Raw genomic sequence first — 110,101 nt, 5'->3', positions numbered from 1 at the left:
GATTGCAGCTGTTGCTCCCTCGGAGCAGCATTATCGCGAAGCACCCAACAATATCGAAGCCGAGCAGGCGCTTCTGGGTGCCATCCTGATGAACAACGACGCCTATTACCGGGTATCGGACTTCCTGAAGCCGATCCATCTCTATGAACCGCTGCACCGGAAGATCTTCGAAGTTGCCGGCGATATCATCCGCATGGGCAAGATCGCCAACCCGGTGACGATCAAAACCTTCCTGAAGGCCGACGAGAAGGTCGGCGACATGACGGTTTCGCAATATCTGGCGAGCCTCGTCAGCAATGCCGTCACCGTCATCAATGCCGAGGACTACGGCCGGGCGATCTACGACCTGGCGCTGCGCCGGGCGCTGATCACCATCGGCGAGGATGTCGTCAACATCGCCTATGACGCGCCGCTCGACATGCCGCCGCAGTCGCAGATCGAGGATACCGAACGCCGCCTATTCGAGCTGGCGGAAAACGGCCGCTACGACGGCGGCTTCCAGGCCTTCAACGATGCGGTGGCGCTGGCGATCGACATGGCGGCCGTCGCCAAGGAGCGTGACGGCGGCCTTTCCGGCATTTCCACCGGCATCCATTCGCTGGATTCCAAGATGGGCGGCCTGCAGCGTTCGGACTTGATCGTCCTTGCCGGACGCCCCGGCATGGGCAAGACCTCGCTTGCCACAAATATCGCCTACAATATCGCCGCCGCCTACGAAGGCGAAGTCCAGTCGGACGGCAGCATGAAGGCGAAGAATGGCGGCGTCGTCGGCTTCTATTCGCTCGAAATGTCGTCGGAACAGCTTGCCACCCGTATCATCTCCGAGCAGACGGAAGTCTCCTCCTCGAAGATCCGCCGCGGCGACATCAACGATGCCGATTTCGAAAAGCTCGTCGCCTGCTCGATGATGATGCAGAAGGTGCCGCTCTACATCGACCAGACCGGCGGTATCTCGATCGCCCAGCTTTCGGCGCGCGCACGCCGTCTCAAGCGTCAGCGCGGCCTCGACGTGCTGGTGGTCGACTACATCCAGCTGATGACCGGCTCGGGAAAATCCAGCGACAACCGCGTGCAGGAAATCACCCAGATCACCACCGGCCTGAAGGCACTGGGCAAGGAACTCAACGTTCCGATCATCGCTCTGTCGCAGCTCTCGCGCCAGGTCGAAAGCCGCGACGACAAGCGGCCGCAGCTTTCCGACCTTCGCGAATCTGGCTCGATCGAGCAGGACGCCGACGTCGTGCTCTTCGTGTTCCGCGAGGAATATTACGTCAAGAACCAGGAGCCGCGCGACATCAACGATCCGAAATATCCGGAATGGGAAGCGCTGTTCGACAAGGTGAAGGGCACGGCCGATGTCATCATCGCCAAGCAGCGTCACGGGCCGACAGGCACGGTGAAGCTCGCCTTCCAGTCGGAATTCACCCGCTTTGCCGATCTCGCCGATCCTTCCTTCACTCACTACGAGGAACATTGACGCGGTTTCCCGCATCAATTCCTTAGAGGCCGACAGCCCGTAGCAGCGCAACCGTTATGACACCAATGGCGACGCTTACCAGCATCGGCAGACGGCGCGCGGCGATTGCCGTTGCCGCGCAGGCCAGGCTCTCCACCCAGCCCGCCGCAAAGGCGGTCGGGGCGATGACCGCCATCAGCACGGCCGGCGGAATGGCCTCGATCGCCGTTCTCCGCCGCTCATTCATCTCGACATGACGGATCAACAGGAGGCCGCTGACGCGGGTGAGCACAGTTGAGGCGGCCATGGCGAGGATGGCGATCATGATGTTGAGATCGAGGGTCATGCCGCCTGCTCCCGCGCCCTGCCCTGCCATAAGGCCGTTGCCAGCCCGGCCAGAGCGCCGGCGGCGATATACCAGACCCCCGGCACGAAATGGTGGACCGCAACGGATGCGGCACCACTTGCCGCAAGGACGGCGCCGGTTTCAGGCCCCTTCCAGAAACCCATAACGAGCACGATGAAGACCGCCGGAAAAGCGAAGTCGAGGCCGATGACCGCCGGATTGCCGAGAAAGGCGCCGAGCAGTGCGCCTGTCAGCGAAGAGCCGACCCAGGTGAGGTAGAAGGGCGTGACGATGCCGGCATACCAAGCCGGTGTCAGCCGCGTGGCTCCAGCGCGGAATTCCGCCATGGCCCATAGCTCGTCTGCGAGGAAGAGCATGGCGATATACCGTTTGACGCCGGAGAAGGACTGCATCTTCGTGCCGATCGACGCGCTCATCAGCACGTGGCGGATATTGACCAGCAGAGCTGCAAAGCCGACGCCGATCCAGCTTGCCGGATGGGTCCAGATGTCCATGGCGACGAATTGCGAACCGCCCGCAAAGACAAGCGCGCTCATCAGCGTCGTTTCCAGCGGGGAAAGCCCCTTGGTGGCCGCGACCGCGCCGAACACCAGGCCGATCGGCAACACGGCGACAACAAGCGGAAAAATGGCGCGCATTCCGGCAAGAAATTCGCCGGATGGCCGGCTGTGCTGCAACATGGGACCCTCCCGATTAAGATCGCGGAGGATTAGCCCAGCCCGCCATGGCCGTATTGAACGAAAGTGATCAGCCGGTGCGGAATTGGCCGGGGGTTACGCCCGTGCGTGCCTTGAAGTGCCTGGTGAAATGCGCCTGATCGGCAAAACCGCATTCGAGCGCAATATCGGCCGGCATAAGCCCCTGCCGCAGCAGTCGGCGGGCCACCTGAACACGCCGATCCGTCAGAAAAGCGTGCGGGGTGATGTGATATTCCTTGCGGAAGGCACGGATGAGGTGCGCGCGGCTCAAACCCGCCACTCCGGCCAGTTCCTCGAGGCCAACATCGCTGTCGAAGTTCTCGATGAGGTATTCGCGGGCGCGGGCCACCGCGCTTCGTTCCTGCGTATCGACAGGAACGATGATTGCGCTGCCGTGACGCGCAAAGATCGCTGCCAGCACGGAAAACATTCCCTCATCGGATTCCAGCGCGCCCGCCCCGCTCTCAAGCGTTCGATGGGCGGCGTGAAAGGCATTGGCGAGCTGTGGATCGCGTGGAAGCCCGCCGGAGAAAGAGGGCGTCGCATGGAAGGCCTTGCAGGTGACATCCTCCAGAATATCGACAAACAGTTTCATATCGGGATAGATCATCCGGTAGCGGTAGCCCTCGCCGCCCGGAGCGCCGTCATGGATGACACCGGGATCGATGAGATAAAGGTCGCCCGGGCCGGTTTCCTCCCGCCTGCCGCTGAGAGTGGCGATCTGGCTGCCGCTTTCTATCGCGCCGATGCTGAACGTGTCATGGGCATGCGGCGCATATTCATGCGTCAGGAAGGTGGCGCTCAAACACTCCATGCCGTGGAAGCGGCTATCCCGCCAGAAGCGGGCCGATTCCACGTTCGCAAGCGGCATGGCCTCCGCCGCCTCTTTTTGCGATACGTTCTGCATCCACCAAGATTATCGCGGAAGCCTGCACGCGTCTTGAACAAAAGTGATCCTACGACAGGCAAAGGGTGGTATGTGACCGCCTGTGCTTTCCCTTGGCCACAATGCTCTCTAGACTGGCCTAGGCGATTTCCTTCCATTAGTTCACGGCGATTCATGACAGATTTTCCCATCCCCTTTGAAGATGACGATCTTTTTGCTTCCGCCGGCCTGCGGCTGACCGTCGATCTGACTGCGCTGACGGAGAACTGGCGCGACATGGCGCGCCGCTCCGGTGGCGCGCGCGCCGCAGCCGTCGTCAAGGCGGATGCCTACGGCATGGGCATCGAGGATGCCGGTGAAGCGCTCTATATGGCGGGCGCCCGGGATTTCTTCGTTGCCACAGTCGATGAGGGCGTCACGCTTCGGCTTTATGCGCCCGAGGCGCGCATCTTCGTGCTCTCGGGCATATGGCCGGGCGCCGAGCGGCGCTTCTTCGAAAACGATCTGGTGCCGGTGATTTCCTCAGACGAGCAGCTCGCCTTCTGGATGGCGGTGCTTGCCGATTACGGCGATTACCCCTGCGCACTGCATGTCGATACCGGCTTCAACCGGCTCGGACTGCACATGGACGATGCGATTGCGCTCGCCGACGACGTTTCGCGGCCGGCGAGCTTTGCGCCGGTGCTGGTCATGAGCCACCTCGCCTGCGGCGACGAGCCCAGTCACGCGATGAACCGGCGGCAGCTCGAATCATTCCACAGGGTTAGCGCCGCTTATGAAGGCATCGATTCAAGCCTTGCCGCCTCGGCCGGCATTTTCCTCGGCGAGGATTATCACTTCGACCTGACCCGTCCCGGCATCGCGCTTTACGGCGGCGAAGCGGTCTGCGGCCTCGCCAATCCGATGCGGCCGGTGGCGACTGCGGAAGCGCGCATCATCCAGGTGCGCAGCGTCGAGGCCGGCGAGACCGTCAGCTATGGGCGGGCGCTGCAGCTTGGCCGCAAAAGCCGGCTGGCGATCGCTTCGGCCGGGTATGCCGACGGCTACATGCGCGGCCTGTCTAGCGGCGGCGTGCCGCTGCGCCAGGCGGTGCCGCAGGGCGGGCAAGGCTTCATCGCCGGGCACAGAGTGCCGGTTGCCGGCCGGATCACCATGGATCTGACGATCTTCGACATCACCGACCTGCCCGACAACGCCGTGCGCGCCGGCGATTATGTCGAGCTGTTCGGAAAGAACATGGCCCTTGATGACGTGGCGCGGGCGGCGGGCACGATCGGATACGAGATCCTGACCAGCATGGGGCTGCGGCACGAACGGCGCTATGTCGCCGACGAGGAATAGCTTCCCCGTCAGCGGCTGCTGAGCGCCAGCCGGACACCGAGCGCCAGAAAGAGCGCGCCGAGGCCGCGATCGAGCCATAGCCCGATTTTTTGATTATGCCTGAGCGCATCGGCAAGTCGTCCTCCGAGAAGGACGAGCGGCGGCTCGATAAAGGCGGCGACAACGATGATCAATCCGCCATGCAGCATGAGTTGAGCCCATGCCGGGCCTGCCCCATCGACGACGAATTGCGGCAGGAATGCCAGGAAGAAAATCGCCACCTTCGGATTGAGCAGCGACACCAGAATTCCCTGCCGGTAGATCTTCGACGCCGGCAACCTTTCACCGGCAGCCTTTATCAGGCCATTGCCGCCGCCGGCGCGCAGAGCCTGGATGCCCAGCCAGACGAGATAGGCGGCGCCGACCCATTTGACCGCGGAGAAGGCGACGGAAGAAGCGGCGAGCACGGCGGAAAGGCCGAGCGCTGCCATCAGAACATGCAGGCAGGCGCCGGACCAGACGCCGAACAGCGCGGAAAAACCGGCGCGTTTTCCGCCTCTCATCGTGTGACCGAGGATGAAGGCGATGTCGGGGCCTGGTGACAGGTTGAGCAGGACCGCCGCCGAGAGAAATGCAAACCAGTGCGCAAGCGAATAATCGAACATCTTCCACCGTTCAGGATGAGCAGAGCCAAAGCATAGGCACGGGAGGCGCTGATGGGAAAATCATTAGTTTTGATCCGTCGCGATAGCCATTATCTCAGGCACGACAATGATTCGATGAAGCGCACGTCTGCTTCACTCGAGACCCCGGACTGAAAGAGTATTTGATGGCCAAGGCCAGAACACAATTCATCTGCCAGAGCTGCGGCACGGTTCATAGCCGCTGGGCGGGCAAATGCGAGAACTGCGGCGAGTGGAACACCATCGTCGAAGAAGACCCGATGGGCGGGATCGGCTCCGGCCCCGGCAAGACGCCGAAGAAGGGCCGGCCGGTGGCGCTGACGGCGCTGTCGGGCGAGATCGAGGAGGCGCCGCGCATCCATACCGCCATGTCGGAGCTCGACCGGGCGCTCGGCGGCGGCTTCGTGCGCGGGTCGGCAGTGCTGATCGGCGGCGATCCCGGTATCGGCAAATCGACGCTGCTGATGCAGGCCGCCGCCGCCCTTGCGCGGCGCGGCCACAAGATCATCTACGTGTCCGGCGAAGAAGCCGTGGCGCAGGTCCGGCTGCGGGCACAGCGTCTCGCAGCCGCCGATACCGATGTGATGCTGGCGGCCGAAACCAATGTCGAGGATATTCTGGCGACGCTTGCCGAGGGCAAGCGGCCGGACCTCGTCATCATCGATTCCATCCAGACGCTGTGGAGCGAACTTGCCGAATCCGCGCCGGGAACGGTGACGCAGGTGCGCACCGGCGTGCAGGCGATGATCCGTTTCGCCAAGCAGACCGGCGCCGCGATGGTGCTGGTCGGGCATGTGACCAAGGACGGGCAGATCGCCGGCCCGCGCGTCGTCGAACACATGGTCGACGCCGTGCTCTATTTCGAGGGCGATCGCGGCCATCACTACCGCATCCTGCGCACGGTCAAGAACCGCTTCGGCCCGACCGACGAGATCGGCGTTTTCGAAATGTCGGACAGAGGACTGCGCGAGGTCGCCAACCCCTCCGAACTCTTCCTCGGCGAGCGTAACGAAAAATCGCCGGGTGCAGCGGTCTTTGCCGGCATGGAGGGCACGCGCCCGGTGCTGGTCGAAGTCCAGGCGCTGGTGGCCCCGACCTCGCTCGGCACGCCCAGGCGCGCCGTGGTCGGCTGGGATTCGGCCCGGCTGTCGATGATCCTGGCGGTGCTCGAAGCCCATTGCGGCGTCAGGCTCGGCCAGCACGACGTCTATCTCAACGTCGCCGGCGGTTACCGCATCTCGGAACCGGCCGCCGATCTCGCCGTCGCCTCGGCGCTCGTTTCCTCGCTTGCCGGTATTGCCCTTCCTGCCGATTGCGTCTATTTCGGCGAAGTCAGCCTGTCGGGCGCCATCCGGCCGGTTGCGCACACCGCCCAGCGCCTCAAGGAAGCCGAGAAGCTGGGCTTTTCCGCAGCATTGCTTCCGTCCGCCTCCGCCGAACTGCCGAAGGGTTCCGGCGGACGCTGGAGCGAAGTCGAAAGCCTGCCGGATCTGGTCGCGCGCATAGCCGGGTCGAAGGGGGCGTTGCGTGTGGAAGACGAGGTTTGATCCTTTCATTGCCAAGATTGGTGATGATATAGGAGGCACACGATAAGGCACGACACGGCCGCCACGCGGCAGTCCTGGAGTTGAATATACATGCCCATTACGATTTTCGACGGTATTGTCATCGGCGTCGTGCTCTTCTCCGCCGTGCTGGCGATGGTCCGCGGCTTTTCGCGCGAGATTCTCTCGATCGCAAGCTGGGGCGGCTCGGCGGCGGCGGCCTATTACCTCTATCCGTACCTGCTGCCCTATGCGAAGAAATACACCGATGACGACCGCATCGCGATCGTCGGTTCGGCAGCGGTCGTCTTCCTGATCGCGCTCATCGTCATCTCCTTCATCACCATGAAGATCGCCGATTTTATCATCGACAGCCGCGTCGGGGCGCTCGACCGCACGCTCGGCTTCCTGTTCGGGGCTGCGCGCGGCGTGCTGCTGCTGGTCGTCGCCGTCGCTTTCTGGAACTGGCTGGTCGATGTCGACCACCGCCCGGCCTGGGTCAACGAAGCGAAGTCGAAGCCCTTCCTGGATTCGATGGTCGTGAAACTCAAATCGGTTCTGCCGGAGCAATTTGCCCAGATGATACCGGCAAGCATCCGTGATAAGCTTCAGCCGCCGGCACAGGGCGGCGCTGAAGGCACCAATCCGCCGACCGGTGACCAGGCTCCGGCGGAAGACGCACCGACAGCGCCTGCACAGCAGCCGGCGAATTGACACAGTGTTCAAGAGCTTGACCCGCCTTCCGGCAATTGCCATTTGAGCGGGACGAAATGAGGGGTCCGGCCGGGCATTCCAGCTCCGCCGGGCTTCAGTTATTTCTGGAAAATGCCGATCCATTCTTGTGAGAGCAGAGGCCCGCAGAAATGAACCAGTCCCATTCCTTCCCGACCGACGATCCGCTCGACGGAGACACGCTGCATGAAGAATGCGGCGTTTTCGGAATTCTGGGACATCCCGATGCCGCCACACTGACGGCTCTCGGCCTGCATGCCCTGCAGCACCGCGGACAGGAAGCGGCCGGCATCGTCTCCTTCGACGGCAAGCGCTTCTACCAGGAGCGCCATATGGGCCTCGTCGGCGACCACTATACCAATCCGATGACGCTCGCCCGCCTGCCCGGCAGCATGTCGATCGGCCATACGCGCTACTCGACGACAGGCGAAGTGGCGATGCGCAACGTGCAGCCGCTTTTTGCCGAACTCGAGGAAGGCGGCATCGCCATTGCCCATAACGGCAATTTCACCAACGGCCTGACGCTGCGCCGCCAGATCATCGCGACCGGCGCCATCTGTCAGTCGACCTCCGATACCGAAGTGGTCCTCCACCTCATCGCCCGCTCCCGCCATGCCTCCACATCCGACCGCTTCATCGATGCCATCCGCCAGATGGAAGGCGGCTATTCGATGCTCGCGATGACGCGCACCAAGCTGATTGCCGCGCGCGACCCCACAGGCATCCGCCCGCTCGTGATGGGCGAACTCGACGGCAAGCCGATCTTCTGCTCGGAAACCTGCGCGCTCGACATCATCGGCGCCAAGTTCATCCGCGACGTGGAGAACGGCGAAGTCGTCATCTGCGAAATCCAGCCCGACGGCTCGATCAGCATCGATGCGCGCAAGCCCGGCAAGCCGCAGCCGGAGCGCCTCTGCCTGTTCGAATATGTCTATTTTGCCCGGCCGGACTCGGTCGTCGGCGGCCGCAACGTCTATACGACGCGCAAGAATATGGGCATGAACCTTGCCAAGGAAGCACCAGTCGAGGCCGACGTGGTCGTGCCGGTGCCGGATGGCGGCACGCCTGCTGCTCTCGGCTACGCACAGGAAAGCGGCATTCCCTTCGAATACGGCATCATCCGCAACCACTATGTCGGCCGTACCTTCATCGAGCCGACCCAGCAGATCCGCGCCTTCGGCGTGAAACTGAAGCATTCGGCCAACCGGGCGATGATCGAAGGCAAGCGTGTGGTGCTGGTCGATGATTCCATCGTGCGCGGCACGACCTCTCTCAAGATCGTGCAGATGATCCGTGAGGCCGGCGCGCGCGAAGTTCATCTGCGCGTCGCCAGCCCGATGATCTTCTTCCCCGACTTCTATGGCATCGACACGCCCGATGCCGAAAAGCTCTTGGCCAACCAGTATGCCGATGTCGAAGCCATGGCCAAATATATCGGCGCGGATTCGCTTGCCTTCCTGTCGATCAACGGGCTTTACCGCGCCGTTGGCGGCGAGGACCGCAATCCGGCCCGCCCGCAATTCACCGACCACTACTTCACCGGTGACTATCCGACACGCCTGCTCGACAAGAACGGCGAGTCGATGGGCAACAAGCTTTCGATGCTTGCCAGCAACGGCTGAGCCGCCGCTGCTTCAACCTTCCTTCCGAGGGGCTGTTGCGCCCCTCGCCTTCGCAAGCAAATCCGGAACCGGGGCAGATGAACATCAATCTTGAGGGCAAGATCGCGCTCGTTACCGGCGCGTCGCGCGGCATCGGCTATTTCACGGCGCTGGAACTGGCCAAGGCCGGTGCCCATGTCATCGCCTGCGCCCGCACGGTCGGCGGGCTCGAGGATCTCGACGATGCGATCAAGGCGGTTGGCGGCACGGCGACGCTGGTGCCCTTCGATCTGGCCGACATGAATGCGATCGACGCGCTCGGCGGATCGATCTTCGAGCGCTGGGGCAAGCTCGACATTCTCGTCGCCAATGCCGGCGTGCTCGGGGTCATTTCCCCGATCGGCCATATCGAGGCGAAGGTGTTCGAAAAGGTGATGACCGTCAACGTCACCGCGACATGGCGGCTGATCCGCTCGGTCGACCCGCTGCTCGCCCGCTCGGATGCCGGCCGCGCCGTCATCCTGTCTTCGGGTGCCGCCCACAAGTGCCGGCCCTTCTGGGGCGCCTATTCCGCGTCCAAGGCCGCCGTCGAGGCACTGGCCCGGACCTGGGCCGGCGAAAGCCAATCGACGCCGCTGCGCATCACCAGCGTCGATCCGGGCGCGACCCGCACCGCAATGCGGGCGCAGGCCGTACCGGGCGAAGATCCGCAGACGCTGCCGCATCCGTCCGAGGTCGCCAAGGCGATCCTGCCGCTCGTCGGTCCCGGGGTGACCGAGACGGGCAAGCTGTTCATCGTGCGGGAAAACAAGCTCGTCGATTACCGGCTGCCGGAGTAAGCCAGAATCTCATTTGGCTGCAACGGCCGGGAACAGATATGCGAAGCCTGTCTCCGACGGGCAGAGCGCATTGAGATCCACTGCTCCCTGAATGCCGTCGACAGTGCCGTTGTCGGCAAATTGCCAGATCGACCAGCGACTGCAGCCTTCCTGCGCCGGCTCCTGGAATACGCTCCGCAGCCAGAGGTAATGGTCGGGGAAGCGGGCTTCATTGCCCTTCAGATACTGATCGTAGAACTCCTGGGTGACGTAAAAGATCGGCTTTTCCGGAAAGGCACCTTTCAGCCCGGTGAAGAAGGCGTTCACTTCAGTCGCCATTTCCTCGACTGTCGGGACCTTGCTGCAATTGCCGACAAACTCCAGATCGACAGTGATGGGCAGGGTTCCCGGCTGCTTCGGCACGGTCGCCAGGACATTCTGCGCCTGGTCCTTACCCGGGCGGCAGAAGGTGAAGAAATGATAAGCGCCCCTGACCATTCCGGCGTCGCCGGCGCGCTGCCAGTTGTCGGCAAATCTGGAATCCTTGTGATCCCCGCCTTCGGTTGCCTTGATGATCGCGAACCGGACATTCGGCTGCGAAGCCACCGTCTTCCAATCGATATCACCCTGGTGACGGCTGACATCGATGCCCTGGATCGGATAGCGGCTTAAGGATGGATTGTTGAAGCGAAACATGCCGAAATCGTACGCCAGATATGCAGCCAATGCGACTGCCAGAATTGCAGTCGCTGCGATCGTCCCCCGAACCAAGCTTCTCACGCATTTCCCCCTGTTTTCAGTCGCTTCCCAACTGCCTATAAACGATTTGTGCCGCGAAAATGGCCGACTGAGCGTGCCGCCGGATCGTTCGTCGCCCCTCTTGACCAAACGTCATTCCCACGCCATAAAACGCGGCATGAAAACGGTTGTCTGCATTATCTGCGGAAAGATTATTCGCTAGCGCAAGCGCTGGCCCGGCCGTTTTCGTCTCCCAAATAGTCAAGATGCGAAACGCCCCGGCCCGCCGGTTGCGATATTTTTTCTGATTGTGCTTATGGGAGAGTGGAATGGGCGGCATGCCGGAACTGAAGCTGTACAACACGCTGACGCGGGAGAAATCGGTCTTTGCGCCGATCGATCCCGACAATGTCCGCATGTATGTCTGCGGCCCGACCGTCTATGATTTCGCCCATATCGGCAATGCCCGCCCGGTCATCGTCTTCGACGTGCTGTTCCGGCTGCTGCGTCACATCTATGGCGAGGATCACGTCACCTATGCCCGCAACATCACCGACGTCGACGACAAGATCAATGCGCGGGCGCTGAGAGATCATCCCGGCCTGGCGCTCAACGAAGCGATCCGCGCGGTCACCGAAAAGACCGAGACGCAGTTTCACGCCGATGTCGCCGAGCTCGGCTGCCTGGAGCCTGATGTCGAGCCGCGGGCGACCGACAATATCGTTGAGATGACCGAGATCATCGAGAAGCTGATCGGCAACGGCCATGCCTATGTCGCAGCCGGCGAAGTGCTGTTCGACACCAAATCCATGGCGGATTACGGCCAGCTTTCGAAGCGCCCGCTCGATGAGCAGCAGGCCGGCGCCCGCGTCGCCGTCGATGCACACAAGAAGAACCCCGGCGATTTCGTGCTGTGGAAACTGTCGAGCCACAACGAACCCGGCTGGGAGAGCCCTTGGGGCCGCGGCCGGCCGGGCTGGCATATCGAATGCTCGGCAATGAGCCGGCGTTATCTCGGCGATATCTTCGACATTCATGGCGGCGGGCTGGACCTGATCTTCCCGCACCATGAAAACGAGATCGCCCAATCGCGTTGCGCCCATGGCACCGAAGTGATGGCAAATGTCTGGATGCATAACGGCTTCGTGCAGGTCGAAGGCCGCAAGATGTCGAAATCCGAAGGCAATTTCGTCACCATCCACGACCTGCTGCACACAGAGGTTTTCGGCGGCCGCAAATGGCCGGGCGAAGTGCTGCGCCTTGCCATGCTGATGACGCATTACCGCGAGCCGATCGATTTTTCGATCAAGCGGCTTGAGGAAGCCGAACGCCTGCTCGCCAAATGGCCGGCGACGGAGCCCGGCGATGCCGAGCCTGACGAGACAGTGCTGACCGCACTCGCCGACGACCTCAACACGGTGGCGGCAGTGCAGGCCTTGCATGCGCTGGCGCAGGCCGCCCATACGGATCCCGCCGCAGCCGCCCGTTTTGCCGCAACGGCTGCCCTCCTCGGCCTGTTGCCGAAGAAAGCCGAAATCGACGAGGCCGTCGCAGCGGCGGTCGATGCGTTGGTCGCCATGCGTCTTGAAATGCTGAAGGCGAAGAATTTTACCGAGGCCGACAAGATCCGCGACGAGTTGACCGCGAAAGGCATCCAGCTGAAAGACGGCAAGGATGCGGCGACCGGCGAGCGGGTGACGACGTGGGAGGTCAAGCGGTGAGAGCGGTGTCTGGGGATAAGGCCCCTCCCCAACCCCTCCCCACAAGGGGGAGGGACTACGGTGCCGCACTGCTTCTAAGCGACTTCACCGGTACTGCAAGCATTCGCGGCGGAAATGAAGGCGGCGCCGCGAGAGGGCCCTCCCCCTTGTGGGGAGGGTTGGGAGGGGGTTTCTTTTTCTCATCCACATTGTTGCGGAGGGATTGTCCATGACCACCTATACCGGCGGCTGTCAGTGTGGTGCGGTGCGCTTTCGCGTCGGCGGCGAGCTCAAGGATTCGTCGATCTGTCATTGCCGCATGTGCCAGAAGGCGTTCGGGGCCTATTATGCGCCGCTGGTCTCGGTACGCGGCGCCGATTTCGAATGGACGCGCGGAGAGCGGAAAAAGTTCCGCTCTTCCAATTTCGTCGAGCGCGGCTTCTGCGGCGATTGCGGCACGCCGCTCTCCTACGAGGCACCTGACGGGGTTGCGATTGCCGCAGGCGCCTTCGACGATCCCTCGGCGCTTCCGCCGGTGGTGCAATTCGGCATCGAGGGCAAGATCGGCTTCGTCGATCACCTGCATGAATTGCCCGGACACCGGACGGAGGAGGATGCGCAAGCCGCCCCCTTCGTGCTCGACCTCGTCTCCTACCAGCATCCCGATCATGAGACACAGGCATGGCCAGCCAAGGAGTTGAGATGACCGCGCAGACGAACACAAACGGCGGGTGCCAGTGCGGGGCGGTGCGTTACCGCGCCGAAGGCGAACTCGGTTATCCCCATCTTTGCCATTGCCGTATGTGCCAGAAGGCGGCCGGCAATTATTTCATGCCGCTTGGCGGCGTGATGCACAGCAATTTCACCCTGACGCGCGGCGCGCCGAAATGGTTCCAGTCCTCGGATCTGGTGCGACGCGGTTTCTGCGGCGATTGCGGCACGCCACTGTTCTATGACATTCCGGGGACGGATTTCATCAACATCACGCTCGGCTCACTGGACGATCCCGACGCGGTCAAACCGGTGATGCAATCGAACACCGGCCGCAGGATGTCCTGGTTTCACGCGCTCCCCAGCCTGCCGGTGGAACCGGAGCCCGAAACGCCCGACCGCGAGGACGCGATTGCGGCAAGCAACCAACAGCATCCCGACCACGACACGAAAAACTGGCCCCCTGGAGAAAGCTCATGACGGACAGGATAAGAACAGGAGGCTGCCAGTGCGGCGCCGTGCGCTTCCGCATCTCAGGCAAGTTGGGGCGACCCTCGATCTGCCATTGCCGCATGTGCCAGAAACAGTTCGGCGGCTTCTTCTCCGCGCTCGTCACCGCACCCGAGGACGGGATGGAATGGACGCGCGGCGCGCCGAGCTATTTCCAGTCCTCGGTCAATATCGACCGCGGCTTCTGCAGCAATTGCGGCACGCCGATGACCTATCGCCATCCTGGTGGCCTGGAGCTTGCAATCGGTACTTTCGACGACCGCAGCGATCTGGCACCGCTGATCCAGGTGAATTACGAGGCCCGCCTGCCCTGGGTCGAGGAGATCTTCGAGGCGCCGGTGCTCAAGGATCAGGATTTCTATGCACGGCAGGAGGCGATCATCTCCTTCCAGCATCCCGATCACGATACTTCAGTCTGGCCAGCGAAAGGCGTGAAAATATGACCGAAATTCTGCGCACGCTCTATCCCGAAATCGAAGCCTATGCCTCCGGCCATCTCGATGTCGGCGACGGCCATGTGATCTACTGGGAGCGGTCGGGAACGCCTGGCGCCAAGCCCGCCGTCTTTCTGCATGGCGGCCCCGGCGGCGGCTTCTCGCCCGCTCATCGCCGGCTTTTCGATCCGGCCCTCTACGACGTCATGCTGTTCGACCAGCGCGGCTGCGGCAGGTCGACGCCGCATGCGGAACTCAATGCCAATACGACCTGGCACCTCGTCGCCGATATCGAGCGTCTGCGCGAGATGGCCGGTGTCGAGAGCTGGCAGGTGTTCGGCGGCTCCTGGGGCTCGACGCTGGCGCTCGCCTATGCAGAGGCGCATCCGGAGCGCGTCTCCGAACTCATCCTGCGCGGCATCTATACGCTGACCAAGGCCGAGCTCGACTGGTACTATCAGTTCGGCGTCTCGGAAATGTTCCCGGACAAATGGGAGCGTTTCATCGCGCCCATTCCGCCGGAGGAGCGGCATGAGATGATGCATGCCTATCATCGCCGCCTGACGCATGAAGACCGGAGCGTGCGCCTTGCCGCCGCGCAGGCCTGGAGCATCTGGGAGGGCGAAACGATCACGTTGCTGCCCGAACCTTCGACGAGCGGCAAGTTCGAGGAACCGGAATTCGCCTATGCATTCGCCCGCATCGAGAACCATTTCTTCGTCAATGCCGGCTGGATGGACGAGGGACAGCTGATCCGCGATGCCGACAGACTGAAGGATATTCCCGGCGTCATCGTGCATGGCCGCTACGACATGCCCTGCCCGGCGAAATATGCCTGGCTGCTGCACAAGGCCTGGCCGAAGGCTGAGTTCCACCTGATCGAGGGTGCGGGCCATGCCTATTCGGAGCCGGGCATTCTCGACCAGCTGATCCGGGCGACGGATAGGTTTGCCGGGAAGCCAGACTGATTGTTTGAGGTAGCCCCTCACCCTAGCCCTCTCCCCGCGCGCGGGGAGAGGGGACGAGCTCTGCAGTACGGCGCGGCATATCCCTTCTCCCCGTCGGAACGGGGAGAAGGTGGCGGCAGCCGGATGAGGGGCAGCATCCGCATTCCAACAACACCCGCCTGCCGGGAGGAAACGACATGAAAGAACGCATCTACCTCTTCGACACGACGCTCCGGGACGGGCAGCAGACGCCCGGCATCGATTTCTCGGTCGAGGATAAGATTGCGATCGCCGCGCTGCTGGACGAATTCGGCATCGATTACGTCGAGGGCGGCTATCCCGGCGCCAATCCGACCGACACGGCCTTTTTCAGCGAGAAGCGCACCAGCCAGGCCAGCTTCGTCGCCTTCGGCATGACGAAGCGGGCGGGCGTTTCGATTTCCAACGATCCCGGCATTGCCGGGCTGCTGCAGGCGAAATCCGACGCCATCTGTTTCGTCGCCAAGAGTTGGGACTATCATGTCGCGGTAGCACTCGGCTGCACCAACGAAGAAAACCTCGAAAGCATCGCCGAAAGCGTCAAGGCGGCGGTCGGCGCCGGCAAGGAGGCGATCGTCGACTGCGAGCATTTCTTCGACGGCTTCAAGGCCAATCCGGCCTATGCGCTTGCCTGTGCCAAGACCGCCTATGAGAGCGGCGCGCGCTGGGTGGTGCTCTGCGACACCAATGGCGGCACGCAGCCGCCGGAGGTTCGCGCCATCGTCGAGGCGGTAATCGCCTCAGGCGTTCCCGGCCGCTGTCTCGGCATCCATGCCCATAACGACACCGGCCAGGCCGTCGCCAACTCACTGGCTGCCGTCGAAGCCGGCGTCCGGCAGATCCAGGGCACGCTGAACGGCATCGGCGAGCGCTGCGGCAATGCCAATCTGGTAACGCTGATCCCGACATTGGCGCTGAAGAGCGCCTATAACACACGCTTCGAAACGGCGATCGACGAAGAGCGGCTGCTCAACCTCACCCGGCTCTCGCATGCCTTCGACGAGCTGCTCAACCGCTCGCCCGATCACCAGATGCCCTATGTCGGCGCTTCCGCCTTCGCCACCAAGGCCGGCATCCATGCATCGGCGCTGCTCAAGGATCCGCGGACCTATGAACATGTGCCGCCTGAGAGCGTCGGCAATTTCCGCAAGGTCATGGTCTCGGACCAGGGCGGCAAGGCGAATTTCATCAATGCGCTGAAGCGGCGCGGCATTACGGTAGCCAAGGACGATCCGAAGCTCGATCTGCTGATCTCGATCGTCAAGGAACGTGAATCCATCGGTTATGCCTATGAGGGCGCGGATGCGAGCTTCGAGTTGCTCGCGCACCGCACGCTCGGCACGATCCCTGAGTTTTTCACCATCGAAGGCTTCCGGGTGATGATCGAGCGCCGCTTCGACAGTCTTGGCCGCGTGAAGATCGTCTCGGAGGCGGTGGTCAAGATCACCATCGACGGCCAGACGCTGATGTCGGTTGCCGATGCCGAAGGCCCGGTCAACGCGCTCGATCTGGCGCTGCGCAAGGATTTCGGCAAATACCAGCACGAGATCGACGATCTGGTGCTCGCCGATTTCAAGGTGCGTATCCTCAATGGCGGCACGGCGGCGATCACCCGGGTGCTGATCGAATCCACCGACAGCGACGGCGTGCGCTGGTGGACGGTCGGCGTTTCGGAGAACATCATCGACGCCTCGTTCCAGGCGCTGATGGATTCCGTCATCTACAAGCTGATGAAGAACCGGCAGCTCGCCGGCAAGATCGCGGCGGAATAATCTGTTCCGCCGGTTCGGCTAACCGCGGGCAAACGCCGCCAGCGTCTCGCCCGTCATCCGATAGCGGATCCATTCCTTCTGCGGCTCCGCGCCAATCGCCTCGTAGACACGGATCGAGGGTTCGTTCCAGTCGAGCACGCTCCATTCGAAGCGGCCGCAACCCTTCTCCAGCGCGATCTGCGCCAGGCGCCGCAAAAGCGCCTTGCCGGCGCCCGAACCGCGCGCGTCCGGTGTTACGTAGAGATCTTCCAGATAAAGGCCGTTCTTCGCTTGCCAGGTCGAATAGCTGAAGAAATAAACCGCCATGCCGATGGCTTGACCCTCGCGTTCGCAGATCAGCGCATGCGTGACTGAACCGTCGCCGAAGATTGCCGCACGCGTGCTCTCCTCGGTCGCCTCGACCTCGTGGATCGCCTTTTCATAATCGGCCAATTCGCGGACAAATCGCAGGATCGTTGCCGCGTCTGAAGGCGTTGCCGGGCGTACGGTAAGGGTCATGTGAGAGGCTCCTGATCTGGCGCTTGGCGTTCCAGATGAAAGAACCTGCCGGGCCTGTCAACTGAATGCGCAGATCATCAGCGGTTTGCGAGTTTGTTCCCTCGATTGGTCCCGCCTGTCGCCTGCCCGCGGCAGTCTGGAACAGGATTCGGATTTTTGGAGGCCGATACCAGCCTTTGCCGCTATCATCCGTTCATTCTTCCCCTGTCCGCTTCAAATCCTCTTAGCCTTTATTCAACGAAATGAATTGGCCTATTCACGGCGCTTAAGCTAGGCCGGATCAGAAGAAGAACAAAGATGGAAACACCCCGATGTCGACCGATGTATCCGTTCCGCTGGCCAAGAACGAAGACAGTCCGCGCGGTTTCGCCTTCGCGCTGACGGCCTATCTGCTCTGGGGCTTCCTGCCGATCTACATGAAGGCGGTGGCGCATATCTCGCCGGCCGAGGTGATCGCCCACCGCATCGTCTGGTCGCTGCCGCTGGCCGGCATCGTGCTGATCGTGCTCGGGCGCACCAATGATATAGCGACGGCGTTGCGCTCGCCGCGCATGCTGGCAATGGCGGCGCTGACCGCCTCGCTGATCACCGTCAACTGGGGCACCTATGTCTGGGCGATCGGCGCCGGCCATTCGCTCGACGCAGCACTCGGCTATTTCATCAATCCGCTGTTCAGCATCTTCCTCGGCGCGGTGCTCCTCAAGGAGAAGCTGCAGCCGCTGCAGATCGCGGCGATCGCGCTGGCAGCTCTTGCCGTCGCCATTCTCGCATTCGATAGCGGCGGCATTCCGTGGGTGGCGCTGACGCTGGCAATCAGCTGGGGTTTTTATGCCTTGCTCCGCAAGACGCTGCCGCTCGGGCCGAACCAGGGCTTCTTCCTCGAAGTGCTGATCCTCAGCGGGCCTGCCCTTCTCTATATCCTCTATCTCGAATTCGGCAGCGGCCAGGGCCATCTCTACCGCACCGGCCTTGCCGACACGACGCTGCTGCTCGGCTGCGGCGTCATCACCGCCGTGCCGCTGATGATCTATGCCAATGGCGCCAAGCTGCTGAAGCTCTCGACGATCGGCATCATGCAGTATATCGCGCCGACGATGATCTTCCTGATCGCGGTCTTTATCTTTCACGAGCCGCTCGGCACGGCGCGCATGATCGCCTTCCCGCTGATCTGGGCGGGGCTGTTCCTCTATAGCTGGTCGATGCTGAAGGGAAGCCGCGGAAGGATGTAGCGTACCAAACCCGACCAACTTGGCTCAAAGCCAGGATAGCAGAGCCGTGCGGAAAAGGATTCCAGCCAATGCGCTGAATACTGCGACGCCTGCTACCGAGCGAAGCGTCGGCACCGAAGCAATAAGAATGGAGAGGCCGGGAAGGTCGAGAGGGTTTAGCAGAAATGCGGATCCGTGAATGATTTTCTCTGGCGGAAGACTCAGTTCGTTGTGGGCGTCAATTAACAGCGTGACCGTTGCGCTCGCTCCTGCCAGGCATTTTGTGAGGAAGAACAGGACATCCTGCTGCGAGGCGCCGAGCAGCTGAAGCAGTGGCTGCGCAACGGACGTGAAGGCCGAAAGTGCGCCTGTGCTTTTGGTTAGCCTTACCAGAGCAAGTGAGATCACGAGCACCGGCAGGATCGAAGCAACCACGCCAATGGCATCTGCGCCACCGCGATTGATCGCGGCCAGGAGATTGCGCCTGACGACGAGGTGGTCATCCGCCCTGTCGCAGGAACAGTTCTTTCCAGGGGAGGAACGGCGACCAACGATCCAACCGGCCAGAGTGGACGCAACGAGCGCTCCGCAAATGCCGTTTATTATGATCAAGCCGGGATCGACACCGAGGCTTGCCAGCGGAAAACTGGCATTCGCCGGCGCCGCCGCAAGCACCGCGGCAAAGGCGGCGGCCATAAATTTCTCGGATGTTCTTTTATGCGCCATCAGCGTCAGGGCGGCGACCGGGGCAGCCGAACTTACGAGGCAGAGCTGGATGATTGCCAAAACCCCAAAACCGTCCAGACCGAAAGGTCTGAACAGCGGGTTTACCTTGCCGGCGATTAATCGCAGTGCGCTCACGTTTTCGAGGTAGCGCATCAGCGAAAATGTCACGATCATGAGAGGCAGAAAGGTGAATACCGCGATGTCGACGGCACTTCGTCCGGCATCCAGTATGGCAGTGATCAGAATTGTCATAGGCACGAATGGCTCGATGGCCGGCGAATGCGCGGCCGGCTTGATGGCGGAAGCAGGCTCCGGATCCGATGCCGGAGTTCCTTCGTTCAGACGCTATTCCGGTTTGAAAGCTTCATCGAAGAAGCGGACGATCTCGGAATAGGCCTGCATGCGGTGGCTCTCCATAAGGGCGAGATGTGTCGCCTCCCCGATTTCCACCCATCGCCTGTAGGAGGCGCCGGTCAGTTGCTCGAAATAGCCCCGCGCCAGATCGAGCGGAACGTCGATGTCCCATTCGCCGTGCAACAGCAGCACCGGCGCGCGAATCTCGCCCGGTTGATAATATGGGATTCCAGCTCGCCAGTAGGTGCGGATGTCTTGGATCGGCCCGTTGGTGGCGCGGAGTTTACCTTGCTCCCTGTCGCCTTGCGACGTCTCCTCCGAGAGCGTCAATTCGGACCAAAGATCGAACCAGCCCTCGGGCACCAGACGTTCACGCGCGTATTCTGGTGCGGTGCCCAGCCAACGCGCCAGGGCCGCATTGACGGGAACAAGCCTGTAGGAGCCGAGGGCACCGCCCTGGTCGATGGGGATGGGAACGTCACTCAGCCATTGCGGCGCGAGCAGCGCGAGCTTGACGACCTTGTCGGCGTTGCGAGCAGCATATGCGCCGGCCACGGTACCGCCCCACGACATTGCGAAGACGTTGACAGCCTTCAGGCCCCGAAGTCGAAGCACGAAGTCGACAGCCGTTGCGAAGTCGGCGACGCCGGTGTCGGTGGAGACAAGCGGCGGGTTTGCATCGGCCTCCGCCTGCATTTCCGGTGGGCGGGTCGATTTTCCATACCCCCGGACATCGACCGCAAAGACGTCGAACCCTCGATGAGCCAGAAAGTCGATGAAGGACATTCCATTGAAGGGAACGTCGTAAAGACTTCCGGACGAGAAGGTCGCTCCATGCACCATTACGATAGTTTTCTCCGCAAGAAAGACTTTGTGGTCCTTCCTTCGCTTATTGCGCAGATAAAGCTTGATGCCCTCGGTTCCGCTATCGACGTAATGCTCGTCGAATACGACCTGGCTGGCGTCAAAAACTGAAGACGCGAACTCGTTGTTAGACATAGGACCACCTGAATTTTTCGCCGTCGCGGGTGACATAACCAGCAGAAGAACCGGGGAAATGCGTGGAGAAGTACATGGCGCGATTATCGGCGGCGAGTTCGAGGATGCGCCGTCTGGACCGCGCAGCTCGATCGTGGAATTCGCAGAAGACCGTGTTAAGGTCGGGCCGTTCCACCTGGATTGGATGGTGCATGACATCGCCGGCGAAGATTGCCGCTTCATTGTCCGCCTCCAGCACAACGGACATATGGCCGATGCTGTGCCCAGGCGTCGGTAAGAAGGTGAATCGATCGAGGAAAGGAGCGCCTGCGTCGTCGATGAAATCGGCAAGCCCCGCCTCGATCACGGGCCTTACGCTGTCTTCATAAACGCCGAAACTGGGAATGTTGACGTCGTTGTGACTCGCCGTCGACGCGTAATATTCCTGCTCGGCGCGCGGGAAGACGTAGCGGGCGTTTTTGAAAGTCGGGATCCATCTTCCGTCCTGAAGGACGGTATTCCAGCCGGAGTGATCGACGTGGAGATGGGTATTTATGACGAAGTCGACGTCTTCGGGCTCGACACCCGCGTGACGCAGCCTATCCAGAAACGGAATGGTCTGATGATGGAAGCCGGAATTGCGCGGTCTTTCCTTGTCGTTACCCGAACCGGTATCGATGAGGATGACGTGGTCGGGCGTGGTAACAAGCCAGCTATGGATGCTCACTATAAGGGCATCGCGGCCCTCGTCCATATCGATGGTGGAAAGCCGCGGCTCGACCGCCTTGATCTCCTCAGGTCCGGCAGCCGGGTAGAGGAAAGAGGGCGGAACGTTGTGCAGATACTGCTCCTGCACCTTTCTCACTGTCACGCCGGCAATACGATATTCCTTTCCAAGATTGCTCATGGAACTTCCTTTCGAGTTGAACTGGAACCGGGACAGCGCTGTCTGATGGCTATGGACAGTAGGAAAAATTCATGCAACGATCAAATCGATGAACGAAATTGTCTCCATCGATCATTTCAATTTGTGGTGTTTCGACCTCAATCTGCTGGTCGCGTTCGATGCGCTCATGAAGGAGCGGAGCGTGACGAAAGCTGCTGTTCGCCTGAAAATCCAGCAGCCCGCCATGAGCCATAATCTCGGCACTCTTCGGACATTGCTTCAGGACGAGCTTTTTGTGCGTGTCGGCCAGGTCATGCAGCCGACCCATCGGGCGTTGCGTTTCGCCGAAGCCGTAGAGCAGATACTCAGCCGCACGCAGCAGGCGATCGTAACGCCGGTAGTCTTCGAGCCCAATCAGGCCGAGCAGATATTCCGCATCGGCTTTTCCAGCGAGCTCGAGGTGCTGCTCGTGCCGCGCCTCGCCGCTATTTTGAACGAGACGGCCCCCGGCATCAAAGTGCTTGCGCGAGCGGTCAACCCCGAACTGGTCCACAAGCTTATGGACGACAATGTAATCGACCTCGGCGTCGGTTGCTACGATGACGGCAACAACAGACATCGGCGGAGCCTACTGTTCGAGCAATCGCTGATGTGTTGTTACAATCCTAAACTTCTCGATCTTCCTGAAACTTTGGACCGCGATAGCTATGTGGGGCTGAAGCATGCACTCGTTTCCCAAAAGGACGCGATCGAAGGCTGCATCGATGATGCGTTGAAGCGGATCAAGGTGCGACTGGACGTGTCGGTGGCAGCGCCGGAATTCCTGACCGTGCTTACTGCTGTCCTCGAAGCGCCCCTGATCGCGACCCTGCCGACAAGGATCGTGAAGCGGTATGCCGGCCTTTTCGGCTTGGCGACCGCCGAGGTTCCCCTCGATTTAACGGTGAGTCCGATATCGATGGTTTGGTCGGCGGCAAGCGAGAATGATCCCGCCAATCAATGGATGCGATCTCAGGTGGCTCGGCTTGTTTCGGCCTACAGCTGAATATGCCGCCACAGGGCTGGGCAGTCCGGGCTCTTGCCCACCTACATCTTCGAGATCACCTCGTCCTCGCCGTCGCGATCGGCGGCGAGTTGGGCGGCCTGGGCCATGATTGCCGGAATGATGCCGGAGATCTCGTCGACGACGAGCGGCTGCACCCGGTGGGCGGTGTGCACGAAGCCCTCTTCGGTCATGTGGCGCATCAGTTCCATCATCGGATCCCAGAAACCGTTGACGTTGGCAAAGACCATCGGCTTTTCGTGGCGGCCGAGCTGCGCCCAGGTCATGATCTCGACGATCTCCTCCAGCGTGCCGATGCCGCCGGGCAGCGCGACGAAAGCATCGGAACGCTCGAACATCGTATGTTTGCGCGCATGCATGTCAGGGGTTACAATAAGCTCGTTGAGCTGACCGAGCGAGTGGCGAGTCGCTTCCATATCGATCAGGAATTCGGGGATGATGCCCGTGACCTGACCGCCGCCTGAAAGCGTGCCGCTTGCAACCGCGCCCATGATGCCTTTGGTACCCCCGCCATAGACGAGGCGCAGGCCGTATTCGGCGATCTCTCGTCCGAGAGCACGCCCGGCCGCCATGTGGGAGGGATCGCGTCCCGGCCTTGAGCCGCAGTAAACGCAGATGGATCGAATCGATACAGATTGGTCGGTCATGGGGGCAAACAACTATTCCATTTCAATGCAGTCAAGAAAATTGACTGAAAAGCAGCGTCGCGAGCTTGCCGAATTGCTTTGAATGCTTGTGAAAAGCAACGGGAATCGCTAGCAATTTCGGTTACTACGGCAAATTGCCGCCTGGGGAGACATAATGATGAAGAACCGTGCCGGCTTGCTGGCCCTTGCAGTGCTCGCAATTGCAATCCTACTGATGGTGTTTGTCGTCATGCCGCGCATCGGCGGCGATGCAGCCAAGGTCGGCGACGCTATCAACCAGGCGAGCACGGAGCTCAAGGACACGGTTAACGAGTCGGCAAAGACATCGCGCCCCGCTGCAGCGGACGCGGCTTCCGTCGCCGACAAGGTGGGCCGCCTTTCGGCCGAGGCAGGCGTGTCGCTCACCGAACTTAAGGCGCTGTTTGCCGACGGCAAGGGCCCCGCCGACGATGTTTTCACCGCCGCCAAGACCAAGGCCGTCGATGCACTGACCGCGCTTGCCGGTTTCGCCATTCCCGAGGGCCTCGATCCGGTGACCCAGACACTTGCCACGAAAGCCAAGGACGGCGGCGCGAAGGCGCTCGCCATTGTCCAGTCGCTGCCGGAGAACATCACCGATGCGCTTGCCGCGATCGCCAAGGCCGAGGCTGCGCTGACCGGTGCGCCTGAGCCTGGGGCGAGCACGGCGGCGAATGCAGGCCCGAAGCTTCCCGCCTTCGACGTTTTGCGCGTCGAGCCCGACGGCTCGACGGTGATTGCCGGCTCCGCCCAACCGAACGGCAAGCTCGAAGTGCTTGACGGCGAAAAGGTCGTGACGACAGCCAATGTCGATGCCAGCGGCGATTTCGCCGCCGTTCTCGACGATCCGCTGGCCGCCGGCGACCACCAGCTCGTGCTCAAGTTTACCGGCAAGGACGGCACGACCACGCTTTCCGAAGAAGTCGCGACCATCTCCGTGCCGAAAGACGGCAACGGCGCCAACCTGCTCGCCATGGTCTCCAAACCCGGCGCGGCAAGCCGCATCATCACCGCGCCGAAGGCCGGCACCGAAGTCGCCGATGCCTCCAACCCGACGGTGCCGGCCGCCGACACCCCGGCAACGGGCCAAGGTTCGACCGGGTCTGCCGCTACCGGCGAGTTGGCGCTGCAGACGCCTAATGTCACCGACCCCGCCTCCGGCGCTGCGACTGCGCCGGCCATTCCAGGCGCCGCCGAACCCGACAAGTCGAATGCGCCCGATGTGATGGTCAATGCCGTCGAGATCGAGGGCAACAAGATTTTCATTGCCGGCACGGCGCGCGCCCACGCCAAGGTCCTCGGCTATGCCGACGACAGCCTTGTCGGCCAGGACACCGCCGGCTCCGACGGCCATTTCGTCATCGACGGTGTGGTGGCGCTCTCGGTCGGCGATCATAAGATCCGCGTCGATGTCGTCGATCCCGCCGGCAAGGTGATCGTGCGTGCGGCGGTGAATTTCAATCGCCCGGCGGGCGACCAGGTGCGGGTCGCCGCGCAATCCGTCCCCGCCGACGCAAACGGCGGCTCCTCGATGGTGCCGCTCGACGAAGCTGAGCTCGGCAAGCGCAAGGCCGAGGCCGGCAAGGCCTTCGGCCTGCTGAAGGGGCTGTTTGCCGACGGCAAGCTGCCCGGCGCCGAACAGCTTGCGGCGGCGCGCTCGGCAACCGAATTCGCTCTGCGCTCGGTCGCAGATTTCCGTCCGGGGGCCGATGCGCCTGAAACCTTCAAGCAAGCCTCCGGCGCTGCCTCGCAAACCGCGACCAGCGCGTTAAAGGTGCTGCAGGCCTTGCCGAAGGACGCAAAGTCCGTCGGCGCAGGCCTCGACGGACTGGGGGCGATCATCGCCGAACTTTCCGCATCCCCCGCGCCGGCCGCGCCTGATGCAAACGACGCGGCAGGCAACCAGCCGAAAACGATCGAACAGGCGCCTCTGACGGCAAACAACGCGGCTGTCATCATCCGCCGCGGCGACACGCTGTGGCAGATTTCGCGCCGCACCTATGGTCTCGGCGTTCGGTACACGACGATCTACATCGCCAACGAGGACAAGATCATCGATCCGGATCGCATCCGCCCCGGCCAAATCTTCGGCCTGCCGAAGGATGCGCTGCCGAATGCCGAGGAACTGCACCGCAAACGCCTGTCCAACCGGCACCTCTAAGCGCCAAACAACATGACGAGGCCGGGCGGGCTAACCGCCCGGCCTGTTTTTTCCTGAACCCGGTATTTGTTGTATTCGTCCGCCCGGTATCCTATCTGGCGGTGGCGGGGAGAGCGCTTTGGGCACATCCCGGTTTCGCGCTCTTGCCCGCATCGAAGCGCGGCAATCGCCGCAAGCCCATCCGGGCTGGAGACAAGCATGGCAAACGGCAAGACAGTCTCGGAATCCAACCTGCTGCGCACGCTTCTCAACCTCTGGCCCTATATGTGGCCGGCCGGACGGCCCGACCTCAAGATGCGCGTCGTCTGGGCCTCGGTCTTCCTGCTGATTTCCAAATTCGTGCTGCTGCTCGTCCCCTATTTCTTCAAGTGGTCGACCGATGCGCTGAACGGCAGGATGGATCTGGCCGGCTCGGTGCCGCCGCTGCTTGCCGGCGCCATCGCCCTTGTCATCGCCTACAACATCACCCGCCTGATCCAGCTCGGCCTCAACCAGTTGCGCGACGCGCTGTTTGCCAGCGTCGGGCAGCATGCAGTGCGCCAGCTGGCCTACAGGACCTTCGTGCATATGCATGAGCTGTCGCTGCGCTTCCATCTCGAGCGCAAGACCGGCGGCCTCTCGCGCATCATCGAGCGCGGCACCAAGGGCATCGAGACGATCGTGCGTTTCACGATCCTCAATTCTGTCCCGACCGTCATCGAATTCCTGCTGACGGCGGTGATCTTCTGGTGGGGTTACGGCTTCTCCTATCTCGCCGTTACCGCCTTCACCGTCTGGGCCTATATCTGGTTCACTATCCGCGCATCCGACTGGCGCATCGCCATCCGCCGGTCGATGAACGACAGCGATACCGACGCCAACACCAAGGCGATCGATTCCCTCCTCAATTTCGAGACCGTCAAATATTTCGGCAACGAAGAGATGGAAGCGAAGCGCTTCGACAAATCGATGGAGCGCTACGAGAAGGCGGCGACCGATGTCTGGACCTCGCTCGGCTGGCTGAACTTCGGCCAAGGCGTCATCTTCGGCATCGGCACGACGATCATGCTGGTGTTGTCGGCGCTGGCGGTGCAGCGCGGCGAGCAGACGGTCGGCGATTTCGTGTTCGTCAATTCGATGCTGTTGCAGCTTTCCGCGCCGCTCAACTTCATCGGCTTCGTCTACCGAGAAATCCGTCAAGGCTTGACCGATATCGAGCAGATGTTCGATCTCCTGGAGGTCAAGGCAGAAGTCAAGGACCCGCCCGATGCAGCCGAGCTTCTAATCGGCCAGGGCGCGATCGCCTTCAAGAATGTGCATTTTGCCTACGACCCGGTCCGTCCGATCCTGAAGGGCGTTTCCTTCGAGGTGCCGGCCGGCAAGACGGTTGCCGTCGTCGGCCCTTCGGGGGCCGGAAAATCGACGCTGTCGCGCCTGCTCTATCGTTTCTACGATATCCAGAGCGGCGCCATCACCGTCGATGGCCAGGATATCCGCACGGTGACGCAGAGGAGTCTGCGCTCAGTGATCGGCATGGTGCCGCAGGATACCGTGCTCTTCAACGACACAGTCGCCTATAACATCCGCTACGGCCGGACATCGGCGAACGACGGCGAGGTCTTTGCGGCAGCCGAGGTGGCGCAGATCGCCCATTTCATCGAAATGCTGCCCGAGGGGTTCGAAACCAAGGTCGGCGAGCGCGGGCTCAAGCTTTCGGGCGGCGAGAAGCAGCGGGTGGCGATCGCCCGCACCATCCTCAAGGCACCGCCGATCCTGATCCTCGACGAGGCGACATCGGCGCTCGATACGACGACGGAACGGGAAATCCAGACGGCGCTCGACGTGGTGTCAAAGAACCGGACGACGCTGGTTATCGCCCACCGGCTGTCGACTGTCATCGGCGCCGACGAAATCATCGTGCTGAAAAGCGGTGAGATTGCCGAACGCGGGACGCATGCCGCCCTGCTCGAAAAGAACGGTCTCTACGCCTCGATGTGGAACCGCCAGCGCGAAGCGACACAGGCGGAGGAACATCTGAAGCATGTGCGCGAAAGCGACGACCTGGGCGTGATCACGCGGCTTGCGCCGGCAAGCTGAGCCGGGAGCGACACCGGCCAAGCTTTTGTTGTTCAGAACCCCGGCGTCGGAACCAGGGCCGGGGCCACAGCATTGCCCCGGAGACGGTTTTTCGCTAACCAGCAAAAAACGACAACGCAAGGAGACCGGCAGCATGAGCCTGTTCAACACGGTTCGCAACACGATCGTCCCCGTGCATAAGGAGGGCTATCCCTTCGTTGCCGCCTTCTTCGTCGCGTCGCTGATCCTGGGCTGGATCTTCAAGCCGCTCTTCTGGATCGGCATGATCTTCACGCTGTGGTGCGCCTATTTCTTCCGTGATCCCGAACGTGTGACCCCGCAGGACGACGATCTGGTGATCTCTCCGGCTGACGGCAAGGTCTCGGCGATCCAGATGGTGACCCCGCCGGCCGAACTCAATCTCGGCTCCGAGCCGATGCTGCGCATCTCGGTGTTCATGAACGTCTTCAATTGCCATGTGAACCGGGCACCGATGCGCGGCCGCATCGTCAGCATCAATTACCGCTCGGGCAGCTTCGTCAACGCCGAGCTCGACAAGGCGAGCGAGGACAATGAACGCAACGGGCTGGTGATCGAAACCCGGCACGGCCAGATCGGTGTCGTCCAGATCGCCGGCCTCGTGGCACGGCGCATCCTCTGCTGGGCAAACCCCAACGAACCGGTGGATGCCGGCGAGCGCTTCGGGCTGATCCGTTTCGGCTCCCGGCTCGACGTGTTCCTGCCGGCTGGTGCTGCGCCACGCGTCTCGCTCGGCCAGGTAGCGATTGCCGGGGAAACTGTCATCGCCGAATTCGCCTCCGCCAAGGGTCCCGTCATCAGCCGCCGCAGCTAAACTCCAGGTCCAGATTGGAACGCGATATGGAAACGCCCTTTCCGCCTTTCGAGCCCAATGGTCCGGATGATTCTGCCCGCGGCCCTCGTCTGCGTGAGATCCCGCTCCGTCTCGTCTTTCCGAACCTCATCACCATTCTGGCGATCTGCGCCGGGCTGACCGGCATCCGGCTGGCTTTCGAGAACCGTTACGAGCTCGCCGTCTCCATGGTACTGGTCGCCGCCTTCCTCGATGGCATCGACGGGCGCGTGGCCCGGCTGATGAAGGCAACTTCGAAGTTCGGCGCGCAAATGGATTCGCTTGCCGATATCGTCAATTTCGGCGTCGCCCCCGCCCTCGTCGTCTATGTGTTCGCGCTCGACCAGGCGCGCTCGCTCGGCTGGATCGCCGCGCTGATTTATGCGATCGCCGCCGGCCTTCGGCTTGCCCGCTTCAACGTCATGGCCGAACGCGAGAACAAGGCGAGCTGGCAATCGGAATATTTCGTCGGCGTGCCGGCGCCGGCCGGCGCCATGCTGGTGCTGCTGCCGGTCTATCTCGGCTTCCTCGGCCTGGCGACGGACCGCACCTTCGCCTATGTCTCGTCGATCTACACCGTCGTCATCGCCTTCTTGCTGATCAGCCGGCTGCCGGTCTGGTCGGGCAAATCGGAAGGCAACCGGCTGCGGCGCGATCTCGTACTGCCGATGATGCTCGGCGTGGTGCTCTATGTGGCTCTGCTGATGAGCTACACCTGGGAGGTGATGGTCTTTACCGTTGCCGCCTACCTCGTATCGCTTCCCTTCGGCGCGCGGAAATGGCGGCGGAAATACGGGACGCTGACGATCGAGGAACCCGGCGTCGGCGACGACGATATCGGCCGGCACATCTGACGCGGGCGCATTTCCCGATCTCTTCGCGTGATCGGCATGCTTCTCTCGTCACTTCCCGCCTTCAGAGCCGCTGCGCGCTTTTCCCCGGAAAAGCGGTCGTGCACTTTTACTGGAACTGCTCTCTTCAGTAAGTATTAACCAACGTAGGCTTCAGTTAAGCCTCGCGAATTATGGTGCGCGTTTACAAATCCTGATAGGCCGCGACGCCATTTTGTCGCTATTTGTGACCAAACATCAAACTACAAAATACCCTGGGAAGAACCACGTAGGAGAGTATCGTGACTTCGAAGAAGAGCAACAGCGGCGAACAACAGACGGCCAAGCCCGACCTCGCCGCCAACTATCGCCCCGTCGGCCTCAAGGCTGTTGCAGCGGCATCGCTGATGGCCAAGCACAAGCCGGCCAGCGTCAAGAAATCCGCCTAAAACGTCGGCACGACCAAGGAAGAGCGACGGATAGTGTTCAGAAGAAACTGAGCTGGCCGTCGCCAGGCCTCTGCTTTTCCGGAGCCTTCAGCGGCTTTTCGACGACCACCGGGTGCTGCAGGTCGGGACCCATATTGGCGACCTTGTTGACCTTGTCGGAGACCGGGATGGCCTCGAAAAAATCCTCCTGAACCGGCCGCAGCAGGTCCACCACTTCGCGCGGTTCCTGCGTCTTGCAATCCAGCCAGCGCGAAAAATCTTCAGGCTTGATAATGACGGGCATGCGATCGTGAATCGCCGATATGCCCGAATTGGCCGATGTCGTCAGAATCGCACCGGTATCGACCTCGGAACCATCCGCCGAGGACCACGTCTCCATCAGCCCGGCAAAGGCGACGATCCCGCCCTGACGCGGCCTGATCCAATAGGCTTGCGGCGGCTCGCCGCTTTCTTTGGACGGGCGATGCCATTCATAGAAGCCGGAGGCCGGGATGAGCACGCGGCGATGACGCATGGCTGCCCGGAAGGAGGCCTTGCCGATCGAGGTCTCTGAGCGGGCGTTGATCAGCAGCGGGAAGTCCCTCGGATCCTTCACCCAGGCCGGCGTGAGACCCCACCGCACCAGCACGGCGCGCCGATCGGCCAGGTTGCTTCCCTGCTCCCTCCCCTCGCCCGATATGACGACGAGGATCGGCTGTGTCGGCGCGATGTTGTAGCGCGCCGGAAAATCGTCGAGATCGAGACCGGAGAAAAATTCGCGCAGGTCGGCGCTGGAGCTTGTCAGGGCGAAACGTCCACACATCGGCATGTCTTTGCACCCGGCTTGAGTCCGGTCAAGGCGCGTCAGCCTCTCGGCCCGAAGAGGATCATGCTCGTTCCCGCAAGGCAGATCAGCGCCCCGCCGATATCGTAGCGATCGGGCACGCGGCTTTCCACCAGCCACAGCCAGAGCAGTGAAGCCAGAATGTAGATGCCGCCATAGGCTGCGAAGGTGCGGCCGGCGGCCTCGCTCGGCACCAGCGTCAGAAGCCAGGCGAAAAGCGCCAGCGAGACCATGCCAGGCGCCAGCCACCAGACGGGCTTTTCAAGCTTCAGCCACGCCCAAAAGGCGAAGCAGCCGGCAATCTCGAAGACGGCGGCAAAGGCATAAATGATGTAGGTCACCAAAGCTCCTTTCGAGCCATCGCATTTCTTCAGCGATAGTCATCGGGTAGGATGGGCCATCACAGCAAGAGCCATCTCATGATCCCCACCGTCAAAGCCGCCTCCTCCGCCATTCTCGAACGGGATGGACGATTCCTTCTGGTGTTGCGGCGCAATCCGCCTTCCGCCGACATGTATGCCTTTCCCGGTGGGCGAGCCGAGCCTGATGAAACGCCGGAGCAAACGGCGCTGCGCGAATTCCGCGAGGAAACCGGCATTTCGGTGCGCAATCCACAGCTGTTTTCGACCTATGACCTGAAGACCCATGCGGCTGATGGCAGCCTCAGCAGCCATTTCTTCCTGTCGGTCTTTCGTGTCGAGGCAGATGGCGATGTGGTGGCGGAAGCCGCCGACGATGCGGCCGCCGTCGGCTGGTATACGCTGGAGCAAATCCGGCGATTGCCGGTGCCGCAGAGCGTTCTCGAATGCGCGGAGCGGCTTTCGGGCGGCGAATAGACGTGGAAATTCTCAAGCGCGCCTTGTTGCCGTCATGCTCAAGGTATCAACTGGGAGCATGATTCCCGTTCGACGCGTTTTCCTTTCCCTGCTCGTGCTCGCCGGCCCCACCATGGCGCAGGGCAAGAGCACGCCGCCTCCACGCGAGGAGGAGATTGCGCCGCCGCCTGCCGTGACCGTGCCCTATGACGACAAGCTGGCGCGACTCGCCGAGGTGTTGGGTTCGGTGCATTATTTGAGAACACTCTGCAAGGCGGCGGATGGTGACGGGTGGCGAAACGGCATGCAGCAACTGCTCGATTCGGAGACCGGCAACGAGCCGCAGCGCAAGGAAAAGCTGACCGCAGCCTTCAATCGCGGCTACCGCGCATTCGCCTCCGTCTATACGGATTGCACCGCAGCGGCCATCGTGGCAGAAGAGCGCTACCGTAACGAAGGTGCAACACTCGCCACAGAAATTACCTCGCGTTTTGGAAATTAACGTTTAATTAACCTGTTTTCGCATGTGGACGTGTCGTTTTGGGAAAAGGCTGTTAGTGTTGTTAACGGTGCAGTAAGACATGAGAAGTTCTGAGGAAAAGACAATGGAAGCAAGCCTCAACGAGATCGACGACATGATCGTCCACGAAAAGATGCAGGCGGCTCTGGAGTACCAGAACGAGGCTTGGGCCGACGGCATGGCCGACGGAATCGAGACCGAGATCATCGCTGATGCCGCTATTGCGCATGCCCTGCGCGAGACGATCAGATTGCATGGGGAAAGCAGCGCCGAAGCCCTGCTGGATTCGCTGCGCGAACGCATGCTTGCCGGCGAATTCTCCGCGAACCGCACCCTGCAATAATTATTATCAGAGAGTTTGATGCGCGCCGGTAAAGAGAAAGTTTCGCGGATTCCGCTCGCGCCGGTGCTGTTTGCGTTCAGCCTCGCTGCCGGCAATATCTTCCTCGCGCCGGCAGCCTACGCGCTTTCCGAACTGCACAAGATCCCCGGCCAGGCGGCCAACGACGCGCCGGCCGCGCCCGGAAGCGCTCAGGGACAGAGCCAGCCGCAGGGCGGCACCGCTCCCAGCGTTCCGATGGCCGATCCGCTGGTCAACAGCCAGAACAATCAGGGTGTCGACAAGACGCCGGGCGCCCAGGATGCTTCCAAGCCCGCCGAGGTGATCTACGACATCAGCAAGGTGCCCGAGCCGGTACGCAAGATGCGCGAGCAGATCGTCGAGGCGGCCGCCTCCGGCGATCTCGAACGGCTACGGCCGCTGATGGGGACCGGCACCGAGCAGACGCAGGTGACTGTCGGCGAGCCCACGGAAGATCCGATTGGTACGCTGAAGGATCTTTCGGGAGATCCCGATGGAGACGAGATCCTCGCCATCATGCTCGACATCGTCTCGACCGGCTTCGTGCATGTCGGCCAGGGTACGGCAGACGAGATGTATGTCTGGCCCTATTTCGCCGAAAAAGACCTGAAATCGCTGACGCCGCCGGAGCGCGTCGAACTGCTGCGCATCGTCACGGCCGGCGATCTTTCCGACATGCAGGAATTCGGCGGATATAATTTCTACCGCCTCGGCATTACGCCTCAGGGCAAATGGAAATTCTTCACGGCGGGCGATTGAAACCCACCTCGCTTTCACCTCTCGCCTTTCGCATGGGGCGCTTGCGATCCACCTTGTGAAGACATACCTCTGAGCGATGACCAACGCGACAGGTTCCGCCATGCCAGCCGTATTCCTGAAAGACCGCTCGCTGCTCTCGATCAGCGGCGCGGAAGCCCAATCCTTCCTGCAGAACCTGATCACCACCGATATCATCTCGCTTGCGCCAGACGAGGCGCGGCCCGGGGCCTTGCTGACACCGCAGGGCAAGATCCTGTTCGACTTCATGATCTGGCAGGACGGCGACGGCTATACGATCGAAACCGATGCCGGCCAGCGCGATGGCCTGTTGAAGCGGCTGACGATGTACAAGCTGCGCGCCGCCGTCACGCTCGCGGCCCGCGCCGAAGAGGGTGTCACCGTTTGCTGGGGCGAAGCCGCCGAGGATGTTTTGGACGGCCAAGGCGTCCGGGACAGCCGTTTCGCCAAGGCCGGCATTACATTGACCCGCAGGGCGGGACGGCACGGCGATGGCGCTGAGGCGCTCTACGACGCGCTGCGCATCGGCCACGGCATCGTCACGTCAGGATCGGACTTCGCCCTGCAGGACGCCTTTCCGCACGACGTGCTGATGGATTTCAATGGCGGCCTCTCCTTCAGGAAAGGCTGCTATGTCGGCCAGGAGGTCGTTTCGCGCATGCAGCACCGCGGCACGGCGCGCCGGCGCGTCGTCACGGTGTCCGCCGCGACGGCTCTGCCGGCGACCGGGACGGAGATCACCGCCGCCGGCAAGCCTGTCGGGACACTCGGTTCGGTCGAAGGCGATCATGGACTGGCGATCGTGCGTATCGATCGCGCCGGCGCGGCAATGGCCGCAGGCACGCCGCTGCTCGCCGGCGAAACACCCGTTTCCCTCGTCCTGCCGGAATGGTCCGGCCTCGTCTTTCCCACGAGCGCCGACGAGGCCAGCGCGTGACGACGAAAGCACCGCGTGCCTGGCAACGCATGCTGTCTGGCCGCCGGCTCGACCTGCTCGACCCCTCGCCGCTCGATGTCGAACTGATCGACATCGCCCATGGGCTGGCGCGTGTCGCCCGCTGGAACGGCCAGACATCCGGCGATCATGCTTTTTCGGTGGCGCAGCACAGCCTCGTGGTCGAAGACATTTTCCGCCGCTTCAACCATGCGTCCCCGCAGGAGTGTCTGATGGCGCTGCTGCATGATGCGCCCGAATATGTCATCGGCGATATGATCTCACCGTTCAAATCGGTGGTCGGCGGCGGCTACAAGACGGTGGAAAAACGGCTGGAGGCCGCCGTGCACTTGCGGTTCGGCCTGCCGCCGCATCCCCCGCGCGACCTCAAGGACCGAATCAAGAAGGCCGATACGATCGCCGCCTATTTCGAGGCGACGGTGCTGGCCGGCTTCACCCCCGCCGAGGCGCAGAAATTCTTCGGCCAGCCGCGCGGCATCAGCAGGGAGATGCTGATGATCGAGCCGCTGCCGGCGGTCGAAGCGCAGCGGCTGTTCTGCGAGCGCTTCGCGGCGATCGAGGCCGCGCGGGAGATGGTGTCGTGAGCTTCATCGTCGTCTCGCCGCTGTCGCGCATCGCGGAAATTGCCGTGCGCCACAAGGCGCGCGACATGATCAGCCTGATCGCCAAGGAGCAGGCCTTTCACCGGCCGGGCGTGATCGCGGCCGACCGTCATCTGACGCTTGCGATGAACGACATCACCTTCAAGGGTACCGGCGGTCTGGTGGCGCCCGACGAAACGCATGTGCAGGGGATTATCGACTTTGCCGCATCGTGGCGACAGGAGACGCCGCTGCTCATCCATTGCTGGATGGGCGTGTCGCGATCGCCGGCGGCAGCCCTGATCGCCGCACTTTCGCTCGCACCGGATCAGAGCGACGAACAGCTTGCCGGCCGGCTGCGGGCGGCCTCGCCTTTCGCGACGCCGAATGCCCGGCTGATCGAGATCGGCGACGCGCTGCTTAACCGCGGCGGCCGGTTGGTCGCGGCGGTGCGGGCGATCGGACGCGGTGCCGATGCCGACGGCAACGCACCCTTCGTGCTTGCGATCGGTGAGCCCGCCTGCGGTTGACGCTGCCCCCAGCCGCTCCATCTAGGCCCGACCACCTACAATCGACAGGGCCAGATCATGCAACAACAGGCAGCCGACGTCCTTCTCGCCACGCAAACGGCGCTCAGCCAGGCGAGCGCGCTGGCGGTGCAATATTCCTTCTCCGTCCTCGGGGCCGTGATCCTGCTCGTGCTCGGCTGGGCGCTCGCCGGTTTTGCCAGCCGCTGGGCCTATGAAGGCCTGTCGCGCGTCCATGGCATCGACGAGACGCTGGCGCGATTTTTCACCAATGTGCTGCGCTACGCGCTGCTCATCCTGGTGTTCATCACCGTGCTCGGCCAGTTCGGCGTCCAGACCGCCTCGATCATCGCGGCCCTCGGCGCAGCCGGCCTGGCGATCGGGCTGGCGCTGCAGGGAACGCTGCAGAATATCGCCGCCGGCATCATGCTGCTGATCCTCAGGCCGTTCCGGGTCGGGGAATACATCGAAACCAGCAGCGTGACCGGCACGGTGCGCGAAATCGGATTGTTTGCGACCGAACTGAGGACCGCTGACGGGCTCTACCGGCTGGCGCCGAATTCGACGCTCTGGAACACGCCGATTACCAATTTCAGCCGTGAGGCGACGCGGCGAAACGAACTGAAGGTCAAGGTGGAGGATGACATCGACCAGGCGATGCAGACACTGATGAGCCTCGCCAAAGCCGATCCCCGGGTGCTGACGTCACCGGAACCATGCGTCTTCATCGACAGCCCCGGCGACGGCCCGATCTTCGTGACGCTGCGCTATTGGGCAAAGACCGGCGACTGGTGGACGGTCAGCCGCGACATGGCAAAACGTGTCAAACTTGCCTTCGACGAGAACAATCCGACCGTGGTGCCGGCATCGAACGCCGTGCCGGCAAAGGCGTCCAACGGCAGGGCGGCGGCCGAAAAGCCGGCAATGAGGCGGCAATGAGACATTGATCCCGGAACTTATGCGGCAGACTATTGAATGACGCCGCAGGACAGTCTTTCCCCGGCATCACCGGAGGGCTGGCTGCGATAATCATCCGAATTGGCGTGCACCATCAATGCGCGGCCGCGAATGCCGTCGGTCTTGCCGTCGAGGGTGACCATGCTGTCGAAGACCTGGGCTCTGAGCACACCGTCCTGACCGACATATTGATTGGGCATATCGCCGGCGTGCGGCCCCTTGGCGGCAAGGATGCCGTGCTCGGCCTTCTCGGGGTTGAAGTGACCGCCGGCCGACTCGTGATGGGTCGCGGCGTCGCATCGGCCGGTCTCATGAATATGGAAGGCCACCCATTTGTTCGCCGGCAGTCCCGATATCTCGACCTCGATCAAGACACCGCCGCTGGCGGCAGCCGTCAGTTGCGCGCGTCCGTCCTCCTTGCCGTCCTTGCCGACGAAATTGGCGATCGCCGTCTGTTTGTCCTGGGCGCCCGCCGGGAATGCAGCGGCAAGCAGGCTCAGCACGGCGATGGTGCACATGGCTTTCATGGAGATCTCCTTCCGTCCGGTTGTCCTTCTGAACGTATCAACCCGGAAGGTGTTCCTGATTTCGAGCGCCGCGCGTCCGACAGAGGGCGCTCAGGACGCTCCATCCCTTGGAAGTGGCCCATAGCGCAGGGAGCGCAGGACTGGAAAAGCCGGCCAAACTGCCGACTTGCAGAATCACCAGATTCGGAAGCGGCTCAGGCGGCCGTGTTGAAGTCGAACTGGCCGTAGGTGTTGCGGTAGAGATCGTCCGGCTGATCGCCTGAGGTCGGCGCGGTTTGCTGCAACGGATAGGGAACGGCGATACTGGCTGCCATGCCGCTGTCACGAGAATCCATCATCAGCGCAATCAGGCTGCCGGAAAATTTCGGTTGCGTCTCGCTGGTATTGTCCTCGTCCAGGAGCTCCTTGATGATGCCGGGCTTCTCATCGGCGGCGCGTTCGCCGCGGCTGAGTACACCATCGCCATTGGAATCAAGCCGCGAGAGCGTCGCCAGATATGCATATGAGGTGTCGGAAACGGATGTGGTGCTGGTCATACAAACCTCCATTCACCGCCTTTTGCCGGTGGTGTTTGTACGCAATACGAACGTGGAAAATCACTGATTGACTCGCTGGTTAAACTGATTTGCGCGGTGCGTCAATAAGTTGTTAACTTCTCATTAACGATGATTGACAACAGTTAACGGAACGGCCTGAGGCTGACCATCCGCCTGCGCCGGAAGAAGAGGCTTTGTCGTATTTCAGCGATTTTTCACATATAAAACAAACGTCTAACGACGCGACTCCACCGCTGCACTGCAACCGAATATTAATCCCGCCCGTCCAGAATGAGCGTCTCACGATACCACTTGGACGTTTAGTTTATGAAAAATCAATTTAACGGTCACTTTTCGAAGAGTTTTCAATGCAATGAGGTACGTCAATCAGCTGACGGCGACCGTGGCCGTCGCAGCCGCCCCGCAAGAGCCCCCACATGAAAGCTGAAGCGCTCTTCTGGCAGCAATGCAGCCAGGCGGTCATGGCCGATGGATCGGTCGACGCGCAGCGTCTTATGGAGCTTGTGATTGCGACCTATCGGGTCCACGAAAGCGACTATGACGAGATCGAGAGAAGCGCGGAAACGCTGCTGCGCGAGAACCATGCGCTGAGAGGCAATATGTCGGCCCTCAGTCAGGCATTCGACGGACAGCAGAGGCTCTTCGAAATCATCCTCAACAACCTGCCGCTCGGTCTCAGCGTCTTCGACGCAGATCAGCGGCTGACGCTTTCCAACATTCGCTTCGGTCAGCTCTTCGGCCTGACACAAGGCGATGTCACTCCCGGCGTCACAATCGACGACCTCATCGACAAGATGCGCGGTGCGGAGGGCACCAGCGCCAGGCCCGGCCGGCGGGGCGGGCGACACTCCTCCGCAGCCGCAAACAGCAGCAGTATCCGTCGGCGCGAATGGCTGATGGACGACGGCCGCATCATCCAGAGCATGGTGACCATCCTTGCCGACGGCAGCAACATCGCCATTCATGCCGATATTACCGAGGATAGAGAGGCGGCCGAGCGCATCACTTATCTCGCCCACCACGACCCGCTGACCGGTCTTCCGAACCGCATCCATTTCCGCCAGCAGGTCGATGCGGCGCTCGCAGCGCGCAAACCGGACGAGCAGATCGCCCTCGTTCATCTCAACCTCGACCGGTTCAAATCGATCAACAACATGATGGGCGTATCCGCCGGCGACAAGATCCTGCAGCAGGTCGCCGAGCGTATCCGGGCTTCGGCCGGTTCGGAAAACACCCTGGCGCGCCTGGGTTCGGACGAATTCGCCATACTGCAGACGGGCAAGCAGCAGCCGTGGAATGTGACGGCGTTGGCCGAGCAGATCCGCCGCGAGCTTTCCGATCTCTTCCTGCACGGCGAAAAACAGCTGGAGCTCAGCGTCTCGATGGGGATTGCAGTCGCCCCGGGGGATGGCGCTGAAACCGATATCCTGCTGAAACATGCCGGCGTGGCGCTGTCGCACGCCAAGGCGGACGGGCGCAAGCGCGAGCGTTTCTTCGCCGGCGAGATGGAAGCGCAGATGCAGCTCCGCCACGCGCTCGAGGCAGACCTCAGAGCAGCCGTCGAGAAGGAGGAATTCGAGCTGCATTACCAGCCGCTCTATGACCTTTCGCAACGGCGCATCTGCGGCTTCGAGGCGCTGATCCGCTGGAACCACCCGATCCGCGGCCGTGTTGCGCCGATGGATTTCATTCCGCTCGCCGAAGAGGTCGGCCTCATCGTCGAGATCGGCCGCTGGGTTTTGCGCCAGGCCTGCAACGATGCAGCGCAATGGCCCGACGGCATCAAAGTCGCCGTCAACGTTTCGGCGATCCAATTCAGTAACAGCGACCTGACTGAGGACGTCAGCGAGGCTCTTGCCGCCGCTGCGGTGTCGCCGTCGCGGCTTGAGCTCGAAATCACCGAGAGCGTGCTGATGGAAAATCTCAGCGAGGTGCTGCCGATCCTGCATGCGCTGAAGGAGCGCGGCATCCGCATCTCGATGGATGATTTCGGCACCGGCTATTCCTCGCTGAGCTATCTCTCGAGCTTCCCCTTCGACAAGATCAAGATCGACAAATCCTTCGTCAACGACATCGCCGACAACAAGGAGGCGCATGCAATCATGCACGCGATCATCCTGCTCGGCGATGCGCTCGGCATGCGCGTCACCGTCGAAGGCGTCGAAACCGCCGCGCAGCTGGCGCTGCTCGAATCCGAGGAATGCGACGAGATCCAAGGCTATCACATCAGCCCGCCGAGACCCGCTTTTGATGTGCCCCATCTCCTTTCCCTGCCGACGAACGGCGGCGAGACGTATCTTCCGAGGTGCTGAATCGGCTTCAATTGCGACTCGCACGGCAAGCCGCTACATAATCGGCAACGGTTCCCGAGCCTTCGTTGTCGCGTGCTTCGACCGAGATGAAATTCCGTACCCGCTTCCGCTCCGATGTTCCATCGACGGAAGACAATCTTCCTCACAACAGGTGGCGCAATGTTCGAGGCCGAAGCATTCTCCCCTCATGAAACGCTCGCCGCGGCGCTGATCGCGCACGCGGCCGATGGCGACGACGGCTCGCACGACCTTTCACATATCCTGCGCGTCTTCCGGAACGCCATGCGCATCCATGCTGGAGAAGGCGGCGACGGGCGGGTTCTTGCCGCTTCCGTGCTGTTGCACGACTGCGTCGCCGTCGAGAAGAATTCGCCGTTGCGGGCAAAAGCATCGGCGTTGGCGGCGCAAAAGGCATCGGCGATCCTGTCAGAGCTCGGCTGGTCCGAGGCGGATATCGACGCTGCGGCTCACGCCATCACCGCGCATAGTTTCTCGGCCGGGGTGGCGCCGCAGACGCTGGAGGCAAAGATCCTACAGGACGCCGACCGGCTGGATGCGATCGGCATGATCGGCGCCGCACGCTGCTTCTATATTGCCGGGCGACTCGGATCCGGGCTCTACGATCCGTTCGACCCGGCGGCGGCGGAGCGCCCGCTCGACGACAAGCGCTATGCGATCGACCATTTCCGGACGAAGCTGTTCAAACTGGCGGACGGGTTCCAGACCGAGACCGGCCGCAGGCTGGCGGCCGATCGCGACAAAAGCCTGCGCGACTTTCTCCAGGCATTCATGGACGAGATCTAGAACAGGCCTCAGATCTCAACCCGACTCGGCCTAAAATCATCCTGTTCTGGGAGAACGGCATGCGTATCAGCGACCTCTTTATCTATCCCCTCAAAAGTGCCCGTGGAATTGCCCTGCCTTCGGCCGACATCGACGCCTATGGGCTTCCCGGCGACCGGCGGGCGATGATCACTGATCCCAACGGACACTTCATCACCCAGCGCGAATTGCCGGACCTCGCGCGCATCGAGGTCCGGCCGGAGCCCGGCGCTTTTCGGCTACTGATGCAGGGAAGGCAGGACATATCGGTGCCGCCGCCTCGGCCTGAAAACCGCATGGATGTGAGCGTGTGGAAATCGACCGTCAGCGCCGCCGTCGCCGATCCCGAAAGCAACCGGCAGCTTTCCCAATGGCTCGGCCGCGAGGTGCGGCTGGTCTTCTTCGACGGCCAGGCCCGGCGGACGGCGAATGCCGAATGGGCCGGCGAAGGCACGCCCGTCACCTTTACCGACGGCTATCAGATCCTGGTGACGACGACCGGTTCGCTGACAGCGTTGAACGCCGACCTCGCCGCCCATGGCGAAGGCAGCGTCGGCATGGAACGCTTCCGGCCGAACATCGTCATCGATATCGACGAGGCCTGGCCGGAGGACCGCTGGGCGGCGATCGAGATCGCCGGCATCCGCTTCGATCTCGTCAAACCCTGCTCGCGCTGCATCATGACGACGCAGGACCAACTGACCGGTTCACGCGAGGGGCCGAACCCGATGCCATCAATGGGCCGCATCCGCATGTCGGCCGACCGGCGCGTGCCGGGCCCGCTCTTCGGCTGGAACGTCACCCCGCGCGGCAACGGCAGGATCACGATCGGCGACACCGTCCACGTCGTCGAAGAGAGGCCGGAAGGCTGGGCACTGAAGGCTCGCGCGCGGAGCTAGGTCGAATTGGGCAATGTTGGCTGGACCACGCCTTTTTCCACGCACGCTGCAACGTTCTCCCTCATTCCTGTGCCTGTCACAGGAATGAGGGCGGCGTGGGTTGCGCCGGCCCCGCCCCTCACACGCGATCGAGCGCCACGTCGATCTCCGCTATGACATCAGCCGATAACGGCCCTTTCTCCAGCGCCCCGGCATTTTCCTCCACCTGCGCGACGGTGCGGAAGCCCGGAATGGGGAAGGTGCGCGGCGACTTTGCCCAGAGCCAGGCGAGCGCGCCTTGCGTCAGCGTGCGGCCGCCTGAGCTCAGGAGATCGCGGACGGCGTCGAGCCTTGCGGCAAATTCCGGGGCCATGCGGCCGTCCTTGAAATAGACCATCCAGTCGAGCGCCGCGCCGCGTACATCCTTGGCGCCCACCGCCTTATCGGCGGTGAACTTGCCGGTCAAAAGCCCCATGGCCAGCGGACCGCGATTGATCGAGATCAGGCCTTTCCCCTCGATCACCGCGATCATCTCGGGCACCGGCTCGAAGACGTTCATCGTATGCTGCACGGAGACATAGCCCTGGCGGCCGGCATGGCGGACGGCGCGGTCGGGAAAATCGGTACTCCAGCCGAACGCATCGATCTTGCCTTCGGCACGCAGCGCCTCCAGCGTATCGAAGACGGCATCCGATTGTTCCAGCGGAAAATCATTGAGATGGAATTGCAGGAGATCGAGGCGGTCGCGCCTGAGGCGGCGCAGCGAGGTTTCGACCGAACGGCGGATGAAGGCCCCGTCGGCGAAGGCACCGGTTGCCTGCTTGGTTTGCGGGTCGGTGGCGAAGCCGAACTTGGTGGCAACGACAATATCATCACGATTGCCGATCGCCCGGCCGAGCACCTCTTCGGAATGGCCGGCGCCGTAATTCGAGGCCGTGTCGAAGAAGCGGATACCGAGTTCGATGGCGCGGCCGATCGCTTCGACGGATTCATTGTCGTCGACCTCCCCCCAGCCGAGCGGCGTGTCGCCGGCGAAGAAAGGACCGCCGATCGCCCAGCATCCCATGCCGAGACGCGGAATTTCGCGGCCGTTCCAGAGGGTGATCGTCGTCGGGGATGCGGTCTTGGTCAGCATGATATCCTCCTTGGCTGGCAATCCTCCAAGACATAGGAAGGGCTCGTGAGTGGGTAAACCGCCAAATCCGGAGGATGTTTTGCACCGGTAAAAAACCGAGATCAGGCAGAAATATCATTCGGGCCGGAAAGCGTCCGCAAGGCGGGATTGAGCGCCTTGAGCGCCGCCTGAACAAAGCCGTCGCGGGCTGCCGCGGCCTCGATGCCGCGCGGTTCATAGACGTGGCGATGCAGAAAGAACCCCGTCAGACGGAATGCAGCCGCGAGACTGTCGAAGTCGGCCGCATAGTTGCCTTCGACACCGAGAAACGGCGGCAGGAGCAACATCTTGTCCGCCCAGGGGGCACCGGCGCTGCGGCTGACGGCGCGGCCGGATTTCGGCGAGACGTAGACGAGATCGGAACGGGCGCCAGTCGCGGCGCATTCGGCCAGATCGAGGCCGAAGCCGAGATCGTTCAGCACCGCAAGTTCGAAACGCACGAAGAGTTCGCCGGCATCGGCCGGGTTGTGCAGGTGATCAAGGATAACCTCCAGCGCATCGAAGAGGTGCGGATGCGGGTCACGCTCGGGCAGCAGCCGCAGCAGCGCGCCCATCGCCTGAACGCCGTAGACGGCGGTCGCCGTTTCCATCAGGCGGGCGGCGCGCAACGTCACCGGCTCGACGCGGAATTCGCCGAGATGTTCGTCCAACCTGGCGCGCCAGATGACCTCTACGGCATTGCCGGCCTGCAGCACCGGCTGCATGGCGCGCGACCGGCCGGAGCGCACCAGGCCGAGATGGCGACCGCGATCACGCGTCATCACCTCGGCGATGACGCTCGTCTCGCCGTGGCGCTTGACGCCCAGGATGATCGCATGGTCCTGCCACTGCATCGAAAGAAATCCTTACGGCCGACGAATCGACTCTAGAGCATAACCCCGAAAATCGGAAAGGTCTGGCTGCTATTGATGGACCGGATCAGGCGACAGCCGGGAAAAGCCTCAGCAGGAATTCACGCATCGCCGTCTCGTCGAAAGGCTTCACCAGAAGCGGAATGTGCTGCAAGTCCGGGGGGAAATCACCGGTATCGGAATAGCCGCTGACGAAGCCAAAGGGAATGCCAAGGTCGAGAAGATGACGGGCAAATCCGAAGCTCATGCCCTCGCCGAGATTGACGTCGAGAAGGGCGAAATCATATGTCTCCGCAACGATGGCAGCCCTCGCCTGCTCCACGCTGCCGACGATATCGATATTCTCGACGCTGGCCAGGCGCAGCATATCCTCCGCCTCCATCGCGATGATCAGACTGTCTTCAAGAACCAGAACACGGATTGCGCTCATGATTCCCTGCCCTCCGTCGGGCAACTGTCGCAGCGCCCCGGCCGTTTCGCCAACATCATTGCCCTCCGGTGCCCCGCATGGCACGCTATCGGTGAATTCCGCCACCATGTCTGAATAAACCATTTTGCCCGGCCTATAAGAATCAAATCGGAGGAAGATGACGGCCGACCTTATTTTCTCAAATGCTAATGCGCATTTAAAAAAGACATAAGAGCGAGGCTAGATGAAGGGCCGTTTGCCCTCTCCGAGCCCTTCCCAACCGGAAATGGCCAGCAATTCCTCGCCGTTCAGCACCTCGCAGCCGCGCTCCTGCCAGCGGATCAATCCGCGTTCACCGAGCTTTTTCAGGGTCTTGTTGGTGTGGACGATGGAAAGGCCGAGCGTGTCGGCAATGTGCTGCTGGGTGATCGGGATGAATTTGCGGCCGTTGAAGAGACCAAGCTGCCTGCCGCGCTCGAAGAGGAAAGCCAACAGGTAGGCTGCTCTTTCCAGCGCCGTTCGGCGGCCGATGCTCAACAGATGCTCATCCAGAATGCGCTCCTCGCGCGCGGCGATCCAGGTGATGTCGAAGGCGAGCGAGGGGTGCTTGTTATAGAGCGTCATCAGCCGGTCGCGCTCGAAGACGCAGAGGGAAACCGGTGACAGCGCTTCGACGGAATGCTGCATCTCGCCGGCGATGGTTCCCTGCAGGCCGATCAGATCGCCCGGCATGATATAATTCAGAATCTGGCGGCGTCCATCCTCCAGCATCTTGTAGCGAAAGCCCCAGCCGGAAAGCACCGTGAAGAGATGAGCGCTATGTGCGCCCTCGACAAGGATAGTGGAGCCGGCATCGACGGCAAGTTCACCCCTCTTGAAATGGGAGACAAATTCCAGCTCATCGCGGCTGAACTCCCTGAAATGCGGCAACGGCCGCAAAGGACATTGCTCACAAGGAGTCTTGAAAGAGTGGATGCGTTTCGACGTTGCCATACCTGCCCTCGCGGTCATGCAAACCGGCCGCCCCTCATCGACGCACCGTCGAGCAAGAAATGCGCAAAGGCATGGGTTCGTTCCGCAACGAAGCTGGTTTTTTCCAAGGAAACAAAGGGCTGGCGCTTACCCGATGAAATTCTTGCCACGCCTAAAGCGCGTCGCGATCTTTCAGATTCGCTTCTCGCGCTTTAGCTCTTTGTTTGCGCGCATGTCGTTGCCGCAAAACCGCTCCACACTTTTGCGCGACATGCTTTGTTGGTGCGCATGTCGGTGCCGCAAAACCGCTCCACACTTTTGCGCGACATGCTTTATTTCGGGAAATCGAGACCCATTTCGCGGAACCGCTCGGGATCGTCACCCCAATTTTCGCGAACCTTGACGAACAGGAAGAGATGGACCGGCTGCTCGAGGATCTCCGACAATTCCTTGCGGGACGCCGTCGAGATCGCCTTGATGGTTTCACCACCCTTGCCGAGCGCGATCTTCTTCTGGCTGTCGCGCTCGAGATAGATCACCTGCTCGATACGCACCGAGCCGTCCTTGCGCTCTTCCCATTTTTCCGTTTCGACATGCGAGGCGTAGGGAAGCTCCTGGTGCAGCCGCAGGAACAGCTTCTCGCGGGTGATTTCGGCAGCGAGCTGGCGCATCGGCAGATCGGAGATCTGGTCTTCCGGATAGTACCACGGCCCCTCGGGAAGTGTGGCGGCGAGATAATCCATGACATCGTCGCAGCCTGATCCGTTTTCGGCCGATATCATGAAGGTGCGTTCGAAAGCGATCTTCTCGTTGGCGGCGGCCGCGAGTGCCAGCAGATCCTCGCGGTTGACGCGGTCGATCTTGTTGAGCAGCAGGATCTTCGGTTGCCGAACCTCCTTGAGGCCTTCGAGGATGGCTTCGGCATCGCCGCGCAGGCCGCGCTCGCTGTCGATCAGCAGCACGATCAGATCGGCATCCTTGGCGCCGCCCCAGGCCGAGGTCACCATGGCGCGGTCGAGCCGGCGGCGCGGCTTGAAGATACCGGGTGTATCCATGAAGACGATCTGGGCGTTGTCGTGGATGGCGATGCCGCGGACGATGGCGCGCGTCGTCTGCACCTTATGGCTAACGATTGAGACCTTGGCGCCGACAAGGCGGTTCACCAGCGTCGACTTGCCGGCGTTGGTCGGCCCGATCAGCGCGACGAAGCCCGAATGTGTCGGACCATGGGTTTCTGCAGCAGCTTCGGCCGCGATATCTTCTTCTTGTGTCATTGTCCCGTCAGTTTCCGGCAGACGATTGCTGCCAAATGCCTTCGCGCTCAAGCATCTTCGTCGCCGCAACCTGTTCGGCGGCGCGCTTCGACCGCTCTACGCCGGTTTCCGGCTTTATGCCAGCAACTTCCACCGTCACCTTGAAGCGCGGATCATGATCCGGTCCGCTGCGTTCATCAACCCGGTAGTTGGGCGTGACGCCGAATTTCGCGTGCGACCATTCCTGCAGCTCGGTCTTGGCGTCGCGCTTGGCGCCATCGGCCCGGACCGCCCTGCCCTGCCAGTAGCGCAGGATGAAGCGGCGGGCCACTTCGAGGCCGCCGTCGAGATAGATCGCGGCGATCAGGCTTTCGACGACGTCGGCACGCACGTTCATCATGCGCTTGCCGGTCAATTTCTTCACGTCGGCGCCGGTGCGGATATAGAGGTGAAGATTGAGTTCGTCGGCGACCGCAGCGCAAGTTTCGGCGCTGACCAGCTGGTTGAGGCGAACCGAGAGTTCGCCCTCCCCCGCCGCGCCGAAGGTGCGGAACAGAAGCTCGGCGATGCAGAGCCCAAGCACCCTGTCGCCGAGGAATTCCAGCCGTTCGTAATTGCCGCCCTTCTCAGTGCGGGCGCTGGCATGGGTCAGCGCCCGATCCAAGCGTTCCTCTTCGGCGAAGTCATGACCGATCAGGCCTTCAAGCTTTGCGCGGTCGGCCGCAGAAAGCGTCGGCGCCTTGCTCATTCAACAACCTTGAAGAGGCGATCCCAACGCATGTTCGTCGGCCACTTCCAGATTTCGCGGAAGGAGGTGTCGTTGCCGAGCGAGAAGAAGATGACGCTGGCGCGGCCGACAAGATTTTCGGCCGGCACGAAGCCGACGTCGAAGCGGCTGTCGGCCGAGTTGTCGCGGTTGTCGCCTACCATGAAATAGTGGTCTTCCGGCACGATGAACTCGCGGGTGTTATCACCGCGCGATGCCGGAGACGAATCGAGTGTGTCATAGGTCTTGCCGTTGTCGAGCGTCTCGCGGAACACCGGCACATCCGCGCCCGGATCGAGCTTGTAATCCGAGGTGAAGGCGCCGTCCGGCACCTTCGGTACCGGCTTGCCGTTGACGTAGAGAACGCCCTCCTTCATCTGAATGCGGTCGCCCGGCAAGCCGATGCAGCGCTTGATGTAATCGATGTCAGGGTTCGGCGGGAAGCGGAAAACGACGATATCGCCGCGCTTCGGAGCGGAGCCGAAAATGCGGCCGCTGAAGATATCAGGCGATAAGGGCAGCGAATATTTCGAATAACCATAGGCGAACTTATTGACGAAGATGTAGTCGCCGACGAGCAGCGTCGGCATCATCGAACCGGACGGGATGGTAAAGGGCTGGAACAGCACCGTTCGGATCACCATCGCCAAAATCAGCGCCTGGATGATGACTTTGATATTTTCCCAGAGGGCGTTCGGCTTGGCTTCGACTTTTTCGGACACGCAGTCTTATTCCTTCAAGACGCCGCGGCGGCGCAATTCTTCTGTCGTTCTCTCTAGCGGCTTCGGCCGATTGCGGCAATGGCGACAACGTCAAAAGCGACGAGAGGTCGCGATCAACGCTCCCGAGGTTCCGATCAGAGGCTCTCGGGTAACGCCTCGATAATCACGAAGGCCTGCGCCAAGGGATAATCATCCGTTATTGTCAAATGAATGGCGGGCCTATGGCCCGCGGGCAGCATCGATTCGAGGATCAGGGCGGCAGCACCCGCCAAAACCATGGTCGGCTTGCCGCTCGGCAGGTTGACGACGCCCATATCCTTCCAGAAGACGCCCTGGGCGATGCCGGTGCCGAGCGCCTTGGAACAGGCCTCCTTGGCGGCGAAACGCTTGGCATAGGAGGCTCCACGATTTGCCCGGCGGTCGGAACGCGCGCGCTCGATCTCGGTGAAGCAGCGATGGGTAAAGCGCTCGCCGAAGCGCTCGATGGATTTCTCGACCCGGCGAATGTCGATCAGATCGCTGCCAATGCCGATGATCATGCCGGAACCTTCCGTCGCTTAGGATTTCTTGACCGGGTTCATACGCTCGGCATGTCGCCGGCCGGGCCGGCCAGACGCAGTCGCGCCCGCTCCAGCAGCCGTGTGTGGCGGCGCGTCTGAAAACCCTTCACGGTGTAGAATGTCAGTGCGTAAAGCGCAACGGAGGTGACGATTGCCGGCGGAATGGCGCCGACGAGCATCGGCTCCAGCACAGGCCTCCATAATTCAGTGAAGTTCAGCTTATGAAAGAGGGCTGCGAGATCAACCGTCTGACCGGCCAGCTGATCCTCACGACTCAACAGCAGATGCCCGATCTCCCAGGTGATACCCCAGATGAAGGGATAGGTCAGCGGATTGCCGAAGGCCGCGCAACCGAGGGCGGCGGCCACCATGCTGCCGGAGAGGAAATAGGTGATGACGAAGGCCATGACGAAATGCACGCCGATGAAGGGCGTCCACGAGACGAAGACGCCCGCAGCGACGCCGGCCGCAACTGCGTGCGGCGAAGCGCTCAGGCGCAGGATGCGCATTGTCAGGTAACGGAGCGGGCGAAGGAAACCTTTGCGGGGCCATAGAAGCTCTCGCATCTTTTCCTTGAATCCCGCAGGCTTGCGACGGCGAAACAACATGGCCGGTATTTAGTGCAGCGCACATGACCATGACAAGAGCGGCAAATGATACCGCCGAAAAAACATCTCATCCTCTCAGCAGAGAGGAGCTTTTTCATACCGAGGGGCGTCCGTCATGCATAACGTCCCTCACTCGTCTCAAGTATTAAATTCAGTATCAGCGCGTGCGGAACAGACCGCGGTCGACCTGGCGCTGACGAAACTCGAGATCGATACGATCGAGCGAGCCATTGAGATAGGCCATTTCACGTTCCTGCGTGGTCGGAGCGCGGAAGGCGCGAGCGATTTTCCTGATAGGATCAAACATTGTCTTGTCTCATCTTCTGTTTGCGTTTCGATGACCAGAAGATAGGCCCGGCACGGGTTAATTACTACAGCCGCAACATGGAGACAGCCATGCGCGCAGTGCATGGCATGCCTTTTTGGCGAACTATTTCGATCGTAAAGCGATCATAAAATGTGCAATTTTGCACTGAACCGTCTGAGGGCTTAACAAAAGCTTACTCGTAGAGCCGCCGGACCGTAGCGATGCAATCCAGTTCCTTCATCTGGGCGAGCAGTTGATTGAGCTGACGCAGGTCCCAGACCTCCACTTCGAGCATCATTTCGGTGAAATCCGCCGCGACCCGCACCGTATTCAGCAAACGGATATTGACGTCGAGGCCCGCAACCGTCTGGGCGACCTTGGCGAGCGTGCCGGGCTCATTCAACCCGTTCACCATGATGCGCGCCATGAAACGCGACTTGTTGGCTTCGTCGAGATCCCAGCGGACATCGATCCAGCGGTCGGGCTGATCGTCGAAGCGCTGCAGGCTCGGCGACTGGATCGGGTAGATGGTGATGCCCTTGCCCTGGTCCATAATGCCGACGATGCGATCGCCGGGCACGGCGCCGGTTGAGGCGAACTTGACGTCGACATTGCCGGAGAGGCCGCGGATCGGCCCGATATTGGCGTCGGTGTCGATTTCCGAAGGACCGCCATCGACCCCTGCCTTGGTCTTGCCGGGGATCTTGAAGATCATGCCGGCCGCACTGCGGACGTTGAACCAGCCGTCGTCGCCGGAGGGCCTCACGGTGACGCGCTCATCCTGATGGTCGGGATAGACCGCGCGCAGGACGTCGAGCGAAGACATCTCGCCGCGCCCGACGGCAGCGATCGCGTCCTCGACCTCCTTCTGACCGAGGCGGTGCAGCGCTGGCTTCATCGCCTCGCGGGAGAAAATCTTTCCGGCCCTGTCGAAGGTGCGCTCAAGAATGCGGTGGCCGAGACCGGCATATTGCTTGCGGATCGCCATGCGGGTGGCGCGGCGGATGGCGGCGCGCGCCTTGCCGGTAACGACGATCTCCTCCCAGGCGGCCGGCGGGACCTGCACGCCGGAGCGGATGATCTCGACCTCGTCGCCATTGGCAAGCCGTGTCACCAGCGGCATGATGCGGCCGTTGATCTTGGCGCCCACGGTGGTGTCGCCGATATTGGTGTGCACCGCATAGGCGAAATCGATCGGAGTGGCGCCGCGCGGCAGAGCAATCAGCTTGCCCTTCGGCGTGAAACAGAAGACCTGGTCCTGGAAGAGCTCGAGCTTGGTGTGCTCGAGGAATTCTTCCGGACTGTCGCCTTCGGCCAGCGCCTCGATCGTGTGGCGCAGCCACGAATAGGCATTGGATTCGCGCGAGAGGATGTCGCCGTCGGCATTGGTGGCGCCGTCCTTATAGAGTGTATGGGCGGCAATGCCGAATTCGGCGATTTCGTGCATGCGCTTGGTGCGGATCTGCAGCTCGATGCGCTGGCTGGAGGGACCGACGATGGTGGTGTGCAGCGAGCGGTAATCGTTCTGCTTCGGCGTCGAGATATAATCCTTGAAGCGGCCGGGCACGACACGCCAGCGGGTGTGGACGATGCCGAGCGCCCGGTAGCAGGACGGAATGTCCTCGACGATCAAACGGAAACCGTAGACATCGGAAAGCTGCTCGAAGGAAAGCGACTTCGACTGCATCTTGCGGAAGACCGAATAGGGCTTCTTCTGCCGGCCCTTGACATAGGCGCTCGTCAGGCCGCTTGCGACCAGCAGGTCACGCAGCTCGGCCTCGATCTTCTTGACGATGCCCTCGTTGCGCTTCGAAAGCTCCTCCAGCCGTTTGGTGACGGTGTCGTAGGCTTCCGGGTTCATATGCATGAAGGAAAGCTCTTCGAGCTCCTCGCGCATATCCTGCATGCCCATGCGACCGGCAAGCGGCGCATAGATTTCCATCGTCTCCTCGGAGATTCGGGCCCGCTTGTCGGCCGACATATGATCGAGGGTGCGCATATTGTGCAGGCGATCGGCAAGCTTGACGAGCAGCACGCGCACATCGTCGGAAATGGCGAGCAGCAGCTTGCGCAGGTTTTCCGCCTGCTTGGCCTTCTTGGTGACAAGATCGAGTTTCTTGATCTTGGTCAGGCCCTCGACCAGGCGGCCGATATCCTCGCCGAAGAGTTCGTCGATCTCGGCGCGCGTCGCCGTGGTATCCTCGATCGTATCGTGCAGCAGCGCGACCGCGATCGTCGATTCATCGAGGTGCATGTCGGTGAGGATCGCGGCGACTTCGAGCGGATGCGAAATATAGGGATCGCCGCTCGCCCGCTTTTGCTGGCCATGCTTCTGCATGGCGTAGACATAGGCTTTGTTCAGCAGTGCTTCATTGGCATCGGGCTTGTATTGCTGAACCCGCTCCACGAGCTCGTACTGCCGCATCATTCCAAAGCCACTCCGGTAAAAATAAAAGCGCGCCAATCAACGATTGGCGCACACATGGGCAATAATATGCCTAAGCAATAAAGGCGCAAGATTGACGATTGGTAATCATCGCTCTTTCGCATCGCATGAAACTTTTCCCCGTTCGCATACGACCGGGATCAGTCTGCGCGCTTAGTAGTCGTCGCTCTTTTCCGGCGGCACCAGGCCCTCGATGCCGGCAAGCAGCTCCTCTTCCGACATCTGGTCGAAAGTGATCGTTTCAGGCAGATCGTCCTGCTCTTCGCTGTCGGCTGCGGCGACACCGCCGGCGGCGATCATGCTGGCCGGATCGGGCTCGGGCTCGTCGACTTCGACATGCTTCTGCAGCGAATGGATCAGATCTTCCTTGAGATCATCGGGCGAAAGCGTCTCGTCGGCGATTTCGCGCAGGGCGACGACCGGGTTCTTGTCGTTGTCGCGATCGATGGTAATCGAGGCGCCCTGGGAAATCAGCCGGGCGCGGTGGCTGGCGAGCAGAACCAGCTCGAAGCGGTTCTCCACCTTGTCGATGCAATCTTCAACTGTGACACGGGCCATTGCCTGTCCTTTACGGTCGTCATTTCGGGATTAGCACGCCCGATACAATTAAAACCGGGCAAATACAAGTTTTTCATTCCAGCTCCCCTCGTCTTTATGAGCGGCTGAACTAAATTTCCATGGAGAATGTCACAATTCCACCTATGGTTGCTTGGAATATGCCGAATCGTGCCCTAAATCTTTCATATATGAATAATTGTTAAAGTATGGATCAGAGCAAAATCAAAGCGCAACATATTGATTTTATTGAATTTTGGTCCTGCGGATTTCGATTGCTCTCATTGGATTGGTAAGCGATGTTTGACCCACGCGAAAAAATTGCACTCTTCATTGACGGCGCCAACCTTTACGCTGCATCCAAGAGCCTCGGTTTCGACATAGATTACCGCAAGCTCTTGAAAGCATTCCAGAAACGCGGCTATCTCCTGCGCGCCTACTATTACACCGCGCTGATCGAGGATCAGGAATATTCGTCGATCCGGCCGCTGATCGACTGGCTCGACTATAATGGCTACAAGGTCGTCACCAAGCCCGCCAAGGAATTCACAGATTCCATGGGACGCCGAAAGATCAAGGGCAACATGGACATCGAGCTTGCGATCGACGCCATGGAACAGTCCGAAACGGTCGATCATCTCGTCATCTTCTCGGGCGACGGCGACTTCACCAACCTGGTCGAGGCGCTACAGCGCAGAGGCCGCAAGGTCTCGGTGATCTCGACGATGGCGACGCAGCCGCCGATGATCGCCGACGACCTGCGACGCCAGGCCGACCACTTCATCGATCTCTTGTCCTTGAAGGCCGAAATCGGTCGCGACCCTGCGGAACGGGCGCCGCGCCAGGTCGAAGTCGTCGCCCCGGCCAGCGACTTCCAAGAATGATCCGGAAACGGCAATTACTGCCCAAGCGGCGTGGTCAGCCGTTATCCTTCAGCAGGCGGCTCTTTTGCCGGTTCCAATCGCGTTCCTTCTCGGACTCGCGCTTGTCATGCAGTTTCTTGCCCTTGGCGAGCGCCAGCTCCATCTTCGCCCGACCGCGGTCGTTGAAATAGATCTTCAGCGGGATCAGCGTCATGCCCTCGCGGTTGACGGCAGAGCGCAGGCGATGGATTTCACGGCCCGACAAAAGCAGCTTGCGGCGCCGGCGCGGTTCGTGATTGAAGCGGTTCGCCTGCAGATATTCCGGCAGGTAGGAGTTGATCAGCCAGATCTCGCCGCCCTCATCCGACGCATAGGATTCGGCGATATTGGCCTTGCCCTCACGCAGCGATTTTACCTCCGTGCCCATCAGCACGAGACCGGCCTCGTAGGTATCGATGATTTCGTAGTTGAAGCGGGCCTTGCGGTTTTCGGCCACGACCTTGTTCACCACGCGCTGGCTGCCTTTGGGGGCCATGACAATATATCCCTTCGAGATGCGCGACAAGCCGCGCCCTCATTGCTTGCCCTCTATGTAGGGGAACGACCCGGCCTTGTGAAGACGGCCGGTCTCCTCAGTTCAGCAGCCCGGCATGGCGTAGCGCCGCGTCGATCGCCGCCTCCGTTGCCGGCTCCAGCGTCGACAGCAGCGGCGAGCGGACATTGCGGCTCATGCGGCCAAGCTTGGAGAGCCCGTATTTGGCGCCGCAAAGCCCGGGCTCCAGGAAGATCGCCTTGTGCAACGGCATCAGCCGATCCTGATATTCCAGCGCGCTGGCATAGTCGCCTTTCAGCGTCGCCGCCTGGAAATCGGCGCAGAGGCGCGGGGCGACATTGGCCGTGACCGAAATACAGCCGACGCCGCCATGGGCGTTGAAGCCGAGCGCCGTCGCGTCCTCGCCGGACAATTGCCGGAAATCCTTGCCGCAGGTGATGCGCTGTTCGGAGACGCGCTCGATCTTGCCCGTCGCATCCTTGACGCCGACGATATTGCCATGCGCCTTGGCAAGCGCACCCATCGTTTCCGGCGTCATGTCGACCACCGAGCGGCCCGGGATATTGTAGATATAGATCGGCAGATCGACGGCCTCGGCAATCGCTGAGAAATGCGCGATCAAGCCTTTCTGGGTCGGCTTGTTGTAATAAGGAGTGACGACCAGAACGGCGTCGGCGCCGACCTTTTCGGCATGCTGGGCAAGCTCGATCGCCTCACCTGTATTGTTCGAGCCGGCGCCGGCCATGACGGGAACGCGTTTTGCAGCGACCTCGATGCACAGTTCCACGACCCGCTTGTGCTCGGCATGCGACAGCGTCGGGGATTCGCCCGTCGTGCCGACAGGAACGAGACCACTGCTGCCCTCCCTGATCTGCCAGTCGACATGCGCGGCGAAGCTGTCTTCGTCGATCAGTCCGGCATCGGTGAAGGGGGTGACGAGGGCGGGAATGGACCCATTGAACATGCAAAGCTCCTCACGACCAAATCCTTGCTTCGGCCGCATTCCATGAATATTTTGCGCACCATAGAGCGCCGAAATCATCGCGACAAGCGCGTAGAGTTCGGTTTAGGGCAAATTCCGATAGCAGATGTGAATGAATTTTACCTGGTACGGTAAGGTTTCGTTAAGATGCCTCTAGCCAAATGGCAGGGCGTGTTTTCGTTGCGAGATCCCGGATGAAGAAAGCTGTCCTGATTCTGTCCGCCTTCGGCTTCATTGCCGCCGCGTGGAGCAGTGTAGCGTCGCCGCTTCCCGGTGAGAGCACGCCCATACCCGGCGTCAAGCCGCTCGGCTTCATTCCCGAGACAGCCATACCGGAATCGATCACAACAGGCGCCATTCCGCGCAATCCGGCAATCGCGCCTGTTAACAGCGACCTGAAAGCCGGCCTCGATGCGCTTTCCGACAAGGACCCACGGCTGGCACTGTCGATCCGCGACAATATGCCCGACGGTACGCTCGATCGCCATATCCTCACCTGGGCGATCGCCGTTTCCGGCTTGAAGGGCGTTCCCTCCTATGAAATCGCCAGCGCTGCGCAGGAGCTCAAGAGCTGGCCGGGCCTTTCGCGGCTGCGCGCCTATTCCGAACGCGCGCTCTATGACGAAAACCCCGCTCCATCCGCCGTGCTTGCCGCCTTCGGCGATACCGCGCCCGAGACGATGCAGGGCGCCGTCATCCTCGGCCGGGCATTGGTTGCAACCGGCAAGCAGGCGCAGGCGGCAAAATATATCCGTAAGGTCTGGCGCGGAGAGGCTCTCGACAAAGCGACCGAGGACAAGATCCTCATCGAATTCTCAGCGCTGTTGACGCCGGCCGACCATAAGGCGCGGATGGACTATCTGATGTATCGCGGCCGGGTGGCGCAGGCCAAGCGCTTCGGCGACATGGGCCAGGCGCAGTCGCTCTACAAGGCCTGGGCTGCCGTCGACGCCAAAGCCGGCAATGCCGGCGCGCTGCTCGACGCCGTCGATGCCAGATGGCGCAGCGATGCGGGCCTGCTGTTTGCGCGGATCGAATATCTGCGCAAGCAGGACAAATATGCCGAGGCGGCAGCACTGCTGGAGCAGATGCCGCCCGAGCGCAGCGAGCTCGTCAATTCCGGCGAGTGGTGGAACGAGCAGCGCATCGTCAGCCGTGGTCTCGTCGACCAGGGACAGTTCAAGCCTGCCTATCGCATCGTCGCAAACTACGCCGCAACGAGCCCGACCGATATCGTCGAGGCTGAATTCCATGCCGGATGGTATGCGCTGCGCGGCCTGCAGGACCCGACGACTGCGGAAAAACACTTCCGCAAGATTCTGCAGACATCGAACGGGCCGATCTCGGTTTCACGCGCCTGGTATTGGCTGGGACGAGCAGCGGAGGCCGGCGGCCCTGGCACATCCAGCGAATTCTATGCGAAGGCTGCGACTTTTCCCGGCACCTTCTACGGCCAGCTCGCGGCGGAACGGCTGGGGCGAAAGACGCTGAACGTTACTTATCCCTCGCCGAGCACGGCCGACCGGCAACGCTTCCAAGCCCGCGAAGCCGTGCAGGCAATCGCCCGGCTGGAGGCCGCCGGCCATGGATGGCGGGCCGACATTCTCTATCTCGCGCTCGCCGATCAGTTGCAGAGCCCCGGCGAACTGGCTGTGCTTGCGGCACAGGCCGTGCAATCCGGCGATCATCATCTGTCGCTGCAGATCGGCAAGACCGCCTATGGACGCGGCATCGATGTCGCAGCGCTCGCCTTTCCGGTCGGCGTCATCCCGGCGAACGCCAATATTTCAGGCTCCGGCAAGGCGCTTGCCTATGCCATCGCCCGGCAGGAAAGCGCCTTCAACCCGGCCGCCGTTTCAGCGGCAAACGCACGCGGCCTGCTGCAGCTTCTGCCGGGAACGGCCCAGGCGGTGGCCAAGCGCCACAACATCACCTATTCGAAGGACAAGCTGACGGCCGATGCCGGCTATAACGCAACGCTCGGCGCGCATTATCTCGGCGAGCAGATCGACGCCTTCGGCGGCTCCTATATCCTCACCTTCATCGCCTATAATGCTGGGCCGAAGCGGGTACCGGAATGGATCGGCCGCTACGGCGATCCGCGCGGCAAATCGATCGACGAGATCGTCGACTGGATCGAGCGCATCCCCTTCCCCGAAACGCGGAACTACGTGCAGCGGGTGATGGAGAATTACGAGGTCTACAAGGCCCGCCTCGGCCAGTCGACCGATATCGAACGTGACCTCATCGGCGGACGCAGCGCCTCCTGAAGCCGTTTGGCGCGGCTCGAAAAGCAGGCTACATCTTCGCGATCAACAACTCTCGAGGGATGCGATGCCGGATACGGATACAAGCGGTTTCCAGGAGCGATTTTACACATCTTCCGATGGGCTGACGCTTTATGCCCGCGACTATCGGCCGGGCGAGACGGCGACCGCGGGACGGCTGCCGGTCATCTGCCTGCCCGGTCTGACCCGCAACACGCGGGATTTTCATCCGCTGGCGTTGCTTCTCTCCAGGGACATGACAGCACCGCGCCGGGTCATCGCACTCGATTCGCGCGGGCGGGGAAACTCGGCCTGGGATGAGAACAAGGCGAACTACAATCTGGCCGTCGAGGCCGGCGACGTCGTTACCGCCTGCGCGGCCCTCGGCGTCGAGCGGGCGATCTTCATCGGCACGTCCCGAGGTGGGCTGATCCTGCATCTGATCGCGGCGACACGGCCGGATTTTCTCGAGGCCGTCATCCTTAACGATATCGGACCCGTGGTCGAGGCCGAAGGGCTGGCAAGGATCCGCGATTATCTCAACAACGGCAGAAAGCCTGAGGACTGGACCACTGCGGCCGATATATTGAAGGAAAATCACGGCGCGTCGTTTACCGTGCTGGAGGAGGAAGACTGGCGCGAGATGGCGCTTGCCCTTTATCGCGACGTCGGCGGAAGACCGGTCGCCGATTTCGATCCGGCGATCGCAGAGGCGCTGAAATCGGTCGATCTCAGCCAGCCGCTACCCGATCTCTGGGCGCAATTCGAAAGGTTGAACCGGTTTCCGCTGATGCTGATCCGCGGCGAAAATTCGTCTCTGCTCTCAAAGCAGATTGCCGACGAAATGGCCCGCCGGCATCCACGCTTGATCCTGCATGCTGCCGAAGGACAAGGGCACGCGCCGCTTCTGCATCACAGCGATATCCCCACAGCCATTCGAGCTTTTCTCGCCTCTTGCCGATAAAAGGCGCCGCCTCAATTTGATTCAGGCGATGCGCTTTCGCTCCTTGCATTTATGCATTTCGTTATCCCGGAACCGCTGCCCATTTCCGGGCGATATGCATTGGCCTCATGGAAGCCGGCGAGCTGACAGACGGTGCGATCCCTCAATGCAAAAAAGCCCGGCTCGAGAGCCGGGCTTTCCTGATTGACCGAAGTCAGATCAGATTAGAACGAACGCTGCAGGCGGAAGTAGCCCGTCGTGGAGTCGTCGCCATCATCCGGATCGAGGTACTGAACCGAAGCCTTGGCGTAGAAGTTGTCGACGATCTGGTAATCAACCGTCAGACCGACCTTCCAGGCATCGCCGAGACCGTCGAAGTCATCCGGAACAGCCTTGCCACCGCCGAAGTAGTTGCCGTAGTACTGAACGGCCGGGGTGATCTTCAGCTTGTCGGTTGCCTTGATAGCGTATTCAGCAGCAACAGCCCACTCAGCCGAAGAGTAGTAGGAGTTCGGGCCGGTGGAGTATACGCCGGCCAAGCCGAGCGTGCCGGGACCGATGTCAACCGTACCCATTGCACGGATAGCACCGTCGTCATTGTCGACGTCGTAGCCGGCAGTGACCTGGTAGCTGAACGCGCCAGCCTTGCCGCCGAGACCAACAGCAACGCCAACGTTGTTGGCTTCTTCGCCGGCCTTGTAAACGCCGTCTTCCAGCTCATCGACGCTGATGCCAGCGTAGAAGTCGCCAGTTTCGTACTGATAACGGATGGAGTTGTGGAGGGTTTCGACCGAACCGATGTCGTCGGTTTCGCCGGAGAGGCCATCGTCCCACCAGCTGTAGAAGAGACCAGCGCGGAAGCCCGCGATGTCGAGGTAAGCGGAGTCGAGCTTGGCTTCCTGATCCGAGGCGTTGTCAGCATTGAACTGCATGACGATAACGCCGGTCAGCGGACCATACTCGGTGTCGCTCTTGGCCGTGAACTGAACCTGACCGCGGGTAACGGCATCCCAGTCCGAATCACCGCCGACGTCTTCGCCAACGTTAACCTGGAAACGGATGTAGCCGTTGATCTTGAGGCAGGTTTCGGTGCCCGGGATGTAGAAGTAGCCGGTGCCGTAAGCGTCGCAGACGCGGACGTATTCAACCGGTTCCGGCTCGGCAGCAACGATAGCGTCAGCAGCCTGAGCACCGGAAACTACTGCGAGAGCAGCAGCGGAGCCGAGAAGAAGGCTCTTGATGTTCATAAATGACCTCCAATTCAAAGTTTCGTTCGGGTTTGGGATCTTTCGCTGAGCAGCGTTCCCTGCCCCATTCCCGTGTTGCAAGAAGTGGACGATCAGTCGCCCTTGCTTCCGACGATGAAAATACAAGACGGAAGCCGTCACGCAATCACCAACTTACTCGGATGGGGGGTTTCAGGGAGCCTTCCCGACTTCCTGTTGCTCAAAGGACACAAGTCGGGCAGCCGGCCCTGATTTCCTTTATGCTTTGTTAAGAAAACCTTGGTTTTGCGGCAGCTTAGGTCGGACCAACAGTGATCTGGACATGAGCTGCGCAACATATTTGGAACGCTTTTTTGACGAAATCCTGATGCCGGACGAGATATCGCCACTGCGGCAAGCGTAACCAGACATGCACGGATTCGGTTTCGTTGCGTGTCGGGGCATGCGAGCGAGCGATGATTCCCCGCTGGCGATTCTCACTCTCGAGGCGGAGCGATTCTCTTATTGCGCGATCGCAAGGCATGATCGCCCAGCGATCACGAGACATTAAGTCGCCTAAGCGGAAATGGCTTTCCGCGTGAATTGAACTGAGCTGGGAAAATCAAGATGGCGGAGAAGATGCCCGCCAACAATTTGAATTTACTATCTTTATTGGCAACATTCCTTGCCATTTCCTAATCTTGCGGCAATATTCGTAACCATGTTGGCCGCTATCGTCCTTGTTATCAATGCGACGGATTAGGAAAACGGTTAGGAAAGAAATGGCCCGCCACAAGCTCACAGAGACAAAGGTCAAGGCCGCGCTCAAGGCCGGGAAAACAGACAAGCTAGGCGACGGCGACGGGCTGTGGCTATACGTCCAGGCGAGCGGGTCGGCATCTTGGGTGTTCATTTGGATTCGGCATAAATTGCGCCGCGAACTTGGGCTCGGCTCCTACAGCAGCGGCGTTCGCCATGTGTCGCTCGCAGACGCGCGGGACAAAGCCGAAGCGGTACGCGGCATTCTCGGGCGCGGCGGTGATCCGTTCAATGAATTGCCGGAACGCATCGCCGCTGTAAAACCAAAGACGTTCGGCGAGGTCTGCGACGATCTCCTTGCAGCGAAGGAAACCACCTTCCGCAACGAAAAGCATAAGGCGCAATGGCGGATGACCTTGGAGGTTTATGCCAAGCCGCTGCGCAAGATACCTGTGACCGATGTCGCGACCGACGATGTTGTGCGCGTTCTTCGCCCCTTGTGGCAGGATAAACAGGAAACCGCGTCACGGTTGCGCGGTCGGATCGAGAAGGTTCTCGACTATGCCAAAGCGCTCAAGCTGCGCGATGGCGAAAACCCGGCGCGGTGGAAAGGCCATCTCGATCACGTCCTCGGCGAACGCCGAAAACTAAAACGCGGTCACCATGCGGCAATGCCCTATGTGGATGTTCCGGCGTTCATGGTGAGGCTGAGCCAAGCGGAAGGGCTTGGCGCTCGTGCGCTAGAATTGTGCATCCTGACAGCGACCCGTTCCGGCGAGGTCCTGAACGCGCGTTGGTCGGAGATCGACTTTGACGCAGCCACTTGGACGGTCCCGGCAGAGCGGATGAAGGCCGGGAAAGAACACGTCGTACCGCTTTCCCCTCGCGCCATGGCGATATTGAAGGCGCTCCACGAGAAGCGGCTTTCCGATTTCGTATTTCCCGGTCAAGCGCCCCGGAAGCCAATCTCCGGTATGGCAATGGCAATGACGATGCGCCGCTTGGAGGTCGGCAGTTTCACAGTCCACGGCTTCCGATCTGCCTTCCGCGATTGGTGCGGAGACGCGACCAGCTTCCCGCGAGATGTGGCAGAGGCTGCGCTGGCGCACGTAATACAGGGCGTCGAGGCGGCCTATCGGCGCGGCTCGGCATTGGCGAAGCGGCGGAAGTTGTTGGAGGCATGGGCCAGCTATTGCTCAACCACGAACACGGGCAAAGTGCTGACCATGGAGCGGCGGAAGAGTGAGATCGACCGTGACGCAGCCCATTGATGCAGAGAAAGCGATTGAACTCGTGCGGCGGCAACTGGAGCGCTTTTTGCCGACCGAGCTGACGGCGTCGCAACGGGGCCAGGGACGGGCAGACTTGGATAAAGCACGGCGCTCGGGCATTGTCCAACCAGATGGCAACGCGGGACGGTGGCTTAGTCGCCCCGACAGTGGTGATCCCGTCTACCTTCAGGCCCGCCTTCTCGATTCGGACAAACTGGACGATCTGTTAAAAACCGCCGTCGCTGGCAATAAAGAGGCCGGCGACCAAGTGACCGCTATTGCCATCTGGCTCCTGGAAACAGGACAACCTCTGCCATCCTCTTTTGGTGAGTTTCTGATCAGCCTGTTGCGCAAGAGGTTGCCGAAGGTGCGTGGAAACCGCGCTCGGGATTTCCAATACTGCATGGCGTTGTACATGTTGCAGGACCACGGCTTCAGCCCGACCAGAAACCGTGCCCTGCATGGTGACCCTGACGCGAGCGAATCCGGCTGCTCGATCCTGTCCAAGGCGCTCGCCGGCATGGGAAGCCATGTTCCGGAGCGGACGCTTGAGAGGATATGGGAACAATATTCTGACATGCGCTAGACCGTACCCAATTTCGTCAATGCAATTTTGGTACGACTGCCGACTTCGACGGGCATATTTAGTCAGCTGCTAACCCGAGCGGCTTTGTTGAACTAGCCGTTCCAAACGCGGAGTGGCAAATGGAAAAAGCTCTCAAACGGCACCAGGGCCGGATCGGCGACCTCTGTGCGGACCAAGGCCGCCAAGCCACAAATCTTGGCTTCGGATCCGAAATCGCTAAACTTAAAATCGAGGTCGACAACCTCAAGGCAAACCGTTCGACGGCTCCGCCCACTTTCGACGTGCCTGTCCTGATTTCCCTTAATGACGCCTGCAAGCTGATCAGCCTGTCCCGCACAGCCGTCAATCGGTGGCGCTCGCTCGGGCTGTTTCCCGCTGCCGTCGCCCTCGGCGGCAAACGCATCGCGTTTGTCCGCGCTGAGGTCGAACAATGGGTGCGCGATCGAATAGCTGAGCGTGATCAGGCATCACGCACGGCCACCAACTCCGCCAATTAAACCGAGCCGCCACGCTGACGACGCGCGGCGGCTCTATTGGGACTTGCAGGCATCGGAAAGTGCCCCAAAATTTAGTCCCATCGAGTTTAACGCGCAAGATCGCGGCGTCCACCTTGAGGTGAACGTTATGCATCGCGAAATTTCGAAAACTACCGCTCCTAAGCAGCCAGATGACGACGACGTCGCGCCGCTCAAGACGCGGATCGCCGCACTGGAAGCCCAAGTTACCGACCTCGAAGATGAAGTCATTGATCTGGAGATCGAACTGGAGGCAGTGCCCGATCCCGACTTACTCGCAGATATCCGGTCCGACCTCGAAAAGGGCGATATTGAATTTGCGCTGGTCCGGATCGGCCGAGCGATTGGGTGGTACTGACATGAACCCCGACCGCCTCGACGCACAGACAGCCATTCCTATGCCACAATGGCGACCACCCCACGACGCCGCCGGTATGACCGACCCCGAAAAAGCGCGTTGGTGCCTCGACCACGGAGTCGGCAGGCTCTCGCGACAAGAGCGCGAATTCCTTTTCGCCATATCGAGACGGTCGGATCCACTATCAGCAAAACAGCGCCAACAGCTTGACGAGCTGCATGAGCGGTTGAGCAAGCGGACTTAAAGCGAGGTGGCGCGTCATGAGAAATTTCGCCGCTTGGAAGCTCGACCTGCTCGACCGCATGTCAGTCGACGGCCGCCTCTCGCCAAGTGATTTCAGAGTAGCTTTTCGCCTGCTCCATTACATGGACGCAGTCACCGGCGCTTGCTTTCCAGCGCAGCAAACGATCATCGCGGATACCGGACTGGGCGAGCGTGCCGTGCGTTACGCGCTTACGAGCCTATGCGCCTGCGGCTGGTTAAAGATCGAACGATCCGGATCGAGAAAGCGCGGTCGGGCTCAAAACCACTACTGTTTTCCGGGCCGTGACTATCGGCATGCTGATGCCGGTAAACAAACGTCTACTACCGGCACACCGGCACGAGAGTACCGGCACCCAATTGCCGGTGCCTCCCTTATTGAACACTTTGAAGAAGAGAACACGGATAAAACGGAGGCGCGTAAGCGCGTCGCTCACGAGCGCGGCACCCGCATCCCCGAAAACTTCAGCCCGGACATCTCCATTGCCCTGGCGGAGGGTATGACGACCGAAGGGGCGAGGCGAAGCGCACTCAACTTCGTCGACTACTGGAAAAACAGACCCGGTGCCGGAGGCCGCAAACTCGATTGGGAGGCAACCTGGAGAATATGGGCGCGGAAGGATGCCGCCGACGCAAATCGAAAGGGAACGGATCGCCGGCAGGGTCCAGCCCACATCGCAGAGCAAGCGCTCGAAGAGGCACGCCGAGCCCACGAGAGAGAACAGCAACGAGGACTTTTCCAATGACGGGTTTGAACCTACCGGCTGTCCAGCCCGATATGTCTCGCGCGGCGTCCGACGCTGAGAAGCTTGTCGTGCTGACCCGCCTCCTCGCGGCTTACCCATGCCGCACGCCAAGCGATTTCCGGCTCGTGAAGCCCGCCTACATGCAAGCGCTCGAAGGGGTCAGCCGATGGGCGTTATTGGAGGCGGAACGCCGGATCAATCAGAATTCGCTAGGCCACGCCTTTATGCCATCGCCAAGCGAACTGCGCGCTCAAATCGACCGCGTGATGGAACCGTTTCGCGAAAGAGCACGGCGGGCCGCCGAAGAGCGGAGGCTCTACCAGTGGCCCGAGGAGCCCCGCGCCCTACCGGCGCCGGCCGGCGATCCGGAGGCCGTCGCCAAGTGGCGCGCCAAGCGGAATGCTGACATGGCTGAAGCAGCCCTGAAGACGGCAAGCGCTCCCGTCGATCCAGCATTGTTCGCCGGCCGGGACGAACGAACGAAGCGGACATCAGCCGACGCGGTTGCCGATTTCATTTCGCGGCAGCATCGACGGCATTCCCGTTCCTCGGAGACGGGGAAGGAAACCGACCCATGACGGATAGGCTCAGACGGATCGACCTGCTGATCTCGGCCACACGCCGGCACCTCGACGGGCTGCTGGCTCTGCGAGCTGATATGGCCGGCGCGCCGGTGCCGGAGCTGGACGCCGCCGACGACTTCGCTGAGGAAAATCTCATTGATGCGGGGACCGGCGCTCAGCGCGCCGGCGTTTCCAAGCAGACGATCCGCAGATGGGTGAAGGATCATTCCATCGGCGTTAAGCGGGGCGGCCGCCTTCTGGTCTCGGTCCCGCGCCTCCGCCGTCACGCCGGGGACAATAGCCTGTGAGCGTTTCGAGCGTTTAAGGTCCTTCCCCATGAGCGTTTCGGCCTGCACCCTTGTGGGTCAAAGCAGGAGTTATCGAAATGAACGAACACGCGGCAACAATCTTGTCCATCGTCCGCGCCCTCGCCATCTGCGAGCGGACGGGCGAGTCGACCGGCGACATCGCAGACCGGCTTCGAATGCCGGCACCGGCGCAACGAATTCTGAAAGCGGCGGTCGGCGCCGGGACGCTGAGCGATCCGGCATGGGCCTCCGGTCTGGCCGATATGCAGGCCGCGAGCAGCGCGTTCCTCCAAGCGCTGGGCGGCAGATCGGCTTTCGCGGCTCTGCTCGATCTCGGAGTCCTGACCCGCGCGCCGTTGGGTTCCAGTGTCGGCGCCGTCGCGGAAGGAGCCGTCGGCGGTGTGACCGGCGATGGCCAAGCTCGCCCCGTCTCGCGCATGTCGTTGAACGGCGATGCGCTCCTGCCGCAACAGGCCGACGCCGTCATCGTGTTGAGCCGCGAAATCCTCGAAAATAGTTCGGCCGCAAGTCAGAGTTTCGTCTCCCGTCAACTTCGCCGGGCAGTCGCGAAGGCGCTCGACGTCGGCGCGCTCAGCACGCTCATCACATCCGCCACACCGACCTTCGCTGCCACCGACAATCATGCCGCCGACTTGAAGCAGCTGCTGGACGCGGTCAACAGCGGGGAAGGCCGGCTCTGCTGGATCGCCGCGCCCGATACCGCGAATAGCATTGCCTTGCTCAATGACGGCCGAGGAAGCGCCTCGCCGGAAGGCGTTTCCGAATTTTTGAACCTGCCGTTCGCCGTCTCGGCCGGCCTCGCCGCCGGCACGTTAATGCTGATCGACGGTGACCGAGTCGTCGGGGATATCGAATCGCTCGGCATCGATATCGCGCGCCATGCCGCACTTCAGATGAACGACGCGCCGACCATGGACGCCATCACGCCGACGGCAACGCCCACGGTCTCGCTCTGGCAGACCAACGCCGTCGCCGTGAAGGTCTCCGCGCTCTTCGGCGCCGTCGCCGGCACGCCCGACGCGCTCGCCGTCCTGACGGACATCGAATGGCCGGCGCTGGCGTCGGGTTGATCGGAGGATATGCAGATGAGCTTTGACGGCAAACAATTCGGCGCCGAGATCGTCCAGATCGTGAAGGATCACCTAGAACGGAACCTATCCCCAATAGCGGCCCGTCTCGACGCGGTTGAGGCCCGTCTCCTGCTTCTTGAAGGTCAGGTCGGCGCGACAAAGAGCCGTCCCGTCGTCCGGGTCGCGGCTCGATCGGAGACGGCAACATGATCCCGGTCGATGACATTTCGCAGGTCGATCCGGTCCTCTGCGAAGATGGCCGGAATGTCGGCTTCTATGCTTGGACAGACGATGATGAGACGTTCTTCTGGTCGATCCCATTGCCGATGATGGTCGAGGAGGTCGCCTTCGAGAGCCTGCTGCCGGAGTGGGTTGAGCTAGGCTGGAAGATGCTCATGCAGCAGGGGTAGCCGGGGGGTGAGCCAACGCCAAAATGGCCGCCGTCAAAAGACCCGCGCGCCTTCTCACTCCCGGATTTTTTTCTCGCCGGCAGAACATCGAGGACGGGTTTTTCCCGCCTATCATGGAAAACCAGAAAAGCACCTCCGGCCGACCCCGGCATCACCCCACGGACATGCAACGTCGTCTGGTCCAGGTGCTTGCAGGTCAGGCCGTTCCGCAGCCCGAAATCTGCCGCATCCTCGCCGTCAGCCCAAAGACGCTGCGGAAGCGCTATCGCCGGGAGCTGGACGTCGGTGCCGCAAAGCTCGAAAGCGCGTTGATAGCGCATCTGCTCCGCCTCACCGCTGGCAATGATGATGTGGCGCTACGGGCGATTAGATTCGCACTCCAGGCGCGATTCGGCTGGTCACCGTATGCACCACCGCGCGCCGAGTATCCGGCAGATGATCTTATCAAATAACGTGCAGAACTCGAACGGATCGGCCATATTGCGAAACCTATCAACAGTGGGGAATGAGGACTGTGGATGCTCGATTTTCTGTCCTATACTTTTGCCGAAGCCTACAAGCATCTCACGGAGATTAAGTTCGACAAGGGTAGTCCTCTCCACCGGACGATCGTGTCCTTGTACGCCACCATCATAGAACAGACGCAGGACGCCATGGTGCTGCACCGATCCGGTCAACACGTCACATTGGATATTATTCTCCGTGCCACGTTGGAGGCGTTCGTGGACATTGAGAACCTGTGTCGCGACGATACTTATCTGAACCACATGAAAGCTTCCTTCCACGAGCAGTGGATAAAGCTTGCGCAGCATGGCGTTGCAGGGGGAAACCCGTTTTTGCAGGGTTTTACGAACAACCCTGAGGCCGCCTCATTGCTGGCACAGCATAGGGTTGATCTTGATGCACTGTCGTTAACCCCTCCCCTAAATGTCTACGAGCGGTTCCGTCGCGCGGGCATGGAGGACATTTATCGCTCAGTCTACAACAGCCTGTGCAATGAGACGCACAACAACATCCGCGCCCTGACCAATCGGCATCTGCGCGTCGAAGGAGATAATTGGGAGCTTGTCATCTTCGATCAGCCACAGGCAGACAGCCTCGCATCCACTCTGAGCAGCTTCATAGGCATTCTTGTGCGCAGCTCCTCCATAATTCACGACTACTTCCAGACCGGCGCCAGGGAGGCGATTAAGGCGTTGAGCGATGAGCACGAAGCATTCATCAGAAGCTATGAGGAAACGATGCAGCAGGAGCCGGCGTTGGCCGAAAAGGATGAGACAGGCAGTTAAATGTGTGGGCTAGTGCCATTACCGGCGCGACGAAGGCAGTTTCAAAGATTGGCCTAGTGCGCCTCCGCCCGAATCCCGCGCGCTCGCTGTCGGGGATACGCAGGCGGCAAAGGGGGCACCAGTGCGTTAAAATGCCCCGTGAGCATCTATTAAATTTCTTTAGGACCGACTGGGTCCAAGATCTCACGGAATAGGTCCTGCCAGATCCCTTCTTCCTTTTTTTCCAATGCCTTTCGGATTCGAGCCATGTCCGTCGCCAGCACAAGCGCATAGACATAACCGTCGTGCTCCTGGACCCGGATGCGCTTGACCATCTCTTGGTGGTCGCCGGGTGAATAGCTGAGCTTACGTAGCCGGTCATACTGCTCGAGCGTCATCCTGATATGTGACGGCAAAGCGCTCTGCGGCGGCCCGGGCGGCACCATCGTCATCTTGAACCCTTTGAATTCAAGATCAAAATGGCCCTCTTGATCCAAAGGGACAACGGTCCGGAGATGGCCGTACGCATTGACTTTGTAGTGCAAATAAGTCGATGGGAGGCCCATGTATGCGCCGTTAACAACCTCTTTCGGGAACTGTCTGACGAGGGCTTTGAACAGGATTTTTCCCAAGATATCGACTACGCTTTCGTGTGGATCAGGTAGCGCGCTTTCAATTTCCCGAAGCGTTGCCCCATGCATAAGGCTGTTCCGGGTCTTGTCGAGCAAGTCCACGGTCGCTTCGTCACACTTCGCATCTGCCGCCATCATCAACGCCCGGATGGCCTGTTTCGCATAGGGCCTATGCTCCGGGTGCTTTTCGCATTTCTCGCAGTAGAGAGCTGACTGACAGTGAGGGCATTTGTCATGAACCTTCGCGGTCGGCTTCTGAAACTCGGCAACGATCTCGAGGGCGAACCAGAAGTAGGCAAACTGGTCATCCGGCGAGCCCGCATGAATCCCTAGCCTGTACCAGCGGAGCGCGCGTCGTATTGCTGGCGGAACGTCAAACTCCAGCAAGCGCTCAATGGAGCCTGCATGCTCTGGCTGCAGGAAGGGTTGCGGGTCATCGTGCTCAATGACTTCGCTCCACAAGTGGACGTCCCTCATCGCTCCCTGGGCAGGTTCAGCGTCCACGATCTGCCGGATCCTGTGCTTCCTAAAGCTGGAGCCCGTCGTGAAGGCCAGCATGTTCAGGCAGTTGGCCAGTAGGTCGTCGGCAACGTCGTTGGCCTCCTTCAAGCTTAGGGCTTCGAAGTAGAGGTGAAGGGAAAGCAAAAAAGGCGTCGTATATTCTGAACGAGGAATATTTTTGATCCGCGCCTCGAAAGATCCGTTCGGATCCTTGATGGTCAGCACAAGATCATCGGTGACCACCGACACACTAGAAGTTATTTCAAAATTCGCTACACAGCGCATGAATCACTCCGCTTTGGCCTTGTCGCTCATAACATTGCCGGCGCTCGTTGACCTAGCGGTAGCGCGAGAATGTCGGGGTTCTCCACTCGGTCACCCATCAAGCGCCGCATTTTCCCAACCATGTCGGGACCGACTCGGCAGCGCCGGGCGATCTCCCGGTCAGACCACTGCCGCCATTCCTCGTCCATCAGAAGGCGTCGAGCCGACCGGCGCTCATCGTCACTGGAAGAAAATCCAGTGAGCGGCATTCCCTGCGCAGAAGGAAACGGTCGGGCAACGGGCAATGGCGCGGGCGATGCTGAAGCCGGAGGGCGAACAAGGGAAGCGCACCGATCTTGAAAACGACCTCCGCAACGCCGTTGGGGAGGTTAGCGGCGAATATGTTCGTCGCGCCCGCTATGTGTTCCGCCACGACGAGGCCCTGGCGCAATCCGTCATGAGCGGCGCGGATACGCTTAACGCCGCCTATGAGGCCGCTAAGGCGGGCGCCGTCCTGTATCCCTTTCACCCTGGCGGCGGTAAAGATTTCGCCGGCCTCGATGCGCTCCGCGATCAGGGCTTGGATGTCCGGCTCGACTTGGGCAACCTCCGCTAAGGCGCGGTTGGAAATGTTTCCCCAATGGGGAAACAATTCTGGATCAATACCCTTGAAGATTTCGATCGCGCGATAGGCGGAGCTTTGAGGGATATGCGGCAACCGGGTCGCAAGCCATCCAGTAAATCCGCCCTCATCGCGCCGATATTTGAAAAGGTCCTGGGCGGCGGCAAAGAGACGTCCCTACGCGCGATGTTCGGCACCGAGCATTATCCCCCGGCCGGATCGACGGCGCGCGCTGGCGGCCCCGTGGGAGGCAAGGCGGAGCATCAGCGCCGCGTTGCCAACCGCCAGAGTTCGGCTAGATCGTCTAGCCCCATGCGCAGCATATCCGCCGCTGTGAGCCGTTCCCGCTTGCCGTCGCCGACGACCTCATGCAGCGCATAGCCCTCGCCCGCTACAGCGCTGACGAGGCCGTACATCCGGGCGCCGAGGAGAGCCCGGCATCGGGCCAGCTCCTTGCCCGCGTTCGCCTGCCGCTGGGTGATCGGGTCGGGCGCCTTGCCACCGTCGACACGTTCCCGGCCGTAATCAACGGCGCCGGCTCCCTTGCCGCCCATCATTTCCCAGAGCCTTCGGAACCGATCAGCAGCGGCTACCTGGGCAGCATCGAGAACACCTCTCGCCGCCATGGTCGTGATGGCGCTTTCGCGGACGTTCATCATTGCGACGACGTCGCGAGGGTTCGTCGCATCGGCCGGATGGGCGCGGGAATGAAAGGGATTCGCTACGAGGACGGGGCGGAGCTTTAATTTCTTGGATGGCGCGGGCATGCCGGCAGGATGCCAGAAAGGTGGGAGAACGAAAAGCTGCCGCAACATTTTTCGTTAGGAACAAGATTAGGAAGGGGCGATCAAGATTTGAATTTGTACAATAAATTCAAATAGTTAAATGATGCTAATGGCGGAGAAGATGGGATTCGAACCCACGATACGCTTTTGACGTATACTCCCTTAGCAGGGGAGCGCCTTCGACCACTCGGCCACCTCTCCGGTGCGGCCTAACTATGGTGACCGGTCTGTGAATGCAAGGGTTTTTTCAGGTTTCACCAGAAGAAATGCAGTGGGCGGTATTTCAGCCGGTTGCGCAAACCGACCGCATTTCCCGGCGCGATCGGCGGATTTTGATCGCGCTTCGTTCCCTTCGACGACGAAGCGGAGTTTTGCCGCCCGGCATCTGACAGAATTGGCGAGCCGAGAGCGGCTTTGCCGCCGGCGATTCTTTGCGACGGGCGGTCGCCGGCTCAGCCGAGCAGGCGCTTGAGATCGGCGGAGGGGTCGGCGAGAATCGATCTGTCGGGGTTGATCCCGGATTCCAGCAGCTTTTTGCCGGTCACATAGGCCTTGGCGTCGTTGATGGCATCGACGGCAATCAGCAGGCCTTCCCTGAAGTACCAGATAGAATGGGCGCCTTCGCGAGCGCCGGGGCGCAGCAGCGTTTCGTCATAACCGAGATTGAAGCCGGCGATCTGCAGCTTGACATCATATTGGTCGGACCAGAACCACGGCTTCGGGTCATACGGCTCGCTGCCGCCGGCAATGACGGCTGCCGCCGCTTCGGCCTGGTCAACGGCGTTCTGCACCGATTCGAGCCTGATGCGGCCACCCTGCCAGGGAAGGGCGGCGCAATCGCCGGCGGCAAAGATCGCCGGATCGGAGGTGCGAGCGAATTCGTCGACGACAATGCCATTGGCGACGTCGAGGCCGGCTTCCTTGGCGAGCTGGTCATTCGGCACGACGCCGATGCCGACGACGGCAAAGTCGATGTCGATGACCGATCCATCGGAAAGCGCGGCCCCAGTGACGCGGCCATCTTTGCCGACCAAGTGCTTGAGCCCGGTTTTCTCGCGGATCACCACGTCGCGGGACTCATGGATTCCGCGCATGATGTCGGCGGTTTCCTTCGCCGCGACGCGCTGCAGGATGCGGTCGGCCATCTCGATGACGGTGACCTCAAGGCCGCGGTAGCGGGCGACGGCTGCCGCCTCGAGGCCGATATAACCGCCGCCGATGATGAGGACACGGCGACCGGGGCGCATTTCGTCAGCGAGCAGATCGGCATCGCGCTTGTCGCGGGCGACATAAACGCCGTCGAGATCGCCGCCGATTGCGGCCGGCAGCCGGCGCGGCGTCGAGCCGGTGGCGAGCGCCAGCGTACCATAGTCGAGAACGGAGCCGTCCTGCAGCAGAACCTGCTTGCTGTCCGGCTTGATCTGCTCGGCCCATGTGGAAAGGCGAAGGTCGACATCATTGTCGCCATACCAGTGCTGGTCGCGGAACAGCAAACGGTCGAAGGCCATTTCGCCGAGCAGGTATTTCTTCGAAAGCGGCGGGCGCTGATAAGGGGCCACGTCTTCGGCGCCGATAAGAGTGATCGGGCGCGTATCCTTCAACGCGCGCAGCTTGGCCGCCAATGCGAAACCAGCCTGCCCCGCGCCGATGATCACCAGTCTATCCGTCACGATCTCACTCCTGAAACGAGGCCCGACACTCATGCCAAGGCCTATCCCCTGCCCTATGCGCCGTCAACGGAAAGCAGCTTCTTACCTTCAGCCGATCTCGATCCAGCGACGCTCGTGGAAGGACTGTGCCATGGCATGCACCGACTTCTCTATCCTGAGACCGTCTTTAAATGTCACGATCGACGACGGCTCGCCCGATATTGCCCGGATCAGCTCGCGGCATTCGATGATCTTCAGATCGTTGAAGCCGAGGCCGTGGCCGGGCGCCGGGATGAAGCGATCATAAGGCCGATGGGCGGGTGCCGCCAGTATCTTGCGGAAGCCCTGTTCGGAACCGCGACCCTCGGCCTGATAAAGTTCGAATTCGTTCATTCGCTCCTGGTCGTAGACGATCGAGCCCTTCGAACCGTAAATCTGCAGGGCGATGCGGCCTTTGCGGCCCCAGGCGGCGCGATTCGCCATCAATACGGCGGAGATGCCGCCGCCAAGCCGCATCAGCACATTGGCGCCGTCGTGGTTTTCGACGGCGCGGCGGCCACCTTCTTTGAGCGGGCGGTCGGCATAGGGCCTGACCATGTCGGTAATGACAGCCTCGACGTGGCCGAACAGATACCAGAGCAGCGACAGCGGATGCACGGCGAAATCGTCGAGCGCGCCATAACCGGCGGCAAGCTCGCTCTTCCAGTAAAAGAAGACATCGGGATCGGCCATGAAATCCTCGTCCATCTCGACGCGGATATGATTGACCGTGCCGATGGCGCCCTCGCCAACAAGCGTCTTGATGTGCCGCATCACGGGATTCTGGATGTAATTATAACCGAGAGCGGCCACCTTGCCGGAACCCCTCGCCGTTTCCAGCATGCGCTCAGCATCGGCATAGGCCGGCGCCATCGGCTTTTCGCACCAGACATGTTTGCCGGCTTGAAGCGCTGCGATCGCCATTTCGGGGTGGAACTGATTGGGCGTGGTGACGGAGACGACATCGACCTCCGGGTCGGCGATCAGCGCTCGCCAGTCGGCGGTTGCCTTCTCGAAGCCGAATTCACCGGCACGCGCTTCGGCAAGCGCGGCATTGGCCTCGGCAAGATGGACGAGACGCGGACGCTCGACATCGCCGAACACAGTCTTCACTGCATTCCATGCCAGCGCATGGCACTTGCCCATATAACCGGTGCCGATCAAACCGATGCCGAGTGGTTTCATTTTCGTCTCCTCCTGGAACTGCGGCCGGATTTTTGGAATATTTGGATCATTTTGACAAGAGACCCCTAGACGGGCATTTCCACGTTCTTCCCGGAAAATTGTTTAAAAGCCTTGAATTACAGGCAATTAAAAACAATTAGGCGCGCCGTTCAAAATCGTCTATGCTCGACAATATGGAATATTTGTTTCATCTCGTGAGCCGCAAGCATGGATAATGATCCCCAGAGGCAGGTGCGTGTGCCGCGCGATTTCGAAAGCCTGCGCAGCACCATCATCGAGCGTAAGGCGAACATGCCGAAGCGGCTGGCCCAGGTCGCCGCCTTCGCGCTCGGCAATCCCGACGAGATCGCCTTCGGCACGACGGCAAGCATTGCGGCTGCCTCCGACGTGCAGCCCTCGACGCTGGTGCGCCTGGCACATCATCTGGGTTACGAAGGTTTCTCGGACCTGCAGAGCATTTTCCGCGAAAGACTGCGCGACAGGACGCTGAGCTATGAAGAACGGCTCGTCACGCTGGAGCAGGCAAGCGGCGACGACGAGGACGCCAATCTGCTTTCCGGCTTTATTGCCGCGGCCAGCCAGTCGGTCAACCGGCTGGCGGCGACGGTGCAGAGCGATACGTTCACGAAAGCGGTGAATATCCTTGCCGGCGCAGAGACGATCTATCTGATCGCCAAACGGCGCTCCTACCCGCTGACGGCGCACATGACCTACGCTTTTTCCAAGCTCAACATCCGCCACCAGATCGTCGCCTCGCCGAACGGCGTCGACCCTGAGATGGTGCAGTTCGCAACGCCCAGGGATGCGGCGATCGCCGCGAGCTTCTCGCCCTATGCGGCCGACAGCCTCAGCCAGAGCCAGGAGCTTGCCGACCGCGGCGTCCCGATCATCGCCATCACCGATTCGGCCTTCTCGCCGCTTGCCGCCTGCGCCACGCACTGGTTCGAAGTGGCCGAGGCCGATTTTGCCGGCTTCCGCTCGCTGTCGGCCTCGATGGCGCTGACCATGGCGCTGCCGGTCGCCATCGCCGAACGGCGCCGAAAGCGTCAGCATTCAAAAGCTGGAAAAGCCAAAATGGAATAAACATTCCGAATTGACAAAATATCGGAACCGATGTTTCATTATTGAAAATTCGCAGGCACTGGAAGCCGCGCAAAATCTAGCGGGAGGACATCATGGTACAATCGAATCCGGGATCACAGCCGGAGCCGGCGCTTGATGTAATCACCATCGGCCGTTCCTCGGTCGATCTTTACGGTCAGCAGATCGGTTCGCGGCTGGAGGACATCGGCTCCTTTGCCAAATCCGTCGGCGGCTGCCCGGCCAATATCGCCATCGGCACGGCGCGACTCGGCCTCAAATCCGGTCTCATCACCCGCGTCGGCGACGAGCAGATGGGACGCTTCATCCGCGAGCAGTCGGCGCGCGAAGGCGTGGCGACGCAAGGCATCGTCACCGACAAGGAACGGCTGACGGCACTGGTGCTGCTGGCGGTCGAGGCCGAAGGCGTGTCGCCGATGATCTTCTACCGGTCGGATTGTGCCGACATGGCGCTCGATGAAGGCGATATCGACGAAGATTTCATCAAGTCATCGCGCGCCGTTCTCGTTTCCGGCACGCATTTTTCGCGACCGAACACCGAGGCCGCGCAGCGCAAGGCGATCCGCATCGCCAAGGCAAACAGCCGCAAGGTGATCTTCGACATCGACTACCGGCCGAATCTCTGGGGCCTTGCCGGCCATGCGGAAGGCTTCGAGCGCTACGTGAAATCCGACCGGGTTTCCTCGAAGATGAAAGAAACGCTGCCGGATTGCGATCTCATCGTCGGCACCGAAGAGGAAATCCTGATTGCATCAGGCGCCGACGACGTGCTCGGCGCACTGAAGGAGATTCGCCGCCTGTCGCCGGCGACGATCGTGCTCAAGCGCGGCGCCATGGGCTGCATCGTCTATGACGGCCCGATCGCCGACGACCTCGAAGCCGGCATCATCGGTCAGGGTTTCCCGATCGAAGTCTTCAATGTGCTCGGTGCCGGCGATGCCTTCATGTCCGGCTTCCTGCGCGGCTTTCTGCGCGACGAGCCGCTAGAGACCTGCGCCACCTGGGCCAATGCCTGCGGCGCCTTCGCCGTTTCCCGCCTGCTCTGCTCGCCGGAATATCCGACCTGGGCGGAACTCGACTTCTTCCTGAAAAACGGCAGCAAGCATCGGGCATTGCGCAAAGACGAGGCGATCAACCATATCCATTGGGCATCGACGCGCCGCGGCGAAGTCCCGCTTCTGATGGCGCTGGCGATCGACCACCGTTCGCAGCTCGTCAGCGTTGCCGATGAACTCGGCGTCGGCCACGACAAGATCGTCGCCTTCAAGCGCCTGGCGGTTGCCGCAGCGGCGCAGGTTTCGAACGGCCGCGACGGCTACGGCATGCTGATCGACGAACGTTTCGGCCGCGACGCCTTCTTCGATGCGGCGACGAAGAATTTTTCCTGGATCGGCCGGCCGGTAGAGCTGCCGGGCTCGAAGCCGCTGCGCTTCGAATTCAGCCAGGATATCGGCTCGCAGCTTGTGGAATGGCCACTCGGCCACTGCATCAAGTGCCTGTGCTTCTATCATCCCGACGACCCCGCCGAATTGAAGACGGAACAGCAGGAAAAGCTGCGCACGCTGTTCGAGGCGTCCCGCAAGGTCGGCCGCGAGTTGCTGGTGGAGATCATCGCCGGCAAGAACGGACCGCTCACCGACGACACGATTTCGACGGCGCTGGAAGAACTCTATGCGCTCGGCATCAAGCCGGACTGGTGGAAGCTCGAGCCGCAGGCATCAACTGCAGCCTGGAAGAAGATCGATGCAGTGATCGCCAAGAATGATCCATGGTGCCGGGGTATCGTGCTGCTCGGCCTCGAGGCACCCGCCGACGAGCTGATTTCCTGCTTCGAGGCGACGCTGGCGGCCCCCTCCGTGAAGGGCTTTGCCGTCGGCCGGACGATCTTTGCCGACCCGGCGCGGGCCTGGCTTTCGGGGACAATGAACGACGAGGAGGCGATCGCCGACATGGCCGGCCGCTTCCGGCAATTGACGGAAGCCTGGCTGAAGACGCGTGGGCTTCAGTAGGATATAAACTAGACCCCTCCCCAACCCCTCCCCACAAGGGGGAGGGACTTAAGTTGAGGCATCGCTTTACGCCACAAACGAGCTGTCTTGCGGACGCAAGGTTGCGGTGAAATGCGGCGAGCCCCACGAGTTAGCCCCTCCCCCTTGTGGGGAGGGGTTGGGGAGGGGAAACCAACGAGAGCGAAGATTGCGGGAGGCCCCGATGGGCAAGACGATACGGTTGACGATGGCGCAGGCCGTCGCGCATTTCCTCAAAAAGCAGATGACTGTTGTCGACGGCAAGAAAGTGCCGATCTTCGGCGGCGTCTGGGCGATCTTCGGTCATGGCAACGTCGCCGGTATCGGCGAAGCGCTCTATCAGGTGCGCGGGGAACTGACGACCTATCGCGCCCACAATGAACAGGGCATGGCGCATGCCGCCATCGCCTATGCCAAGGCGAATTTCCGCACACGCTTCATGGCCTGCACGACCTCGATCGGCCCCGGCGCGCTGAACATGGTCACGGCGGCAGGCGTGGCGCATGTCAATCGCATTCCCGTTCTCTTCCTGCCGGGTGACGTCTTCGCCAACCGCGCGCCGGATCCGGTGCTGCAGCAGATCGAGGATTTCGGCGACGGCACGGTTTCGGCCAATGATGCCTTCCGTTCGGTTTCGCGCTATTTCGACCGCATCACCCGGCCCGAACAGATCATCGCGGCGCTGAAGCGCGCCATGCAGGTGCTGACCGATCCGCTGGATTGCGGCCCGGTGACCTTGTCGCTCTGCCAGGACGTCCAGGCCGAAGCCTATGATTATCCGGAGAGCCTGTTTGACGAAAAAGTCTGGGCGACCCGCCGGCCGCAGCCGGATGCGGACGAGCTGGCCAATGCCATCGCGCTGATCAAGGCATCTCAAAAGCCGGTGATCGTTGCCGGCGGCGGCGTCCTTTATTCGCAGGCAACGAAGGAGCTCGCCGCCTTTGCCGAAGCCCATGCCATCCCGGTCGTCGTCACCCAGGCCGGCAAGTCGTCGATTAACGAGACTCATCCGCTGGCGCTCGGCTCGGTCGGCGTCACCGGCACGTCGGCGGCGAATGCGATCGCCGAAGAGACGGATCTCGTCATCGCCGTCGGCACCCGCTGCCAGGATTTCACCACCGGCTCCTGGGCGCTGTTCAAGAACGACAGCCTGAAGATGGTCGGCCTTAATATTGCCGCCTATGACGCGGTCAAGCACGACAGCTATCCCGTGGTTGCCGATGCCCGCGAAGGGCTGAAGGCGCTTTCAGCAGGGCTTTCCGGCTGGAAGGCGCCGGCGGCACTCGCCGAAAAAGCCGCGACGGAGAAGAAGATCTGGATGGAGGCCGCCGCCAAGGCGATGGCGGCGACCAATGCCGCCCTGCCCTCCGACGCACAGGTGATCGGCGCGGTAGCGCGCACGATCGGCGGCGACAATACGACGGTTCTTTGCGCTGCGGGCGGCCTTCCCGGCGAATTGCACAAGCTCTGGCCGGCAACGACGCCCGGCAGCTATCACATGGAATACGGCTTTTCCTGCATGGGCTACGAGATCGCCGGCGGGCTCGGTGCCAAGATGGCGCATCCCGAACGCGATGTCGTCGTCATGGTCGGCGACGGTTCCTACATGATGATGAATTCCGAGATCGCCACCTCGGTCATGCTTGGCCTCAAGCTCAACATCGTCCTGCTCGACAATCGCGGCTATGGCTGCATCAACCGCTTGCAGATGGGAACCGGCGGTGCCAACTTCAACAATCTGCTCAAGGACTCCTATCACGAGGTGATGCCGGAAATCGATTTCCGCGCGCATGCCGAGAGCATGGGTGCGATCGCCGTCAAGGTCGGCTCGATCGCCGAGTTGGAGCAGGCGATCATCGATTCGAGGAAGAACGACCGTACCTCGGTCTTCGTCATCGACACCGATCCGCTCATCACCACGGAAGCCGGCGGCCACTGGTGGGATGTGGCGGTGCCTGAGGTCAGCCCGCGCGGTGAGGTCAACGCAGCGCGCAAGGGCTACCTAGAAGCACGCGCCGCCCAGCGCATCGGCTAATCTTTTGCCATTTTTTTCGGAAGAGCGTCCCGGCTCTTCCGCACTATTTTTAAGGAGACTATAGATGAAGGCCAAACTCGGCATGTCGCCCATCGCCTGGTGGAACGACGATCTTCCGGAACTCAGCGACGATGTGTCCCTTGAGGAATGCCTGCGGCAGTCGCGCAGCGCCGGTTTCACCGGCATGGAGCAAGGGCGCCGTTTCCCCAGCAATCCCGAAGAGATGCTGCCTATCCTGCGCGCCGCCGACGTGACGCTGTGCGGTGGCTGGTTCTCCGGTACGCTCGTCAAGGAGGAGCTTGCGGCTAACAAAGACCGCATCGCTCCGATGATCGAGCTGTTCAAGGCGGTCAATGCGCCGTGCATCGTCTATGGCGAAGTCGGCCGTTCCATCCAGGGCGACCGCTCCAAGCCGCTCGCGACCAAGCCGCGCCTTTCCGACGACGAGATGAAGGCCTATGCCGCCCGCGTCACGGAATTCGGCGAATGGTGCGCTGAGCAGGGCATGCCGCTCTCCTACCACCACCATATGGCAGCCGTCGTCGAAACCGAGCCGGAACTCGACGCCTTCATGCGCTCTTCGGGTGCAGGCATTCCGCTGCTGCTCGACGCCGGACATCTCGCCTTTGCCGGCGGCGATGTGCTACGCGCCATCGGGAACCACCACGCCCGCATCAATCACGTCCACGTCAAGGATATCCGTAAGTCCGTGGTCGACGGGCTCGACCGCAGCCGTCATTCCTTCCTCGACGCGGTGGCGCTCGGCGCCTTCACGGTACCGGGCGACGGCTCGCTCGATTTCGGCGCTATCGTCCAGCGGCTGGCCGATTACGGCTACGAAGGCTGGTTCGTCGTCGAGGCCGAACAGGATCCTCGCAAGGCACCGCCGCAGAAAATGGCCGAGATCGGCCATGCCGAATTGATGCGGGTGATGACGGCCGCGGGCTATACGGTGGAGACCGAAGGTTTTCCCAAGGGATAACGGAAAAGAAAACCCCTCCCCAACCCCTCCCCACAAGGGGGAGGGACTTAACTTGAGGCACCGCCCTGCTCCAGACAGCGCCACCTTGCGAAAGGAACGCCGCAATATGGGTGAGACAGCGCCGCAGATTAAGCCCCTCCCCCTTGTGGGGAGGGGTTTGGGGAGGGGAATTTCAATGTACGAGGAGAACCACCTATGCCAAACCTCAAGGTCAAACCATCCGGCACGCAGGGCCGTGTCACGCATGTCACGCCTGAGAATGCCGGCTGGACCTATGTCGGTTTCGATCTGCATCGGCTGAAGTCGGGCGAGACGGTTTCGGGAGAGACCGGCGATAGGGAAGTCTGCCTCGTCTGGGTGACTGGCAAGGGTAAGGCGTCGGCCGGCACCCGGGATTTCGGCACGCTCGGCCGCCGCATGACCCCCTTCGAAGGCGCGCCGCATGCGCTCTATATTCCGATGGAATCGACCTGGTCGGTCACGGCGGAGACCGATCTGGAACTCGCCGTCTGCTCGGCCCCCGGCGGCGGCACTTATCAGGCGAAGGAGATTCCGCCCGGCACGCATCCGCAAGTGACGCGCGGCAAGGGCACGAATGTCCGCTACGTCAACAATATCATGCCTGAGGACGACAGCTCGGCGCATTCGCTGCTGGTCGTCGAGGTGATCACGCCGGGCGGCCATACTTCCTCCTATCCGCCGCACAAGCACGACCAGGACGACCTGCCGAACGAGAGCTTCCTGGAAGAGACCTATTATCATCGCCTCAACCCGCCGCAGGGTTTCGGTTTCCAGCGCGTCTATACCGACGATCGCTCGCTCGACGAAGCAATGGCGATCGAGGATGGCGACGTGACGCTGGTGCCGAAGGGCTACCATCCTTGCGCGGCAACGCACGGCTACGATCTCTACTACCTCAACGTCATGGCCGGGCCGAAGCGAATCTGGAAATTCCACAATGCCGCCGAGCACGAATGGCTGCTGAAAGCATAAGCGCGCCTGCGAATCGCTAAATAATCTGACAGCGCCAAGCCATTGCTGATGGTTCACTGCCTCCATCCGACAAGGATGGAGGATCATCATGCATAGCTCGAATATCCCCATATCAGGCAGCAACCGCCGTTCTTCGCATCATAGGCCGGCCTGGGACGGAATAGATGCCTGACAAAGCCGCGCTCATTGGCGCGGCTTTGTCATCTCACGCAGGCAGAAGTCCGTAGCGCCAGCCGCGACGTTTTGCATTCTGAGACAGCACCAGCAAGGCGAGGGCGACCATGCCTGCCTCGGCAAAGACCGGCACCATCCAGATCCCCTGCTCGCCGAAGATAAAGGGCAGCAGGAAGGTGAGCGGCAGGGTGAGCAGATAGGGCCGCGACAGGCCGAAGATCGCCGCACGCGGCGCATCGCCGATCGATTGGAAATAGGACGACAGGATCAGCATCTGCCCGAAGAGAAAATAGGCGCCGATCGTCCAGGGCAGAATTCGCCCGACCTCGGCGACAATGGCGGGATCAGCGACGAAGACCGCGCCAAGGCGGCCGGCCAACAGTTCGACGGTGATTTCCACCAGGGTGCAATAGACGAGCGCCGCAAGCATGGCCATCCGCAGGCTGCGGCCGACGCGAGGCCCGAGGCCGGCACCATGATTGTTGCCGGCGATCGTCTGCAACGCGATGCTGAGGCCAAGCAGCGGCAGATAGGTGAAGGTCATGATCCGGGTGATGATGCCGTAGGCGGCAACCGTCGCGACACGATCATGGGTGCTCCAGAGCGCGACGTTGACGAGAATGGCGGCTGATGCCAGCGATATGCCGATGAAGCCGAGGCTCATCGGGGCGCCGAAGGCGACGATGCCGCGCCATTCGGCAGGTGCGAATCCTCGATAGGGCCTGAGTGCCGTCGACCGGCGCCAGCGATAGGTCAGCACGGCGGTAAGACAGACGAATTGCGATGCGATGGAGCCGGCCACCGAACCCAACACGCCCCAATGCATCACCGCCATGAACAGCCAGTTGGCGAGGATGTTGAGCAGGGAGGCCGACAGCGTGACCAGCGTCATGAATCCGATCCTGCCTTCGCAGCGCAATCCGTCGAGATGCAGCGACAGGAAAAAGCTCACCGGCGCGAAGGCGATCATCGCGCCCATGAACAGCATGGCGCCATCGGCTATCGCAGCCGTGCCGGCACCGGCGTCGATGATCTGCCGGCCGAGGGTCCAGAAGAGGATGTTGAGGATCAGAGTGACGGCCAGCGCCAGCGTGTGGGCGCCTGTGAATACCCTGCCCGCGCCCTGACGATCACCAGCACCAAGCCGGCGGGCGAGAATGCTCGCCATGCCGTTCGAGACCAGCGATTGCAAAGCGATCAGTAGCATCAGCCCCGGAAAGATCAGGCTGACGGCAGAGAGCGCGTCGGGGCCGACATAGGTGCCGAGGAAATAGGCGTCGACGATGGTGAAGAGGCCGTTGACGGTGGTGATCGCGACGATCGGCGCCGCCGTTCTGAGGAAAACGGCCGGCAGCCAGCCGGTGAGGAAGATATTGCCTTCTAAAGGATCGGTCATGGGGAAATCCGTGCGATATGGGGCGAGGTCCGATCCGGGTTCAAATCACCCGGATTCAGGCGGCCGCAAAGGGAATCGGAGGCAATTTAGAGATCGAGCACCAGATGCGGCACGCCGTTCGAGGTCTTCCTCGGCGAGACGCCATCGGCATCGATCTGCGCATTCACACGCCGGCGAAAGGCTGAAAAGCTCTCGAAGGTGACGACATCCACCGGCTCGTCGAAATGGATGGTGATCCTATGGAGATCGCCGCCCGGCAGGGCCGAGAGCGAGAGGATTTCGCCGGTGAACGGCTGATTGAGATAACGGCCGCGAATATGGGCGCCGACGAAAAGAGGCGTCTTCGCAGCCGCATTGGGTTTTGCCGCCAGCGCCGCGAGCGTATTCCAGTCGCGTGCGCCGTGCTGGCGGGCAATCATTTCGAGCGCCGCACTGTGGGTCAGCGCGGTGCCGCGTTCATTCATCGCCTGGCGCAGGCGCTTGGCCTGGGCCTTCAATTCGTCAATGGCAGGATAGGTGGTCGTCATGGAGTGAGCCTTCGCAAGGCATGCTCTTCGACTGTGGATGGGAGCTCGCATTACCGCCAGTCAGCATGCACAAAGGGCCGTGACCATGATCGCGAGGGCTTCACCATGAATTTTCATCCGCGAGCGGCCGGTGCCTCGAACCGGCCTTTGTATGCGCGAAGGCCGCCGACATGTCAAGAATGGCGCATATGCACTTGAGATGAGGATATTTGGGGAATGAGCAAATATGGGGCAAATCTGCATGAAATCGGTGCGATTTTCCCGCAAATATTCAATCTTATCGATGTTCTTCAGCAACCGTCAGCATTCTTCAGCTAATAATCCTGTGGTAGAACAAGCGGAGGCTAAAAGGGCCTTTCAGATGCACCTCGACACAGAACACCCCAAGCCGGAACGTGCTTACAGGGAATTCAATCTCGACAGGCCGGGCAACATCATCTTCGTCGGCCATCATCTCAGCACCGGAACGCAGGTGCGCTGCCTGATCCGCACGATCACGCTCGCCGGCGCACTGCTCGAAGTCAGCCCGAACCTGGAAATGCCGAGCCATTTCTTCCTCGAAATCCTCGGCATTCATGACGAGATCGGCGCGACCATGGTCAAGCGCGAAGGCGAATGGGTGACGGTCAGCTTCAACATGCTGCTCAATCCGGAATTCCTGCACCACGTGCTGCGGCTGAGCTTCGAAACCTGAGGGTTTTTGCGATCCGCGAATCATCGCGGCGCAGTCTCCTCGTCTCGCCTCTTCTCGAGGCCAGATACGTCATGATCGGAATGATCCAGAGAAGTCCGCGCCATTCCGGGCCATCGAGCGGATCGGCCATGGGATCGCGGCGCATGCGGCGATTGCGGGACTCGACTTCCTCGAAGAGAACAACCCAGTTGAGAAGCATTGCTTCATCCTCCATCTATTGGCTGGAGCACTTGAGCTAAGCCTTCACGCCCCTGCGATGTAGAGGCGCTGGGGAAAGGGGGTTTTCATTCATGAAAGATGCGAGCTGGGACGACCTGCAGCTTTTCTTCCATGTCGCGACCGGCGGCGGGCTCTCGGCCGCGGCCGCGCGCACCGGGCTCAGCGCGCCGACGATCGGCCGGCGCATGCTGGCGCTTGAACGGGTAACCGGCCGGTCGCTGTTCAGCCGCGGCCCCACTGGTTATCTGCTCGCCAGAGATGGGCAGGAATTGCTCGACCGCGTGCGGCTGATGCAGGATGCGGCGCGGGCAATCTCCGACTGGCGCGGCGAGGTTCTGACGCTACCGATCGTCTCGACGGCCGCCGACAGCTGGACCTCGCGCTTCATCGCCGATCATCTGGCCAGCGTCTGGACGCCGAAAGACAGCTTCCGCATGTGCTACAAGACCTGCGATGCGAGCGTCGATTTCACCTACCGCGAGGCGCATATCGCCGTTGGCCACAGCCGGCCGGACAGCGGTAACGTCGCAATCCGCCGCTCGGTCAAGGTGGCGCATGCGGCTTACCAGGCGGCGGATTACGACGAAGCCAACTGCAACTGGATCTCACTCGGCACCGATACTGCCGTCACCCCGGCGGACAAATGGACATTCGAACAGCCGGATTACTGGATCACCAGTTGGACGAATACGCCGCATATGCTCTTTCATCTGATCCGCGGGGGCGCCGGTCGTGGCGTCCTCCCCTGTTTCATCGGCGATCAGGACCGCAAGCTCGTCCGCGCCGGGCCTCTCATCGACGAGCTAACCTATGAAATGTGGATCGTTGCGCATGATGACGAACGGCAACGGCCGGAGGTGAGGATCGTCATAGACCGTCTGGCGGCGCTGTTTGCCGATCATGAAGGGCTATTTGCCGGAGCGAGGCCGTCGATCTGACACGAAAACGCGGGCCGTAAAGACCCGCGTCCCGTCATTCAAAGTGTACAGGGTCCTTTGCGCGCCGAGACGCGCGGCGCGGTCGATAGGCTTCTATCAGTTCAGGCGGCGAGATGCCGCTCGATCTCTTCGACCGGCATATTGGTATAGTCCTTCGTCACCTCAGCGGTGATCGCGGCCTGCGTATCGGCGCGGAGTGCCGGCCGCAATGTGCCGAGCGCTTTCGGCGGCGCAACGATAACGATGCGACGGGCACTCTTTTCCTGCACCAGCGCGTCGAGCTTTTCCGCCACCTGTTTGAGAAATTCGGCTTCGGCCTGATCCTGCCAGCTGGTTTCCTCGACAGCGCTGCGGCTGAAGCCGTCTGCCGCATGGGTCCGGCCGGGTTTATCGGCGCCAATCTCGCGATCCGGCGCGTTCGGCTGCGTCAGGGTTTCCAGCACCTTCAGGTTCATCAGCTGGGCATCGCCGGCATTCTGCATGATCAGAGCCTTGGCTCCATCGCAGACCACAACCCATGATTCCCAAGGGATTTTGACGTTGGTCATTTTCAACTCCTCGCGTCGTCGTTCGAAGCGCGCCGTGCGTCATCGATCAAAGCAGAACGCCCGGCACTTGAAAGAGTTCGGGAAAAATTGCGCCGAAATCGGATGCGGCGATCGGGGCGGCTCTTCCGCGTCAAAGAGGCGGTTTGCGGATTGCCGATGAAAACAGCGCCCGATCGCCTATGCCGGCCGCGTCCCGATAAGGAACATCGAGGCGTCCCGCTTGGGAACAATGTTTGAACTCGTTAAAATTGTAATTTTATATTTGACGAATGCGCAAAACATTCATGTGACCTTGGTTGGGATCAAGATCAGGTTGCTCGAGATCAACCCCAAATGCGTCCTGACTGACGGAGAATGTGAATGTCTATGCTCCGCGCCACACACCTTGCCACGGTCAAGTCCGCCGTCTATGACCTGCGCTGGGAAGAATTCAGCGTCAAGCGGCCAGCCCGCATCGTCGCCGTCCGGCCGTGCCTTACCGGCGTCTCGATGCGCAGCGCCGAGATCATCGATATCTCCCAGGGCGGCGCCACGTTTATCGTGTCGACCACGGCCGGCCTGCCGAAACATTATTATCTCAACATTCTGGGCCTCGCCTACCGGATCGGCTGTGCCGAGGTCTACCGGCACAAGGAACGCATCGGGGTGCGGTTCATCAACATCATGGACCCCGAGGTTCTGCGCCGCGTCGTCCGCACCGATTTCCTTGTCGGCAACATGGAAGCAATCGCCGCCCGGCGGGCGCCGATCTTCCGTGCGTGAATAGCCCGACAACCATCTGGTCGCAGAAATAATCTTGCTTGCGTCGGCGGTGCCCGGGCCTATTGTTGCGCCGATTGTCAATATATCCGGGAAACCGCCTTCGCATGTCCGCCTTTTCGCGCTTCACGCCTCTTGCCGGCGCCCTGCCCTCCACAGTTCCTTTCGTCGGCCCCGAAGCGATCGAGCGCCAGCGCGGGTTTGCCGTTTCGGCACGCATCGGCGCCAATGAGAACGGCTTCGGCCCCGCCCCTTCGGTGTTTGCAGCGATGCGCGAGGAGGCCGGCAATATCTGGAAATACAATGACCCGGAGAATTTCGCGCTCCGGCAAGCGCTTGCCGCCCATCTCGGCATATCCCCCGCCAATATCGCCATCGGCAGCGGCATCGACGAATTGCTCGGCCAGATCGTCCGGCTGGTGATCGAGCCCGGCGCGCCCGTCGTCACCTCGCTCGGCGCCTATCCGACCTTCAATTTCCATGTCGTCGGCTTCGGCGGCCGGCTGGTGACCGTTCCCTATGCCAATGACCGCGAGGATCTCGACGGGTTGCTCGATGCCGTAAAGCGCGAGAATGCGCCGCTCGTCTATTTCGCCAATCCCGACAATCCGATGGGAAGCTGGTGGGATGCCGACAAGATCGTCGCCTTCGCCCGGGCACTGCCGGAGACCACGATGATGGTGCTCGACGAGGCCTATAGCGAGACCGGGCCGGCAGGGGCGCTGCCGTCGATCGCCTCGCTGATCGAGTTGCCGAACATCGTTCGTACCCGCACCTTCTCCAAGGCCTACGGACTGGCCGGCTCCCGCACCGGCTACGTGATCTCGACGGCCGGCACGGCTGAAGCTTTCGACAAGATCCGCAATCATTTCGGCATGAACCGGCTGGCGACGGCGGCGGCGCTCGCCGCCCTCAAGGACCAGGCCTATCTCGCCGAGGTGGTCGGGAAAATCCAGGCGGCGCGGGAGCGGATCGGCGGCATCGCCCGGGCCAACGGGTTTGAGCCCCTGCCCTCGGCGACGAATTTCGTGGCGATCGACGCCGGCCGCGACGGCACCTATGCGCGGGCGATCGTCGACGGGCTGATGGAACGCGGCGTCTTCATCCGCATGCCCGGCGTGGCGCCGCTCAATCGCTGCATTCGCGTCAGCGTCGGACCGGAGGCGGATATGGCGCTTCTCGAAAACGCGCTGCCGGGGGTGCTGAAACAGATCGGCTGATGGAGCATGATGCCGAAAACTGTCGGCGGTTTCTCATGAGATCATGCTCTCACTCTTTTATGTCCAATAGAAAGAACCGCGCCCGGTGGAGGTATCCGGCCGCGGTTCCCTTCTCCTGGCGTCGGGCCCGTCTGAAGCGCCCGCCAGTCCCTCTTTCCGAGGTTGTTATTGCTGCTTTTGTCGATCGATCGGAGACGGTCTCAGTGGACCGTCATCCACTCGCGGGCGGCGCGCAGCGCTGCCACGATCTGCATCTTGTCCATGGCGGCGGCCACATCCGCACGAAGCTCGGCGGCGCGGTCGTTGCCCTTGATTGCGGCGATGTTCAGCCATTTGTGGGCTGCGACCAGATCGACTTCGCAGCCGCGGCCGGTCGCATACATCAGACCCATTTCACAGAAGACATCGGCGCTGTTGTCGCCACCCATGGTGGCCGTTTCAGCATTGTGCATTTCAAAGCGTGCCATCGGTTTTATCCCTGTTAGCCTGTTTATGACTTACCCTGTTTTACCTCCGGGCCTTGCCGTCTATCGCGGCTTGCGGCCCTTGCGGTCCGGCGGGTTTGCCCCGCTCGTTTGATGGCTTCACTATGCCGAACGGCTTTCAAAAAACGCCTAAAATGCATGATTAATTCTAGACAAACAAAGTGCAAATGCTTGGTAAATTTGGGTTTTTGTTAAACATCAGATGCCTTGTGGCTAAAGGATTTTCGCTCGAATTTTACGAAAGATTCAGATCTGAAAATAAAGGGATCGTTCATCATGAAATCAGCAGCCGATATTTTGAAAGGCCGCCGGATGCGGTTTTCTCAGCCCTTTTCCGCCGCTAAAGCGCGTCGCATCGAATTTGATTCATGCAACGCGCTTTAGCTCATGTCGTTATCCCGGAACCGCGGCACGCTTCCGGGCGACATGCATCAGCATGGAAAATGACCGCGCATATTTACCTTTACGTTCGCGTCAGTTAATTTCGCGCCCGATCAGGGACATCATGGAGGAAAAGATGATCCGCAGCTTCGTTCTCGCCAGCGCCATTACAATGATCGCAGGCATCGTCCATGCCGAGGAGCCGATCGTCGGCAGCTGGAAGACGGCGGCCGGCGAGACGGCGGTGATCGCGTCGTGCGGCGGCAGCTATTGCGTGACGCTGAAGACCGGCAAATATGCCGGCCGGAAGATCGGCACGCTTGCGGGAACCGGCGGCAGCTATGCCGGCGAGATCACCGACCCGGCCGCCGACAAGACCTATAGCGGCTCGGGCAAGATCTCCGGCAATTCGCTGAGAATGCAGGGCTGCGTGATGAAGATCCTCTGCAAGTCACAGACCTGGACGCGGCTCTAAGCGCATAAGGCAGCTGGAAAACGATCATCAAACGCGGGGCCCTCTGCCGCTTCGGCCGGACGGCCCGGCCAAGCCGAACGCGTTGAGCCTGGCCTGGCGAACCAGTGTAAATTCTCTGCCAACCCGCTCCGAGCCTGTCCGGCAAGCTGAACGCTGGATGAACCGGTATCTCAGCGCTCATTCAGCCGCGCCATGACAAAACTCTTGTCACGATAGAGTTGCGTATCGGGGGAACGGCGATGGACATGTATATTCTGGCAAAACGGTTCAGCATCATCACGCTGTTTGCGGCGATCTTCGCGATCACGTTTTCGGCGGTGGTGGTGCACAATGGCGGCGGTGGCGCACAGTCGCATTTCGGAGCGAGCTATACCTGCCTGGAGCGAAACGGCACTTTCTGCGCGCCATCGGTGCAGTGACGGTATCCGACACCAAGAGGATAAAATAATCGGATTCCGCCGGCGCGCGTCGTTTGCTTGTCAAAAACAACTCTCTATAATGCGTCATGAACAAACGAATCTCCCCCTTGTCGCCGCTCGACATCTCCTCGCCTCCCCCTTTCCAGCCTCAGAGCTTTGATGATCCGGCCAAGGCCGTGGAAGCGCTGACGGCGCTTTACGAGCGCAATACGGCGTTCCTGATCAAGAGCTTCACCGAGTTGGCGCAGGGCGCTCCGATCTCCTCGCGCTATCGTGCTTTCTATCCGCAGGTCAGCATCGAGACGACAAGCTTCGGCCACGTCGATTCGCGCCTTTCCTACGGCCATGTCACGGCACCGGGCATCTATACGACGACGGTCACCCGGCCGAAGCTCTTCAAGCATTACTTGAAGGAGCAGCTGGCGCTGCTGGTGAAGAGCCACAATGTTCCGGTCATCGTCTCGGAATCGACGACGCCGATCCCCTTGCACTTCGCCTTCGGCGAGGGTGCGCATGTGGAAGCATCGACCAACGCCTTCATCGACATTCCGATGCGCGATATTTTCGACACGCCCGACCTCAACACCACCGACGACGAGATCGCCAATGGCGAATATATCCCGCCGCCGGGAGAGCCCTCGCCGCTTGCCCCATTCACCGCGCAGCGCATCGACTATTCGCTCGCCCGTCTGTCGCATTATACGGCGACGCATGCCGAGCATTTCCAGAATTTCGTGCTGTTTACGAACTACCAGTTCTATATCGATGAATTCTGCGGCTGGGCGCGCAAGCTGATGGCGGAGGGCGGCGACGGCTATACCGCCTTCGTCGAGCCCGGCAATATCGTCACCCTGCCCGGTTCGAGCGTGCCGGAAACGGATGCGGCACTGACCCGCCTGCCGCAGATGCCGGCCTACCATCTGAAGAAGAAGGGCCATGCCGGGATCACCATGATCAATATCGGCGTCGGCCCCTCCAACGCCAAGACGATCACCGACCATGTCGCGGTGCTGCGCCCGCATGCCTGGCTGATGCTCGGCCACTGCGCCGGGCTTCGCAACAGCCAGCGGCTCGGCGATTATGTGCTCGCCCATGCCTATATGCGCGAAGACCATGTGCTTGACGATGACCTGCCGGTCTGGGTGCCGATTCCGGCGCTCGCCGAAGTGCAGGTGGCGCTGGAGGCCGCAGTTGCCGAAATCACCGGCTACGAGGGCTTCGAACTCAAACGCATCATGCGCACCGGCACGGTCGGCACGATCGACAACCGCAACTGGGAACTGCGCGACCAGCGCGGGCCGGTGAAGCGGCTTTCCCAGGCGCGCGCCATCGCGCTCGACATGGAATCGGCAACGATTGCCGCCAACGGCTTTCGCTTCCGCGTGCCCTACGGCACACTGCTCTGCGTCTCCGACAAGCCGCTGCACGGCGAATTGAAGCTGCCAGGCATGGCGACGGCCTTCTACCGCACGCAGGTCAACCAGCATCTGCAGATCGGCATCCGCGCCGTGCAGAAGCTGGCCGCCATGCCGAAGGAAGCGCTGCATTCGCGCAAACTGCGCAGCTTCTTCGAAACGGCCTTCCAATAGGCCGTTTCCTCATCTGCCTGCCACGGCAGACGCCGAGCCATCCGCAAGCGTTTGCGGCGTGCCGGCGGCAAGGTTCAGCCCTGCTATCAGCAGGGTGAAGGCAAGGAACGCGAAGGCGGTGCGCTGGAGAATCTTCAGCCCATCGCTTTCGAGGAACTCCGGCGCGCGCTTCTCATGACGGCGTGCCCAAATCTGGCTTGCCAGCGCGATTTCAAGAATGCTCATTTCAGTTCTCCTCGACAGGTTTCAGTGAAGCCTTGTCGAGTGCTGCCTTGCCGTTTCGACAGCCGACCCGCCAAAAAGTTTTTTTGGGGCGCGATGTCGAAATGCGCGAAGCTCGATCGTCCAGGGTTATGGAAAGACGCAAGGAGAGCGTTCGCGATGAAATATCTCTGTCAGGTGTGGTTCGACGGCGCGATGCTCGGCGCCATGACGAAAGAGCAAAAGACCGAACTCGGTGCGAATTCGCTGAATTACGACAAGGACCTCGCCGAAAGCGGGAATATGATCGTGGCCGAGGCACTGCAGCCGCCGGCATCGGCGGTGACGGTCCGGGTGCGTAGCGGCGAGCTGTCGGTAACGGACGGTCCCTTCATCGAGACCAAGGAGGCGCTCGGCGGCTTCATCCTAGTCGAGGCCAAGGACCTCAACGATGCGATCCGCATCGCCGCCGGCATCCCGCTTGCCAAGCTCGGCGCGATCGAGGTGCGGCCTATCCACGAATTCGCAGCTCAATGAGGAGGTACCGATGAAGTTTCTATGCCAAATCTGGTTCGACACTGAGAAAAGCAAACTGGTCCCTCAGACCGAATGGGATGCGCTCACGCAGGAGTGCATCGTCAGCGACGACCACTGGCGTGACAGCGGTCACATGCTGAGCGCGCTGGCGCTTTATGAACCTGAGCGAGCCGTAACGCTCCGCGTTCGCAACGGCACTGTCGCCGCTACAGATGGGCCCTTCGCCGAAATCAAGGAGCATCTCGGCGGGTTCGTGGTGATCGAGGCCAAGGACATAGAAGAGGCGAAAGCGATCATTTCCACCTTCCCGATCCTCAAATATGCGTCGATCGAAATCAGGCCCGCCTATTCGATCAAGGATGGGAGATAGCGATAGCCATGCGCTTCGTCTGCCTCATCTATAATTCCGCCGATATGGATGGCACGCTCAGTCAGGCCGAGGGCGACGAGCTCGTGAGGGCGCATTTCCAGTATGACGAGGAGCTTCAGCGCAAAGGCATCATGATCCATTCCGATGCATTGGAAGGTCCCGACAGCGCCTCGGTCCTGAGAGTGCGCCATGGCATTCTGTCTTCGACCGACGGCCCTTACGTCGAGACCAAGGAACATCTGGCTGGCATCTACATCATCGAGGCAGCCGATCTCGAAGAGGCGCGCAAGGTCGTCGCGGGAATTCCAAGCGTCCGCGTCGGATCGGTCGAATTGCGTCCGGTGAGGCTGCTCACCCTGCCGGAGTGAGGATCGCCCGTTGGGACAGGTAATCGAAGATATCTACAGGCAGCATTCGCGCCGGGTGCTGGCGACGCTGATCCGCCTGCTCGGCGATTTCGACCGGGCTGAGGAAGCGCTCCACGAAGCCTTTGCCGCGGCCGCGCGGACATGGCCGACCGACGGCGTTCCCGGCAATCCTTTCGCCTGGCTGGTCTCGGCGGGCCGTTTCAGGGCGATCGATACGATCCGGCGCCGGGCGCGCTTCGACGCCTCGCAGCAGCATATCGAGGACAGCCTTTACACGGTCGACGACACGGAGATCGGCGAGATGGAACCGATCGAGGACGACATGCTGCGGTTGATCTTCACCTGCTGCCATCCCGCTATTCCCGCCGACGCGCAGATGGCGATGGCGCTTCGGGAAATCTGCGGGCTGACCACTGAAGAAATCGCCCATGCCTTCCTCGTGCCGGCGCCGACGGTCGCCCAGCGGATCGTGCGCGCCAAGGGCAGGATCCGGGCGGAAAAAATCCCCTACGAGGTGCCTGACCGCGAGGCGCTGCCTCAGCGGCTGGACCGAGTGCTGCACATTATCTACCTCGTCTTCAATGAAGGTTATTCGGCCTCTTCGGGGGAGGACGTGGTCCGCGCCGACCTGAGCGCGGAGGCGATACGTCTGGCGCGGCTGCTCCTGGCGCTGCTGCCGCATCCCGATGTTTCAGGCCTGCTGGCACTGATGCTGCTGCAGGATTCCCGCCGCAGCGCCCGCAGCGGTCAGGACGGAAAGCTGGTGCTGCTTGCCGATCAGAACCGCTCGCTTTGGGACCGCGCCAAGATCTCGGAGGGCCTGGCACTGCTTGCCGAGGCGATGCGGACGGGAGAGATCGGCACCTATACGGTGCAGGCGGCGATCGCCGCCGAACATGCGAAAGTGTCGACCGCCGAGGAAACCGACTGGAAGCGGATTGCTTTCTATTACGATCTGCTTCTGGCGGCTCAGCCCTCGTCGATTGTCGAACTCAACCGGGCCGTGGCGATCGCGATGGCGGAGGGGCCGGCGAAGGGGCTGGAACTGATCGATGCCATTCTCGGACGCGGCGAGCTCACGGCCTATCACCTCGCCCATTCGGCGCGCGCCGATTTTCTGCGCCGCCTCGGCCGGAGGCAGGAGGCGATCGCGGCTTATGAAATCGCGCTGTCGCTCTGCCGGCAGGAGCCGGAGCGGGCTTTTCTCAGAAAGCGGATTTCAAAGCTTGCCGCGACGTCCGAGCGGCAGTGAGATCGCCGTGCCCGTCAGCGCCGAGACGATGATCAGCAGGTGGGCATTGACGCTCGCCTGTGCCAGCGCGGCTAGCGCCAGCCGCTCGCTCGATGCGCCCAAGGCAATGGCGCCGGCGGTGATGCCGGCCGGATAGGTGCCGACGCCGCCCGGCGCATGGACCGGCAGGACGGAAGAGAGCTCGCCGCCGAGCGCACCGCCGAAGCTTGCCGCCATCGGCAGCACGCCCATCAGGCCGAGCGCCCAGGCAAGCACCATGACCTTCACCAGCCAGTTGACGATGGTCATCGCCCAGGCGCGGGAAAAAGCGAGGGCATCGAGCGGCAAGCCGTTTTCGATCTCGGCGACGAATTTCTGCGCCTTTTCCGGCAGCAGCCTGGCGGCGAGGCGCAACAGCGGCTTGCGAGCGGCGAAAGCTGCGACCGGCAACAGCAGAAAGCCCGTCCAGAGCGACCAGGCAACAATAGGATCGGCGGCGGCGACGGCAAAACCGATGCCGGCGGCGGCGACAAGCGCGTGCAGGTCGAGCAGTCGCATGACCAGGAGTGCCGAGGTTCCGCGTGTCAGCGGAATGCCGAACTCCGTGCGCATCAGCAGCGGAAAGCTGGTCTCGCCGGCGCGGAAGGGCAGCATGATGTTCAACAGGTTGTGGATCTGCGTGACGCGAAAAAGCACCGCGAACCGGCCGGCCGTCTCCTTCGGAAAATAGTCATAGATGCGCCAGGTGCGCAGGAAATAGGTACTCGTCAACAGCACCAGCGCGCCGATCACCGGGCCGGCGCCGACATCGGCCCACTGCCGGATAATGACAGGCCAACCCCAGAACCATTGGATGAAGAGCGCATAGGCTGCGACGATAACGACCGTCAGCACCGTCATGCGATTGCGCATAAACCAGGATTGCCGGCTTTCAACGATCGAACTCTTCATGTAGTAGGCATTCCTCGCTTGGCGTCGGCATCGGCCCCGTTCGCCAGGCCTTTTAGGAGAAATGACGGTTGCGCACAACGGCGGAGTTGATGGGCGAAGGCGGCGAACCCGCTTCCCCGCCGACGATCCGAGCGCTGACCGGTAAATCACACGCCTCGCCGGCTTGACGTGGAGATCGATGTTGGAGCGGATTACCAGAAGCATTCCGAGCGCAAGCCTTTTTCTGGCAGCCTATTTCCTGCTCAATATCGCGCTCCGCATCGCCTTGCCTCATACGCTCGATCTCGACGAGGCCGAGCAATCCTTCTATTCGCAATACCTGCTTGCCGGCTACGGCCCGCAGCCGCCGTTCTACAACTGGATCCAATATGCCATCGTTTCGGTGACCGGCATATCGATGTGGGTGCTCTCGGTTCCCAAGAACATCATTCTCTTCGGCTGCTATGTCTTCTACGGGCTTGCCGCCCGCGAGGTGCTGAAGAACCGTTCGCTCGCAGCCGTCGCCATGCTGAGCCTGATTACCCTGCCGCAGGTGGGTTTGATGGCGCAACGCGAATTGACCCATACCGTCGCGCTGCTGTTTGCGACCTCGCTCTTCCTCTTCGGTTTTTTCCGCACGCTGCGCCAGCCGTCGATGACAAGCTTCCTGGTTATCGGCATCGCCACCGGCATCGGGCTGATCGCGAAATATAATTTCGTCATCCTGCCGGCTGCAGCACTCATTGCCGTGCTGCCGGACCGGGAATGGCGCAGCCGTCTCATCGACTGGCGTTTGCTGCCGGCGATCATCATCGGCATTCTGATCGTGCTGCCGCATGCGCTCTGGCTGCCCGACAATCTCGCGAGCGCCTCTCAGCCGACGCTGGAGCGGATGACCGCCGAAGATCTGGCGCCGGCCGGCATTCCCCGCATCGGGCAAGGACTATTATCCCTCTTCATCGCCGTTCTCGGCTTCGTCGCATTGCCGATCGTTCTCGTCGCAGCCGCCTTCCGGCGGGATTTCTTTCGCGCGCTCTCCTCGTCCAGCCCGATGATCCGGGTGATCGAGCGGATGATGGTCGTCAGTCTGATCGCTTTCGTCGGCGTGGTCCTTTTTGCCGGCGCGAGCGATATTCACGAGCGCTGGCTCGACCCCTGCCTGCTCGTCCTGCCGATCTATCTGTTCCTGAAACTGAAAACCGCAGGCCTCGATCTTTCCGCCGGCCTTGCGCGCTTCCGGCCCGTGGTGCCGGTCTTCATGGTCGTGATCCTGTCGATCCTTCTCTTCCGGATCATCGGCATTCAATACATCGGCACCTATACGAGAACGAACGTGCCCTTTGCCGGCTACGTCGCCGAACTGACCGCCGCCCGCAAGCCGGTTCTCATCGTGGCCGGAACCAAGTTCGTGGCCGGCAATATGAGGCTTGCATTACCCGATGTTCCGGTGGTGATACCGTTCTTCCCGGGTCCCGGGGTCCCCGAATTTGCGACGGCGAAGGGGCCGGTGCTGGTTATCTGGCGCGGCGAGACCGCAGATGACCCGACCATTTCTCCCGGTTTTGCGAATGATCTGGTGAAATCGGGCATTCATCTGCAGGAGTTGAAGACGCTGACGCTGCCCTATCTCTTCGGTGACGGCAAACGCAGTTTCTCCATCGGTTATTCCTGGGTGGAGGGCGGCGCGAAATAGCGTTCCGGCAGCACAGCCGATTGCGGGGAAACCGGCATTGTCCGCTGGCAACCGGTGGACAGTTCATGTACTAGCCTTCCGGAAACGCGGCGGCGGCAGTAAAGATTGCCAGGCCGTCCGGCCTTTTGGAGATGACAGTTGCAGACAACCGTAGAGCCCATGCGCGGTACGAATGATCCGGTACAATCGCTCGAGCTGTCGCTGGTCGTGCCGATTTTCAACGAAGAGGAAAGCGTCGGCCCGCTCATCGAGCGTGTCGTGGCTGCGATGGCCGCCTATCCCCATCGTTGGGAGCTGATCCTCGTCGACGACGGCAGTACGGATGCGACGCTCGTCAACGCCCGCAAGTTCGTCGGACGCGAAGGGCTGACGCTGAGGATCGTCGAGCTGCAGCGCAATTTCGGCCAGACCGCCGCCATGCAGGCCGGTATCGACACCGCCCAGGGCCGGCTGATCGCAACGATGGACGGCGACCTGCAGAACGATCCGAAGGACATTCCTGCGATGGTCGCCGAATTGGAACGGCGCGAACTCGACCTCCTTGTGGGATGGCGCAAGAACCGCAAGGATGGTCTGTTCCTGCGCAAGATCCCCTCCTGGTGCGCCAATTACCTGATCGGCCGTATCACCGGCGTCAAGCTGCACGATTACGGCTGCAGCCTGAAGATCTACCGTGCCTCGATCATCAAGCAGGTGAAGCTGATGGGCGAAATGCACCGCTTCATCCCGGCCTGGGTGGCTGGTGTCGTCCCGAGCTCGCGCATCGGCGAGATGGCCGTCACCCACCATGCCCGCGAGCACGGCGTTTCGAAATACGGTATCTCGCGCACCTTCCGCGTCATCCTCGACCTGTTGTCGGTGATGTTCTTCATGCGCTACAAGGCGCGGCCCGGGCACTTCTTCGGCTCGCTGGGTCTTGGCCTCGGCGCGGTCGCCATGCTGATCCTCCTCTATCTCGGCTTCGACAAGTTCATCATGGGCAACGATATCGGCACGCGCCCGATGCTGATGGTCGGCGTCGTGCTGCTGCTGTCATCGGTGCAGATGATCACCACCGGCATCCTGGCGGAGATGATCGCGCGCACCTATTACCGCGACGACGCCTCGCCGAATTATATCGTGCGGCAGATCTTCGACGATCGAAGCCGAGCCTAAGCCGGCAGCACGATGCTGGAGCGCGCGACGAGGACGATCAAAACCGCGGGTCTGCTGCTTGCGGCCTATTTCGTGCTCAACATCGTGCTGCGCATCGCGCTTCCGCATTCGCTGGAGCTCGACGAGGCCGAGCAATCCTTCTTCTCGCAATATCTGCTGGCGGGCTACGGCCCGCAGCCGCCCTTCTACAACTGGATGCAATATGCCGTCGTTTCAGTGACCGGCATGTCGATCGGCGCGCTGATCGTGCCGAAGAACATCCTGCTGTTCCTCTCCTATCTCTTTTATGGCCTTGCCGGGCGGCGTGTACTGAAGGACGAGGCGCTTGCCGCCGTCGCCATGCTGTCGCTGATCACCCTGCCCCAGGTCTCCTATATGGCCCAGCAGGATCTGACCCATACGACGGCACTGCTCTTTGCCAGTTCGCTGTTTCTCTACGGCTTTTTCCGCACGCTCGATCGACCGGATATCGGCAGCTATCTCCTGCTCGGGCTTGCCACAGGCATCGGGCTGATCTCGAAATATAATTTCGCGCTGATGCCGGCCGCCGCCTTGATCGCCATCCTGCCGGATGCCGAATGGCGGCGCAGGGCGCTCGACTGGCGCATGCTGGCGGCGATCGCCGTTGCGCTCGTCATCGTCCTGCCGCACGCGATCTGGCTACGGGACAATCTCGCATTCGCCTCCTCCGATACTCTGGTCAAGATGGCCGCCGGCAACGAACCGGCCGGCATCGCGCGAGCCGGCAAAGGCTTCATCGCCTTTGTCGTCGCCATCATCGCCTTTGCGGCGCTGCCGGTCGCCATCTTCGCCGCCACCTTCCGCCGGGATTTTGTCCGTGCCTTTTCGGCCGGAAGCCGCTGGACCGGGATGATGGAGCGGATGATGCTCTCAAGCCTTGCCGGCATCGTTCTCATCGTCCTCTTCACCGGCTCCACCACCGTGCGCGAGCGCTGGCTCGACCCGTTCCTGCTGGTGCTGCCGATCTATTTCCTGGCAAAGATGCAGGCTGCCGGCATCGACCCTTCCGCCGGGCTGCGCCGCCTCAGGCCGGTGCTGCCGGTGCTGATGGCCTGCGTGCTCGTCGCACTCGGCCTGCGTGTCGTCGGCGCCGGGCTGATCGGCGTCTACGCCAGGCCGAACGTGCCGATGGCGGGGCTTTCCCGCGAGATGACGCGACAAGGGGAGCCGGCGCTGGTGATCGCCTCGGACACCTATGTCGGCGGAAACATGCGGCTGCAATTTCCCGGCGTGCCCGTGGTGATCCCGGATTTCCCGGCACCGGGCATTCCCGCCTTTGCCGAGGCGAAGGGGCCGGTGCTGATCGTCTGGCGCGGCAAGAAGACGGCGACGGCCGCGGATGCGATCATGCCGGAGCGGTTTTCATCGGCGCTGACGGCGGCTGATATCGTGCCGCAGGAGATCGGCTCGTTGTCGCTTCCCTATTATTTCGGCCGCCAGGGCGACAATTTCGCGCTCGGCTACGCCTGGGTTCGGCGGGAGAGATAGATGACCGAGACCAACAGCCGCGACATCCGCTGGATTTTCGTCCTGCTGGCCGCCTATTTCGTGCTTCAGATCGGCGTGCGGCTGGCAACCTCGCATTCGCTCGATCTCGACGAGGCCGAACAGGCCTTCCGCTCGCAATGGCTTGCCGCCGGTTACGGCCCGCAGCCACCCTTCTACAACTGGCTGCAATATACCGTCTTCCAATTTACTGGCGTCTCGCTTGCCGCGCTTTCTCTCGTAAAGAACCTTCTGCTGTTCACTTCCTACCTGCTCTACGGTCTGACCGCGCGTCTTCTCCTGCGCGACAAGGCGCTGGTGGCGATATCAACACTCGGGCTGCTGACGATCCCGCAGATGGCTTTCGAAATGCAGCGCGACCTCACCCACACCGTCGCCGTGTTCTTCTCGGCCAGCATCTTCTTCTACGGCTTCATCCGCAGCCTGAAGCAGCCGAGCCTTGCCTCCTATCTGGTCGCCGGCATCGGCATCGGTTTCGGCCTGCTGGCCAAATATAATTTCGCGATCCTGCCGGCGGCAGCGCTGATTGCCGCGCTGGCGGATGCGCGCCTGCGGGAGCGGATCTTCGATTGGCGACTGGTGCTGACGGCTGTCGTGGCGCTCGTCATCGTCCTGCCGCATCTCTTTTGGCTGAAGGACAATCTCGATTTCGCCACCGCCCGCACGCTGGAGAAGATGACCGCGAGCGGCGATGCGAGCTATCTCATGCAGGTCACCATGGGGGTCAGCTCACTTGCTCTCGCCACCATCAGCTTTGCCGGATTGACGGTGGCGGTCTTTGCCATCGTCTTCGGCAAGGGCCTTCGTCCGGCGCTGACTGCCGGCTCGGAATGGACGCGGCTCATCGAGCGGATGATGCTGGTCTTCCTCATCGGCATTCTGTTTCTGATCGTCTTCGGCGGTGCGGCCGGCATCAAGGATCGCTGGCTGGTGCCGATGCTCTTCATCCTGCCGCTCTATTTCTGCCTGAAGATCGAGGCCGCCGGTGTCACGACAGGCCGGGCTTTCCGGCGTTTCATGATCGCCGTCGCCATCATCATGATCGGCGTGCCGGCCGCCCTCTATGGCAGTGTCGCCACCGCACGCTTCACCGGCCATTACGAACGATTGAACAGGCCCTATGCCACGATGCTGGAAAACCTGCGCAAACAGGCCGAGCCGGCGGCAATCCTTGCCGGCGACAGCCTGCTTGCCGGCAATCTCAGGCAGGATATTCCCGGCGTGCCGGTCCTCTCCGTCGATTATCCCGGCTTCCACCCGGATCTTGCCGGCGGGCGCCCACTTCTCCTCGTCTGGCTGATACCGCCGAAGGGGGGCAACGAAGCGCTTCCGCCTGATATGGCTCAATGGCTCCAAGTCAATCTCGGCGCCTCCGCGCCTGAGGGATTGGTGATTGACGTGCCCTATTTCTATCAGCGCGGCGAGGACCACTATCGTTTCGGCTATGCCTGGGTCGGCCAGCCTTGAGCTCAACATCAGGCGCATTGCCTTTGGCAAGATAGCCTCCCCCGATGCGGTCGGTATTGCAAAAGTATTGTATTTTGCCACATATTAAAGGGTAAGGAGTCATCACATGGCACGCGCAAAGACTTTTTCCCTTGGCGATACCTATGACGGGATTCTATCGGATCTTGTCCGGAATGGCCGGTTCGGCACAGAAACTGAAGCCGTGCGGGCCGGCATCCGTATGCTCGCCGACCACGAACTGAAAATAGAGGCGCTGCGCAGGGACATTCAGACGGCCGACTCCGAGATTGAAGCGGGCCTCGGCAAGGAATACGCAACCGGCGCGGATATCCTCGAAGACGTCATGAACGAAAGCTAAGGCCATTCAACCGAAGCGCCTGATTATCGCGCCATCCGCCATCAAGGATCTACGCAATATCCGGCGCTATATCGCCGAGAGAGCCCCTATTACGCGCGGGAGTTTCTGGATGACCTGACCGCAAAGATCGCGTGGATCGCCGAAGTGGACTTCACCGGATCTCCTCGCGACCACATCGCGGAAGGCGTGCGCGGCCTGCCATACCGGAACCGCTGTATCTACTATCGCTCCTATCACGACCGCATCGTGATCCTACGCGTGAAACACGGCGCGGAGGATATCAAGCCACAGGATTTCGATTTCTAGGCCCGAGGAATTCCCTGGACAACAAGCCGCTACGATCATTTCCGTCGTCGGAACCGGCTCTGCCTATGCCCAGGTCGACCGGTCGCTCCAAGTGAAATCACGATTTCAGCTCCTTCCAGGCCAAGTCCAGCGCCAGCCTGGTAATCCTTGCCATCTCATCCACCTCGGCATGGCTGATCACAAGCGGTGGCGAGGCGAGCATGCGGTCGCCGGTGGCGCGCAGCACGAGGCCGTTGGCGAGCGCATGGTTGCGCACCAGCGCACCGACCCGATCGGGCTTGTCATAACGCGTGCGCGTGCTCTTGTCGGCGGCCAGCTGCAGGGCGCCCATCAGGCCGATGCTGACGGCCTCGCCGACCAGATCGTGGTCGGCGAGGGCTGCCCAGGCCTTGCCGAAATAGGGGCCGATATCATCACGCACGCGTTCGACCAGCTTCTCCTCCTCGATGATGCGCAGGTTTTCGAGGGCGGCGGCCGCGCAGACCGGATGGCCGGAATAGGTGAAGCCGTGATTGAACTCGCCGACCTCGTTGATCAGCACATCGGCGATGCGGTTGCTGACCAGAACGCCGCCGATCGGCAGGTAGCCGGAGGACAGCCCCTTGGCGATCGGCGCCAGATCGGGCTCGACGCCGAAATGCTGGTGGCCGAACCAGGCGCCCAACCGGCCGAAACCGCAGATCACCTCGTCGGTTACCAGCAGGATATTGCGCGCCTTGCAGATACGGGCGATCTCCGGCCAGTAGGTCTCCGGCGGAATGATGACGCCGGCAGCGCCCTGCACCGGCTCGGCGACGAAGGCGGCGACATTCTCCTCGCCGAGCTCGTCAATCTTCGCTTCGAGTTCGCGGGCGACCTTGAGGCCGAATTCATCAGGCGAGAGATCGCCGCCCTCGCCGTACCAATAGGGTTGGCCGATATGGACGATGCCTGATATCGGCAGGTCGCCCTGCTCGTGCATGTATTTCATGCCGCCGAGGCTGGCACCGGCGACGGTCGAGCCGTGATAACCGTTCTTTCTCGCAATCACGATCTTCTTCGACGGTTTGCCGACGGCGCTCCAGTAGACGCGGGCCATGCGGAACCAGGTGTCGTTCGCCTCCGAGCCGGAGCCGGTGAAGAAGATATGATTGAAACGCTCACCGGCATGGGAGGTGACCTTTTGGGCCAGCAGCGTCGCCGGCGCCGAGCTCGTGCCGAAGAAGGTATTGTAATAGGGGAGTTCGTTCATCTGCCTTGCGACGGCCTCGGTGATCTCCCGGCGGCCATAACCGATATTGACGCACCAGAGGCCGGCGAAACCATCGAGATATTTCCTGCCGTGGTTGTCGAAGATATGGACGCCCTCGCCGCGCTGGATGATACGCGTGCCATCGGCATTCAGCTTCTTCATGTCGGCGAAGGGATGCAGGTGATGCGCGGCGTCGATCGCGGCAAGGTTCGAGGGTGGGGAAGTATCGGGCATAAGGTGAGGACCCTCGCGGATTGAAAGGCTGCTATCGATGGGATAGGAGCTTGGCCTTGTCCCGGAGGATTTTCAAGGTCATGGCGAGCGACAGGATGGACGGCAAGGCCGAGGGCGGCGACCCGCGTTTCGAAATCCTGATCGTCGGCATGAACGGCGAGCTGCGCGGCAAGCAGCTTCCTTCAGGCGCAGAAGACAAGATCTGGGCCGGCGACATCCGCCTGCCGACATCGACGCAGTCGCTTGACATCTGGGGCGACGACAATGACGACATTACCGGCCTGTCGCTGACGATCGGCGATCCTGATGGCAAGGTCATCCCCGACCGGCGCAGCCTGGCGCCGATGCCCTGGGCGCCGGAGGGCTCGATGCAGGTGCTTGCCACCATGCATGAATTCGACGGCAGCCCGAGCTTCATGGATCCGCGCGCCATCCTCGCATCGGTGGTGGAGCGCTATGCGGTACTCGGCCTGACGCCAGTGGTGGCCACCGAGCTGGAATTCTACGTGATGTCGGGCGACTGGCGCGAAACCGGCCGCCCCTCCCCGCCGGAAAGCCTTACCTATCGCGGCGAACCGAACGGTTTTCAGCTCTATGACATGAGCGCCGTCGATGCGCTCGACGGCTATCTCGGGACGCTGAGGACCTATGCGAAGGCGCAAGGACTGCCGGCGGATGCGACGACGGCGGAGTTCGGCCCGGGCCAGTTCGAAGTCAATCTCATGCACCGACCCGATGCGCTGGCCGCCGCCGACGATTGCCTCTACCTCAAGCGCATCGCCGAGCAGGCGGCGCGCCGCCACGGGCTGAAATCGACCTGCATGGCAAAACCCTATTCCGATCATGCCGGTTCCGGCCTGCATGTGCATGCGAGCATCATCGACGCCCAAGGCCGCAACATCCTAGATGCCAAAGGCGGCGCGCCGACGCTGTTGAAATCGGTCACGGCAGGCCTGCTCGACAGCATGCGGGAAGCGCAGTTGGTCTTTGCCCCCTTCGCCAATTCCTACCGCCGCTTCCAGCCGGGCTCGTTCGCACCAGTCGATCTGACCTGGGGCAGCGGCCATCGCGGCACGGCGATCCGCATACCCGATAAGGACGGGCCGGCCGCCCGCATCGAGCACCGCGTCGCCGGCGCCGATGCCAATCCCTACCTGTTGCTCGCGGCGATCCTCGGCGGCATGCTCCTCGGCCTCGACGGCGAACTCGACCCCGGCGAAGAAACGACGCCCTCGTTTACGCCTGCGAATACGGCGCGGCTGACACATGATTTCCTCAGCGCCGTCGAGACCTTCCGCGCCTCACCCTTCATCGCCGATATCTTCGGCGCACGCTACCAGGCGCTTTATGGCGACACCAAGCGCAAGGAAGCGCTGGCGCATCTGCGCGCGGTTTCAGATTTCGACTACCGCACTTATCTGCCGCGGCTCTGAAGCTTATGCCGCAGCCGACTTACGCAGCCGGCTCGCGTCGTTCGGCCGCATCGACCTGAGCGGCGAGACCCTGCTTGACGAGAACCTTCAATTCGCCCGGATGCAGCCGGATCGAGACGTCGCGCTGGAGCGGCAACAGCTCGCCATCCATCACACAATTGGCCTTGGAGCGCAGTTTCGGGAAATGCAGGTGCACCTCGGCCGGGTGCATCACCATGACATCGGCATTTTCGCGGACCTTGCCGCGCAGCATGTCGATGGCGAGGCGGGCGACGCCGACGGGTTTCAGCGGATTTGCCGTATAGAAGCCGAGTTCGCCGCTTGTCAGATTGTCGGCGTATAGCAGCGCGTTCTCGCCGAAGGGATTGTTGGAGACGGAGATTGCCGACACCCGGCGGCGCTCGCGCATGCCGGCCGCTTCGAATTCGACCTCGAATTCCGGCGGGTTGAAGATGACGCCCAGGGCTGCCTTTGTGCTCGCCCGGATTTTGCCTAGCCTGGAGCGATAGCTGTAGGCGTTGCGGTAACGCACCATGCGGGCATGCAGGCCGGCGGAAAACTGGTGGATGAAGGGCCGGCCGTTGGCGCTGGCGATATCGACATTATCGATCTCGCCTGATGCAAGCACATCGAGCGCCTGCCAGATATCGAGCGGCACGCGCAGCGAGCGGGCAAAGAGGTTCATCGTGCCGGCCGGCACGACACCAAGGGCAATGCCGTTTTTCCAGGCGATCGATGCCGCCGCCGAAATCGTGCCGTCGCCGCCGCCGGCGACGATGCCGTCGATATCGTCGCGCTTGGCCGCCCGCTCCATGGCGGGAATGATCTCCTTGCCGGAGAAGACGATGGCGTCGAAATCGTGCCCTGCTTCGCGGAATGCCTCCTCCGCCCTCTTTTCGTAGGCCAGCATGTCGGTGGTCCTGAAGGTGCCGCCGTCGCGATTGAAAAAGCCTACAAGCTTCATGAGGGCTCCCGTCCTTGGCGCGGAAATGCTCCTGCCTTTGCCCTGAGATGGTTGCGGCATTGGCGATTTCAAGCGCATCCACCTTTCCGCCAGAATATCAGAAATGCAAATATTGCAACGGACATATGCACATAGCAGGACGCTGCACTGCGAAAAATGCACTCGACGCCCGATGGTACATCAGGGATAGATCACATATCGGAGAGATCGTCTCCACCTCCCGCCATATCCACGATCGCCTCGCGGCCGCGCTTGCGCCGCAGGCCATTGCCAAGCAGAAAACCGTCTCGAGGAGCTCTCATGAGTGAGATCGCCATCAATGATTCCATCGGTAGCCAGGATGAAGGGCTGCCGTCGGCAACGACAGTGGCGCTGGTCCAACTGGCGCTCGCCTGCGGCGGCTTCGGTATCGGCACCGGTGAATTCGCGATCATGGGACTATTGCCGAATGTCGCCGACACTTTCTCGGTGACGACGCCGCAGGCCGGCTATGTGATCAGCGCCTATGCGCTCGGCGTCGTCGTGGGGGCGCCCGTCATTGCCGTGCTCGCCGCCAAGATGGCGCGCCGCACGCTGCTCCTGACACTGATGCTGGTCTTTGCCGTCGGAAATATATCAAGCGCCATGGCGCCGACCTTCGAATCCTTCACCGTCCTGCGCTTCGTTACCGGACTGCCGCACGGCGCCTATTTCGGCGTCGCCGCCCTGGTCGCCGCCTCGATGGTGCCGATACACCGCCGCGCCCGTGCCGTCGGCCGCGTCATGCTCGGCCTCACCGTCGCGACTCTTCTCGGCACGCCGCTGACGACATTCTTCGGCCAGTCGCTCGACTGGCAGGTGGCGTTCTGGTCGGTCGGCATCGTCGGCCTGCTGACGGTGGCGCTGATCTGGTTCTACGTTCCCAAGGACAAGGTTTCCGAAGGGGCAAGCTTCCTGCGCGAACTCGGCGCCTTCCGCCGGCCGCAGGTGTGGCTGACGCTCGGCATCGCCGCCGTCGGCTATGGCGGCATGTTTGCGATGTTCAGCTATATCGCCTCGACGACCACTCAAGTGGCGATGCTGCCGGAAACGGCCGTTCCGGTCATGCTGGTGCTTTTCGGCGTCGGCATGAATGCCGGCAATTTCATCGGTTCGTGGCTCGCCGACAAATCGCTGCTCGGCACGATCGGCGGCTCGCTCGTCTATAATATCGCCGTGCTGACCACCTTCTCGCTGACCGCCGCCAATCCCTATATGCTCGGCCTCTCGGTCTTCCTGGTCGGCTGCGGTTTTGCCGCCGGCCCGGCGCTGCAGACGCGGCTGATGGATGTCGCCGCCGATGCACAGACGCTTGCGGCCGCTTCCAACCATTCCGCCTTCAACATCGCCAATGCGATCGGCGCCTGGCTTGGCGGTCTCGTCATCGCCTGGGGCTACGGTTTTGCGGCGACCGGTTATGTCGGCGCGGCACTGTCTTTCCTCGGCCTCTTTGTCTTCGCAGCCTCCGTGCGGCTGGAGCGCCGCAGCCGGAGCACGCAGGCCGCGTAAAGCATCTCCACCCGCAATGCGCGGGGGTGCGACATTCTGGCGTTAAGCATTTACCCCGCTTGACTTTTTTTTCGTGCGGGACCACCTAGCATTCACGTGGACGGCACTCGTCTTCCACGGATTTCAACGGAGCCATCTTAACGATGCCAAGCGACAGTAGCAGTCGATTGCCCTTGCCGTACGCGGCCCTCGTGCGCTGACCGACTCCTGTCGGCTCGCCCGTTCGGGACGCTACGGCGGATCGACGGAAAGGCGAGCCTCAAATGAATATCAATCGCTTCCCTCTTCGGGCAGGCCATGCCGCCCGTGCCTTCATCAACAACAGCCGCGGCGCAACGATCGCCGAACGCGTCGATGCGTTGAACGCGCTGACCATCCAGGATGCCGGCCGCGTGCTGTCAGGCATGCCGCTCGACTATGCCGTCAACATCCTCGACCGGCCGGAGCTGCGCAACGCCGCGCAGATCCTGGCGCTGATCAGTGCCGAGGATGCCGCACGGCTGCTGCACGGCATGTCCAACGACCGTGTCGCCGACGTGCTGCTCGAACTCGACGGCGAGACCCGGGCCCGGCTGTTTTCCAGCCTCGACGAGCCGGTGCGCATCGCGATCCAGCACCTGATGGGCTATCCGCCGCGCACCGCCGGCGGCATCATGACGACGGAGTTCGTCAGCGTGCCCGACAGCTGGACGGTTGCCCAGACACTCGACCATGTGCGCCAGGTCGAACGCTCGCGCGAGACCGTCTACGCCATCTATGTGCTCGACGAGGTCAGCCATGCCCTCATGCATGTGGTGACGCTGCGCCGCCTCATCACCGGCGAGCCGGAGGCTTCCATCCTCTCGGTGGCGCAGAAGGGCACGCCGGTTTCGGCCGATCCGCTGATGAAGCAGGAGGATGTCGCCCGGCTGATCCGCAAGCACGACCTGCTCGCCCTGCCGGTCACCGACGAACATGGGCAGGTGCTCGGCATCGTCACCGTCGACGACGTGATCGACACGATGATCTCCGACACGACGGAAGCCGCCCAGAGGTTCGGCGGCATGGAGGCGCTCGGCCAGCCCTATATGAAGATCGGCTTTGCCGGCATGATCCGCAAGCGCGCCGGCTGGCTCGCCGCCCTCTTCCTCGGCGAGATGCTGACGGCAAGCGCCATGCAGCATTTCGAAGGCGAGCTGGAAAAGGCCGTGGTGCTGACGCTGTTCATCCCGCTGATCATGAGCTCGGGCGGCAATTCCGGTTCGCAGGCGACGTCGCTGATCATCCGGGCCCTGGCGCTCGGCGAGCTGAAGCTGTCGGACTGGTGGAAGGTGCTGTTGCGCGAACTTCCCACAGGCATTGTGCTCGGCGCGATCCTCGGCCTCGTCGGCTTCATCCGCATCGTCTTCTGGCAGACGGCCGGGCTCTACGACTACGGCCCGCATTGGCAGATGGTCGCCGTCACGGTGTTTGCCGCTCTGATCGGGATCGTCACCTTCGGCTCGATCTGCGGCTCGATGCTGCCGTTCCTGCTGCAGAAGCTCCGGCTCGATCCGGCCAGCGCCTCGGCCCCCTTCGTCGCCACGCTGGTCGACGTCACCGGGCTCGTCATCTACTTCTCGGTGGCGCTGCTGATCCTCAGCGGGACGCTGCTGTAGGGCAAAAAGCTGCCCCTCACCCTAACCCTCTCCCCGTTCTGACGGGGAGAGGGGACGTGCCCTGCGAGAGGCAAGCGAGGGGGCGGCTCCGGGCACCGGGGCCGAGAAATCATCTTCCCTCGGGCAGCTTCAGCGGCCCATGCGTCTTGATGCTGCGGATGGCGAAGTTGGAGCGGATGTCGCTAACATTCGGCAGGGTCAACAGCGTTTCGGTCAGAAGCCGTTCATAGGCGGCGAGGTCCTCCACCACCACTTCGGCGAGGAAATCGGCGGTGCCCGAAATCAGAAAACAGGAGACGATCTCGGGGATGGCGAGCAGCGCCTTCTGCTGCACCTCGGAATTCTCGCGGCTGTGATGGACGACCTTGAGTTCGACGAAGACGGTCAGGCCGAGACCGACTTCCTTGCGGTCGATATCGGCGGTGTAACCGCGGATGATGCCGGAGCGTTCGAGATTGCGGATGCGGCGCAGGCAGGGCGACGGCGAGAGGTTCACCTTCTCGGCGATTTCGACATTGGTGGCCCGCGCATCCTCCTGCAGGCACTTCAGGATGGCAATATCGAATTTATCGAGATTTGGCATTTTCGCGATTCCTGTCGGCATCAATTGGCAGAAGATTGCGCATAGCATGATTTCTGAGCCAGAGATAGCAAGGACATGCCCTGCCCTCCTGATCTAATCTTTTCCTCGACCGGAAGGCTCCGGATGAAGGAAGGGACAGGACGATGAGCACCATTGCATTTACCAACGACAAGTCGCCATCGCAGGCACTGGGTTATACCGGCGGCACCGTGACCGTGCTGATCTGGGCGACATGGTTTCTTGTTACCCGCCACAGCGCCGCAACGCCGCTCGGCTCGATCGATATCGGGCTGATCCGCTTCGGCATTCCGGCGCTGGTGCTTTCGCCGGTCTGGCTGAAGACCGGATTGCTGCCGAAGACCGTGCCGCTGCATCTGCTGGCGATCATGGTGTCCGGTTCGGGTGCCGCCTTCTTCCTGCTGACCACGCTGGCAATCCATTCGACGCCGGCGGCCTCCTCCGGCATTCTGCTGGGCGGCTCGATGCCGCTCGCCGCGGCGCTGATCGGCATTACGCTGTTTGGCGAAAGACCTGATACCACCCGCATCGCCGGGCTCGTCGCGATCGTCGCCGGCGTGCTGATCCTGCTCACCCACAGCCTTGCGGACGCTTCGCTGCCATGGACGAGCTTCCTGCTGCTGCCGGCCGGCGCCGTTCTGTGGGCGAGCTATACACATGCCTTCCGCCGCTCCGGCCTGACGGCCGTGCAGGCGAGCGCGCTGATTGCCGTCTGGTCCTTCCTGATCATGGGCGCGCTTGCCCTCATCTTCGGCATCTCGCTGCCGCAGGCGCCTCTTCCGGAAATCGGCCTGCAGGTGCTGAGCCAGGGCATTCTTTCCGGCCTCGTCGCCATGGTCGCCTACGGCACCGCCGTCAGAACCCTCGGCGGGACGCAGGCCGCCGCCTTCACGGCGCTGACGCCGGTACTGGCGACGCTCGGCGGCGGCTTGCTGCTTGGCGAGGCGGTCGGCCTGACGGAAATCAGCGCCGCCGTGATTACCGGCATCGGCGTTGCGCTCTCCACCGGGATCGCCGCGCAGCGCCGCTGACCGCCAGCCGGGGCCGACAAAAGCCGAAAGCCGCCGTCAGCCATCGCTGCGGCGGCTTTTTCAATGAAGGTGATTTACCAGCTCAAGCCTGGATGACGACGACCCTGGCGCCGACTTCGACGCGACTGTAGAGATCGATCACGTCGTGGTTCATCATGCGGATGCAGCCGCTCGACATGGCAAGACCGATCGATTGCGGCTGGTTGGTGCCGTGAATGCGGAAATGCGTATCGCCGCCGCCGCGATAGAGATACATGGCGCGCGCGCCGAGCGGGTTGTTCGGGCCGCCCGGCATGCCGCCGGCAAGCTTGCGATAGCGCTCTTCGCGGCGCTGCATATTTTCGGTGGGCGTCCAGCTCGGCCACTCCGCCTTGCGGCCGATATAAGCATCACCGGCAAAGGCCAGTCCCTCGCGGCCGACGCCGACGCCGTAACGCACCGCCCTGCCGTCGCCGAGGATATAGTAGGCGCGGCGCGCCGGTGTATCGACGATCACCGTGCCGGCTGAATGGGTGGTTTCATAGGCCACTTCCTGGCGGCGGAGCTCCGGCTTGATCTTGTCGATCGGCACCTGCTTCAGCGGAAATTTCTCATCCGGAAGTGCGGCGTAGTTCGTCTGGCTGTTCAGGCCGGTCGAAGAGCAGCCGGCGACAAACAGCGGCAGAGCGATCAGAAAGCCCCGGCGAGAGATCGTCATGAATGTGTCCTTAGTGCGTCAACATGATGTCGCAAGCTAAGGAGATTATGGTTAATGAAACGCTAAAGGGGCGCGGCAGACGGAGATAACGAAAGCGTTATCGTGTATAGGCTGACCGTTATTTCGTAATATTTTCAATATCGCCCACCAGCACAAGGTACTGATCAGCGGAAAAGTTTTCCCATGTGTCTTGTGGCGTACGATCGAGTTCTGGAGAAACAGCGGAATAGATACCAAAGAATCCATCGGAGAGCTGGTCGCGCCGGGCCATGTAAGCCGCTTTCGAAAGACCGCCTTCGCTTTGCCGAGCCAGGATTTCTTCGCTCTCTACAGACGCAGACCAGACCAGCCGGGTATTCCCGGTACAAATGTCGATAACAGGATTCCAACCGGCGCAACTGCCGACGACAGCATCACCCCGACCCCAGATGTCCCTGCGCAAGAAATCCGAGAGACGCATTTGATCGTGGATGCCATCGGTTGCGACGCGCAGGCATGCAATGTGGATATATTTCTTATCCGGCGGTGGGAGCCGCGACACCTTGATAGTCCGCAGCAGATAGGGCGGCTCCGGGTCGAAGAGAATTTCGAGAAAGGGCCGGTAGCCCCAGAGCCGAGGCACGGGCGCCTCGCTTCCGCCATCCATCCACCAGTCGGGCGGCCCCAGCAATTCCGAGACTTCGCGCATCGTCATGCCACGCGTGAGCGGCCCGAACTCTCCCGTTCGAAGAAAGGGGAGCAAGGAAACCGCCGCAGATTTGAGATGGCGAACGCTCATCCGCCTCACATATTCGGATAGACCGGCCCCTCGCCGCCCTGCGGCGGCACCCAGTTGATGTTCTGGTTGGGGTCCTTGATGTCGCAGGTCTTGCAGTGGACGCAGTTCTGGGCGTTGATGACGAAGGTGTCCTGCCCGTCCTTCTCCACCCATTCGTAGACGCCGGCCGGACAGTAACGGGTCGACGGGCCGGCATAAATATCGTGCTCCGAACGCTTCTGCAGGCCCATGTCCTTGACCTTGAGATGCACCGGCTGGTCCTCCTCGTGATTGGTGTTCGATAGGAACACCGAGGACAGACGGTCGAAGGTCAAGACGCCATCCGGTTTCGGATAGGCGATCGGCTTGTGCTGCGAAGCCGGTTCCAGGCTTTGCGCATCGGTCTTGCCGTGACCAAGCGTGCCGAAGAAAGAAAAGCCGAACAGGGTGTTGGTCCACATGTCGAGGCCGCCGAGCGCCACGCCGAGCGCCGTGCCAAACTTCGACCACAGCGGCTTGACGT

General features: G+C 61.5%; 118 protein-coding genes and 1 tRNA gene (1 of these 119 cut by a window edge). 71 read left to right on the top strand and 48 right to left on the bottom strand.

Annotated features, from left to right (window positions below; genetic code table 11):
- On the top strand, positions 1-1,477 hold the 3' portion of the coding sequence (locus AF337_RS22740; protein ID WP_049734132.1) for a replicative DNA helicase. 20 nt of this gene lie to the left of the window's left edge; only the last 1,477 of its 1,497 coding nucleotides appear in the window; the start codon falls outside the window, past its left edge; its stop codon occupies positions 1,475-1,477.
- Positions 1,478-1,499: 22 nt separating this feature from the next.
- On the opposite strand, the gene AF337_RS22735 is transcribed toward AF337_RS22740, so the two are convergent.
- The 3 genes from AF337_RS22735 to AF337_RS22725 all read right to left on the bottom strand — a co-directional run bounded on the left by AF337_RS22735 (position 1,500) and on the right by AF337_RS22725 (position 3,392).
- Entirely contained in the window at positions 1,500-1,802 is a 303-nt protein-coding gene (locus tag AF337_RS22735; protein ID WP_049733919.1) for an AzlD family protein, read from the bottom strand.
- Complete coding sequence (locus AF337_RS22730; RefSeq protein ID WP_049733918.1) at positions 1,799-2,503, bottom strand: AzlC family ABC transporter permease; 705 nt, start codon at positions 2,501-2,503, stop codon at positions 1,799-1,801. The genes AF337_RS22735 and AF337_RS22730 overlap by 4 nt, the downstream gene beginning before the upstream one ends.
- A gap of 67 nt (positions 2,504-2,570) precedes the next feature.
- Entirely contained in the window at positions 2,571-3,392 is an 822-nt protein-coding gene (locus AF337_RS22725) for an AraC family transcriptional regulator (protein WP_049734131.1), read from the bottom strand.
- A gap of 189 nt (positions 3,393-3,581) precedes the next feature.
- On the opposite strand from AF337_RS22725, the gene alr reads away from it, so the two are divergent.
- On the top strand, positions 3,582-4,748 hold the full coding sequence (alr, locus tag AF337_RS22720; protein ID WP_049733917.1) for an alanine racemase: 1,167 nt from the start codon (positions 3,582-3,584) through the stop codon (positions 4,746-4,748).
- A gap of 8 nt (positions 4,749-4,756) precedes the next feature.
- Here the strand turns inward: alr and AF337_RS22715 are convergent, their stop codons facing one another.
- Positions 4,757-5,392 (bottom strand): LysE family translocator, encoded by a 636-nt coding sequence (locus tag AF337_RS22715; protein WP_049733916.1) that lies wholly within the window; start codon positions 5,390-5,392, stop codon positions 4,757-4,759.
- 164 nt (positions 5,393-5,556) lie between these two features.
- Here AF337_RS22715 and radA point away from each other — a divergent pair, with 164 nt between their 5' ends.
- From radA to AF337_RS22695, 4 genes are all read left to right on the top strand, one after another.
- Positions 5,557-6,957, top strand: coding sequence for a DNA repair protein RadA (gene radA, locus AF337_RS22710; protein WP_049733915.1), 1,401 nt, complete (start codon positions 5,557-5,559; stop codon positions 6,955-6,957).
- Positions 6,958-7,047: 90 nt separating this feature from the next.
- Complete coding sequence (locus AF337_RS22705; protein WP_049733914.1) at positions 7,048-7,668, top strand: CvpA family protein; 621 nt, start codon at positions 7,048-7,050, stop codon at positions 7,666-7,668.
- 149 nt (positions 7,669-7,817) lie between these two features.
- Positions 7,818-9,308, top strand: a complete 1,491-nt coding sequence (purF, locus tag AF337_RS22700; RefSeq protein WP_049733913.1) for an amidophosphoribosyltransferase — start codon at positions 7,818-7,820, stop codon at positions 9,306-9,308.
- A gap of 77 nt (positions 9,309-9,385) precedes the next feature.
- On the top strand, positions 9,386-10,126 hold the full coding sequence (locus AF337_RS22695; protein WP_049733912.1) for an SDR family NAD(P)-dependent oxidoreductase: 741 nt from the start codon (positions 9,386-9,388) through the stop codon (positions 10,124-10,126).
- Between the two features lie 9 nt (positions 10,127-10,135).
- Here the strand turns inward: AF337_RS22695 and AF337_RS22690 are convergent, their stop codons facing one another.
- Positions 10,136-10,885, bottom strand: a complete 750-nt coding sequence (locus tag AF337_RS22690; RefSeq protein ID WP_049733911.1) for a glycoside hydrolase family 25 protein — start codon at positions 10,883-10,885, stop codon at positions 10,136-10,138.
- A gap of 287 nt (positions 10,886-11,172) precedes the next feature.
- On the opposite strand from AF337_RS22690, the gene cysS reads away from it, so the two are divergent.
- The 6 genes from cysS (at position 11,173) to cimA (ending at position 16,956) form a co-directional block, all read left to right on the top strand.
- Positions 11,173-12,564 carry a cysteine--tRNA ligase gene (gene cysS, locus AF337_RS22685; RefSeq protein ID WP_049733910.1) on the top strand — a complete coding sequence of 464 codons (1,392 nt, stop codon included), beginning with the start codon at positions 11,173-11,175 and terminating at the stop codon, positions 12,562-12,564.
- Positions 12,565-12,772: 208 nt separating this feature from the next.
- Entirely contained in the window at positions 12,773-13,249 is a 477-nt protein-coding gene (locus AF337_RS22680; protein WP_049733909.1) for a GFA family protein, read from the top strand.
- Positions 13,225-13,734 (top strand): GFA family protein, encoded by a 510-nt coding sequence (locus AF337_RS22675; RefSeq protein WP_425287895.1) that lies wholly within the window; start codon positions 13,225-13,227, stop codon positions 13,732-13,734. Before AF337_RS22680 ends, AF337_RS22675 begins: the two co-directional genes overlap by 25 nt.
- On the top strand, positions 13,731-14,207 hold the full coding sequence (locus AF337_RS22670) for a GFA family protein (RefSeq protein WP_049733907.1): 477 nt from the start codon (positions 13,731-13,733) through the stop codon (positions 14,205-14,207). The genes AF337_RS22675 and AF337_RS22670 overlap by 4 nt, the downstream gene beginning before the upstream one ends.
- Positions 14,204-15,166, top strand: coding sequence for a prolyl aminopeptidase (gene pip / locus AF337_RS22665; RefSeq protein WP_049733906.1), 963 nt, complete (start codon positions 14,204-14,206; stop codon positions 15,164-15,166). The genes AF337_RS22670 and pip overlap by 4 nt, the downstream gene beginning before the upstream one ends.
- 176 nt (positions 15,167-15,342) lie before the next feature.
- Positions 15,343-16,956 carry a citramalate synthase gene (cimA, locus tag AF337_RS22660; RefSeq protein ID WP_049733905.1) on the top strand — a complete coding sequence of 538 codons (1,614 nt, stop codon included), beginning with the start codon at positions 15,343-15,345 and terminating at the stop codon, positions 16,954-16,956.
- Positions 16,957-16,974: 18 nt separating this feature from the next.
- Here cimA and AF337_RS22655 read toward each other — a convergent pair whose 3' ends face one another.
- Positions 16,975-17,454 (bottom strand): GNAT family N-acetyltransferase, encoded by a 480-nt coding sequence (locus AF337_RS22655; RefSeq protein WP_049733904.1) that lies wholly within the window; start codon positions 17,452-17,454, stop codon positions 16,975-16,977.
- Positions 17,455-17,765: 311 nt separating this feature from the next.
- On the opposite strand from AF337_RS22655, the gene rarD reads away from it, so the two are divergent.
- Positions 17,766-18,683 carry an EamA family transporter RarD gene (rarD, locus tag AF337_RS22650; RefSeq protein WP_049733903.1) on the top strand — a complete coding sequence of 306 codons (918 nt, stop codon included), beginning with the start codon at positions 17,766-17,768 and terminating at the stop codon, positions 18,681-18,683.
- A gap of 24 nt (positions 18,684-18,707) precedes the next feature.
- Here rarD and AF337_RS22645 read toward each other — a convergent pair whose 3' ends face one another.
- From AF337_RS22645 to AF337_RS22635, 3 genes are all read right to left on the bottom strand, one after another.
- Positions 18,708-19,640 (bottom strand): hypothetical protein, encoded by a 933-nt coding sequence (locus tag AF337_RS22645; protein ID WP_049733902.1) that lies wholly within the window; start codon positions 19,638-19,640, stop codon positions 18,708-18,710.
- A gap of 93 nt (positions 19,641-19,733) precedes the next feature.
- The gene (locus tag AF337_RS22640; protein ID WP_049733901.1) at positions 19,734-20,741 is read right to left on the bottom strand and encodes an alpha/beta hydrolase; all 1,008 of its coding nucleotides are present in this window, start codon (positions 20,739-20,741) and stop codon (positions 19,734-19,736) included.
- Positions 20,734-21,627, bottom strand: coding sequence for an MBL fold metallo-hydrolase (locus AF337_RS22635; protein WP_049733900.1), 894 nt, complete (start codon positions 21,625-21,627; stop codon positions 20,734-20,736). Before AF337_RS22635 ends, AF337_RS22640 begins: the two co-directional genes overlap by 8 nt.
- An 88-nt stretch (positions 21,628-21,715) precedes the next feature.
- Here AF337_RS22635 and AF337_RS22630 point away from each other — a divergent pair, with 88 nt between their 5' ends.
- Entirely contained in the window at positions 21,716-22,651 is a 936-nt protein-coding gene (locus AF337_RS22630) for a LysR family transcriptional regulator (RefSeq protein ID WP_049733899.1), read from the top strand.
- A 41-nt stretch (positions 22,652-22,692) separates the two neighbouring features.
- Here AF337_RS22630 and AF337_RS22625 read toward each other — a convergent pair whose 3' ends face one another.
- Positions 22,693-23,316 carry an LOG family protein gene (locus AF337_RS22625; RefSeq protein ID WP_082336848.1) on the bottom strand — a complete coding sequence of 208 codons (624 nt, stop codon included), beginning with the start codon at positions 23,314-23,316 and terminating at the stop codon, positions 22,693-22,695.
- A gap of 154 nt (positions 23,317-23,470) precedes the next feature.
- Here AF337_RS22625 and AF337_RS22620 point away from each other — a divergent pair, with 154 nt between their 5' ends.
- The 5 genes from AF337_RS22620 to AF337_RS43755 all read left to right on the top strand — a co-directional run bounded on the left by AF337_RS22620 (position 23,471) and on the right by AF337_RS43755 (position 29,700).
- The gene (locus AF337_RS22620; RefSeq protein WP_049733897.1) at positions 23,471-25,495 is read left to right on the top strand and encodes a LysM peptidoglycan-binding domain-containing protein; all 2,025 of its coding nucleotides are present in this window, start codon (positions 23,471-23,473) and stop codon (positions 25,493-25,495) included.
- Between the two features lie 198 nt (positions 25,496-25,693).
- Positions 25,694-27,571 (top strand): ABCB family ABC transporter ATP-binding protein/permease, encoded by a 1,878-nt coding sequence (locus AF337_RS22615; RefSeq protein WP_049733896.1) that lies wholly within the window; start codon positions 25,694-25,696, stop codon positions 27,569-27,571.
- Complete coding sequence (locus AF337_RS22610) at positions 27,555-28,403, top strand: phosphatidylserine decarboxylase (protein ID WP_338012723.1); 849 nt, start codon at positions 27,555-27,557, stop codon at positions 28,401-28,403. The genes AF337_RS22615 and AF337_RS22610 overlap by 17 nt, the downstream gene beginning before the upstream one ends.
- A 26-nt stretch (positions 28,404-28,429) precedes the next feature.
- Complete coding sequence (gene pssA / locus AF337_RS22605; RefSeq protein WP_049733894.1) at positions 28,430-29,275, top strand: CDP-diacylglycerol--serine O-phosphatidyltransferase; 846 nt, start codon at positions 28,430-28,432, stop codon at positions 29,273-29,275.
- Positions 29,276-29,553: 278 nt separating this feature from the next.
- Entirely contained in the window at positions 29,554-29,700 is a 147-nt protein-coding gene (locus AF337_RS43755) for a hypothetical protein (protein WP_167347791.1), read from the top strand.
- A 37-nt stretch (positions 29,701-29,737) separates the two neighbouring features.
- Here AF337_RS43755 and AF337_RS22600 read toward each other — a convergent pair whose 3' ends face one another.
- Positions 29,738-30,502 (bottom strand): SOS response-associated peptidase, encoded by a 765-nt coding sequence (locus AF337_RS22600; RefSeq protein WP_049734130.1) that lies wholly within the window; start codon positions 30,500-30,502, stop codon positions 29,738-29,740.
- 41 nt (positions 30,503-30,543) lie between these two features.
- Positions 30,544-30,864, bottom strand: coding sequence for a YnfA family protein (locus tag AF337_RS22595; RefSeq protein WP_049734129.1), 321 nt, complete (start codon positions 30,862-30,864; stop codon positions 30,544-30,546).
- A gap of 78 nt (positions 30,865-30,942) precedes the next feature.
- On the opposite strand from AF337_RS22595, the gene AF337_RS22590 reads away from it, so the two are divergent.
- The 8 genes from AF337_RS22590 (at position 30,943) to AF337_RS22555 (ending at position 35,998) form a co-directional block, all read left to right on the top strand.
- Complete coding sequence (locus tag AF337_RS22590; RefSeq protein ID WP_049734128.1) at positions 30,943-31,359, top strand: NUDIX hydrolase; 417 nt, start codon at positions 30,943-30,945, stop codon at positions 31,357-31,359.
- A gap of 34 nt (positions 31,360-31,393) precedes the next feature.
- Positions 31,394-31,840 (top strand): TIGR02301 family protein, encoded by a 447-nt coding sequence (locus tag AF337_RS22585; protein WP_049733893.1) that lies wholly within the window; start codon positions 31,394-31,396, stop codon positions 31,838-31,840.
- A 103-nt stretch (positions 31,841-31,943) separates the two neighbouring features.
- Entirely contained in the window at positions 31,944-32,201 is a 258-nt protein-coding gene (locus tag AF337_RS22580) for a hypothetical protein (protein ID WP_003574226.1), read from the top strand.
- A gap of 18 nt (positions 32,202-32,219) precedes the next feature.
- Positions 32,220-32,978, top strand: a complete 759-nt coding sequence (locus AF337_RS22575) for a hypothetical protein (RefSeq protein WP_049733892.1) — start codon at positions 32,220-32,222, stop codon at positions 32,976-32,978.
- A gap of 100 nt (positions 32,979-33,078) precedes the next feature.
- Positions 33,079-33,933 (top strand): CAF17-like 4Fe-4S cluster assembly/insertion protein YgfZ, encoded by an 855-nt coding sequence (gene ygfZ, locus AF337_RS22570; RefSeq protein WP_049734127.1) that lies wholly within the window; start codon positions 33,079-33,081, stop codon positions 33,931-33,933.
- Between the two features lie 29 nt (positions 33,934-33,962).
- A complete protein-coding gene (locus tag AF337_RS22565) occupies positions 33,963-34,535 on the top strand; it encodes a YfbR-like 5'-deoxynucleotidase (RefSeq protein WP_049734126.1) in 573 nt (190 codons plus the stop codon).
- The gene (locus AF337_RS22560) at positions 34,532-35,062 is read left to right on the top strand and encodes a tyrosine phosphatase family protein (protein WP_049733891.1); all 531 of its coding nucleotides are present in this window, start codon (positions 34,532-34,534) and stop codon (positions 35,060-35,062) included. The genes AF337_RS22565 and AF337_RS22560 overlap by 4 nt, the downstream gene beginning before the upstream one ends.
- A gap of 57 nt (positions 35,063-35,119) precedes the next feature.
- The gene (locus AF337_RS22555; RefSeq protein ID WP_049733890.1) at positions 35,120-35,998 is read left to right on the top strand and encodes a mechanosensitive ion channel family protein; all 879 of its coding nucleotides are present in this window, start codon (positions 35,120-35,122) and stop codon (positions 35,996-35,998) included.
- 29 nt (positions 35,999-36,027) lie between these two features.
- Here AF337_RS22555 and AF337_RS22550 read toward each other — a convergent pair whose 3' ends face one another.
- Together AF337_RS22550 and AF337_RS22545 are read right to left on the bottom strand one after the other, a co-directional pair.
- Complete coding sequence (locus AF337_RS22550; protein ID WP_049733889.1) at positions 36,028-36,543, bottom strand: superoxide dismutase family protein; 516 nt, start codon at positions 36,541-36,543, stop codon at positions 36,028-36,030.
- A 194-nt stretch (positions 36,544-36,737) separates the two neighbouring features.
- Positions 36,738-37,079: a hypothetical protein gene (locus AF337_RS22545; RefSeq protein ID WP_049733888.1), complete on the bottom strand. Its 342-nt coding sequence runs from the start codon at positions 37,077-37,079 to the stop codon at positions 36,738-36,740.
- A 437-nt stretch (positions 37,080-37,516) separates the two neighbouring features.
- Between AF337_RS22545 and AF337_RS22540 the strand changes: the two genes are divergently transcribed.
- From AF337_RS22540 to AF337_RS22530, 3 genes are all read left to right on the top strand, one after another.
- Positions 37,517-39,412 carry a putative bifunctional diguanylate cyclase/phosphodiesterase gene (locus AF337_RS22540; RefSeq protein WP_049733887.1) on the top strand — a complete coding sequence of 632 codons (1,896 nt, stop codon included), beginning with the start codon at positions 37,517-37,519 and terminating at the stop codon, positions 39,410-39,412.
- A 159-nt stretch (positions 39,413-39,571) separates the two neighbouring features.
- Entirely contained in the window at positions 39,572-40,216 is a 645-nt protein-coding gene (locus AF337_RS22535; RefSeq protein ID WP_049733886.1) for an HD domain-containing protein, read from the top strand.
- A gap of 59 nt (positions 40,217-40,275) precedes the next feature.
- Positions 40,276-41,133: an MOSC domain-containing protein gene (locus AF337_RS22530; protein ID WP_049733885.1), complete on the top strand. Its 858-nt coding sequence runs from the start codon at positions 40,276-40,278 to the stop codon at positions 41,131-41,133.
- A gap of 118 nt (positions 41,134-41,251) precedes the next feature.
- Here the strand turns inward: AF337_RS22530 and AF337_RS22525 are convergent, their stop codons facing one another.
- From AF337_RS22525 to rpoZ, 12 genes are all read right to left on the bottom strand, one after another.
- Complete coding sequence (locus tag AF337_RS22525; protein ID WP_049733884.1) at positions 41,252-42,247, bottom strand: aldo/keto reductase; 996 nt, start codon at positions 42,245-42,247, stop codon at positions 41,252-41,254.
- A 101-nt stretch (positions 42,248-42,348) separates the two neighbouring features.
- Positions 42,349-43,119 (bottom strand): DNA repair protein RecO, encoded by a 771-nt coding sequence (recO, locus tag AF337_RS22520; protein WP_049733883.1) that lies wholly within the window; start codon positions 43,117-43,119, stop codon positions 42,349-42,351.
- Between the two features lie 85 nt (positions 43,120-43,204).
- Positions 43,205-43,690, bottom strand: coding sequence for a response regulator (locus tag AF337_RS22515; RefSeq protein ID WP_049733882.1), 486 nt, complete (start codon positions 43,688-43,690; stop codon positions 43,205-43,207).
- A 96-nt stretch (positions 43,691-43,786) separates the two neighbouring features.
- The gene (locus tag AF337_RS22510; protein ID WP_049733881.1) at positions 43,787-44,539 is read right to left on the bottom strand and encodes a Crp/Fnr family transcriptional regulator; all 753 of its coding nucleotides are present in this window, start codon (positions 44,537-44,539) and stop codon (positions 43,787-43,789) included.
- Positions 44,540-44,850: 311 nt separating this feature from the next.
- On the bottom strand, positions 44,851-45,792 hold the full coding sequence (gene era / locus AF337_RS22505) for a GTPase Era (protein WP_049733880.1): 942 nt from the start codon (positions 45,790-45,792) through the stop codon (positions 44,851-44,853).
- 7 nt (positions 45,793-45,799) lie between these two features.
- Positions 45,800-46,519 (bottom strand): ribonuclease III, encoded by a 720-nt coding sequence (gene rnc / locus AF337_RS22500; RefSeq protein ID WP_049733879.1) that lies wholly within the window; start codon positions 46,517-46,519, stop codon positions 45,800-45,802.
- On the bottom strand, positions 46,516-47,259 hold the full coding sequence (gene lepB / locus AF337_RS22495) for a signal peptidase I (protein WP_049733878.1): 744 nt from the start codon (positions 47,257-47,259) through the stop codon (positions 46,516-46,518). The genes rnc and lepB overlap by 4 nt, the downstream gene beginning before the upstream one ends.
- A 134-nt stretch (positions 47,260-47,393) precedes the next feature.
- The gene (acpS, locus tag AF337_RS22490) at positions 47,394-47,798 is read right to left on the bottom strand and encodes a holo-ACP synthase (RefSeq protein WP_049733877.1); all 405 of its coding nucleotides are present in this window, start codon (positions 47,796-47,798) and stop codon (positions 47,394-47,396) included.
- Between the two features lie 38 nt (positions 47,799-47,836).
- Entirely contained in the window at positions 47,837-48,427 is a 591-nt protein-coding gene (locus AF337_RS22485) for a DUF2062 domain-containing protein (protein WP_049733876.1), read from the bottom strand.
- Positions 48,428-48,584: 157 nt separating this feature from the next.
- A complete protein-coding gene (locus tag AF337_RS40740; protein ID WP_071090092.1) occupies positions 48,585-48,734 on the bottom strand; it encodes a DUF3563 family protein in 150 nt (49 codons plus the stop codon).
- 193 nt (positions 48,735-48,927) lie between these two features.
- Entirely contained in the window at positions 48,928-51,162 is a 2,235-nt protein-coding gene (locus AF337_RS22480; RefSeq protein ID WP_049733875.1) for a RelA/SpoT family protein, read from the bottom strand.
- 171 nt (positions 51,163-51,333) lie between these two features.
- Complete coding sequence (rpoZ, locus tag AF337_RS22475) at positions 51,334-51,738, bottom strand: DNA-directed RNA polymerase subunit omega (protein ID WP_003574261.1); 405 nt, start codon at positions 51,736-51,738, stop codon at positions 51,334-51,336.
- Positions 51,739-52,034: 296 nt separating this feature from the next.
- Here rpoZ and AF337_RS22470 point away from each other — a divergent pair, with 296 nt between their 5' ends.
- Positions 52,035-52,619, top strand: a complete 585-nt coding sequence (locus AF337_RS22470; protein ID WP_049733874.1) for a LabA-like NYN domain-containing protein — start codon at positions 52,035-52,037, stop codon at positions 52,617-52,619.
- Between the two features lie 34 nt (positions 52,620-52,653).
- On the opposite strand, the gene smpB is transcribed toward AF337_RS22470, so the two are convergent.
- Both smpB and dapA read right to left on the bottom strand, forming a co-directional pair.
- On the bottom strand, positions 52,654-53,133 hold the full coding sequence (smpB, locus tag AF337_RS22465) for an SsrA-binding protein SmpB (protein WP_012557117.1): 480 nt from the start codon (positions 53,131-53,133) through the stop codon (positions 52,654-52,656).
- Positions 53,134-53,230: 97 nt separating this feature from the next.
- The gene (gene dapA / locus AF337_RS22460; RefSeq protein ID WP_049733873.1) at positions 53,231-54,115 is read right to left on the bottom strand and encodes a 4-hydroxy-tetrahydrodipicolinate synthase; all 885 of its coding nucleotides are present in this window, start codon (positions 54,113-54,115) and stop codon (positions 53,231-53,233) included.
- A 212-nt stretch (positions 54,116-54,327) separates the two neighbouring features.
- Here dapA and AF337_RS22455 point away from each other — a divergent pair, with 212 nt between their 5' ends.
- Both AF337_RS22455 and AF337_RS22450 read left to right on the top strand, forming a co-directional pair.
- Entirely contained in the window at positions 54,328-56,403 is a 2,076-nt protein-coding gene (locus AF337_RS22455; protein WP_049733872.1) for a lytic transglycosylase domain-containing protein, read from the top strand.
- A 64-nt stretch (positions 56,404-56,467) separates the two neighbouring features.
- The gene (locus AF337_RS22450; protein WP_049733871.1) at positions 56,468-57,364 is read left to right on the top strand and encodes an alpha/beta fold hydrolase; all 897 of its coding nucleotides are present in this window, start codon (positions 56,468-56,470) and stop codon (positions 57,362-57,364) included.
- Positions 57,365-57,567: 203 nt separating this feature from the next.
- On the opposite strand, the gene AF337_RS22445 is transcribed toward AF337_RS22450, so the two are convergent.
- Complete coding sequence (locus AF337_RS22445) at positions 57,568-58,590, bottom strand: porin (protein ID WP_049733870.1); 1,023 nt, start codon at positions 58,588-58,590, stop codon at positions 57,568-57,570.
- Positions 58,591-59,330: 740 nt separating this feature from the next.
- Here AF337_RS22445 and AF337_RS22440 point away from each other — a divergent pair.
- From AF337_RS22440 to AF337_RS22385, 12 genes are all read left to right on the top strand, one after another.
- Positions 59,331-60,578, top strand: a complete 1,248-nt coding sequence (locus AF337_RS22440) for a tyrosine-type recombinase/integrase (RefSeq protein WP_049733869.1) — start codon at positions 59,331-59,333, stop codon at positions 60,576-60,578.
- Positions 60,562-61,164 (top strand): hypothetical protein, encoded by a 603-nt coding sequence (locus AF337_RS22435; protein WP_049733868.1) that lies wholly within the window; start codon positions 60,562-60,564, stop codon positions 61,162-61,164. Before AF337_RS22440 ends, AF337_RS22435 begins: the two co-directional genes overlap by 17 nt.
- 119 nt (positions 61,165-61,283) lie before the next feature.
- A complete protein-coding gene (locus AF337_RS40735) occupies positions 61,284-61,661 on the top strand; it encodes a helix-turn-helix transcriptional regulator (protein ID WP_082336847.1) in 378 nt (125 codons plus the stop codon).
- Positions 61,662-61,788: 127 nt separating this feature from the next.
- A complete protein-coding gene (locus AF337_RS22425; protein WP_049733867.1) occupies positions 61,789-62,037 on the top strand; it encodes a hypothetical protein in 249 nt (82 codons plus the stop codon).
- Between the two features lie 260 nt (positions 62,038-62,297).
- A complete protein-coding gene (locus AF337_RS22420) occupies positions 62,298-63,044 on the top strand; it encodes a helix-turn-helix domain-containing protein (protein ID WP_049733866.1) in 747 nt (248 codons plus the stop codon).
- Positions 63,041-63,622, top strand: coding sequence for a hypothetical protein (locus tag AF337_RS22415; protein WP_049733865.1), 582 nt, complete (start codon positions 63,041-63,043; stop codon positions 63,620-63,622). The genes AF337_RS22420 and AF337_RS22415 overlap by 4 nt, the downstream gene beginning before the upstream one ends.
- Positions 63,619-63,915, top strand: coding sequence for a hypothetical protein (locus AF337_RS22410; RefSeq protein WP_049733864.1), 297 nt, complete (start codon positions 63,619-63,621; stop codon positions 63,913-63,915). Before AF337_RS22415 ends, AF337_RS22410 begins: the two co-directional genes overlap by 4 nt.
- Positions 63,916-63,992: 77 nt before the next feature.
- Positions 63,993-65,006: a phage major capsid family protein gene (locus AF337_RS22405; protein ID WP_049733863.1), complete on the top strand. Its 1,014-nt coding sequence runs from the start codon at positions 63,993-63,995 to the stop codon at positions 65,004-65,006.
- A 15-nt stretch (positions 65,007-65,021) separates the two neighbouring features.
- A complete protein-coding gene (locus AF337_RS22400) occupies positions 65,022-65,216 on the top strand; it encodes a hypothetical protein (protein ID WP_049734124.1) in 195 nt (64 codons plus the stop codon).
- Positions 65,213-65,416, top strand: coding sequence for a hypothetical protein (locus AF337_RS22395; RefSeq protein WP_049733862.1), 204 nt, complete (start codon positions 65,213-65,215; stop codon positions 65,414-65,416). The genes AF337_RS22400 and AF337_RS22395 overlap by 4 nt, the downstream gene beginning before the upstream one ends.
- Positions 65,417-65,439: 23 nt before the next feature.
- A complete protein-coding gene (locus AF337_RS22390) occupies positions 65,440-65,868 on the top strand; it encodes an RNA polymerase subunit sigma-70 (RefSeq protein WP_342028448.1) in 429 nt (142 codons plus the stop codon).
- Between the two features lie 66 nt (positions 65,869-65,934).
- Positions 65,935-66,705: a DUF5677 domain-containing protein gene (locus tag AF337_RS22385; RefSeq protein ID WP_049733861.1), complete on the top strand. Its 771-nt coding sequence runs from the start codon at positions 65,935-65,937 to the stop codon at positions 66,703-66,705.
- A gap of 149 nt (positions 66,706-66,854) precedes the next feature.
- On the opposite strand, the gene mauJ is transcribed toward AF337_RS22385, so the two are convergent.
- The 6 genes from mauJ to AF337_RS22355 form a co-directional block, all read right to left on the bottom strand.
- On the bottom strand, positions 66,855-68,102 hold the full coding sequence (gene mauJ / locus AF337_RS22380; RefSeq protein WP_152971159.1) for a methylamine utilization protein MauJ: 1,248 nt from the start codon (positions 68,100-68,102) through the stop codon (positions 66,855-66,857).
- A gap of 187 nt (positions 68,103-68,289) precedes the next feature.
- On the bottom strand, positions 68,290-68,799 hold the full coding sequence (locus AF337_RS42480; protein ID WP_152971158.1) for a hypothetical protein: 510 nt from the start codon (positions 68,797-68,799) through the stop codon (positions 68,290-68,292).
- Between the two features lie 167 nt (positions 68,800-68,966).
- Positions 68,967-69,362 (bottom strand): hypothetical protein, encoded by a 396-nt coding sequence (locus tag AF337_RS22370; protein WP_342028447.1) that lies wholly within the window; start codon positions 69,360-69,362, stop codon positions 68,967-68,969.
- Between the two features lie 236 nt (positions 69,363-69,598).
- Positions 69,599-69,689, bottom strand: a tRNA-Ser gene (locus tag AF337_RS22365).
- A gap of 251 nt (positions 69,690-69,940) precedes the next feature.
- A complete protein-coding gene (locus tag AF337_RS22360; protein ID WP_049733858.1) occupies positions 69,941-71,158 on the bottom strand; it encodes an NAD(P)/FAD-dependent oxidoreductase in 1,218 nt (405 codons plus the stop codon).
- 87 nt (positions 71,159-71,245) lie between these two features.
- Entirely contained in the window at positions 71,246-72,361 is a 1,116-nt protein-coding gene (locus tag AF337_RS22355; RefSeq protein WP_049733857.1) for a Gfo/Idh/MocA family protein, read from the bottom strand.
- A 207-nt stretch (positions 72,362-72,568) separates the two neighbouring features.
- Between AF337_RS22355 and AF337_RS22350 the strand changes: the two genes are divergently transcribed.
- The 5 genes from AF337_RS22350 to iolB all read left to right on the top strand — a co-directional run bounded on the left by AF337_RS22350 (position 72,569) and on the right by iolB (position 79,499).
- Complete coding sequence (locus AF337_RS22350; RefSeq protein WP_049733856.1) at positions 72,569-73,444, top strand: MurR/RpiR family transcriptional regulator; 876 nt, start codon at positions 72,569-72,571, stop codon at positions 73,442-73,444.
- Positions 73,445-73,536: 92 nt separating this feature from the next.
- Positions 73,537-75,471, top strand: coding sequence for a bifunctional 5-dehydro-2-deoxygluconokinase/5-dehydro-2-deoxyphosphogluconate aldolase (locus tag AF337_RS22345; protein WP_049733855.1), 1,935 nt, complete (start codon positions 73,537-73,539; stop codon positions 75,469-75,471).
- Positions 75,472-75,673: 202 nt separating this feature from the next.
- Positions 75,674-77,524, top strand: a complete 1,851-nt coding sequence (gene iolD / locus AF337_RS22340) for a 3D-(3,5/4)-trihydroxycyclohexane-1,2-dione acylhydrolase (decyclizing) (protein WP_049733854.1) — start codon at positions 75,674-75,676, stop codon at positions 77,522-77,524.
- A gap of 64 nt (positions 77,525-77,588) precedes the next feature.
- Positions 77,589-78,506, top strand: a complete 918-nt coding sequence (gene iolE, locus AF337_RS22335) for a myo-inosose-2 dehydratase (protein ID WP_049733853.1) — start codon at positions 77,589-77,591, stop codon at positions 78,504-78,506.
- 195 nt (positions 78,507-78,701) lie between these two features.
- Positions 78,702-79,499, top strand: a complete 798-nt coding sequence (iolB, locus tag AF337_RS22330) for a 5-deoxy-glucuronate isomerase (protein WP_049733852.1) — start codon at positions 78,702-78,704, stop codon at positions 79,497-79,499.
- A gap of 205 nt (positions 79,500-79,704) precedes the next feature.
- Here iolB and AF337_RS22325 read toward each other — a convergent pair whose 3' ends face one another.
- Positions 79,705-81,069 carry an MATE family efflux transporter gene (locus AF337_RS22325; RefSeq protein WP_049733851.1) on the bottom strand — a complete coding sequence of 455 codons (1,365 nt, stop codon included), beginning with the start codon at positions 81,067-81,069 and terminating at the stop codon, positions 79,705-79,707.
- A gap of 86 nt (positions 81,070-81,155) precedes the next feature.
- Complete coding sequence (locus tag AF337_RS22320; RefSeq protein WP_049733850.1) at positions 81,156-81,596, bottom strand: glyoxalase superfamily protein; 441 nt, start codon at positions 81,594-81,596, stop codon at positions 81,156-81,158.
- Between the two features lie 361 nt (positions 81,597-81,957).
- On the opposite strand from AF337_RS22320, the gene AF337_RS22315 reads away from it, so the two are divergent.
- Positions 81,958-82,290: a hypothetical protein gene (locus AF337_RS22315; RefSeq protein WP_049733849.1), complete on the top strand. Its 333-nt coding sequence runs from the start codon at positions 81,958-81,960 to the stop codon at positions 82,288-82,290.
- Here the strand turns inward: AF337_RS22315 and AF337_RS22310 are convergent.
- Positions 82,241-82,489, bottom strand: coding sequence for a hypothetical protein (locus AF337_RS22310; protein WP_049733848.1), 249 nt, complete (start codon positions 82,487-82,489; stop codon positions 82,241-82,243). The two genes, AF337_RS22315 and AF337_RS22310, sit on opposite strands and share 50 nt — an antisense overlap.
- Before the next feature lie 91 nt (positions 82,490-82,580).
- Between AF337_RS22310 and AF337_RS22305 the strand changes: the two genes are divergently transcribed.
- Positions 82,581-83,447 carry a LysR family transcriptional regulator gene (locus tag AF337_RS22305; protein WP_049733847.1) on the top strand — a complete coding sequence of 289 codons (867 nt, stop codon included), beginning with the start codon at positions 82,581-82,583 and terminating at the stop codon, positions 83,445-83,447.
- A 101-nt stretch (positions 83,448-83,548) separates the two neighbouring features.
- Here the strand turns inward: AF337_RS22305 and AF337_RS22300 are convergent, their stop codons facing one another.
- Positions 83,549-83,995, bottom strand: a complete 447-nt coding sequence (locus AF337_RS22300; protein ID WP_049733846.1) for a baeRF12 domain-containing protein — start codon at positions 83,993-83,995, stop codon at positions 83,549-83,551.
- Positions 83,996-84,355: 360 nt separating this feature from the next.
- On the opposite strand from AF337_RS22300, the gene AF337_RS22295 reads away from it, so the two are divergent.
- Together AF337_RS22295 and AF337_RS22290 are read left to right on the top strand one after the other, a co-directional pair.
- Complete coding sequence (locus tag AF337_RS22295) at positions 84,356-84,757, top strand: pilus protein PilZ (RefSeq protein WP_003569234.1); 402 nt, start codon at positions 84,356-84,358, stop codon at positions 84,755-84,757.
- 104 nt (positions 84,758-84,861) lie between these two features.
- The gene (locus tag AF337_RS22290; RefSeq protein ID WP_049733845.1) at positions 84,862-85,974 is read left to right on the top strand and encodes a pyridoxal phosphate-dependent aminotransferase; all 1,113 of its coding nucleotides are present in this window, start codon (positions 84,862-84,864) and stop codon (positions 85,972-85,974) included.
- Between the two features lie 200 nt (positions 85,975-86,174).
- Here the strand turns inward: AF337_RS22290 and AF337_RS22285 are convergent, their stop codons facing one another.
- Complete coding sequence (locus tag AF337_RS22285) at positions 86,175-86,441, bottom strand: SEL1-like repeat protein (protein ID WP_003569238.1); 267 nt, start codon at positions 86,439-86,441, stop codon at positions 86,175-86,177.
- 535 nt (positions 86,442-86,976) lie between these two features.
- Here AF337_RS22285 and AF337_RS22280 point away from each other — a divergent pair.
- From AF337_RS22280 to AF337_RS22270, 3 genes are all read left to right on the top strand, one after another.
- Positions 86,977-87,315: a DUF2147 domain-containing protein gene (locus AF337_RS22280; protein ID WP_049733844.1), complete on the top strand. Its 339-nt coding sequence runs from the start codon at positions 86,977-86,979 to the stop codon at positions 87,313-87,315.
- A gap of 239 nt (positions 87,316-87,554) precedes the next feature.
- The gene (locus AF337_RS22275; RefSeq protein WP_049733843.1) at positions 87,555-87,734 is read left to right on the top strand and encodes a hypothetical protein; all 180 of its coding nucleotides are present in this window, start codon (positions 87,555-87,557) and stop codon (positions 87,732-87,734) included.
- Between the two features lie 86 nt (positions 87,735-87,820).
- A complete protein-coding gene (locus tag AF337_RS22270; protein WP_049733842.1) occupies positions 87,821-89,323 on the top strand; it encodes an AMP nucleosidase in 1,503 nt (500 codons plus the stop codon).
- A 9-nt stretch (positions 89,324-89,332) separates the two neighbouring features.
- Here AF337_RS22270 and AF337_RS22265 read toward each other — a convergent pair whose 3' ends face one another.
- Positions 89,333-89,548: a hypothetical protein gene (locus AF337_RS22265; RefSeq protein ID WP_049733841.1), complete on the bottom strand. Its 216-nt coding sequence runs from the start codon at positions 89,546-89,548 to the stop codon at positions 89,333-89,335.
- Between the two features lie 156 nt (positions 89,549-89,704).
- Here AF337_RS22265 and AF337_RS22260 point away from each other — a divergent pair, with 156 nt between their 5' ends.
- Genes AF337_RS22260 through AF337_RS22245 form a run of 4 tightly spaced genes read left to right on the top strand, consistent with a single transcriptional unit; the run spans position 89,705 to position 92,051 of the window.
- Positions 89,705-90,061: a YciI family protein gene (locus tag AF337_RS22260; protein WP_049733840.1), complete on the top strand. Its 357-nt coding sequence runs from the start codon at positions 89,705-89,707 to the stop codon at positions 90,059-90,061.
- 10 nt (positions 90,062-90,071) lie between these two features.
- Positions 90,072-90,431: a YciI family protein gene (locus tag AF337_RS22255; protein ID WP_049733839.1), complete on the top strand. Its 360-nt coding sequence runs from the start codon at positions 90,072-90,074 to the stop codon at positions 90,429-90,431.
- Between the two features lie 8 nt (positions 90,432-90,439).
- On the top strand, positions 90,440-90,799 hold the full coding sequence (locus tag AF337_RS22250) for a YciI family protein (RefSeq protein WP_003587635.1): 360 nt from the start codon (positions 90,440-90,442) through the stop codon (positions 90,797-90,799).
- A gap of 10 nt (positions 90,800-90,809) precedes the next feature.
- Positions 90,810-92,051: an RNA polymerase sigma factor gene (locus AF337_RS22245; RefSeq protein WP_049733838.1), complete on the top strand. Its 1,242-nt coding sequence runs from the start codon at positions 90,810-90,812 to the stop codon at positions 92,049-92,051.
- On the opposite strand, the gene AF337_RS22240 is transcribed toward AF337_RS22245, so the two are convergent.
- On the bottom strand, positions 92,019-92,981 hold the full coding sequence (locus AF337_RS22240; RefSeq protein ID WP_049733837.1) for a lysylphosphatidylglycerol synthase domain-containing protein: 963 nt from the start codon (positions 92,979-92,981) through the stop codon (positions 92,019-92,021). The genes AF337_RS22245 and AF337_RS22240 overlap by 33 nt on opposite strands.
- Before the next feature lie 178 nt (positions 92,982-93,159).
- On the opposite strand from AF337_RS22240, the gene AF337_RS22235 reads away from it, so the two are divergent.
- The 6 genes from AF337_RS22235 (at position 93,160) to AF337_RS40730 (ending at position 99,466) form a co-directional block, all read left to right on the top strand.
- Positions 93,160-94,653, top strand: a complete 1,494-nt coding sequence (locus AF337_RS22235) for an ArnT family glycosyltransferase (protein WP_049733836.1) — start codon at positions 93,160-93,162, stop codon at positions 94,651-94,653.
- Between the two features lie 138 nt (positions 94,654-94,791).
- Complete coding sequence (locus AF337_RS22230; protein WP_049733835.1) at positions 94,792-95,808, top strand: glycosyltransferase family 2 protein; 1,017 nt, start codon at positions 94,792-94,794, stop codon at positions 95,806-95,808.
- Positions 95,809-95,820: 12 nt separating this feature from the next.
- Positions 95,821-97,317 (top strand): glycosyltransferase family 39 protein, encoded by a 1,497-nt coding sequence (locus AF337_RS22225; RefSeq protein ID WP_049733834.1) that lies wholly within the window; start codon positions 95,821-95,823, stop codon positions 97,315-97,317.
- Positions 97,318-98,802 carry an ArnT family glycosyltransferase gene (locus tag AF337_RS22220; protein ID WP_049733833.1) on the top strand — a complete coding sequence of 495 codons (1,485 nt, stop codon included), beginning with the start codon at positions 97,318-97,320 and terminating at the stop codon, positions 98,800-98,802. It begins immediately after the preceding gene.
- A gap of 106 nt (positions 98,803-98,908) precedes the next feature.
- A complete protein-coding gene (locus AF337_RS22215; protein ID WP_049733832.1) occupies positions 98,909-99,160 on the top strand; it encodes a ribbon-helix-helix domain-containing protein in 252 nt (83 codons plus the stop codon).
- A 105-nt stretch (positions 99,161-99,265) separates the two neighbouring features.
- On the top strand, positions 99,266-99,466 hold the full coding sequence (locus AF337_RS40730; protein WP_244471298.1) for a type II toxin-antitoxin system RelE/ParE family toxin: 201 nt from the start codon (positions 99,266-99,268) through the stop codon (positions 99,464-99,466).
- Positions 99,467-99,563: 97 nt separating this feature from the next.
- Here the strand turns inward: AF337_RS40730 and AF337_RS22210 are convergent, their stop codons facing one another.
- Positions 99,564-100,931 carry an aspartate aminotransferase family protein gene (locus AF337_RS22210; RefSeq protein WP_049733831.1) on the bottom strand — a complete coding sequence of 456 codons (1,368 nt, stop codon included), beginning with the start codon at positions 100,929-100,931 and terminating at the stop codon, positions 99,564-99,566.
- Positions 100,932-101,011: 80 nt separating this feature from the next.
- Between AF337_RS22210 and AF337_RS22205 the strand changes: the two genes are divergently transcribed.
- Entirely contained in the window at positions 101,012-102,364 is a 1,353-nt protein-coding gene (locus AF337_RS22205) for a glutamine synthetase family protein (protein ID WP_049733830.1), read from the top strand.
- 19 nt (positions 102,365-102,383) lie between these two features.
- On the opposite strand, the gene AF337_RS22200 is transcribed toward AF337_RS22205, so the two are convergent.
- A complete protein-coding gene (locus AF337_RS22200; protein ID WP_049733829.1) occupies positions 102,384-103,328 on the bottom strand; it encodes a diacylglycerol/lipid kinase family protein in 945 nt (314 codons plus the stop codon).
- Between the two features lie 300 nt (positions 103,329-103,628).
- Here AF337_RS22200 and AF337_RS22195 point away from each other — a divergent pair, with 300 nt between their 5' ends.
- On the top strand, positions 103,629-104,855 hold the full coding sequence (locus AF337_RS22195; protein ID WP_049733828.1) for an MFS transporter: 1,227 nt from the start codon (positions 103,629-103,631) through the stop codon (positions 104,853-104,855).
- A 263-nt stretch (positions 104,856-105,118) separates the two neighbouring features.
- Positions 105,119-106,492 carry a magnesium transporter gene (gene mgtE / locus AF337_RS22190; RefSeq protein WP_049733827.1) on the top strand — a complete coding sequence of 458 codons (1,374 nt, stop codon included), beginning with the start codon at positions 105,119-105,121 and terminating at the stop codon, positions 106,490-106,492.
- 109 nt (positions 106,493-106,601) lie between these two features.
- Here the strand turns inward: mgtE and AF337_RS22185 are convergent, their stop codons facing one another.
- A complete protein-coding gene (locus AF337_RS22185; RefSeq protein ID WP_193393652.1) occupies positions 106,602-107,123 on the bottom strand; it encodes an Lrp/AsnC family transcriptional regulator in 522 nt (173 codons plus the stop codon).
- 95 nt (positions 107,124-107,218) lie between these two features.
- Here AF337_RS22185 and AF337_RS22180 point away from each other — a divergent pair, with 95 nt between their 5' ends.
- Positions 107,219-108,124, top strand: a complete 906-nt coding sequence (locus AF337_RS22180; protein ID WP_049733826.1) for a DMT family transporter — start codon at positions 107,219-107,221, stop codon at positions 108,122-108,124.
- 82 nt (positions 108,125-108,206) lie between these two features.
- Here AF337_RS22180 and AF337_RS22175 read toward each other — a convergent pair whose 3' ends face one another.
- The 3 genes from AF337_RS22175 to AF337_RS22165 all read right to left on the bottom strand — a co-directional run.
- On the bottom strand, positions 108,207-108,821 hold the full coding sequence (locus AF337_RS22175; RefSeq protein ID WP_049733825.1) for a L,D-transpeptidase: 615 nt from the start codon (positions 108,819-108,821) through the stop codon (positions 108,207-108,209).
- A gap of 118 nt (positions 108,822-108,939) precedes the next feature.
- Positions 108,940-109,599 carry a hypothetical protein gene (locus tag AF337_RS22170; RefSeq protein WP_152971157.1) on the bottom strand — a complete coding sequence of 220 codons (660 nt, stop codon included), beginning with the start codon at positions 109,597-109,599 and terminating at the stop codon, positions 108,940-108,942.
- A 5-nt stretch (positions 109,600-109,604) separates the two neighbouring features.
- Positions 109,605-110,101 (bottom strand): 4Fe-4S dicluster domain-containing protein (locus AF337_RS22165; RefSeq protein ID WP_193393651.1); only part of this gene is annotated, 497 nt, incomplete at its 5' end.

Origin of the sequence: Rhizobium ecuadorense (genome assembly GCF_001187535.1) — a bacterium.
Taxonomy (GTDB): domain Bacteria; phylum Pseudomonadota; class Alphaproteobacteria; order Rhizobiales; family Rhizobiaceae; genus Rhizobium; species Rhizobium ecuadorense.
Note: the sequence above shows the minus strand (reverse complement) of the source record. Positions and strands in the feature narration are given on the sequence as shown.

Excerpts from the sequence above, each read along its gene's own strand:
- AF337_RS22735 (WP_049733919.1), bottom strand. The coding sequence starts at position 1,802 with ATGACCCTCGATCTCAACATCATGATCGCCATCCTCGCCATGGCCGCC.
- AF337_RS22730 (WP_049733918.1), bottom strand. The coding sequence starts at position 2,503 with ATGTTGCAGCACAGCCGGCCATCCGGCGAATTTCTTGCCGGAATGCGC.
- AF337_RS22725 (WP_049734131.1), bottom strand. The coding sequence starts at position 3,392 with ATGCCGCTTGCGAACGTGGAATCGGCCCGCTTCTGGCGGGATAGCCGC.
- alr (WP_049733917.1), top strand. The coding sequence starts at position 3,582 with ATGACAGATTTTCCCATCCCCTTTGAAGATGACGATCTTTTTGCTTCC.
- AF337_RS22715 (WP_049733916.1), bottom strand. The coding sequence starts at position 5,392 with ATGTTCGATTATTCGCTTGCGCACTGGTTTGCATTTCTCTCGGCGGCG.
- radA (WP_049733915.1), top strand. The coding sequence starts at position 5,557 with ATGGCCAAGGCCAGAACACAATTCATCTGCCAGAGCTGCGGCACGGTT.
- AF337_RS22705 (WP_049733914.1), top strand. The coding sequence starts at position 7,048 with ATGCCCATTACGATTTTCGACGGTATTGTCATCGGCGTCGTGCTCTTC.
- purF (WP_049733913.1), top strand. The coding sequence starts at position 7,818 with ATGAACCAGTCCCATTCCTTCCCGACCGACGATCCGCTCGACGGAGAC.
- AF337_RS22695 (WP_049733912.1), top strand. The coding sequence starts at position 9,386 with ATGAACATCAATCTTGAGGGCAAGATCGCGCTCGTTACCGGCGCGTCG.
- cysS (WP_049733910.1), top strand. The coding sequence starts at position 11,173 with ATGGGCGGCATGCCGGAACTGAAGCTGTACAACACGCTGACGCGGGAG.
- AF337_RS22680 (WP_049733909.1), top strand. The coding sequence starts at position 12,773 with ATGACCACCTATACCGGCGGCTGTCAGTGTGGTGCGGTGCGCTTTCGC.
- AF337_RS22675 (WP_425287895.1), top strand. The coding sequence starts at position 13,225 with ATGGCCAGCCAAGGAGTTGAGATGACCGCGCAGACGAACACAAACGGC.
- AF337_RS22670 (WP_049733907.1), top strand. The coding sequence starts at position 13,731 with ATGACGGACAGGATAAGAACAGGAGGCTGCCAGTGCGGCGCCGTGCGC.
- pip (WP_049733906.1), top strand. The coding sequence starts at position 14,204 with ATGACCGAAATTCTGCGCACGCTCTATCCCGAAATCGAAGCCTATGCC.
- cimA (WP_049733905.1), top strand. The coding sequence starts at position 15,343 with ATGAAAGAACGCATCTACCTCTTCGACACGACGCTCCGGGACGGGCAG.
- AF337_RS22655 (WP_049733904.1), bottom strand. The coding sequence starts at position 17,454 with ATGACCCTTACCGTACGCCCGGCAACGCCTTCAGACGCGGCAACGATC.
- rarD (WP_049733903.1), top strand. The coding sequence starts at position 17,766 with ATGTCGACCGATGTATCCGTTCCGCTGGCCAAGAACGAAGACAGTCCG.
- AF337_RS22645 (WP_049733902.1), bottom strand. The coding sequence starts at position 19,640 with ATGACAATTCTGATCACTGCCATACTGGATGCCGGACGAAGTGCCGTC.
- AF337_RS22640 (WP_049733901.1), bottom strand. The coding sequence starts at position 20,741 with ATGTCTAACAACGAGTTCGCGTCTTCAGTTTTTGACGCCAGCCAGGTC.
- AF337_RS22635 (WP_049733900.1), bottom strand. The coding sequence starts at position 21,627 with ATGAGCAATCTTGGAAAGGAATATCGTATTGCCGGCGTGACAGTGAGA.
- AF337_RS22630 (WP_049733899.1), top strand. The coding sequence starts at position 21,716 with ATGAACGAAATTGTCTCCATCGATCATTTCAATTTGTGGTGTTTCGAC.
- AF337_RS22625 (WP_082336848.1), bottom strand. The coding sequence starts at position 23,316 with ATGACCGACCAATCTGTATCGATTCGATCCATCTGCGTTTACTGCGGC.
- AF337_RS22620 (WP_049733897.1), top strand. The coding sequence starts at position 23,471 with ATGATGAAGAACCGTGCCGGCTTGCTGGCCCTTGCAGTGCTCGCAATT.
- AF337_RS22615 (WP_049733896.1), top strand. The coding sequence starts at position 25,694 with ATGGCAAACGGCAAGACAGTCTCGGAATCCAACCTGCTGCGCACGCTT.
- pssA (WP_049733894.1), top strand. The coding sequence starts at position 28,430 with ATGGAAACGCCCTTTCCGCCTTTCGAGCCCAATGGTCCGGATGATTCT.
- AF337_RS22600 (WP_049734130.1), bottom strand. The coding sequence starts at position 30,502 with ATGTGTGGACGTTTCGCCCTGACAAGCTCCAGCGCCGACCTGCGCGAA.
- AF337_RS22590 (WP_049734128.1), top strand. The coding sequence starts at position 30,943 with ATGATCCCCACCGTCAAAGCCGCCTCCTCCGCCATTCTCGAACGGGAT.
- AF337_RS22585 (WP_049733893.1), top strand. The coding sequence starts at position 31,394 with ATGCTCAAGGTATCAACTGGGAGCATGATTCCCGTTCGACGCGTTTTC.
- AF337_RS22580 (WP_003574226.1), top strand. The coding sequence starts at position 31,944 with ATGGAAGCAAGCCTCAACGAGATCGACGACATGATCGTCCACGAAAAG.
- AF337_RS22575 (WP_049733892.1), top strand. The coding sequence starts at position 32,220 with ATGCGCGCCGGTAAAGAGAAAGTTTCGCGGATTCCGCTCGCGCCGGTG.
- ygfZ (WP_049734127.1), top strand. The coding sequence starts at position 33,079 with ATGCCAGCCGTATTCCTGAAAGACCGCTCGCTGCTCTCGATCAGCGGC.
- AF337_RS22565 (WP_049734126.1), top strand. The coding sequence starts at position 33,963 with ATGCTGTCTGGCCGCCGGCTCGACCTGCTCGACCCCTCGCCGCTCGAT.
- AF337_RS22555 (WP_049733890.1), top strand. The coding sequence starts at position 35,120 with ATGCAACAACAGGCAGCCGACGTCCTTCTCGCCACGCAAACGGCGCTC.
- AF337_RS22550 (WP_049733889.1), bottom strand. The coding sequence starts at position 36,543 with ATGAAAGCCATGTGCACCATCGCCGTGCTGAGCCTGCTTGCCGCTGCA.
- AF337_RS22545 (WP_049733888.1), bottom strand. The coding sequence starts at position 37,079 with ATGACCAGCACCACATCCGTTTCCGACACCTCATATGCATATCTGGCG.
- AF337_RS22540 (WP_049733887.1), top strand. The coding sequence starts at position 37,517 with ATGAAAGCTGAAGCGCTCTTCTGGCAGCAATGCAGCCAGGCGGTCATG.
- AF337_RS22535 (WP_049733886.1), top strand. The coding sequence starts at position 39,572 with ATGTTCGAGGCCGAAGCATTCTCCCCTCATGAAACGCTCGCCGCGGCG.
- AF337_RS22530 (WP_049733885.1), top strand. The coding sequence starts at position 40,276 with ATGCGTATCAGCGACCTCTTTATCTATCCCCTCAAAAGTGCCCGTGGA.
- AF337_RS22525 (WP_049733884.1), bottom strand. The coding sequence starts at position 42,247 with ATGCTGACCAAGACCGCATCCCCGACGACGATCACCCTCTGGAACGGC.
- recO (WP_049733883.1), bottom strand. The coding sequence starts at position 43,119 with ATGCAGTGGCAGGACCATGCGATCATCCTGGGCGTCAAGCGCCACGGC.
- AF337_RS22515 (WP_049733882.1), bottom strand. The coding sequence starts at position 43,690 with ATGGTTTATTCAGACATGGTGGCGGAATTCACCGATAGCGTGCCATGC.
- AF337_RS22510 (WP_049733881.1), bottom strand. The coding sequence starts at position 44,539 with ATGGCAACGTCGAAACGCATCCACTCTTTCAAGACTCCTTGTGAGCAA.
- era (WP_049733880.1), bottom strand. The coding sequence starts at position 45,792 with ATGACACAAGAAGAAGATATCGCGGCCGAAGCTGCTGCAGAAACCCAT.
- rnc (WP_049733879.1), bottom strand. The coding sequence starts at position 46,519 with ATGAGCAAGGCGCCGACGCTTTCTGCGGCCGACCGCGCAAAGCTTGAA.
- acpS (WP_049733877.1), bottom strand. The coding sequence starts at position 47,798 with ATGATCATCGGCATTGGCAGCGATCTGATCGACATTCGCCGGGTCGAG.
- AF337_RS22485 (WP_049733876.1), bottom strand. The coding sequence starts at position 48,427 with ATGTTGTTTCGCCGTCGCAAGCCTGCGGGATTCAAGGAAAAGATGCGA.
- AF337_RS40740 (WP_071090092.1), bottom strand. The coding sequence starts at position 48,734 with ATGTTTGATCCTATCAGGAAAATCGCTCGCGCCTTCCGCGCTCCGACC.
- AF337_RS22480 (WP_049733875.1), bottom strand. The coding sequence starts at position 51,162 with ATGATGCGGCAGTACGAGCTCGTGGAGCGGGTTCAGCAATACAAGCCC.
- rpoZ (WP_003574261.1), bottom strand. The coding sequence starts at position 51,738 with ATGGCCCGTGTCACAGTTGAAGATTGCATCGACAAGGTGGAGAACCGC.
- AF337_RS22470 (WP_049733874.1), top strand. The coding sequence starts at position 52,035 with ATGTTTGACCCACGCGAAAAAATTGCACTCTTCATTGACGGCGCCAAC.
- smpB (WP_012557117.1), bottom strand. The coding sequence starts at position 53,133 with ATGGCCCCCAAAGGCAGCCAGCGCGTGGTGAACAAGGTCGTGGCCGAA.
- dapA (WP_049733873.1), bottom strand. The coding sequence starts at position 54,115 with ATGTTCAATGGGTCCATTCCCGCCCTCGTCACCCCCTTCACCGATGCC.
- AF337_RS22455 (WP_049733872.1), top strand. The coding sequence starts at position 54,328 with ATGAAGAAAGCTGTCCTGATTCTGTCCGCCTTCGGCTTCATTGCCGCC.
- AF337_RS22450 (WP_049733871.1), top strand. The coding sequence starts at position 56,468 with ATGCCGGATACGGATACAAGCGGTTTCCAGGAGCGATTTTACACATCT.
- AF337_RS22445 (WP_049733870.1), bottom strand. The coding sequence starts at position 58,590 with ATGAACATCAAGAGCCTTCTTCTCGGCTCCGCTGCTGCTCTCGCAGTA.
- AF337_RS22440 (WP_049733869.1), top strand. The coding sequence starts at position 59,331 with ATGGCCCGCCACAAGCTCACAGAGACAAAGGTCAAGGCCGCGCTCAAG.
- AF337_RS40735 (WP_082336847.1), top strand. The coding sequence starts at position 61,284 with ATGGAAAAAGCTCTCAAACGGCACCAGGGCCGGATCGGCGACCTCTGT.
- AF337_RS22425 (WP_049733867.1), top strand. The coding sequence starts at position 61,789 with ATGCATCGCGAAATTTCGAAAACTACCGCTCCTAAGCAGCCAGATGAC.
- AF337_RS22420 (WP_049733866.1), top strand. The coding sequence starts at position 62,298 with ATGAGAAATTTCGCCGCTTGGAAGCTCGACCTGCTCGACCGCATGTCA.
- AF337_RS22415 (WP_049733865.1), top strand. The coding sequence starts at position 63,041 with ATGACGGGTTTGAACCTACCGGCTGTCCAGCCCGATATGTCTCGCGCG.
- AF337_RS22410 (WP_049733864.1), top strand. The coding sequence starts at position 63,619 with ATGACGGATAGGCTCAGACGGATCGACCTGCTGATCTCGGCCACACGC.
- AF337_RS22405 (WP_049733863.1), top strand. The coding sequence starts at position 63,993 with ATGAACGAACACGCGGCAACAATCTTGTCCATCGTCCGCGCCCTCGCC.
- AF337_RS22400 (WP_049734124.1), top strand. The coding sequence starts at position 65,022 with ATGAGCTTTGACGGCAAACAATTCGGCGCCGAGATCGTCCAGATCGTG.
- AF337_RS22395 (WP_049733862.1), top strand. The coding sequence starts at position 65,213 with ATGATCCCGGTCGATGACATTTCGCAGGTCGATCCGGTCCTCTGCGAA.
- AF337_RS22390 (WP_342028448.1), top strand. The coding sequence starts at position 65,440 with ATGGCCGCCGTCAAAAGACCCGCGCGCCTTCTCACTCCCGGATTTTTT.
- AF337_RS22385 (WP_049733861.1), top strand. The coding sequence starts at position 65,935 with ATGCTCGATTTTCTGTCCTATACTTTTGCCGAAGCCTACAAGCATCTC.
- mauJ (WP_152971159.1), bottom strand. The coding sequence starts at position 68,102 with ATGCGCTGTGTAGCGAATTTTGAAATAACTTCTAGTGTGTCGGTGGTC.
- AF337_RS22370 (WP_342028447.1), bottom strand. The coding sequence starts at position 69,362 with ATGATGAACGTCCGCGAAAGCGCCATCACGACCATGGCGGCGAGAGGT.
- AF337_RS22355 (WP_049733857.1), bottom strand. The coding sequence starts at position 72,361 with ATGAAACCACTCGGCATCGGTTTGATCGGCACCGGTTATATGGGCAAG.
- AF337_RS22350 (WP_049733856.1), top strand. The coding sequence starts at position 72,569 with ATGGATAATGATCCCCAGAGGCAGGTGCGTGTGCCGCGCGATTTCGAA.
- AF337_RS22345 (WP_049733855.1), top strand. The coding sequence starts at position 73,537 with ATGGTACAATCGAATCCGGGATCACAGCCGGAGCCGGCGCTTGATGTA.
- iolD (WP_049733854.1), top strand. The coding sequence starts at position 75,674 with ATGGGCAAGACGATACGGTTGACGATGGCGCAGGCCGTCGCGCATTTC.
- iolE (WP_049733853.1), top strand. The coding sequence starts at position 77,589 with ATGAAGGCCAAACTCGGCATGTCGCCCATCGCCTGGTGGAACGACGAT.
- iolB (WP_049733852.1), top strand. The coding sequence starts at position 78,702 with ATGCCAAACCTCAAGGTCAAACCATCCGGCACGCAGGGCCGTGTCACG.
- AF337_RS22325 (WP_049733851.1), bottom strand. The coding sequence starts at position 81,069 with ATGACCGATCCTTTAGAAGGCAATATCTTCCTCACCGGCTGGCTGCCG.
- AF337_RS22320 (WP_049733850.1), bottom strand. The coding sequence starts at position 81,596 with ATGACGACCACCTATCCTGCCATTGACGAATTGAAGGCCCAGGCCAAG.
- AF337_RS22315 (WP_049733849.1), top strand. The coding sequence starts at position 81,958 with ATGCACCTCGACACAGAACACCCCAAGCCGGAACGTGCTTACAGGGAA.
- AF337_RS22310 (WP_049733848.1), bottom strand. The coding sequence starts at position 82,489 with ATGCTTCTCAACTGGGTTGTTCTCTTCGAGGAAGTCGAGTCCCGCAAT.
- AF337_RS22305 (WP_049733847.1), top strand. The coding sequence starts at position 82,581 with ATGAAAGATGCGAGCTGGGACGACCTGCAGCTTTTCTTCCATGTCGCG.
- AF337_RS22300 (WP_049733846.1), bottom strand. The coding sequence starts at position 83,995 with ATGACCAACGTCAAAATCCCTTGGGAATCATGGGTTGTGGTCTGCGAT.
- AF337_RS22295 (WP_003569234.1), top strand. The coding sequence starts at position 84,356 with ATGTCTATGCTCCGCGCCACACACCTTGCCACGGTCAAGTCCGCCGTC.
- AF337_RS22290 (WP_049733845.1), top strand. The coding sequence starts at position 84,862 with ATGTCCGCCTTTTCGCGCTTCACGCCTCTTGCCGGCGCCCTGCCCTCC.
- AF337_RS22285 (WP_003569238.1), bottom strand. The coding sequence starts at position 86,441 with ATGGCACGCTTTGAAATGCACAATGCTGAAACGGCCACCATGGGTGGC.
- AF337_RS22280 (WP_049733844.1), top strand. The coding sequence starts at position 86,977 with ATGATCCGCAGCTTCGTTCTCGCCAGCGCCATTACAATGATCGCAGGC.
- AF337_RS22275 (WP_049733843.1), top strand. The coding sequence starts at position 87,555 with ATGGACATGTATATTCTGGCAAAACGGTTCAGCATCATCACGCTGTTT.
- AF337_RS22270 (WP_049733842.1), top strand. The coding sequence starts at position 87,821 with ATGAACAAACGAATCTCCCCCTTGTCGCCGCTCGACATCTCCTCGCCT.
- AF337_RS22265 (WP_049733841.1), bottom strand. The coding sequence starts at position 89,548 with ATGAGCATTCTTGAAATCGCGCTGGCAAGCCAGATTTGGGCACGCCGT.
- AF337_RS22260 (WP_049733840.1), top strand. The coding sequence starts at position 89,705 with ATGAAATATCTCTGTCAGGTGTGGTTCGACGGCGCGATGCTCGGCGCC.
- AF337_RS22255 (WP_049733839.1), top strand. The coding sequence starts at position 90,072 with ATGAAGTTTCTATGCCAAATCTGGTTCGACACTGAGAAAAGCAAACTG.
- AF337_RS22250 (WP_003587635.1), top strand. The coding sequence starts at position 90,440 with ATGCGCTTCGTCTGCCTCATCTATAATTCCGCCGATATGGATGGCACG.
- AF337_RS22240 (WP_049733837.1), bottom strand. The coding sequence starts at position 92,981 with ATGAAGAGTTCGATCGTTGAAAGCCGGCAATCCTGGTTTATGCGCAAT.
- AF337_RS22235 (WP_049733836.1), top strand. The coding sequence starts at position 93,160 with ATGTTGGAGCGGATTACCAGAAGCATTCCGAGCGCAAGCCTTTTTCTG.
- AF337_RS22225 (WP_049733834.1), top strand. The coding sequence starts at position 95,821 with ATGCTGGAGCGCGCGACGAGGACGATCAAAACCGCGGGTCTGCTGCTT.
- AF337_RS22220 (WP_049733833.1), top strand. The coding sequence starts at position 97,318 with ATGACCGAGACCAACAGCCGCGACATCCGCTGGATTTTCGTCCTGCTG.
- AF337_RS22215 (WP_049733832.1), top strand. The coding sequence starts at position 98,909 with ATGGCACGCGCAAAGACTTTTTCCCTTGGCGATACCTATGACGGGATT.
- AF337_RS22210 (WP_049733831.1), bottom strand. The coding sequence starts at position 100,931 with ATGCCCGATACTTCCCCACCCTCGAACCTTGCCGCGATCGACGCCGCG.
- AF337_RS22205 (WP_049733830.1), top strand. The coding sequence starts at position 101,012 with ATGGCGAGCGACAGGATGGACGGCAAGGCCGAGGGCGGCGACCCGCGT.
- AF337_RS22200 (WP_049733829.1), bottom strand. The coding sequence starts at position 103,328 with ATGAAGCTTGTAGGCTTTTTCAATCGCGACGGCGGCACCTTCAGGACC.
- AF337_RS22195 (WP_049733828.1), top strand. The coding sequence starts at position 103,629 with ATGAGTGAGATCGCCATCAATGATTCCATCGGTAGCCAGGATGAAGGG.
- mgtE (WP_049733827.1), top strand. The coding sequence starts at position 105,119 with ATGAATATCAATCGCTTCCCTCTTCGGGCAGGCCATGCCGCCCGTGCC.
- AF337_RS22185 (WP_193393652.1), bottom strand. The coding sequence starts at position 107,123 with ATGCTATGCGCAATCTTCTGCCAATTGATGCCGACAGGAATCGCGAAA.
- AF337_RS22180 (WP_049733826.1), top strand. The coding sequence starts at position 107,219 with ATGAGCACCATTGCATTTACCAACGACAAGTCGCCATCGCAGGCACTG.
- AF337_RS22175 (WP_049733825.1), bottom strand. The coding sequence starts at position 108,821 with ATGACGATCTCTCGCCGGGGCTTTCTGATCGCTCTGCCGCTGTTTGTC.
- AF337_RS22170 (WP_152971157.1), bottom strand. The coding sequence starts at position 109,599 with ATGAGCGTTCGCCATCTCAAATCTGCGGCGGTTTCCTTGCTCCCCTTT.